We start from the raw sequence: 107,703 nt of genomic DNA, 5'->3' as shown, positions 1-107,703 counted from the left end.
CCTCAATAAAGAGGAGGCCTTTTTTCAAGGTATTCCCTGGCGACGGGCTATCTTCCCGGGCAGTCTCCCGCCGAGTATTTTCGCTGCTGCCGCGTTTCACTACCGTGTTCGGGATGGGAACGGGTGGGTCCGCAACGCCTTGTCACCAAGGAAGTCCCACTAAGGGGATCTCATATACCTTGACAACTGCATAGAATGAATAGAAAACCTGTTTGTTGTAGGTCAAACCCTCGACCTATTAGTACTGCTCAGCTAAAAATATTGCTACCCTTACACTTGCAGCCTATCTACCCGATTATCTTCCGGGGGTCTTACTCTCATATAGAGATGGGAAATCTTATCTTAAGGTGGGCTTCGCACTTAGATGCTTTCAGCGCTTATCCACTCCCAACACAGCTACCCAGCGTTGGCCCCTTGGCGGAACCACTGGTACACTGGAGGTTGGTCCGTCCCGGTCCTCTCGTACTAAGGACGGCTCCTCTCAAATTTCCTGCGCTCATACCGGATATGGACCGAACTGTCTCACGACGTTCTGAACCCAGCTCACGTACCGCTTTAATGGGCGAACAGCCCAACCCTTGGGACGTACTACCGCCCCAGGTTGCGACGAGCCGACATCGAGGTGCCAAACCTCCCCGTCGATGTGGACTCTTGGGGGAGATCAGCCTGTTATCCCCAGGGTAACTTTTATCCGTTGAGCGACGCCACTTCCACGCGCTGGCGTCGGATCACTAAGCCCGAGTTTCCTCCCTGTTCGACCTGTCAGTCTCACAGTCAAGCTCCCTTATGCCTTTGCACTCTGCGACTGATTTCCAACCAGTCTGAGGGAACCTTTGGACGCCTCCGTTACTCTTTAGGAGGCGACCGCCCCAGTCAAACTGCCTACCAGCCACTGTCCTCTACCCGGATTACGGTGTAAAGTTAGAATTTAGATTACTTAAGAGTGGTATCTCACCGACGGCTCCACATCTCCTGACGAAAATGCTTCGCAGCCTCCCACCTATCCTGCACATAAGCAACCCAAATTCAATGGCAAGCTACAGTAAAGCTCCATGGGGTCTTTCTGTCCTGGTATGAGTAGGCCGTATCTTCACAGCCATTCCAATTTCACCGAGCCCCTCGCCGAGACAGCGTCCAAGTCGTTACGCCTTTCGTGCGGGTCAGAACTTACCTGACAAGGAATTTCGCTACCTTAGGACCGTTATAGTTACGGCCGCCGTTCACCGGGGCTTCGGTCAAAAGCTTCGGATTACTCCTAACCTCCTTCCTTAACCTTCCGGCACTGGGCAGGCGTCAGCCCCTATACTTCGACTTACGTCTTAGCAGAGACCTGTGTTTTTGTTAAACAGTCGCTTGGACCTCTCCGCTGCGACCACTTCATGCTTCACGAGTAAATCGCTACACACTAATGTGGCACTCCTTCTCCCGAAGTTACAGAGTTATTTTGCCGAGTTCCTTAGCGAGGGTTATCTCGCGCGTCTTAGTATTCTCTACTAACCCACCTGTGTCGGTTTACGGTACGGGCACTCTTTGTGTCACTAGAGGATTTTCTTGGCAGTGTGGCGTCAATCAGTTTGCAGAACGTATCCGCTTCAGTATGCACCTCAGATCAACATCCGGACGGATTTGCCTATCCAGACTACCTACATGCTACAAGGAACTATTCCAACAGTTCCCCTGACCTAGCCTTCTGCGTCCCCCCTTCGCTCAAACCACTACGAGTGGTGCAGGAATATTAACCTGCTATCCATCGGCTACGCCTTTCAGCCTCACCTTAGGCCCCGACTAACCCCACGCGGACGAACCTGCCGTAGGGAAACCTTGGGTTTTCGACGCATTGGATTCTCACCAATGTTTTCGTTACTCATGCCGCCATTCTCACTTCTGCTTCGTCCAGCACTGCTTACGCTATACCTTCGGCCTACAGCAGAACGCTCCTCTACCGATTAACCTAAGTTAATCCCGTAGCTTCGGTGCATGGCTTAGTCCCGTGAATTTTCGGCGCTGAAACGCTTGACCAGTGAGCTATTACGCACTCTTTCAAGGGTTGCTGCTTCTAAGCCAACCTCCTGGTTGTCTGAGCGTCTCAACCTCCTTAACCACTTAGCCATGACTTTGGGACCTTAGCTGACGATCTGGGCTGTTTCCCTTTCGACCACGAAACTTATCTCCCGTAGTCTCACTCCCGAGGAACGCAATGTTGGTATTCGGAGTTTAATAGGATTTGGTAGGATATTTCATCCCCCGCACCCAACTAGTGCTCTACCCCCAACACGCTTTTGCTCGAGGCTGACCCTAAAGCCATTTCGAGGAGAACCAGCTAGCTCCGGATTCGATTGGCATTTCACCGCTAACCACAGCTCATCCCCTAATTTTTCAACATTAGTGGGTTCGAACCTTCACGCAGTGTCACCCACGCTTCATTCTGGCCATGGTTAGATCATCCGGGTTCGGGTCTACCGCCAGCAACTAGATGCCCTATTCAGACTCGCTTTCGCTTCGGCTCCGGATATTTACTCCTTAACCTTGCTGCTGACGATAACTCGGCGGCTCATTCTTCAACAGGTACGCCGTCACTCTCTTAATAGAGCTCCGACTGCTTGTAAGCGCACGGTTTCACTACTATTTCACTCCCCTTCCGGGGTGCTTTTCACCTTTCCCTCACGGTACTAGTTCACTATCGGTTGCTGTTCAGTACTTAGCCTTACGAAGTGGTCTTCGCAGATTCAACCGGGATTTCACGTGTCCCGGCCTACTCGGGTGGACTTTCAGAGATAATTTGCTTTCGACTACAGGACTATCACCCGCTTTGGTCCAACTTTCCAGCTGTGTTCGTCTAACAAATCATTTTGTAACTCTGTGTAGCTAGGGCAATAACTACCAAAATCTCCCAACAACCCCACCATCACAACGCAGCCCGCTTTAACATGACAGTGGTTTAGGCTCATCCCCGTTCGCTCGCCGCTACTTAGGGAGTCGCTTTTGCTTTCCTTTCCTCGAGCTACTAAGATGTTTCAATTCGCTCGCTTACCTCTACCGTATCTATGTGTTCAATACGGAGTACCATGGCTTCACCATGGTGGGTTTCCCCATTCAGACATCCCGGAGTCAACGCTTGCTTGGCAGCTCGTCCGGGCTTTTCGCAGCCTGCTACGTCTTTCATCGGCTGACAGCACCTAGGGATCCCCCGTGCGCCCTTAATAGTTTGACCATAACGTCAAACATTGGTTTTCCATTCAATTTTTCTATGCAGTTGTCAAGGTACACTAACGTGTCGCTTCATAAATCTTCCGACCTACTCAGCTTAAAATACTCTCTCATCTTAACACTAGGTTAAGCACTCGTAAAGTACTTTAGGCTAACCAACTTCGGTTAATGGAGGTAAGCGGACTCGAACCGCTGACCCCCTGCGTGCAAGGCAGGTGCTCTACCAGCTGAGCTATACCCCCTCAGTGGGCCATCCTGGGCTCGAACCAGGGACCTCACGCTTATCAAGCGTGCGCTCTAACCAACTGAGCTAATAGCCCCTAATTGCTGAATGATCACTGAAAACTGAATAGCAAACTTGTCTGTCAAATTCTGTGAATCGACCTAATGGATATCACATGTACCGAAGTACCAAGCATTGAGAGGCTCTTTTATGTCTGACGCTCGCGCATCTGACTCGATCCTCTATTTGTAACACTTGAGCGCCGAAGCGCTTGCGAATCATCCCTAGAAAGGAGGTGATCCAGCCGCACCTTCCAGTACGGCTACCTTGTTACGACTTCACCCCAATCAATTGCCCCACCTTAGGCAGCTGCCTCCCAGAGGGTTAGCCCACCGACTTCGGGTTGAACAATCTTTCGTGGTGTGACGGGCGGTGTGTACAAGGCCCGGGAACGTATTCAACGCAGCATGCTGATCTGCGTTTACTAGCGATTCCTACTTCATGCAGGCGAGTTTCAGCCTGCAATCCGAACTGAGGGTAATTTTATGAGATTCGCTTCACCTCGCGGCTTCGCTGCCCTTTATATTTACCCATTGTAGGACGTGTGTAGCCCAGGACGTAAGGGGCATGATGACTTGACGTCGTCCTCACCTTCCTCCGGTTTGTTACCGGCAGTCAGTCTAGAGTGCTCAGCATTACCTGATGGCAACTAAACTCGAGGGTTGCGCTCGTTGCGGGACTTAACCCAACATCTCACGACACGAGCTGACGACAGCCATGCACCACCTGTGTTAGAGCTCCTTGCGGCACTCCCTGCTTTCACAGAGATTCTCTACATGTCAAGTCCTGGTAAGGTTTTTCGCGTTGCGTCGAATTAAACCACATCCTCCACCGCTTGTGCGGGCCCCCGTCAATTCCTTTGAGTTTCACACTTGCGTGCGTACTCCCCAGGCGGGATACTTAACGCGTTAGCTACGGCACAGCAGGGGTCGATACCCGCTACACCTAGTATCCATCGTTTACGGCGTGGACTACCGGGGTATCTAATCCCGTTTGCTACCCACGCTTTCGTACCTCAGCGTCAGGAGCGACCCAGAAAGCCGCTTTCGCTACCGATGTTCCTCCGAATATCTACGCATTTCACCGCTACACTCGGAATTCCGCTTTCCTCTATCGCCCTCTAGTCGACCAGTATCAAGTGCATCCTCGGAGTTGAGCTCCGGGCTTTAACATTTGACTTAATCAACCGCCTACGTACGCTTTACGCCCAGTAATTCCGAACAACGCTTGCACCCTCCGTCTTACCGCGGCTGCTGGCACGGAGTTAGCCGGTGCTTCCTCTGTGGGTACCGTCATTATCGTTCCCACTGACAGGAGTTTACATCCCGAAAGACGTCATCCTCCACGCGGCGTCGCTGCGTCAGGGTTTCCCCCATTGCGCAAAATTCCTCACTGCTGCCTCCCGTAGGAGTCTGGACCGTGTCTCAGTTCCAGTGTGACTGATCATCCTCTCAGACCAGTTACCGATCGCAGACTTGGTAGGCCTTTACCCCACCAACTATCTAATCGGACGTAGGCCCATCCTAAAGCGGCCGAAGCCTTTACTGATAGACATTACTCTAACAGCTTACGCGGTATTAGCCCACCTTTCGGCAGGTTGTCCCCCTCTTTAGGGCAGGTTGCCTACGCTTTACTCACCCGTCCGCCGCTTCATACACTCCCGAAGGAGTCTTCATCGCTCGACTTGCATGTGTTAGGCGCGCCGCCAGCGTTCGTTCTGAGCCAGGATCAAACTCTCAGCTAAAAAGCTTTGAAGCTATTAAGCTTCGTTTAAATTCAATCTTAACTCACATAAATTGACGTTGACTTGATTGCTATTCAGTTTTCAATGATCACTTATTCAGCTTACCGAACCGCTTTGGCGACCGTCAACCACTTCCAGTTAACTTTCTCAATTTCGTTCGGCAGTTAATTATCTTACCGGATTTCTATCGAGCTTGTCAACCCTTGAGTCGACCTTTTCGCCTCTCGAATCGGAGGACTTTCATCTTAACCGATCCGTTTCGACTGCGTCAAGGAATTGCATCCCTTTTTTTCAGTCTTTCTTTTGGTTCGCGTCGCTCACCGGGAAACTCAGTCAGAGTGCGTTTTTCGCTCTCTTTTCGCTGCCCTGCGTTCAACGTGAATTCATCATAACGGATCTCCTCTTCTACTGTCAATAAATACATCGGCTATTTTTTAGATTATTTTTAGATCCTGTTTAACCAGAACATAACCTCGACACTTCAGAAGGATTTAGCCCCCTCATTGGGCTTCAAGAAAGATATCCGAGCCTTCAAGTTTGAGATTCAAGCAGATCATGCACAAATACCGACCTGAATCAGGTCAAATCTCAGATAAATAAAATCGATGTAAAGCCTTAAAATCATCTGAAAAAGAAAAAAGCTCCTGAGAGTTTCTCTCAGGAGCTTTTAAATCAATCTAAAAATTAGGCAAGGTCAGGAAAAGCATCTGCCACAACAGGATGCACAATCCGGCCCCGCTCAATATTCACGCCATGGCGCAAAGGCTGGTTATTCTCCAAAGCTGCTGGATAGCCCTTGGCTGCAAGCTGCAAGGCATAAGGCAGGGTTGAATTGGTCAAGGCATAGGTCGAAGTGCGAGGCACTGCTCCCGGCATATTGGTTACGCCATAGTGAATCACCCCATGTTTTACATAGGTCGGATTGCTGTGGGATGTGGGCTTAATCGTCTCCACACATCCGCCCTGATCAATCGAGATATCCACAATCACGCTGCCCTCTTTCATGGTTTTCACCATTTCTTCACTCACCAGAGTGGGGGCTTTGGCACCAGGAATCAAAACGGCACCCACCAAAAGATCAGCAAAACTGACACTGCGGGCAATTGAACCAATATCTGAAGCAACCGTTTCAAATCGGCCTTCGAGAATATCATCCAAATAGCGCAGACGGTCGATATTGCGATCGACGATGGTCACAAAGGCGCCCATCCCCAAGGCTACTTTTGCAGCTTGCGTGCCGGTAACACCGCCGCCTAAAATCACGACATTGGCTGAAGGTACGCCAGATACGCCGCCCATTAAAACGCCACGGCCCCCATTGCGTTTTTCAAGATACTGGGCACCAATCTGAACAGACATGCGTCCGGCAATCTCACTCATGGGGGTCAAAAGCGGCAGGGACCCATTGGGCATTTGAATCGTTTCATAGGCAATGGCAATACAACCACTCTTCTTGACATTGGCTGTCAACTCACGATCAGCCGCCAAGTGCAAATAGGTAAAGAGCAATTGGTTTTCACGCAATTTGCCGCATTCTTCCTGCTGAGGCTCTTTGACTTTTAAAATCATATCGGCTTTGGCAAAAATTTCGTCTGCACTGTCTACAATCGTGGCGCCCGCCTGATGATAATCTTCATTGGTAAAGGTACTGCCCAAACCGGCATTGTTTTCAATAAAGACTTCATGGCCCTGGGCCTGAAAGGCCTGTACGCCGGAAGGTGTAATCGCCACGCGATATTCGTGGTCTTTGATCTCCTTGGGAATTCCGACTTTCATTGATCCTCCTGGCTGTTTTACTGACAGCATGATTTTCATCTAAATTTTCGTGTTTTGAAACGTATGAGACTATGATACTCTAGGTTCTGAAGGATTCCTACACCCCCCAGAAAAAAAGCTCAGCGCGACAAGGACTGCTTCAGGCCAATTTCCCAGGACTGCAGTGTTTGCATATACGCGTAGCGGGTCATATCGTAGTGAATGGGTGTTACTGAAACAAAATTTTCGCGAATGGCGAAGACATCCGTATCCGCATCTTCTTCATGATCTTCAACAATGCCCGTCTGCCAATAATAGGCATGGCCGCGGAGATCCGTTCGTTTTTCAAAGATATCGCGAAAACGATGCAAGCCCAGACGGGTGACACGCACACCTTCCAGCTCTTCGGGCTCAACAGGGGGCACATTGACGTTAAAAAGCGTGTGTTTGGGAAATTCTGACCAGCGAATCTGTTCAAGAAAAGAGCCAATAAAACCCGCCGCCGTATGATAATGGCGATCATCAAAACTGGCAAGAGAAACAGCAATCGAGGGAATTCCACGAATTGCACCCTCGGTAGCCGCTGAAACAGTACCTGAATAAATCACGTCGGTTCCCAGATTCGGCCCCCGGTTAATCCCTGAGAGCACAAGATCAATTGAAGCGAGATCAAGCAACATATTCATCGCCAGCTTCACAGAATCACAGGGCGTGCCATTGATTTTCCAGGCCTGGTGCACTTTAGAACTATAATACTCAGCCACAGACTCAGCCCGCAAAGGTTTATGCAGAGTCAGGCAATGGCCTGTGGTACTGCGTTCACGATCAGGCGCGCCAATTGTGATCTCGTGTCCCAAATCAGCCAAATGATTGGCCAAAGCCCGAATTCCAGGCGCATGCGCGCCATCATCATTTGAAATCAAAATACGCATTAGCGGTCGTTGGCCTGCTCTTCCGGTGGAATATAATCAGAGGGGAAGTTTCTCAATACAGTATCCGTCATTTGGTTAGCTTCAAGCCCATGGGTATAGGTGGTGGGCCCATGGGTCTGAATACGGGTTTGAATCGGAACCATACGTTCGCTCACCTGATTTCCCGTTACTTCAACCAAAGATACGTGGTATTTATTTTCACCATAGTCTTTGCCCCGATCCAAAGGAGCCCCCGCTCCCCCACTGACCACATAGGGAACCCCATTGATCACGCGCTTATCATAGAGGTGAATATGGCCCAAAAAGACATGATCTACATGGTACTTTTCATTCAAACCCATAAAACGGGCTGAAATTTCAGGGCTGGGTGAGAGTTTATGATCCCAAACGCCATAGCGCGGAGGGGTATGGGTAAAGACAAACTTCTTAAGTGGGGTCTGGTATTGTTTTTCCAGCCAGACAAACTGGCGATCTGTCAGATTGTAATTGGCTGAATCCAGCGCAATGATGCGGCTGTTGCCATAATCAAAAGAATAATCATCCAAACCAGTCTCAGGATTGGGCTGGGTATAACGTGTTTCGTAATAGCTTCTGCCAAAAAGTATATCGTGGTTCCCCACCACCGTCAGATAAGGAACCTGAACCTTGCCCGTAATGCGTTCAAAGGTCGTCCAGTGAGGCTTCAAAGCGTCAAAGGTAAAGTCGCCCATATTGACGACGAAATCAGGTTTCAGCTGATTGACAGCTTCAATCACCTTGGCGTAGACCTTGTTCCCCCCCGTTGAAATAGGCGAAGAATTGCGGTTATCTCCCATTACAACAAAACGCAGGGTGCCATTATAGGGCTTCTGCAAAACCCGGCGAATATTGGTGACGGTATTGCCAAAAACAGGTTCATCAGCGCGGGACGCCGCAGCATTTAAACCCGTGGGCACCAGATTACTTCTCACGGGAGTGCCACCGTTACGCAGGCAGGCAGTCAGTCCTGCACCCGCCAGAATTACCAGAACTGCGCTTCTGCTCAACATCTGTCTCATGTATCAGGGCTCCTTGCCATCTCATCGCATTTTGGGGACCTATAACGCCAGGGTATCAAAAATGGACGCATTAAACCAGAGACAAAGCAGCGCTGCGACCACGACACCATAATTCCAGGCCAGAAGTAAGGGGCGTTTTCCTTCTCTTAACCAGTAATCAATATAAAGATTACCTGAATATAATATCATAAAAACAACGAAAAACCAATCATACAGATTGAGAAATGGAAAGAACTCTCCAGTGGGTGGCAAGCCAGATACACGCGGATAAAGCCAGAAAACATACAAACCCAAAGCCAGCAGAGAAGATCCTCCCCAAAGCCCGTGAAATAGATGCCGAAGCGAGCGTTCTACTTCAACTTTCAAGGGCAACCAAAGACAAAAATAACTGAGAGCCAGCGCCACGGGCAGCGTAAACACAACCGTCAGCCAAACCTGATTCGAACGCGAGAAACCTGGATGAAAACTCACCCAGACCAAGACCATCAAAATCAAACCGCTTTGAAAATAGACTGCTTTGGCAGGCAAAAAACGGTCAAGCGTAAAAAACAAGCCTCCCAAGCCCAAGAGCACACATGAGAGATAAAAACCCTGCCAGACAAAGGGGTTGGCGTAATTTAAAAGTTGAACTTCAGCAAGGGCGAAGCTCCCTCCTGCCAGGGCCAGACCCGCCACCCAACCCAACCAATAGCGGGAAAGGCGCAAAAGAAAAGCTTGCCGCGCAAAAAAAACAGATCCCAGCAGGGTGAGCAGCGCCAGCACAAGAAAGGCCAAGGCCAGACGTAAACTGGCGGTCATTAAGGTAAATAACTGGGCTAAGAGAAAATAGACAGGCGTTTCGGACATCCTGGATCTGCTCCTTCAAAAGCTCCGGTCTGCGCCAAAACAATCGCGCGACAGCCCCGACAGACTGATTTCAGCTCACAGCGCTGACAAGCTCCCTGCAGCTGATCTTCTAAGCTGCGAAAGCGTTCAAGAATCGCGGATTGCTGCCAAACCTGCATAAAGCTGGTGGAGGTCTCCGCATAGGGAACATGGCTGCAGGGAGAAACCCCTCCCTCAACGCCAATACTCAAAATTTGCCGGCCAGCACTGCAACCCTGCACACCTGAAGCCTGCCATGCTTTTAAATGGCCTTCCCGTAGAAACGCAAAGGAAGAATCTGTGGTCAGTAAAAACCGACTTTTCTTTTGCCAACGCCGCAAAACCTTCTGCAGAGCTCTGTTTTCTTCAGCCGTGGTAAGGGTCTTTTCCAACCAATCTCCCCCCTGCAGCGCGGGTTTGGGTCTGAGCAGATTTACGGACCAGGCCCCTTGGGTCTGGGCAAACTTGAAAAGCGGCTCTAGTTCAGTCAGATTTTGACGGGTGACCAAAACATTCAAACCCCAGCGCAAACCCGTTTGGCGACACACTTGAATGGCCGCCAAGGCCCTGGCATGATTCGGACGGGTCTGGCGATGAATGGCTTCACGCAGACCGTTTAAAGAGATTTGAAATTGTCCCAAACCTGCCTGTTTTAAATCCTGGGCCAATTTTTCAGTTAAAGGGTTGCCGTTGCTGGTTAAAGAGGGCAAAATCCCGGCCTGCCGGATGGCACGGACCATCTCCACCAGACGGGGATGCAAAAGCGGTTCTCCACCCCCCAATGCGATTTGAAAAACCCGATGTTCAACCGCTTCAGCCAAAACACGTTGAAAAACAGCTTCATCCATTAAACGACTCGGCATTTTCTGATCCTGATGGCTGAAAAAACAACCTGCACAGCGCTGATCACAACGATCGGTCAAACTCAAATGCAGGGCTTCAGGCGCAGCATAGGCCCGCAAAGGACTCTGCAAAGCCCTTTGGGATTCAAGCTTTGCAGTGAAAGACTTGAGGCTGTTTAAATCCTGATAAGAACCCACGCGCAGAAAATCCCGACAGCGCAAATAGTGCAAAAAGAAACGGGCCCGTAAACCACGTGCTTTTTGGCCTGCCAAGGCCCTACCAAGGGTGGAAATACCCTCTGAATCGAGTTCAAGCATTTCGCTACTGCCACGATGAAACCAAAGCAGGGTTTCTTTTTCTGCTCTTAAGACCGTTTCCGGCGAAAGCTGCCAAAAATCTTTCACTGGGACTTGGCCTCAAACACAACCTTTTTTTGCAGCAAACTGTCACCCGCTAAAATCCACAGCCGATTTTGCGGATCCAACCACAGGTCACGCAGTTGCGGCACCGCTTCATGCAGGAGCGGCGCACCTGTCACCGAAAAGAAAAACAACTCAAAGTTTTCAGGCTCTGCAGCAGGTGCAAGCGCCAGCCAGGTATCCTCACCCTGAGAAACCACCCGAATTCTCGGTTGCGCCTTGCCCACCTGCCAAGGAATGCGCTCTGGCCAGGTCAACTGACCTAAATATTTCCAAGGGGGTGTTTCCGTTATTTGGAAACGCAAAAGCAATTTCTCTTTGCGGGCAAATTGACCTGCCACCAGGTACACAATGCCCCTGTTTTCAAGCGCCACAATTTCCAGGGCATCCATGCGAATTTTACTGCGCAAATCCCCAGGCACGAAGGGAATCAAATCACGCGTACTCGAAAGTATCTGGCGTGGCTGAAAGGTTTCAGAAAACAGCGCCATCACACTGTCCCCCCAAAAAGCCTGCCCTTGGACCAATACCACCCAAGAGGGGGAAAAAGCCAATTGCGGGGGTAAATCCGTGCGGGTTAAATGCAAAAGCGTTTCATAACGTGGAAAAGCCTCATTCTTGTTCTCAGTTTGAACCTGTAGAAAACTGTTCTTTTCAAGTTCCTGCCGCACCAGGCATTGCAAAGCTGAAGGATCACCAAAACACGGTGAAATCATGCCTGAATGAGAATTCAAAAAACGAAGTTTGCCCTCTGAAAACAGTTCTGCTTTTTCAGGCTCTAAACGAAAAACTTCATTTCCAGCCAGAATACGGGCCCCCTCAGCTGAATAGATCCAAACAGGATGGGATTTTTCTGTAAAACTGTGGATTTTTTGGGACTGTAATTTATCTGGCAAAATTAAATCGACGCTGTTGGTGGGAACCCACCCTATCTGGGCATTGCGGGGATAGCGAATCTTGAGCCATTCAGGCTCACTGCCCTGGGAAAGCACCTCTACTTTTTCACCCTGATTGAGTGCAAAAAGAGGCTGACAGGTTTTTTGTGGCAAAATACAAAAATCCTGACGTTTTTTTAAGACCGCCTCCAGGGCACTGGCCGGTTGAACTGCTCCCAAAAGCAGTCCCAAGGCGATCCAGCGCCCCAGATGACGGAATTTAACGGATAAAGGCATCCAAAATATCTATCTTAAGCCGGGTAAGGTTGCTGATATAGTGCTTGATAAAAGGCAGATTGCGACGTTGAACCTCTTGGTAAAGCCCTTCATTCAAGGCCTCAGAGGGTTCAAGCAAAAAGACCAGGCCCTTCACCGGAGCAGCTTCATAATCAGGCTGCTGAGCACCCGTCAGCCATTGATAATCACAGGCATATTCATCCAAATACGAACTCAACTGGCTTTGCCATTCAGGAATCGGATCCACTTGGCGGGAATAGATCAAAACCATCGGACGGGCTTTGACTGCCGGAGCCGCTTTTTCAGCCGGAGCCGCCTCGTCTGTAAGGTCAAAAGGAGAGCTCTCTGCGAAGTCAAAAGGAGAACCCTCTTCTTCAGGTGCCGATTCTGGCTCCAGATCAAAATCCTGAAGTGAAAGCTCGGGCTCTGAGCCATCCTCAAAGGCATGCGAGGCTCCCAAATTAATTTCTGAAAGCAGAGAAGAAATTTGCTCGACTTCTTCACTGATCGCCAGATCAATATCAGATTGGCGTTGCAATTCATCTTCACTTAAGGCATCGGCTTCTGCAGCAAAATCATCCAACAGATGATCGACCGCCGCCTGTTGATTGGCCTGTTCGAGAGCCACCTCTTTTTCACTTAATTCCTGCTGCAGCAAAAGAATTTTATCCTGCGCACTTTCAAGCTGAGATTTCAGCTGCTGAAGAACGGCTGAGTCCTGGGGCTCTGCAGGCGCAGACGTTGGTTCAAGGGCAGGCAAAGCAACTGGCTCGACAGGAACCTGTTCCAAGCCCTGTAGGAATGCTTCCAGTTGCTCAAGGTGTTCCTGACGATAACGAAGCTCCTGCTCACTCTGCTCCAGTTCATGCTGCTTTTGCTCAAGGCTTTCAGTGGTCTGCTCCAAGGTTTGAAAACAGGCAGAACGCTCCTGCTCTTTTTGGTGCTGTTCTGAACGCAGAGCTTCTAAGCGCTCTTTGGCGGCCTTGAGTTCTTCAACCAGTTCGGTACGGGCCGAGCGAATCGCATCAGATTCTTCGCCATACCCTTCCAATTGGGTCAAAAGCTTTTCTTTGCGTCCCACTTCTTCTGCAGAATCGTGAACCTGAGCCGTCAAGTCATGGAGTTGGGTTTCATGCTGACTCAAATCTTTGCGCAAATCCTGCTGTTCCTGCGCCAAAAGTTTCAGTTCTTCCTGCTGAGGACCCAATTGTGTGCGCAAAACATCAATCTGGTGACCCAGCTGTACATGGGCTTCACGCAAGTCTTCAAAGCCTTGAATAAAGCCAGCCATTTGCTGCTCACGCTTACTCAGCGTTTGCTGGAGTTCGTTGACTTGGCCGGATTGGGTCTCAAGCTCGGCCACCGCTTTTTCATGCGCGGCACGTGCCTGAGCCAGCTCAGCGGATTTTTCTTCAAGCTCTACACTGCGGCTTTCAAGTGAGAGTCTGGCCTCAGCAAGTTCGGCTCCCCGATTGTCCAGCTCAGCTTTGGTGTTTTCAAGTTCAGACTTGGCGGTTTCAAGTTCTGCACTGCGGCTTTCCAGCTCAGACTTGGCAGTTTCAAGTTCTGCACTGCGGCTTTCCAGCTCAGACTTGGCAGTTTCAAGTTCTGCACTGCGGCTCTCCAACTCAGACTTGGCAGTTTCAAGCTCAGCACTTTGGCTTTCCAGCTCAGACTTGGCAGTTTCAAGCTCAGCACTTTGGCTTTCCAGTTCAGACTTGGCAGTTTCAAGCTCAGCACTTTGGCTTTCCAGTTCAGATTTGGCAGTTTCAAGCTCAGCGCTGCGGCTTTCCAACTCAGACTTGGCAGTTTCAAGTTCAGCGCTGCGGCTTTCCAGCTCAGATTTGGCGGTTTCAAGCTCAGCGCTGCGACTTTCCAGCTCAGACTTGGCGGTTTCAAGCTCAGCACTGCGGCTCTCCAGCTCAGACTTGACTGTTTCAAGTTCAGCGTTTTGGTTTTCAAGCTCAGCTTGAGCCTTTTCAAGCTCCGCATTGCGGCTTTCCAGTTCAGACTGAGCAATTTCAAGCGAACTCTGGGTTTCAGCCTGCTGCTCTTTTAATTGAGCAAAGGCTTGCGCCAGATCGGCCTGTTCAGCTTGATAGGTTTGCCATTGGGTCTGCATCTCAGCCAGAGCGTCGACCAACCCCTGATGATCAATGTCTGCAATCTGCGCACTTAAATTCTGCAGATCCTGCTGAGCACGCCCGGCCAACTCGGAAGCTTCCGCCATTTCGTTCTGGGCCTGGATCAACTGGGCTTTTAAGGCCTCAATTTCACTGCGCTGGGCACTGTCACGTTCCGCTAAGCCCGCATGGGTTTCTTTGAGTTCTGCATGAGTTTCCTGCAGTTCGTTGAGTTCGCGTTCCAGGGTAAGATAACGCCCCTGAAGCAGATCATGTTCTTCGCGCAGCCCATCATGGTCGCTTTGCAATTGTTGCGAGGCCTGAAAATGCTCAGCCTTTTCCTGTTGCCATTTTTCCCGATAGGAATTCAATTCCTGATGAAAGGTCAACAAAGAGGAACCGAGATCAGAAAAATTGCCGCGCAGAGATTCCAATTCAACCTGCATCTGACCAATCGTGTCCTGTTGCAGAAGCTTATCCTGATTTAAGGAGTCAAGATGCTGCTGTTGGGCTTCATATTCGGCATAGGCTGTTTTGAGTTTTTCCTGCTGGGCTTCAAAACGGGCCTGTAAATCTTTGAGGTCTTGTTCAGAGGCACCTGAACTGGAGGTAAAGGTTCGAATCTCCTCACTGAGATGAGAGAGTTCACTGTAGAGATGGCCAAACGAAGCATTCAACTCTTTATAGGAGCTGCCCAGACCACTGAAGGATTGTTGAAGCTCATGAAATTCTCCAAAATAACTTTTCCAGAATGAACGAAACTGATCCAGTTGGGCATAAAGCGAATCGACACCCTGGGCCAACTCCCCGTTTTGCTGACGCAAACTGTTGAATTCACTCTCAAGCAGGGTTTGCTTTTTATCGAGATAATGCTGAGTCGTACGCCATTGCTCAAGCAGCAATTGCCGCTTTTCCTTAAGCTCCAGACACATATTCCAGAGCGTTTGGATCTTCGTATTTTCCATTCCTTCATATCTCCACGTTTAATTACAGGTCTGGCAGCCGGGAAATGCCCGTGACTGGCGATCGGTAGCCCGTTCTCTCTCAGATAAAGCGGTGTTGGGAATAATAGTGGCGAAACAGTATCTTGCCCGCGTGATCCAGCATCATCATTTCTTGGTTGATTCCCCGTTTCACCAGATGTGAAAAATCAACAAGGAAGCGACTCTCCGTCAGCGGATACGCCTGTTTAATATCCGAGTCATTGAGTTTACTGTATTCCCAGACCACTTCGCCCTTGGTATTCACCTCGATCAGTTTATCCGACGTTATCCAAATATTACCGCTTTTCAGGCGATATGCAAAATTGACAGCACGCAGGCTTTCATTTTTCTTTTCGGGGTAGATCCAGACCAATTTGCCCTTGCGATTGAGCAGTAAAATCCGGCCATTGCCCTGATCGGCGATCAAATAAAGACCCGGCTCCACCTCAAAGGCAGAAACGGGCATAAACAGTTCAGGCTTGATTAATAAATGCGAAAGCTTCAGATTAAAGGCCAATTGCCCATTAAACTGCCAGGCAATCTGGTGATCCGGGGTGACTTCAAAAACCATCCGGTTGCCTGTGTCTGTCACTAAAATGCCTCCGTTTTCAGTGCCATCCACAAAAGCAGGTTGGGCCTGGGCCCGCATCTGCACCGACTGGTTTTGATAGGTATAGCTCCAGACCGTCTGTTTTTTCAGATTGAGCTTGAGTACCTGCTGCTGACCACAGTCAGCCACCAGAATTTTGCCTTCTTTGGAAAAATGGGCCAATCGGGGTTTTTTCAAACTTTGCCCGACCTGCTTGCCATATTTCCAAACCACTTCCCCCTTGAGGTTCATGATCAAAACACGGTGGCCACGTTCATCGGCCATGACCAGATGCTGCCCCCACAGGGCCGGGGTTTGAAAACTGCCCTCGAGTTTTTTCAGCTCGGCCTGTTCAGCCTTGAGAGCAGCCTGCTCCTGGGCTTTTTCTTTGGCTTTGCGGGCCTGTTGCGCGTGTTCCTGTTTGACCATTTCCCGCTGGCGTTGAATTTTAGCCCGCCACAGGTCATAGCGCTTGCGGCGCTCAGGATCATTGAGAATATCATAGGCATGGTTGATACGCTGCGCCAACTGCAGATCCCCGCCCCGATCCGGATGGTTTTTCTGCATCAGGGTATAATAAGCCTTCTTGATCACTTCAGGACTGGCTTTGGCGTGAACCTGCAGTAAAGCGTAAAGATCTTCAGCGTCATCCATGCTGCATCAGGTCTTTAAAGCGCCGCGTTCTCGATGACCATGGCAATGCCCTGTCCGCCGCCGATACACAGGCTGACCAGCGCATAGCGCTGCTGGCGGGCCTGCAGTTCCAGCATGGCAGAGAGCAGAACACGGGCGCCAGAAGCCCCCAGCGGATGCCCAATCGCAATCGCCCCGCCATTGACATTGACCTTGTCACGGTTCAGTTCCAGTGCTTTTTCTACCGCCAAGTACTGAGCCGCAAAGGCTTCATTGATCTCAACAATATCCATCTGGTCAATTGTCAGACCGGCTCTTTCCAAGGCCTTGCGCGAAGCGGGCACGGGGCCAAAGCCCATGATTTCAGGGGGAACCCCGGCACTGGCCCAGGATTTAATCCGGGCCAGGGGTTTAACCCCCATTTGAGCGGCTTTGTCTGCGCTGGTCACAATCACGGCAGCCGCCCCATCATTGATGCCGCTGGCATTGCCAGCAGTGACTGAGCCCCCTGCCTTGAAGGCAGGTTTGAGCTTGGCCAGCTGTTCAAGCGTGGTTTCAGGCCGCATGTGTTCATCGTGCTCAATCACGGTTTGTTTTTTATCATTGAGCGCCACAGGCACGATCTCTTTCGCCAGACGTCCTGATTGCTGTGCCTGACCCGCCAATTGCTGACTGCGCACAGAGAATTGGTCTTGAGCTTCACGGCTGATCTCATATTTTTCAGCCAGATTTTCAGCGGTAATCGCCATGCCCTGACCAGTATAGCCATCGATCAGCGAAGTGGTCATCAGGTCCAGTACCTGGCTGTTGCCCATGCGATACCCCCAACGGGCTTGGGGCATCACATAGGGAATCTGGCTCATATTCTCAGTGCCACCTGAGACCACGATTTCGGCTTCATCCATCTGAATCAGATGCGCGGCCTGCACCACAGCTTCCAGACCCGAACCGCAGAGACGGTTCACGGTCAAGGCTGGGCTTTCAATTGGCATGCCACTGTAAATGCCCACATGGCGGGCCAGATAGATCGGGTCAGGGCCTGACTGGACGACATTGCCCATCACGATATGATCAACCTGGGCGGCTTCTACCTGGCTACGCAGCAAGGCTTCTTTAACGGCTGTTACGCCCAGTTGAATTGCGGGAACATCTTTGAGGCCACCGCCAAAACGACCAAAAGGGGTGCGGGCACCCTGCAGAATGACAATTTCTTTCATAAGGGGTCAATCTCCCAGTTTCTGTTTCTGATAATCAGGCGCTTTGCCCGAATTTTGAAGAGTGGTTTCATTATACCCCAGCCTCTGGCCTCAGGGGGCTGAAGCAATTTCAGACCTGAATACAGAAAAGCGAGGGGAAGAAAAAGAGCACATGGGCATGCTAAGATCAAAAACAAAACGAACCGGATACAGCCCTGAAAAAATGAATCTCTTATTCATCTGTGGCAAAAACAAACTCAGAAGCCCCACAGCCCAGGCCCTTTTCTCTGCATACCCCGGCCAGCAGGCGCTTAGCTGTGGAATCAACCGAGATGCTGAAACACCCCTCAGTGGCGATCTGATTGAGTGGGCAGATATACTCTTTGTCATGGAAAAAAATCAGCGGAACAAAGTCATGTCAAAATATAAAAACCTTTTAAAAGACAAAAAACTAATCTGTCTCGATATTGCTGACCGCTACCGTTATATGGATCCCGCTCTGATCAAAATTCTCACCTCTCGGGTAAGCCCCTATCTGCGCTGAATGCATTTTTCTGAAAGAAGGAGGATTGCTCGGATGAAGTTCCTGCTCACCGGCCTGATGATGACCTTGAATTTGATTCCCACACAGCCTCCCAGGCAAGATTTGCAAGCCCCAGTCATGACCGCTGCTGATAACAGCCCAAAACCGCCTGAAAAAGTCACCTTCCCCAGCATGGTCAAAACCACATCCCTCGCTGCCCCAGAGCCTCCCGAACTGGATGAGGTCAGTGCCCTGCTGCAAGCCTTTCAAGCCGAGAATGGCGATTTCACCACCGCCAGCGAAAAGAACAAAGAACCCAAAGCCACACCCAGCCCAGAATCGCACCGTGACGATGACCACGAAGACCATAAAGCCTGGGTCGTTGAACTGAAAAGCAAAGAAGCCAAGGGTAAGCGACAGATTCGCATTCCTGAAACCGGTGAGTTTAAACTGGTGCTTGAAGCAGGCCCACACTTTGAAATCACCGACAGAGATGCCCGTGATGGCGAAGCCAAGCTCCAAATGCCTGCCGCCACGCTCAAAACCTGGATTCACCTCGAAGAAGCCAAAAACAACAGCTCTTTAGAGGTCAGCGATGAGCTTTATTATGTCAAAGACACCCTGAGCAAAGAGCGCAAGCACCATGATGACGAGCGGGCCAAACAGTGGTTCAAACTGGGCCTGCGCCCTCTGCCCGTGCCGAGTGATTGGTACAGCCCTGATGGGCAGGCTTTTGTGCTGCGCTTTAAAGCCAATCAGATCAAAGAATTTCAGATGATCTGGCAAAAGCAGCGCGGCGAAGCCCCTTTCCCGCCAGGGATTAACCGGGTTGGGCCTGAAGGCGGGACTGTGGAACTGCCGGGGGTCGCCAAGCTGGAGTTGCCTGCGGGGGCATTGAAGCAAACTACAACTATTAAGATATCTCAATTAAAAGAAGCTCCATTTAAAGGTATTATGGAAGTTCCTCCTAATATGTATTGGTCAGCTCATATAATTCCCCCTGGTTATGAATTTGCGTCACCTATTGTTAAAATTGAGCCTTTTCAAACTCAACTTTTAATCCCTGCAAAATTAAGTTTAGAGCTGCTCGATCCTGCTTATTATAAGGTGACTTCAGGACTAGTTTCCGACTTTATAAGTGAAAACCCAGAAAATAAATACGGGAACACAAAAGATTTAGAAGGTTATGACGGCATAAAAACAAAAATTAACATTAACTCATTCATATATTATGCAAAAGTTGTTGATTATAGCTGGTTAAGTGATTATTATCGTTATCATCTGCAAATTAAGCCTCTTTTTAAAGTTAATCAAGTACCAAGTTCAAATCCAGAGTATCTACACGAAACAAAACATTTTGTTTATTTCATAGAAACAGAAGGTGATCGCAGACGAACAACAAAAGAGGAACTTATTAAAGTTAGGAGATTTATTTGAGAAAATATATCAAGACTATACTGATACTTTCTATATTCAAGATTACTGACCATTATGTAGGAAAAAAGACTATAGTAAAGTTCAGGGGCCTGGAAATTGCCTTGGTTCTTGGCGACACAGGAGCCGTAGAACCAAGGACAGCGGAGCAACGCGTAGATAGCGTTGACGCACACGATGTGCGGAGACGGCGGCCCGAATCCCCCACGCCACCTGCGACCCCCACTCTCTGGCCTTAGAGCCCAGCTATCTCGGCCTCACTCAGCCCTGAATTTGCAAAAGACCAAGAGAATCCCGTTAAGACTCCAAAGTTTCAGTCTTGAGTTGCTCAATCTGATCCAGAGACAAACCTGTAAGCTCAGCAACCAAATTCAGTTCAAAACCCTTTTTCAACATCTGACGGGCCGTCTCACGTAAACCTTCTCGCCGACCTTCCTGTTTGCCGTTCAACCAACCTGAAGATTTCTGAGCCTGAATAAAGGGAATCTTTTCACCCAGATCAGGAGATCTTTCCAGGAGTTGCTCAACCACCCAGGCCACGTTCTCTTTTTCGCTTTCCAAGAGTTGAATCACAGCCTCGGCCTCCTGTTTATGTATCGCTGAGATTATTGTAAGGTATTCGTTCTGCAAATTACTACCCTCTAATTGCTGCAAACCCATGCGCAGCGTCTCTTGCAAGTCTTTTCCCCCACGCATAAAGGTTTTGAGCTCAAAATAATCAGGCATATTGGGCAATTGATCGTACTCCACCACAGCCAAGGGGAAAAAAGTCGTTTCAGCCTGCCAGAAACCAGGAAAAATATTTTGCAGAACAAGCCCATAGTTTTGCAGACGTTGGCGCAAGGCCTTGTTCAGATGTGAAACAATCAGCCAGCCCCCGACCTGGGTTTGCAATCCCAATTGATGCTGACGATGGGTCAAAGCAACATAGGCTGAAAGCGTTTCTAAATCATGACCCCGAAAGGGATCTGAGACAGATTTAAATTCAATTACCGTATAGGGACTAAGATAACGCCAGAGGGGGTGATTTTGCCAAGCAGACTTTGCCTGTGATGCCGCAATGATCAGAATATCTGCTTCTAAAGGCAACTGGCTGAACTGGGGTTTTTCTTCAACCACCAAATCATGACGGGGCAAAGCATGTGCCAGCCATTGACTGAAATAGTGATCCCAATGAATGCGTGATTTACTCATAACGCAAGTTTAGCATACATAAAAATACAGAAGCTAATTTAAAACCAATAAAAGCCCTAACGCAGCCCCAGCAAATCATCCTCATCGACAGCCACGGCATAATACCAATTGAGAGCATCGAGACGATAATAAGCCAATAAAATACGGCGGCCATCTTCCAGATAGCTGAGCTGACCCGATCCCTTGGCTTTGATTTTTTCAACCACCTGGGATTGCGGAAAAAGCGGCAGGTCCAAAGCCTGCCCCAGGCTATCTTCGCCAAAACGCAGGCCATATTTGCGCTTGCGATCACTGGAACGCACCATAATTCGGCCCTGGTCATCGAGCAGATAGGTCTGAATCACCTGATAATCCGGCAAATGCAAAAGATGATCGACCAAATACTGAAAGGTCAGCTCCACCCCTGCCACGCCCAGAAAATGGCCCTGGCGATCATAGAGTGCCGTGCTACAGGGCAGCAGCAGGCCCTGGCCCTGTACATCGACATAGGGGTTGCCCCAATGCAGGCCCTGTTTATGTGCCGAGAGCTGATACCAGGGTCTTTGGCGGGGATCATAGGAAACCGGATAACCCGCCTTGCCAGGGTAGGCCATGTGCAAGCCCTGTTCCAAGCCGACATAACTCCAGATCAAAGGGCCGCCTTTTTCGGCAATTTTTTGCAAAGCCGCCCCACGGTCTTGGACTTGGGTCTGCCCCAGGCTGGAGAGAAACATTTTTTGAAAATAAGCCCCCAAGGGCAAAAGCCTTCTGGCCACAGGTTCGACGGCGCTTTCAGATACACCGGGTGCGCGCCTGAAAACGGGCTGTTCTAAACTGATCAGCTTGCCATAATGGGGCGCATAGCGAAAATCAGGGGGGGCCAACCCCGGTGTGGCAAAGCGATCTTCGGTATAGAGCGGACCAGCTTGAGGTTCTCCCCTTTGCAACAGGGTTTCAGCTGCTGCCGAAAGGCCCCGCAACAAAATCTCGTAGCGCATAAAACTATTGTTCAAACTTTGCGACTGGGCCGAAACAGCCGTCTGAAACTGACTTAAAATATGCTCACGTTTCTGCAGCTGGAGCATGCTGCGCTGCTGCTGCACCATACTCCAGGTCGCAGAACTGGCCCCACTGAGCAACAGAACAAGAATCAGACCCGCGGATAAAAAGGGATGGTGCTGAAACCATCGGGCTGTGGCCTGAATCTGTGTGTCCGGCTGGGCCAGCACAGATTTCCCCTGCAAATAGCGGCGCAAATCTTCAGACATTTCCCGCAGCGAAGGATAGCGTTGATCGGCCTTGCGGGCCGTGGCCTTATTGATAATCGCCTGTAATTCGCGGGGAATGCGCTGTTTGGGCTGATAATGCACAAAGGGCTCTTTCTCAGCTTTCAACACCCGCTTGAGCAGATCGGTTATATTCTTACCCGTATAGGCAGGCTTCAGGGTCACCAGCTCAAACAGAATCAAACCCAAGGTAAACTGGTCACTGCGCCCGTCCAGCTTTTCATTCCGACCCGTGGCCTGTTCCGGTGAGAGATAACGGGGGGTGCCCAGAATCTGGCCTGCACGGGTCTGCTCCAGATCGTCTTCCTGCTCATTCAGACTGGCCACAGAAACCAGCTCTGATTCGCTTTCAGAAACGGTCTCATCGGGCACCCCAAAGACTCTGGCAATGCCCCAATCCATGACATAGACCTCACGGTAACGGCCAATCATAATATTGGCAGGCTTTAAATCGCGATGAATCACGCCCTTGTTATGGGCATAGGCCAAGGCATCCAAAACTTTGAGAAAATGTTCAAGCAACGTGGTCGCAGCACATTCCTCATCGGGGAGTTGGCCCTGATCATAGGCCTGGCGGGCTTCCTGTAAAAGCTCTTTGAGGGTCTTGCCCATGACCAGTTTCATGGCATAGGCCAGGCTTTGGTCCTCGGTTTTTTCAAGGGTATAGACCGGCACCACATTGGGGTGTTCCAACTGGGCGGTGATTTGAACTTCTTTTAAAAACCGCGAAAGCACGCCCCGATCGACAGCAACCTTGTCGTGAAGTTTTTTATACGCCACCTTGCGCAGCAAATCCACATCCCGTGCCAGAAAAACCTGGCCCATGGCCCCTTCGCCGACCATCACGACCATATCGTAGCGCTGACGGCTCTGGGTAGCATAAGCATAGGCTTCATCGTCCTGATCCAGACAAGCCGTTTCATCGGATTGAAAAATAAAGGTTTTTTCAAGTTCTTCAAGCGAACTCAATTGCACCAGCGGATCAGGGGCTGGAGTGCTCTCCAGCAGCTGAGTCGAATCCTGCTCATCGTCAGAAAAAAGGTTGAAATCTGCCATTGCTATTCAGTTTACCCTATTTTGAGGCCCCAAACCGGCAGGTTTTCAGCCCGCTTCTTTTAAGGCTGCTCCTGTTTCAGACCCTTTCGTGCCAAGTCAGGAAACTCGCTGAAAACGCCATCTACACCCAATTGATAATAAAAAGCATATTCGGCAGCTGGGTCCTGTTTGAACTGGGGCGCTAAAAACTGGCTCTCATTGCGAAAAGTCCAGGGATGAACAGCCAGCCCATGACGGTGGGCCAGCTCAAGCAAGCCAGTACTGACCAAACGATCCCCCTGGGGCTTGACCAAAATTTGTTTGGGAGGGCCCAGGCCATTGGCATAGCTTGAAACAAATCGCAAACCTTCGGGGCTGAGTAAATCGCTGTAAGTGCGTTTGTCTTTGCGCAGGCCAAAATCCGCAGGTTGACCTTCAGACTCCACCAATTGAATCAGCCGAATCGAGGTCTTTTGATTCAATTGCTGAAGATTTTCAACTTCAAAGGATTGAATAAAAACGGGGTCAGAAGCTGTTTCATAACCATAACGTTTGAGCAGGCCCAAGAGACGATCTTCAAGCGGCAGGCCCAGCTTTTTAAAATAACTGGGATGCTTGGTTTCAGGGTAAACCCCAATCCGCATCCCGGTTTTCAGCTGGTGATTTTTCAGCAACTGCAAAACCTCTTCAAGGGTCGGAATTTCGTATTTGCCATTTTCCTGCTGGGGGCGAAAATCGAAACGTTGTTTCGCCCATAGGGTTTTCAGTTCTTTGAGGGTAAAATCTTCACTGAACCAGCCCGTGACAGCCTGGCCATCGATGGTTTTCGTGCGCTTGCGCTTGGGGAATTTGACGGCGACATCGGTGGTATCCACCAGATTGTTTTCATGACGCACAACCAAAACACCGTCTTTCGTTGATACCACATCGGGTTCGATAAAATCTGCACCTTCCTGAATCGCTTCACGGTAGGCCGCCAGCGTATGCTCTGGAAACAGGCCACAGGCCCCACGGTGGGCGATCACCAAGGGCTGGGGCTTGTGCGCCAAAGAAGCGGAAGCCAGAGTCCCCATCGACCCCAAGAGCAAGCCCAAGCTCAGGGCTGAGCGAAAAAACAAAGGGAAAATTGACATGATGTTTTCCTGATGCGTAAAGATCTGTGAGCATTTTACTCTTTTGAAAGCCAAAACTCAACTTGACAGTATTACAGTAATTTTATATTATACTGTCATGAACAAGCATGCGTGGACCCTCGAAGAACTTGCAGAAGCCGTGGAGGCCAAACTGGCCAGCCTCAATCTGCTGGGACAGGTTCATGACCGCCGCATCGCGGCCCGCCCCGACGGTCGCACGCTTCGCTACTACACCAGCCTGGGCTTGCTCGATCCACCGCTGATTGAAAAGCGCCAGGCCCGTTACCAGGAAAAACACCTGCTTCAGGCCAGTCTGATCAAGGCCTTACAGGCAGCGGGTTATTCTCTGGCACAGATTCAAGCCCAGATTTTTGGCCTGGATCAAGCCCAAATTCAAAATTTGCTCGAAAGCCTGAAACAAACCCCACAACGCAAAATTCAGGCTCTGAACTGGCTCGAAATCCCTGTAGAACCAGGGTTCAGCCTGAAACTGAGTGCCGATTGGCGCGCTCAAAACCCAGAACATCTGCTTGAAGAGATTCGACAGATTCTGGAGACCTTGGCCACAGATAAAACCTCAACCGCAGAAGGAGACGAGATGCCATGAGCCTGACTATCCCCCTTTTTGAAACCCAGGAAAAAAACCTGCATTTTGGCAGTTTAGAAGTGATCGCGCAAGAAAAAAAACGGGTTTTGCCCCTGGCGGGCGTTGAAATTGAAGCCCAGGTCGGGGCCCAGATCGCCCAGGTGCAGATCAAACAGATCTTTGAAAACAACCTCAGTCAGCCCCTGGAAGCCGTCTATATCTTTCCCCTGCCGGGGGGAGCCGCTGTCAGCTCCTTCCGCCTCAAAGCCGGTGAGCGGGTCATTCTTGCCGAAACCCAAGAACGTCAGCAAGCCCGTCAGAACTACCAACAGGCGCTCTCAGAAGGGCGTCGGGCCGGTCTGCTGGAACAGGAAAGAGAAGAAATTTTTACCCTCAGCCTGGGCAATTTAATGCCCGGCGAAAGCCTGGAAATTGAACTGCGCTATGCCCAGGTGCTCCCGCTCAGTGAGCAAGGCCTGTGTGAACTGCGCCTGCCCCTGGTGACAGCTCCCCGCTACCTGCCCGGCGAAGCGATTGAAAATGGAGCCCACGGCGCAGGAACAGCCACGGATAGTGACAGGATCCCTGATGCCTCCCGTATCAGCCCCCCCTTGCTGGCTCCGGGATTTGATCCCCAAACCCATTTCAGCCTTTCAGTGCAATTGCTGGCTGAGGAAATTTCTGAATTGGTTTGCAGTCAGCATGCCACCCAAACCCACTTCAAAGCACAGGGATTGCGCATCGAACTCGCCAAAACCAACGAACGCCTGAACCGTGATTTTATTTTGCGCTGGCGGCTGGCAGAAGCCCAGCTCAAACCCAGTCTGCTCACAACCCAGACCGAACAGGGCTGTTTTTCACTGCTGCAAGTCACAGCCCCAGCCCGAAACCTGCCTCCCGTGCCGCGTGAAGTGGTCTTTGTCGTGGATCGTTCAGGATCAATGGAAGGTTTAAAAATGACCTCGGCCAGTCAAGCCTGCAGTCTGCTGCTCGAAACCCTGGGCCCCAGCGATCGCTATGCAATTCTGGCCTTCGATGACCGTCTGGATTGGTTTCACCCCAAGTTGCAAGATAATCAGGCCCTCTTTCTGGCAGCAGATCCTGCCGGCCAGGACGAAGGCCAGCGCTTTCTGCAAGCGCTGACTGCAAGAGGTGGCACAGAGCTGGAGATGGCACTGAAAGCCGCACTTCAGGCTTTGCAAAAACGGGAAGAAAGTCTCGCCCAGCGTGTGGTCGTTCTCTTGACCGATGGCCAGATTGGCGATGAATCTGCCGTTCTCAAGCGCCTGCAAAAGGGGTTGGGCGATTGCCGGGTCTTTGCGGTCGGCATCGATACCGCCGTCAATGCGGGACTGCTCAACCGTCTGGCTGCCCTGGGGGGAGGAACCGCCCACTTTGTAATTCCTGGCGAGGGGCTGACCACAGCCCTGCGTGGCATCGCCCAGGAAATTGGCGACCCCGTGCTGACCCAGTTGGAACTCAGTACCGAAGCAGGCGAACTCCAAGAGCGGGTGCCGACAGCTTTGCCCGATGTTTTCAGCGGACGCAGTATTCAAATCTTTTTTAAAGGTCAGCCCCAACAACTCAGAATCAAAGCCCAAAATGCCGATGGCACAGTGTATCAAGCAGAGGTCGAGTCGCAAGAGGTGACCCTCGACGCCATCCGACATCTCTGGGCCCGCCGCCGCCTGAGTGAACTTGAGGATCAGTTCCGGGCCGAGTATAACCCCTCTGATGCCTTGCGCCAGAACATGATTCAGCTCTCCTGCAGCCACGGCGTGCTCTCCCGCTTCACGGCCCTGGTCGCCATTGATGCGGAAGAAATCGTCAATCCCACGGGCCAACGCAAGCAGGTGGTACAACCCGTTGAATTGCCAGAAAGCTGGAGCGAAGCCAATCTGGGCTTTACGGGTGCGCTGCCCCCAGCTCCGCCGATGCCGATGCCAGCCATGGCCCCCTTGCCTCCCGAAGCTGCGATGGGCGGCATACTGCGCAGTGCGGCTCCTATGGCAGAAGCCGCAGCAGCCCCCGCAGATCAAGCCTTTGATCTGATGGCCATGGAAGCAGAACCTAAAGTATTCTCAGTGTCTCAGCCACGCCATAAAAAGGCCTCGCCTTTGAAAAAAATTCAGGCCTTCTTCAACCCCAAGGAAATGCCAGCGGAGGCTCAGCCGACAAAAGCCCCCGAACTGACAGCAAAGCTCAAAGCTGAAATTGAAAAACTGCTGCAGGTCTGTCAGGATATTCTGAACAGCCTGGAACAGGGACAGATGCCCACTGACGAGAGCCTGTCAGGTCTGCGTCAAAACCTGCTCAAAGAACTGGCCCAAAGCCCTGTGGCCGATCAACTGCCCCAATTGCAGCGTTTGTTGCGCCGGGAATTGCTGGAACTCTTACAGGCCCTGCAAAATACCCAATTGGATCCACACCTCTTGCTGCCCCTGCATAAACGGATCACAGATTTGCTGGCAGCCATTGCGCAGGAACTGGCGAGCTTCGCAACAAGCTCAGAGCCGCCATTCTGGGAACGCAGCCTCTAAAATTAAGAGAAATTAAAGGATGGATTAGGGAAAATCAATATTATTGAGCTACAATCTGAACTTTAGCCAAACTTAATATTCCTCGGGGCAAGATCTTGCCCCGAGGAACTTATAATGAAGATAAGATCAGTACTTCAGCGAGGTTCAACGCAATGGGAGATATCAGTAAACTGCAAAATGGGCAGACCTTTCAGGTCACCAAATACGGTATGAAACAAGCTCCCAAAGATGTTGGCAATATGACCATGGCCGAGCTGGAAAAATACCAGAACAGTTCAAAAGCCGAACTGAGCCAGGTCAGCAATGTGGTCAATACCTTCACTGATCGCACCTCCAAAAATGGCAAAGTCGATATCCTGGTTCAAGGCGACAATGGTGTGGCCGTCATTTCAGGCCGCAAGATCAACCTGGCCGAACTGGGCCGTGCAGTTCCCGAATATGCTCTGGAACTGAAAAAATTCGACGAAAACGATGATAACTTTATTGAAGAACATGAACTCTACACCTCTTGGGGTGAACGCCTGGGGGGCGCAGGGCTTGCGATTGCCGGTGGCACCGCCTCTGGCGCAGGTGTAGGTGCCGGTGTAGGTGCTGCGTTTGCGGGTGTAGGCGCTATTCCTGGTGCGATTAAAGGCGGAATTATCGGCGGCGTGGGAGCTCTGCTTTGGGAAGGTGGCAAAACAGCTATGTATGCCTTCTCCGATGGCTATAACAGCCCTGGATTTGCCCGCTGATCAAGTAACAGAAACGATCAAAGCCCACCATTGAGGTGGGCTTTTATTTTGCAATGCAGAGAGAATCAGGCTCTGACGTGAAAAGCCGACAAGTGGGGATCGAGGGGCTCTTCGATCTGCTCCAGCTTCTCTACCCGCGCCAAGGGGGGGCCCTGATGACACCAGGCCACCAAAGCCTCTACTTTCTCGGGCAAGCCCTGCACTTTCACCTCCACCCGACCATCAGGCAAATTGCGTACCCAACCAGCAAGCTCCCCCAGCGCCTGGGCCTGCACATGGGTATTGTGGCGGAACCAAACCCCTTGTACCCATCCCTGAATCCAAAGATGACGACAGATCAAAGACATTTTTCAAGGGGTTTCCAGGGCGGTAAAATGCGGGCGTATGCTCGGCTGTAAAAAACATAGTGTTCAGCGGTTTCCCGAATCATCTGCACAAGACGCTCATCCACAGCGCGTACCACCCGGGCCGGTGATCCCATCACCAGAGAATGGGGGGGAATCACCCGATTCTCTGGCACCAGAGCACCAGCGGCAATCACACAATTCTCACCAATTTGTGCCCCATTGAGAATCGTGGCGCGTATCCCCACCAAAACATCATTGCCAATCGTACAGCCATGGGCCATTACACAATGGCCAAAACTAACGCGCTCGCCAATAATCACGGGATAGTCTTCCATGGTATGCAGAATACAGCCATCCTGAATATTGGAGTCTGCGCCAATTTCAATCCGGTCACAATCGCCTCTTAAGACCGATTGAAACCAAACTGAACTGTTGCGCCCCAGGCGAACCGCCCCCAGCACCAGGGCTGAGGGGGCAATAAAGGCTGAAGGCTCAAACTCGAAACGATCTTCGAGAAAAAACTGCATCAGGGAGTGCTACCCGCTGCAAAAGCCAGAATCGCTTTTTTATTGCCATCAACGACATGAATCACGCCGTCATTGCCAATCGAAAGTTTTTTAGGAGCGGTCAGATCGGCATGGCTGAAACTGCGGGTGAAATTACCAGAGGCGTCATAGCGGAAAATTTTCACCTTGCCACCGGCTACCGCAGCAACGTAAATATCGCCATTGCGGGGGTCAACAGCCACATCCCCAATCGCAGAGAAAAGTTCACCCGAACCGTTCTTGCCCTTGCCATCAAATTCGAGCAGGCGAGAACCATCGGTTTTGGAGAACTTAATGATCTTGCCCGTACCTGCATCGGTGGTATAGACATTGCCTGTGCTGTCAAGGCCCAAGCCTACAGGGTTGATATTGGTTGCGCCACTGAAGAGCAATTGGGTATTGCTGGGTGTCACATCATCATATTTGATAATGCTGAAGGTCGTGGGAGAGGCCAGATAGACCAAGCCCGTGGTGGTATCCACCGCCACATCATTCAGAATTGTGCTGTTGGTCTGGTTTTGAGCGACCTTATAGCGCTGCATCAGCTGGCCAGCAGTATTGTGTTTATACAAATTGTAACCGCTGCTGTCGGGCACATTGGTTACGCTCCAAATCACGCCACCATTGACAGATACCCCACTGAGTAAAACCAGGGCGCCATTGTTTTTCTGGTCAGAGAAAGTATCCATGACCGTCACATCGGTATAGGTGCCATTTGTCAACTGGAAATCGCGGATATAGCGTTTGTAATTGCTAAAAGTACCCCCCGCTTTATAATGCGAGACATACACCCGGCCATTCTTCACGTCAATCCCATCGGGTTTATCGAGCGCGCCCAGATTGAGAAAGCCCAAAGCTACATTGCCATAGGGATCCGGGGTGGGGGTAGGGGTCGGGGTAGGCGTAGGAGTCGGCGTGGGGGTAGGGGTCGGGGTAGGCGTAGGAGTGGCCAAAGGATCTGGCGTCGGCGTGGGGGTGGGTTCTGGGGTCGGCGTGGGGGTCGCCAAAGGATCCGGCGTGGGAGTGGGGGTTGCCAAAGGATCGGTAGTGGCTTCAGCGGTCGGTTCGGCAGTAGGCTCAACAGTCGGTTCGGCCGCAGGATCAGCGGTAGGTTCCGCCACGGGTTCTGCAGAAGCAGGATCGACGGGCACAGGCTCAGTTGCCGCGGGGTCAGCCGCCACAGGATTGGCATTGGGATCAAAATTATCATTGGGGTTAAAATTGCTGGAACCAGGATCCACAGGTATCGTACCCGTATCCCCAATCGGAGTCAGACCACTGTCTCCTCCCACTGGAGTAAGAGGCGACAAACCAGAAGTCAGACTGCTGCCAGTATCCGTCAAAGGAGGGGGCTGTTTATCTCCACAACCTGTGGTCAAAATCAGGCTGAATGCCAAAAGACCTGAAAAAAGGCGAGTTTTACGCACCACTAGAAAACCCCACTTATCGTAATAATATTCATTTTTAGGTAAAGCCAAAGCTATCCGTATCTTCTTTATAGACAGAAACAACGCCCAGGTTGCTTAATCACCAGCATAGGCTAATTGTTTACAATTTGTCAACACGGTTTCTTCTTCAACGGGAAGAATGTGCAATCTCAATCAGGGCTTCGAGTGCCTTGCGCAAAGCAGGAGTCTGATGCGCGGGAAACTGAGTCAAAGCACGCAGGATATCTTCCCCTAAGATTTTACGCAATTGCTCATAGGGTTGTGAAGCATTCGCGCTGGCTGTCACCGCAGGTCGGCTCGGTGGAGCTGCTGGTGGGGCCGAAACAGGTGAAGGAGAAGCAGGTTTGGGTTTGACCACTTCTGAAATAGATTCAGGGCGAGTCGAAGCTATCGGTTTGCGTGCGACTACGCTCTCTTGGGCACCGGCAGTATCATCTCTTAATTCCTGGATTTCGATTAAACCGGTACTGAAAACCTGAAACAAGGCAGTATAGGTTGCGAAATAATCCAGGTCTGAAAGCACCAAAATATCATTGATTGAATTCTGTCCATTGACCAGGGTCATGACCTGCTCCTGCTCAGAAGAAAGCGCTGAATCAGGGTCTTTGGCCGTTCTGCTCACCAAGGCCTTGGGTTGGGGCATTTTTTCTTTGATCATCAAAAGAATCGCCAGATTTTTATCCGCATCACCCAAAACATCTCGGCCACTGGGCTCATCGCTGCCTTCGCGGTGAATCAAACGGCCATCTACAATTTCGTAATCGGCAAAGACCACAAACTGTTGCTGCAGAGGCCGTGCAGATTCTTCAAAATAATATTTGGCATCAGGCCAACTTAAAAGCTCATAGAGCACGCATTCAATCTGATGGTAGATTATTTTGGGAATGGTATCCGCAGGAATCAATTTCTGTTCAACTAAAATTTCACCCAAGTGCTTGCCCGCGCTTTCTTTTTGCGTTTCAAGCGCGGCATTCAGCTGTTCAGAACTGATGGTTCCTTTTTTAACGAGTAAATCGCCAAAGCGGTGACTGTACATGGTCGAACTGGCGTGAACCAGATTGCCCTCATGCAGCATCAATTCACTGCGCACAGAGCTTTTCTGACTTTCGACCACCAGTTTGCCACTGCGTTTGCCCCCTTTTAAAAGAGAACTTAAAACCTGAAACAGATCGGCACCACGGGCCCGACGCAAGAAAAGACGCTCTTCACCTGTGGATTCAGGTTCAGCTTTGGCAGCAGGGGGGGCCGCTGCACGGGCCAGAGAGGGAGCCGGTCGGGGGGAGACGCTGGGCCGAACCGTAGGAGCAGGTTCTTTTTTAAGATAACGGGGGGTTTCTAAACTGCCGACCCCCACCATCTCCCAACTCAAAAGCTGAAACAGCGCGGTATAGGTTTCAAAATAATCAAGATCAGAGAGCAGCAGAATATCCCGCAAACTGTTGCGGTTATTCACCAGCATATGTACCAAGGCCTGATGTTCAGAAAGCTCGTTATCAGCGACCTCGCGGGTACGGCGCAGAATCATATTGGGGTTTGCCAGTTTTTCACGCATGAGCAGCAAAACCGGCATGTTTTTATCTGCATCCAAGGCAAAATCTTGAACATTTAAAAGTCCTTCAGGCTTCAATTCTCCCGCGAAAAAAGTAGAGAAATCATCGGGACGCTCTTCAAGCGGAAAGAGTTTAAAATCAGCATTCGGCCACATCATGATTTCATAGGCCAAAACTTCGTTCAGGTGATTGATTACCCGTAAAAGATTGGATGGAGAAACCAATTCATGTTTCAAAAGCAAACCCGCCAGAGAGGGAGTGGGTTGCTGGGCTTTACGAAAGTCTTTCATTTCCTGAAGTTGGGCCTTGTCAATCAAGCCTCGTTTACCCAAGGCCGAACTCAAACTGAATTTAAATTCGGTAGAAGAAGCATGAATAAACACATCTTCGCTGATATAAAGCGTATTTTGAGCCCCCAGAGGATGGGTTGCCTGTAATTTATGGATCACGCCAGGGGTCTTCAAGGTGCCTTCACCCGCCAGCGTATTGAGTAACTGAACCAGATCTTGCCCTTTGAGTCCATCAAATTGCCTCACCACTAAGTCCTCTTTCTCTCTCAATTGTGTCTGTTCATGCAGAAGCACACTCTATGATACCCCGAAGTCAGAGAGAAGAGTACCTCCCAGCCAATGGCATCTGCTAAACTGAAAGGCATGATTTACAGGTTTTTATCTTTCTGTGCGCTGCTCTCCCTGCTGGGAAGCTGCTATAGCCTTGAAATGGTGCTGGAAGATCCTGTGCCCCCAGATACACGGGAAGCCGAGCTCTGTTTGGAAACCCTTCCCACAGAAACGGCCCTGAGCACTGAAGAAGCTGAGGCTTTTCAAAACCTACTCCTGCGCCAGTTTCCCCGCGAACTGCGGCTGAATCTCTCTCCTGGGAAAAACTGCTCCCACGATCTGCGCCTTCTCAGCCAAGGTCAGGCATTGGCAACTGAAAATGAGCCTCCGCTGATTTTAAAAACCCGCGTCAGACTGCGTGAACTAAAAGAAATGAATCCAACCTATCCCTTGGGCTGGCCGGGCCCCCAGAACAGATCCGCCCAAATCGAAATGCAAATGCGGCTGGGATTCGAACTTTGGCAGAAATCAGGCCCGAAAAGACTCCAGGCCAGCGAAGTGACAGAATCAGGCAAAGGCAATTTAAGCGATCGGGCAGAACTTCTGGCCCGTTTGCAGGAAAAACTTCTGCAAAAATCGCTGCTCGAACTGCAACCCCGTTACCGCTACCTGATACGCTAAAGTTCTCTGGGCGAGAACTCTTCCAGCCGTCCTGTCAGTTGATAGACGTAAATCAACACCTCTGAAACCCCCGCATAAAGCTCAGCAGGCACTTCATCACCCACTTCAACCGAGCGAAAAAGTGCACGGGCCAAAGGCTTGTTTTCAAGGATCGGTACTTCGTATTCACGCGCACGTTCCTTGATCCTTTCAGCCACAGCCCCCGCCCCCTTTGCCACCACCTGCGGCGCATTCATTTCTTCAGGCTTATACTCAATCGCCACGGCCAGATGGGTGGGGTTGGTCAATACCACATCGGCACGGGGAATCGCCTCCATCATCCGTTTTAGCGCCGCTTTACGCTGAAGTTGACGAATTTTGGCTTTGATCTGGGGATCCCCTTCTGCATTTTTCTGTTCATCTTTGATCTCCTGCTTGCTCATACGAATACTGCGCTCAAAAAACCAGCGCTGCCAGGTGATATCGACAATCGCCAGAATCAGCATGACCAAGCCCAGTTTCCAGGAGATCTCCCAAACCACCGAGCCAATCAAGCGCCCTGTTTCACTCAGGCTCATCTGCATGGTTTGTAGCAATTGTTGGTAGTGATGGGTCAGAATCGAAGCCGCTAACCAGACAAAAATCGTAATCTTGACAAGGTTTTGCGCCAACTGCACCAAAGGTTGCGGAGAGAATAATTTTTTCAAGCCACTGACAGGGTTCAATTTGGAGATATCAGGCATGAGAGGGAAAAATGAAACCCGCAAGCCCACCTGCCCCAAATTGGTAACCACCGCCGTCACAATCAAAACCAGAAAAAGAGGCGCCAAGAGCTGTAAAATTCCAGCAAAGATTTGCGTCATTAAATTCAGAAAAGCAGTCAAGGTCATGTCATGGGGCAAGACATGCCAAAGACGATAGGTTTCTGAGCGGATAAAATTCACAACATAGGGGAAATAAAGGCGCAGAAAGACAATCGCCACAATAAACAGAATCGCGGTATTCAGTTCCTGGCTTTTTGCGGTTTGCCCCTTGCCCCGCAATTCTTCACGACGCTTGGGCGTCGCTTTTTCTGTTTTTGAAGGATCGGCCATCAGAGCACCTGCGCCAATTGCAAAAGTAACTGCTGTAAAAGATCATGGATGAACTGAAAGGTAAAGTAAAGCGAAAACAAGAGCGTCAAAAGCCCAACGTAGATCTTGATCGAAAAGCTGATCACCAAGACATTCATTTGCGGCGCAGTACGGGCCACCAGGCCCAGAATCAAATCTATCAGGGTCAAAATGCCATTGATCGGCGCAGCAATGATCAAGGCTACTAAAAAAATCTGGGCAAAAAGTAGAAAAATATGCTCAAGGATCCGTTGATCAAAGATCAGAGCACCGACAGGCACAGCAGTAAAACTTTTTTGAAAGGCAAGAATCAGAAAATGATGCCCATTCAAAGAAAAGAAGATCAGCAGGCTCATAATAAAATAAACCTCTGAGAGCAAAGGTCTTTGCGTCTGGGAATCTGGGTTGAGAATATTGGCCTGGGCAAAACCCATTTGTAAACCAATAAACTGCCCCGCCAAAACCATGCCCTCAAAAATCAGCGAAGCGCACCAGCCATAAATAATCCCTGTAATCACTTCAAGAATACCCACCACCAGATACCAAAGTGCATCGGCGGGTACCGGGCGAGCAGGCAGCAGCGGAAAAATCGCTGCTGAAATTATAATCGCAAACATCACCCGCACTTGGTTGGGAATCCGCTGCTGACCAAAAATCGGAGCGGTAAGAAACAAGCCACTGCCCCGCAGAGCTACCAGGGCAAAATAGGGCAATTGCTGTAAAACCTGGGTATAGAGTTCCATTTCAGAACTTAACGGCGGCAGGAATCCCCAAGATCAGATCATGGGAGAAATCCATGAGCAAATGCATCATCCAGGGCCCGAGAATCAGCAAAACCAACCCTACCACAATAATTTTGGGAATAAAGGTCAGGGTCATTTCGTTGATCTGTGTCACCGTCTGAAAAAGGCCGACCATGATCCCCACGGCAGAACTGATCAGCAGCATCGGGGCCAGCAGTTTGGCTGTCAGGGCCAATCCCTGCTGCAAAACCTGTAAAAACAAAGCTTCCGGGTTCATGAAAAGCTCCCAATAATGGCTTGGCTGAGAATATTCCAGCCATCAATCAGCACAAACATGATCAGCTTAAAGGGCAAAGACACCACTGTGGGAGGCAGCATCATCATCCCCATCGACATCAGGGTACTGGCAATCACCATATCGATGATCAAAAAAGGGATATAGACTAAAAATCCAATCAAAAAAGCAGTTTTGAGTTCACTGGTAATAAAAGCAGGAATCAGCACATGGGTTGGCACTTCAGAAGGGGTTTTGGGGCGGTCTACTTTCGCTAAACTTAAATAAAGCTCAAGATCAGCCTGGCGAACCTGCTTGAGCATGAATTTGCGAAAAGGCTCCAAGCCAGCTTCCAGAGCCTGTTCTTGGTTGATCTGCTTTTTCAAGAAGGGTTGAAGCGCTTTGTCATTGGCCTCTTGAAAAGTGGGCATGGAAATAAACAGGGTCATAAACAGGGCAAGCCCGACCAAAACCTGGTTGGGGGGCGCCTGCTGTGTACCCAGCGCCTGGCGCAGAAAACCCAAAACAATCACAATCCGGGTAAAGGGCGTCATCATCACCAAAATCGTAGGCGCCAGTGCCAAAACCGTAAACAATAAGAGCAGCTGAACACTGAAGACCATTTCTTCGGGCGTGCGGGCCTGCTCCACCCCAATATTAATCCGGGGAATGGCAAAGTTCTGAGCCTGAACGGGCCAAGCCAAAAACAAGCTCAGAAAAAGAATTCCGGCTTGGGCAAAAAACGAATAAAGTCGACGCTGAATCTGGAACATGCTCCCATTGTAGCCGGGTGCGAAGGGGATATCAATCTTTCGCCTTTCTAGCGCAGGTTCAGGTCTGCGCAGTCGGCTCCTCCGAATCAGACCATCGCCTTGCAAAAGCCATTTTAAAACTTGTCGTTTATGTCGTCATTGTCGTTAAAATCACAAAATATTGTCGTTGACCTGATTGTCGTTTCGCTTTAAACTCAAATCAGGTCTAGCGAAACCAAGCCTCTCAACAGGTTTCCGACCCAGGAGAAAATACAATGCAAAGTCTGTCCCTCATTCCCGAAAAACTCTATAACAGTGAAGAAGTCGCCGAATTGCTGCGTGTCAGTTTACGCACGGTTCAACGTCTGCTTCAGGCCAATAGCCTGAAATCCTTTAAAATTCACGGTCAGTACCGTATCAAAGGCTTGGATCTGCTCAGCTACCTCGATAGCGTTCGTCGCGACAGCGAAGCCCAGGCCGAGTCGCGCCGACAAAGACCCGCCGACCTGCTCGCAACCCTCTCGGTTCCCCCCCTGGCCCTGGAACTCTCCCCCGAATGGGCTCAAGCCATTCAAAACAGCCTGTCCCCTGAAAATGAGGGCGAACAAGCGGAAGCCAGCGGGTTTTTAGCCAAACTGCAAAGTTTACGCCAGGCCATCAGTCAAGAATTGGGCTTTATTCTGCCCGGTATCAGAATTCACGACCAGGCGAATTTGAAAGGAGACAGCTACCGTATCCTGGTTCATGGCGCAAGCATTGCCGAAGGCCAGCTGAATCCGCAGCAAAGATACCAACTCAGGCCTGCACCCCCCCAAGCAAACGAAAAACCACTCGCACGTCTGCCCCAATGCTATGCCGCCGTTTCATCCGAATCAGAAGGGCTGGACGGCTCAGAACTCTTGCTGCAACATCTCGGAGGCTTGGTCAAAGCCTTCGCACACGAAATTCTCTCGCGGGAAGAAGTCTTTGTCATGCTTGAAAACCTGCGCAAAACGCATCCTGTGGTTCTGGATGAACTTCTGAGTTTGGATGCTCCCACCCCAGGAAAACTGACGATTGGACAATTCACCCGCATTCTCAAAGAACTGCTCGAAGAACAGGTTTCAATCCGCCCCCTGGCCTTGATCTGCGAAAGCCTGGCTGACGGTTTGGATCAGGGGCTAAAAGGAGCTGAATTGCGGGAAAAAGTCAGGCAAGGCCTGAGCCGCTCCATTTGCGCCCGCCTGGCAGATGCCCAGGGCAGACTCAAAGTGCTGACCCTCTCTCAAACAACAGAAAACGCTTTTCGCCAGGCCCAGGCAAAACCAGGCCCCGAAACTCAAGCGCTGGCGCGAAGCCTACAGGAAAAATTACTGGAGCAGGTGGCCCAAAGCCAAATCCTGCTCTGCGCCCCCGATCTCAGACGCAGCCTGTTTGAAATCCTGGCCCGCAATTTCAGTGCCTGGAAAGTGATTTCGACGGCAGAAATTGACCGGCTCTACTGGCTTGAATCGGTTGCTGAATTGGATTTAAAATAAGGGCATGGGAAATTTTGATTTAATTGTCGAACAAAAAATTCAAGAAGCCCTGCGCAGGGGAGAATTTGAAAATCTTCCCGGCGCAGGCCAACCCCTGAACCTGGAAGAAGATAGCGATGTGCCGCCCGAATCACGCATGGCCTATAAAATTCTCAAAAATGCCGGCGTTTTGCCTGAAGAGCTGCAATTGCGCAAAGACCTCAAAGCCCTGGAAGCCCTCGTGCGGGAAATTCCCCTCAGTGAAAGCGAGCGCCGCCAGGAGCTTTTGGCAAAAATCAATCTGGGCTGGGCCCGTTACCATGCCGCTCTGGAAAAACGTAAAAACGGACCTTAATTTTTAATCTTGTAACCGGTTTTAAAAATCAGCCAGACCGCAAACAGGCAGAGCACCAGAAAGAAACCCGTCATGCCCAAGCTCAGACCCACGCCCACGTCTGAAATGCCATAAAAACTCCAGCGAAAACCACTGACCAAATAGACAATCGGATTAAAAAGCGTCAGCTTTTGCCAAAAAGGCGGCAACATATGAATCGAATAAAAACTGCCACCTAAAAAGGTCAGGGGCGTAATGATCATCATCGGAATAATTTGCAATTTTTCAAAGCCATCGGCCCAGACCCCAATAATAAAGCCAAACAAACTGAAGGTCAGGGAAGTCAGGATCAAAAAAGCCAGCATCCAAAACGGGTGAAGCACTGAAAAACTGACAAACAGGCGGGCCGTCGCCAAAATAATCGTGCCCAGAATCATCGATTTGGTAGCTGCCGCACCCACATATCCCGTTACAATTTCAAAGGCCGAAATCGGCGCAGATAAAATCTCATAAATCGTGCCTGAATACTTGGGCATATAAATCCCAAACGAAGCATTGGAAATGCTTTCTGTCAGAACCGAGAGCATGATCAAGCCAGGCACAATAAAGGCCCCATAGCTGGTGCCATCGATTTCAGTCATGCGCGAACCAATCGCGGAACCAAAAACAATAAAATAGAGCGATGTCGAGATCACGGGCGAAGCAATGCTTTGAAAAAGGGTACGAAAAAAACGGGCAAGTTCAAACTGGTAAATGGCTTTGATGGCATGGAGATTCATGCTTTTTCTCCAATCAGCTTTACAAAAATTTCTTCAAGTGAACTTTCACAGGTATTGAGGTCTTTAAAATCAATGCCGGCCTCTCCCAAAAGCCTGAACAAATGGGCAATACCCGTATGCTCTGCCTGGGTATCAAAGGTATAAATCAGCTCACAGCAATCGGGAGACAGCTCCAATTGAAAGCCTTCCAGCCCCGCAGGGATTTGTGCAAGCGGGGCCTGCAGGTGAAGCGTTAATTGTTTTTTGCCCAGTTTTTTCATCAGGGCTGTTTTTTCTTCAACCAGCATCAATTCCCCTTTGTTGATCACGCCAATCCGATCGGCCATCTCTTCGGCCTCTTCAATATAATGGGTGGTCAAAATAATCGTCACGCCCTGATCGCGCAATTTACGCACCATCTCCCACATATCGCGCCGCAATTCGACATCGACACCGGCTGTGGGTTCATCCAGAAACAAAACGCTGGGTTCATGAGAAAGGGCTTTGGCAATCATGACACGGCGTTTCATGCCCCCTGAAAGGGTCATGATTTTATTTTCTTTTTTTTCCCAAAGTGAAAGATCCTTGAGAATTTTTTCGAGGTGTGCAGGATTGGGCGCTTTGCCAAAAAGCCCCCGACTGAATTGCACGGTACTCCAAACCTTTTCAAAGATATCGCTGGTCAATTCCTGGGGCACCAGACCAATCTTGGCGCGGGCGGCCCGGTAGTCTTTGAGAATATCATGGCCATCGACGCTGACAGAGCCCTGGCTGGGATTGACAATGCCACAGATAATACTGATCAGCGTAGTTTTGCCTGCGCCATTGGGGCCCAAAAGCGCAAAGATTTCACCTCTCTGAATTTGCAGATCGACTTGCTTTAGGGCTTGAAATCCAGACGCATAAGCTTTGCTCAGGCCAGAAATGGTAATGACAGGATCAGGAACTGCCGTCCGTGTAGAGAGAGTATTCAAGGTTGCAGGGCTCCCATAGACTTGTATATTGATGTATGTATTTCTATTGTACAAGAGAAAGGCACAGACTGAACAACTCTGAGAAAGTATCACGGGCCGACTGAGCAGACTTGCCTCAAAAATTATCTCGGAGTAAGGTTGAAGAGCAGGTTCCTTTTGTCTTTTAAATTAACCGCCCAAAGAGATGCCATTGTGTTTGAAGAATGCGTTTCAGTCCTGGTGCCGCTCTATAACCATGCTGCTTATATTGAGCAGGCCCTCGACTCCTTACTCAGCCAGGATTACCCCCAGCTTGAAATTCTGGTGGTCGATGATGGCTCCAGTGATGGCGGAGACCGCTTGGTTGAGCAAAAATACACATCCTCAGGCGTCAGGCTGATTCGCCAAAAACGCAACCGTTGCGGCACCACCCGCGCACTCAATACCGCCCTGGAACAGGCCAGCGGAGAATTTATCTGCTGGCTCAGCGCCGATGATTGGTTTTTGCCTCAAAAAATAAGCCAGCAACGCCAGGCCTATGCCCGGATATTTTCAGACAGGCCGGGGGTTTTACATACTGCCCCCGGCTATATTTCCCATGATTTAGACTACGCACTGAAATCAGCAAAATTGCCAGAAGCGGAAATCCGACAGACTTTCCAAACCCAAGGCTGCGTCAGCTGGCAGGAAGAGGCCGAAGACCCCGCTGATGATTTGCAGTTCTTTTATTTTTTCCTGTTCAACTATATCAACGGCATTACTGTCTTTTTTCCACGTCTTCTGGTCGAACGCTTTGGCCTGTTTTCAGAGTCTTTTCCACTCACCCAGGATTATGAATTTTGGTTTCGTCTGGCTTGGCAGGGCATTCCTTTTCGCGTCATGCCCCAGGCCTATAGCTACTCCCGCATGCATGCCGGCAATCTCGAACGCTACCGCAGCGATATCCCAGCCGAAGCGGCTTTGATTGTACGCCTTTATTCTGAATTGAGCCAATCAGAACAATTGCGTTCAGCACGTTTAGCACAAGGTTTTGCCCCCGAGCAAACAGATTTATTCCTGGCACGGATTATGCAATTTCGCCAGATTGCAGATTACGAACTCAGCTGGTTGAAGCGCGCTCGCCAGGCAGGCCCTTTGGATCCTTCCTGGGAAGCTGAAATCCTGCGTCTGCAAAAACAAGTGGGAAACTTAGAACCCGCTCCGCAACGCGGCGATCAGCGTTTGAGTTTTTTAATGTATTTGTCTGAAGCCACCCTGCCCAGCTCTCGCTGGTATGCCTGTTTAACCCATCTCTTCGAAGCTTTTCGCGCAGAGGATCCCATCCGCATTCTGATTTGGGTTCCGGGCTCAGAATCCCTGGAAACCATCCAACAGGAGCTTGAAAAGGCCTTGCTTGAGATCACGCACTATCTGGGAACTTTGCCCGATCTTGCGCTTGAACTTTTGGCAGACATGAGCCTGAGTGAAGCCCTTGCAGAAACAGATCTGGTAATCCCAGTTGGGGCGCCGGATCAGGAAGAGGCCCCGCTGCTTTACCATGCACAGCAAACAAAAAAAAGCTTGCTCTATCACACCTCTCCCCCAGAGCTCAGAAAATATCTGGAGGCCCAGGCCCCTTCGTTCCCGCTTCAGGGCAGCGATCGGTCCCCCCAGAAAAGATAAATTATTTATCAATCCTATTAACTTTTCATTTTTAATTTGATATAACCATTACAGGAACCCCTGATGGAGGCAAAAAGACCATGCTGGACTTTAATAAAATGACCGAAAAAGCCCAGGCCGCCCTGGCCCAGGCCCAACAAATGGTTGAAGAATACAACCACAACTATATCGACAACGAGCATTTGCTTTTGGCGTTGATCGAGCAACCCGAAGGGGTTGTCACTGAGATTCTGAAAAAGCTCAACAAACGGCCCGAACTGGTCGCCGACAAGGTCAAAGCAGAGTTGAACAAACTGCCCCGCGTGACTTCCTCAACGGGCGATGTCAACCGGGCCTATATCTCAAACCGCCTCAACCGGGCCTTTGCGCTGGCCGAGCAGGAATCCAAACGCATGAAAGATGAATTCATCGGCGTAGAACACCTGCTGATCGCCCTGGCAGATGATCAGGACAGAGGCGCTGCCCACCAGGTGCTCAAAGAACAGGGCATCAGCCGTGAGAATATCTACCAGGTCTTGAGCAGTATTCGCGGCAAACAGCGCATCACCGATAAAAACCCCGAAGCCAGCTACCAATCCCTGGAAAAATATGGCAGCAACCTGACTGAATATGCCCGCAAAGGCAAGCTCGACCCTGTGATTGGCCGAGATGACGAAATCCGGCGCGTGATTCAGGTGCTCAGCCGCCGCACCAAAAACAATCCCGTTCTGATTGGCGATCCGGGGGTGGGTAAAACCGCAATCGTCGAAGGCCTGGCCCAGCGCATTGTCAAAGGCGACGTGCCAGAGGGCCTCAAAAACAAAGAATTGATCACCCTGGATATGGGGGCACTGATTGCCGGGGCCAAATACCGGGGAGAATTTGAAGAACGCCTCAAAGCCGTGCTCAAAGAAGTCAAAGAAAGTGAAGGACAGCTCGTGCTCTTTATTGACGAGCTGCATACCGTGGTGGGGGCGGGTTCAGCCGAAGGCTCCGTCGATGCTGCCAATCTGCTCAAACCGATGTTGGCGCGTGGAGAACTGCATTGTATCGGTGCTACCACGATCGATGAATACCGCAAATACATCGAAAAAGACCCGGCTCTGGAGCGCCGCTTTCAACCCACCTTGGTCAATGAGCCTTCGGTTGAAGACACCATCAGCATTCTGCGCGGTCTGCGTGAACGCTACGAGGTTCACCACGGCGTGCGCATCAAAGATTCTGCGATTATCGCCGCAGCCACGCTCTCACACCGCTACCTGACCGATCGCAAGCTGCCCGATAAGGCCATTGATCTGCTCGATGAAGCTGGGGCCAAAATCCGCACAGAAATAGATTCCATGCCCACTGAGCTGGATGAAATCGAACGCCGCAAAATGCAGCTCGAAATCGAGCGCGAAGCCCTGCTCAAAGAAACCGACAGTGCTTCCGCCGATCGTCTGCAGAAACTGGAGGCCGAACTCACCGATCTCAGTCAGAAATCCGATGCTTTCCACCGCCAATGGCAGGGGGAAAAGGATCAGATCATGAAAGTGCGCCAGATCAAAGAAGAAATTGAACAGACCAATGTGCAGATTGCCCAAGCCGAACGCGAAGCCAATCTGGCCAAAGCCGCAGAGCTGAAATATGGCCGTCTGAACGAACTGGAGCGTCTGCTCAAGGAAAGCGAACTGGCCTTGCAGGGCGAAGGTGGAGAACGCCTGCTCAAGGAAGAAATTGATGGCGAAGATATTGCCGAAGTGGTCAGTCGTTGGACCAATATTCCCGTCACCAAACTGGTGGAAGGTGAAGTTCAGAAACTGGTCTACCTTGAAGAAAACCTGCACAAACGGGTGGTGGGCCAGGAAGATGCGATCACAGCGGTATCCAATGCCGTGCGCCGGGCCCGTGCCGGTTTGAAAGAGGCCAATCGCCCAATCGGTTCGTTTATTTTCCTGGGCCCCACAGGGGTCGGCAAAACCGAGCTGGCCAAAGCCCTGGCAGAATTTCTCTTCGATGACGAACGCGCCATGGTACGGATTGATATGTCAGAGTATATGGAAAAACACTCGGTCTCCCGCTTGATCGGTGCGCCTCCAGGGTATATCGGCTATGATGAGGGCGGCCAACTGACAGAAGCCGTGCGCCGCAAACCCTTCAGCGTATTGCTCTTTGATGAGATTGAAAAGGCCCACAGCGAGGTCTTCAATATCATGCTGCAAATTCTCGATGACGGCCAATTGACCGATGGCAAAGGCAAAAAGGTCGATTTCAAGAATACCCTGATCATCATGACCAGCAATATTGGCAGCCAGTATATTCTGCAATACCGCGACGGCGACTTTCAGTACGAAGAAATGAAGGATGCCGTCATGACCTCACTGGCAGGGCATTTTAGACCTGAATTTTTAAACCGGATTGATGAGACGATTGTTTTTCACTCTCTGGGACGCAATCAGCTTCACCATATTCTTGAAATTCAACTCAAACGCCTGCGCAAGCTGCTGGCTGACAAGCAACTCAGCTTGGAACTGACCGATGCCGCCAAGGATCACCTCACTGAAGTGGGCTATGACCCCACCTTTGGGGCCCGTCCGCTCAAACGTGTGATTCAGAGAGAGCTGGAAAACCCACTCTCAATGGCGATTTTGCAGGGCACCTTCCGGGAAGGGGATACGATTCAGGCCAATCTGGGCGAAGGCCAGCTGGTCTTTACCAAGGCTTGAGACTATTCCATGCCCAAGCGGCTGAAAGGCCCCAAAACATCTCCCTTGCGCAAATGCTGGCCCGGCCCAAGATGGGCCTGGTCAGCAATCAAAGCCGATTGCAAACGGCAATCCGAAGCCACTGAACTGCGGGCCGCGATCAGGCTGTTTTCAAGCTGGCAGCGTGCTCCAATTTGGGTTTGGGCCCAAACCGTCACATTCTCCAAATGGGTGCCCGACCCAATCTGCACATAATCCCCCAAAAAGACAGGGCCCTGCAGTTTGACTCCCTTCCCAATCCGGCAGTTGCGGCCCATCACAACCTGCCCCTGACATTCGGGCGGGCTTTCACAAAAGCCCCCCTCCCCCATCCAAACCTGGGTGTTCTCTGTTTTCTGCAGAATTTTGCCTTCGGGCCGCAAGTCGGTCTGTTCAAAAAAGAGCTTCTGGGTCGCCAGATACTCGTTGACAGAATTCCAGATACACAGAGGTTGGGCATCGGAATAGCCATAATAATAGGGAACAGCTTCAGCAAAATACTCAGAAAAAGAAGCCTTGAGCAGCGGAATGCGGGCCTGTAATAAATCTTCAAAGATATCTGTTTCGAGCAAATACATGCGTGTATCCTGGGTGGGTCGCACCCCCTCCTGCTCTTTCAGACTCACCTGATCTTCAGCATCAAGATAAACCTGCTTGAGCAGGCCGTGGGCCTGTCGCCCCGGCAAAAGGCGCACGCTGCAATCGGCCTGACACTCACGGTGAAACTTGAGAAAAGCGCCAATATTTACCAAATCAGGAAAGGGATCCTGAAGCAAAAGCACGGGCTGCTCCAAGGGCAGGCGATCCAACAATTCGTCGCGCAGGGTGGTTTCGGTATCGTATAAATGACGCATGAGCAGATAATCAATTACCAATCCCGTTCGGGCCAATTCCGCACGAATCGGATGCATCCAGGAAGCAGAGAGATCATCCAAAATAAATACCACCCGCTCCACGGAAGACTTCTTCAACTGCAAAAGCATATTTTTAAGCAGGGGTTGATTGCAAAACGAAACCAGAAACGGCACGGGCACATGCAAAAGCGGCAAGCTCCAGGAAGGAGAGCCTGAAAGACAAATAATGGCGGTCAGCGTATCCATAGGCGTCAAAATGCACGGTTGAATTTTTATTTACCCCCACTATACTGGGCTTTCGACGAATTGGCGATAGTCTTAAGTGCTTTAAATGTCTTCAATTCAGGCTGAAAAGCCAGAGTTGACGTATTTTTCTCTGGTCTGCCATAATGAATTTGCTTTGTACCAGAATAACAACCTTTAAACAGCTAAAGGATATCTGTCATGAAAATGTCTTCTCTACTCAACCCTACTTGGCTAACAGCCTTACTGAGCGCCTCAGTTCTGAGTTTCAGCAATTTCGCGGTGGCGGCCCCAGCCCCTCTTCTTCTCAGCCAGGTCCAACAGACAGATGACAGCGAAACCGCAGATGAAGAGCCTGAATTGTCTGAGTCAGAGCTGGTTCTGCCAGAAGAGGATCCCAATTATGTTCCCGACCCCAACCAACGCCCTCTTGAAGATGATTTCAGTCGGATGTTGCCCACCCAAAACCCTTGGTTTTGGCGTTTGGAGCTGCGCAATCAAACCGAATACAACAGCAATGTAGATCAGGTCGCTGGCGGCCAGGGCAGTGTGGTCAACCGCAGTATGCTGACCGGCATTCTGCGCTATACCTTCCCCACCAATACCCAAATCCTGCTGCGCAGTCAGGGCTTTTGGTTCAATAACTTCAATCTGGCGGGCCGCAACCAGATTTTGGGAATCCCCCTCTCAGCGACTGTTTCACAGTGGTTCGGCGACAGTTTCAATCTCTATGGCGGTTGGATACCCGTGCTGTCCAGTTCTTTGGGGCGCGACCCCAATGTTCAGCGTTTTGACAACGATTTTATGCTCGGAGCCACCTGGTATCAGTTCTTTGAAAAGAAACATATTCTCTATCTGGGTTACCAGATGGACTACCTCGCAGCCCAAAGCAATGATTTTTCCTATATGGGCAACCTGCTTTTCGCTGGTTACCGCCACAATATCACCGACGATCTTTTCCTGTTTGCCAACGCCCAGGTTCAGCCCCGTGGCTATTCTGCAACCCCTGAATTTCTTGATGAATTCAGGTTTGGTGGAAGTCTCGCCTTACAGTGGCACGTCCTGCGCCCATGGTTTATAATCGAAGCAAGGGGAGACTATAATCAGATCGTGAATATGGTAGATGCTCAACGCAGTGCGGGGATTTTCTCCATGGGTATCAATCTGATTACAGCGATTCAATCTGAAAGCTAGAGGAAAACGCATGATGAAAAGAATTTTACCGCTGAGTCTGACCGCCGTCGTTCTGGTTCTGGCAAGCCCCCACGAAAGTCAGGCTGATAGTGCAGCCCGTGTCGCCTGGACCCACAATACGGTTCAAATCAATCGCGGAGGCCATTGGATCAGCGCTTCGCGTGGCATGCCCCTTTCAAGTGGTACCTATATCCGCACAGGTGGGAATTCCCGCGCGCAAATCCATTACGCCGATGGTTCTGTGGTGCGCTTGGGCAGTCGTTCAATAGCACGCATCCGTGCAGCGGCCGCCAAACAAGTGCAGTTGCACAAGGGAAAAGCCTATTTCAAAGTTCAAAAACAAAACCAGAAAATGCGTGTACGCACCCGTACCGCTGTTGCCACTGTTTTGGGAACCGAATTTATGGTCAGTGTGGAAGAAAAACCCACGACCCAAAGCACCTTTCTACCCATGCCCGACCGCAGCAGCATGAATACAGCGCAACCCTTGGGTTTTGGCACCTTCCCCGTGGCACTCGCTCTGCCTGATATTATCACGCAGATCACTGTTTTTGAAGGCAATGTGGGCGTAAGTGGCCCCGACCTGCAAAACATGGTGAATTTGGGGGCTGGCATGATGACCCTGGTCGGCCAAGGCCTGCCTCCGGCTCCGCCTCAACCTGTGGATCTGAACAATCTGCGCCAACAGGAACCCGTTGCCCAGGACCCTCCTGAAAACAACGGGCAAACTGGCAATGGTTTTTCCAATAGCCCGGTTTCACCCGACAACCCGCAACAACAGGTTCAGATCAACCAGAATTCTCCAGGTCAGAATATTAACACGACGCCTGCCACGGGAGAACTTGAAGTCGTTATTAAATAGCCCCTTGTTTTGGCAAATCCGCTGCCTGAATTGTCGGCGTTCCGCCCAACGAGCCTTGTGTCGTGCCTGTTGGCAGCAAATTGAAAGTTTTTCTGATTCAGAAGCCCTGATAGGGGGAGATTGGCCTGAAATGGCCTACGGCCCCTATCAGGGTCTTTTACGTCAATTGCTGGGTCAAACCAAATACCACGGTCGCGCCCCTCTGGCACACAGCATGGGGTTTTATCTGGGAGAGTGGTTCCGACATTTCAATCGCCCGATACAGGCCATTGTGCCCATTCCCCTGCATGCAGAACGCCTGAACGAACGGGGTTATAATCAGGCAGAAGCTCTGGCGCGCGGTTTGTCTGAAGCCTTAAACAGCCCTGTGAGACCAATTCTGATCCGTAAAAAACTCACCCCCGCCTTACACGCACTTTCTTTAGAAGAACGCCGACTGGCCCTGAATAACTGCTTTGACACCGTCTCAGAGCGACAAGTGCAAAAACTGAGCGGAAAAACCCTTCTGCTGGTAGACGATATCTTCACCACAGGCGCCACCTTGGCAGAAGCAAAAAAGACCCTGCCGACAGAATCGGGGCTAAGTCTGACCTTGGCGCGTACACTCAAGCAAGACAGCTGAGTAAAAAATAATCAAGAAAAAAAAACCTGCTTTTGCTATAATAAGCACACCTTTCTAGAGTAACCCGATGGAGTAAAGCCGTTGGCTAAAACTGATCAGATTCTTATTGTGGATGACTCGCGTCAAAATATTTTTGTCTTAAGAACAGCCCTGGAACGACAGGGTTATTTGATTTCCAGTGCAGAAAGTGGGCAAGAAGCACTTAAAATTCTTGCTCATGAAATCCCAGATCTTATTCTGCTCGATGTCATGATGCCTGAAATCAGTGGATTTGAACTTTGCCGCAAACTCAAATCACAGGCAGAAACTGAAAAAATTCCTGTGGTCTTTTTAACTGCGCGCACCGAACAGGAAGATATTCTAGAAGGATTCAAGGCCGGGGGCGTAGACTATATCACCAAACCCTTCCGCGTTCAGGAACTCTTGGCACGGGTCAATACCCATCTTTCACTGCGTCGGGCCCAGGAACAGATCTCACAACAGGCCCTGCAATTTGAAAAACAAGCCTTGAAATTAGAGGTCTTAAATCAGGAAAAAGATGAGCTTTTAGCAATTGTCTCTCACGATCTGCGCTCCCCTCTCAATGCGATTTCAGGTGCAGCCCATATTCTGGAAGAAAATGCAACTCAGATTCAAGCAGAAGAAATCTCACAATACGCCCAAATGGTCGATCGCAATGCCCAACGCATGCGGGCGATTATCAGCAACCTGCTCGATATCCACCGTTTGGAAAATGGAAAAATCAGGGCGCATCCCCACTGGTTTTCTGTTCAGGAACTTTTGGAGCAAATCTGGTCAGATGCTTTGCCCTTGGCCAAAGAAAAAAATTTAGATCTGGTTTTAAAAACAGATCCTGATCTGCCAACGATCTGCACAGACCCGCTTCTCTTGAGAGAAATTCTTGATAATCTGGTCTCAAACGCCTTGAAGTTTTCTCCTCCCATGAAACAAATCACCCTGCACGCAGACTATCTTGAGCCCAAAATCCGCTTACAGGTAGAAGATCAAGGCCCCGGCTTCAGCAAGGAAGATCAAGCCCATATGTATGAAAAGTTTGCTCATCTTTCGGCCCGCCCCACTTCTGGAGAACATTCCACAGGCCTGGGGCTTTCAATTGCACTTCGTCTCAGCCAATTATTGCAGGCCCAACTGGAGTATGTCCCCCAAGAAGGCCCCAGCAGCACGTTTAATCTCTGGCTGCCGATGCGCTACCAGAGCCCAGGTTAAAACTGAAAGCCAATTAAATGCCAGGTATATAAAACCCAAACAAGGGCAAACGTAGCTCCTGCTTGCAAAAGCGCAAGGCCCCGATCCAAACGCCCCCAAGTTTTGAACTGGCTCCAAGCCAAAAGCAAAGCTATTACCGTAAAAATAATCTGAAAAAGCGGCAGAAGCAAGAGTCCAAATAGCCACGGATTCAAGGGGTCCTGCCAGGCCAGACTCATTTCACCGGGCAAGGCCTCATGGAAAAAGGCCAAGGGAAAACCCAGCAAAAAGACCCAGCCACAGGCCGCAGCAATGGCCATTAAAAGAGAAGGATCTGAGGTCTCGGCCTCTGAACGCTCCGCTTGGGTCAGCGGTTCTTCATGGTTCCAGAAATTATAAAACTGACGAACGGAACAGAGCAGCAAACACAGCGCCAAAAACAAGGCCATCGCCGCTTGTACAAGAGGATGCTTCTGCCAGACAAGCGGAAAATACACCCCCTGCTGGCCCTGCTCAGAATGCAGTGCAAACCCACCTTCCGCCAGTTTGCTGAAGCGAAGTCGCTCTGATCTATTTTGGCGCTGGTATTCAAGCGGGCCTACCGGTTCCCAAATCGTTTGGCCTACAAAGCCACCAAAAGGATCCAAGCCCTGGCTGCTAAGCGTGAGAACTCCCGTTGAATTTTCTTCAACCTTCAGCAGGCCCCGATGCAAACGCGCCAAGGCAGCCAGACTCTGACGGTGAAAATGGGGATACCCATAAAGCCCTGAAACCCCCTGCTGTGAAGCAGAAACAGAAGGTTTTAGTTTGGTAGGCTGCCAACCCAAGAGTTCATAGGCCCATTCCCAAATCAAATCACGGTCTTCGCGCCCCAAACTCAAATAAACAGCTTTTTTTTCACGCGGCTGCACCAATAAAAGCTGAGAGACGCCTAAATGATGGCTTTCAACGTAAAACAGTCCCTCAGCCCCAGCCAAACGGTAAACCCCCAAAGTCGGCTCAGAAGCCTCTCTGCCAGAAGAAAATAAGAGCGGCGAAATGGATTCCATGCCCACTTGTGTGCCCGCCCATTTCTCAAGCATTTTTCCCATTTCAGCAACACTGAGATAGAGCTGATCCTGCAAAGGAGCCGTACTGTAAAGCCGCTCAGGATAAGTCAAGAGACGCTCTTCTTTGAGCAGATGGCCCTGTAAACGCCGTTCAGCAGCGGGCAGGCCCACATGAAGGGATTTTAAACCCCAGGCTGCTTTGATCTGATCTGCGACAGGTTTGTTGTTCAGTGTTTCAAGTAAATAGCCCTCCAAAACCGCACCCCAGCTGCCAGGCGTAGGCGTGCTGCCAGGCGCCAGCACCAGGGGTTTTAAACCATAGTTCAGATTTTTTTCCAAACTGGGAACTTTGCGTGAATTTTCAACCCAACGCCCCGCCCACCATTCAGGGAAACCATCGCGGTGAGAAAGTAAATGACGCAAGCTTAGGGCACTCGAAAAAGGATTGACGACCTGAAGCTTTTGCAAATAGCTGTTAATATTCTCATCCAAATCCAGTTTGCCGGCTTTCACATCCTGCAAAAGCAAATTGCTTAAAAAAAGCTCAGACAGCGCATCCAGGGGCAAAAGTGTGTTTTCTGAAAGTGGAATCTTCGCTTTGTGCCTTTGCACGCCAAAGGTCTTTACCAGCACAGGATGACCGGCAGCCACCTGCAAAGCAACAGCCCCTGGAATCTTTTCAGCTTCCAGACGATGCCCCCAGTCCAAAGCAAAGACAGGGGGCATCAAAACGCCTGAAACAAGCACAAAAACGAGGAGGGACAGGAGGGCCGAAGCCCCCCTGCCCTGAAGTTCAGACAAAATCAGTGAGAAGCCAAAATGGCTTCAATACTGGGATACAGACTGCGATTCTGAGACCAGTAATCATAGATCTGGCCATTGGCAAGTACAACCCAAACGCCATGGTATTGATCATCCTGAGACATAACGCGCACCATCTTGTCGCCATTTTTGAAGGTCCAGTGGCGGCCGTCAGCATAATAGTGATCGATATTCATACCCTGGCGGGTCTTGATATGGAATTGTTCGTTGGGAATATCCCAGCTGGTATCTACCACAAACTCTATCAGCTGCCAGATATTGCCAGAATCAAGGAAACCCTGATCAACAGCCAAGGCTGAGTCATTGGGCAAGCCAAACACCACATTGCTGGGGAAACGGGCTGCGGCATATTTCAGGCTGCCTTCACGGCCCCACTCATGGTGAAGTGTACACATGACATTATGGGCAAGGCCAAAACCAGAGACATCATGAGAACCGGCTTCTACAGCTCCCATCATATAAGAACAGAGTTGATCTGCACCGGCAGAAAAGCCAACCGTCAGCAAGCCCCGATCCTGACGTTCATGCAGAATTCGCTCAAACATATAGGGGTCACCATAATAACGCTCACCCAAGGCATTGTAACGGTTACGTCCAAGGGTGCTGCTGCCGCCACCCAAAATCACAACCTGGGTATTCACCAACCAGTCAAAGAGGAGATCTACGTCTGCTTTGGACATCTGATCGTTCCAGTAAAAATTGCGGGGTTCAAGGCCCCATTTACGGAAGAACTCAAAATACCAACGAAAAGTTCCCCAACTGTATTCCTGGCTGTCTTGACTTCCCATGGACATGGGCAGATAGAGCACGGTTTTGTTGAAAGGATCTTTTAAAGCCCGTTCGACAATCCACCAACGGTGAATCTCTTCGCTACGGTTATGTGAGCTGTATATCAATGCTGTTGGAAACATAGCTACCTCATTCAGTGTAATTATTGCTCTGGTTGTGCCAGGAGTATATTAAGAGTGACACTCCACCCCCCTGCAGGCATGAATTTTCGTACTTTGAGTTTTACATCGGAATGGGAAAATCAGCAGCATAAGCTCTCATTTCCCAAGTTTCACGTCTGCTCTGCCCGAGCGACCGATGGGCATTACCAAGAAAAATAATATCACAGAATACAGTCCACTAAAGTCAGCAAGAAACTGAACGAAGTCAGCGAAGTTCAACTCCATCAGCTTCTTCACCCCCCAGCCAAAGGCAAGGCAAATAAAAAATGCCCTCTCAACCAAACAGAAAGTGACTTAAACTGTTAAATAAATCCCAGCCAATATTAAATTTTAATTAAATGACGCTCGTCTCTTCAGGTTTCTATCTAAGATAGTGACTAGAGACTTTCTGAGTAAAATAAGCAGAAGCGAGGAACACAACACGCAATGGTAGCAGTGGGTGGATACCGGTCAGTCCCAAGTAATATCATGCCCTTCGGGGATATCGAGTTTGTTCTGATGCAGTTGCGTGCTCAGAATCTTGAAAATCAGGAAATCAAAACACGCAACACTTACCGTACCGTGGCACGGAATTATGGCGATGTGAATCTCGAAATGACCGCCGAGCTAACACGCAATGTCACTGTACCGAGCAATATTGCGACCTACAGTATGCCCATGGGCACCCCTCTTTTTATCGAAAGTATGCGTGCAGACTCGGTTCGCTACGCGGGTTTGGTCTCTTCCTCGGGAAGTGCCACCACCCTGTCTCTCGACAAAAGCCAAACACCGTTTGAATCTTTGTTGCATGTCGGCGAAGAAATCGAAGTCAACGGCGAGCAACGTACGATTACCAATCTCGGTGTAGCCGGAAACACCGTGACCGTTACGGTTGGTGCTGCCTTTACCAATTTGGTCGGCGGTGTTGTGCCCCTGGGTTCCATGGTTCTGATCAAAGGCCATGATTTCGTCAACCCTCACATGACAGCAGTCAACCGTCTGACCGATAAATACGGCAGCAATATCATTGATGATAACCGCTATCAGGTAGACCGCCTGACAGGCCTGATCCGTTACCGCCCATCTTTTGGTTCATTGAATAACAGCATTTGGCATCCAGACGCCCAGCTCAATAAGCCCTATTATTTTGGACGTGAAATGGAAATTCGCCGTATTCCACCACCTGCGGGCCCTCCTGATCCACCCAATGGTTTGGGCGATGGTGTGGCCAACAACGAACAATTGGGCATGCGCGATGACCCCGTAGCCTCAGGTTCAAATCCTTTGGTTCCCATTGCTGCCCCCAATGTTTTAACCAATTATGGTCGCTCCTATCCCGACGGTGAATTCAGCAATATTCGCATCACGGCTCCTCCGGGTGTCACCTTTGAGGTTGAGCTAAATGGGGCCAAACTGGCGATTTACAGTGACCCCACAAACGGTGCGGGAGCCAACCTGACGATCCCCTTCTTTGATCCTGATTTTAACAATGACCAACTCAAGGGCGCCCAGGATATCGACCCCGATGTCTATATCCAACGCTTTCTGAAAAATGGCAATAATAATCTCGTGATCAAAGCAACCTCTACCGTTGCTGGTCAGAATGGAATACGCGTTGAAGGTATTTTCAATGGGGTCAACCTTGAAACAGGAGCTGTCGCAGGTATAAAGCCACACTCCGCAAGTTCCGTAATTACCTCAGACTGGTCAGCTTCTCAACACAGCGTTTTGGGAATTGCTGGCAAAGTTGATTATGATTTGGGCGATCGGGTTCGCCTTGAAGATGTCAACGACGAAATTCAGAAGGCCCAAGGCGTTCTTGAATCTTTAACCACACTGATCTCTGGGATTGATATCAATCCCTTGAACAGTCTGCTCTCTATAATTAGATAATCTGCTTTCAAGCTTTAGGAGGAATTTAATGGCTGTACCTGTTGTAATCGGTAAATCAACTTTTGACTATGCGCCTCTGCGCCAAGAACAGTCCCGTCTGTCGAAAACCATGGTGATTCCCAGCCCACGTGATAAAGATGACACGGCTCAAACCTTAGAAGTAGTGGATAACCAGGCCACCCCTTTCAAATACCCGACCTTTATCAAAACCTTTTTCGACAAACCCGGCCAACTGCCCCGTTTTGAGCTTTGGATGAAAGACAACTTCGACCAAGAGTACAATCTGGCCCAAGGCGCAGCCTCGATTGGTATCAATGATGACCCCTTGGTTGCAGGTTTTACCGCCCAAAGTAACGTTGCAGCCAATTACGTGATCAGCCCCGTAACGGGTGAAATTCGTTTGGGCGGCACACTGAATGCCACCACAGGCTTGGTCACCGGCGGCACACTGGTTGGAACCGTCAAATTTGATGGGGTCACCGGCTTGGCTCTGGCAGCGATCAATACCCGCATTGCCGATGTCAGCAACGCGGTAGAAGGCATGACCAAAATTCTGAGCGTCGTCTCCGGCAATTTGGACACGACTTTGAACCTGATCAAATAAAAGCCCTGTTTGTTGAGTTGATTTAAAAACAAGTCCGTGAAAGAATCACGGACTTGTTTTTTTGCAAAATTGCACAAGGTTCTGAGGCACAGGAATCTACCCATAATCAAATGAGCCCCCAACCAAGCGCTGATATTTTCTTAAAGTCAGCTCAAAGCCCTTCAATTGTAAAAAAGCTACAGTCAGATTTAAATTCAGATGGTATTATTATCATTAATATTCAAATACATAGTATTGGCCTGTTTTTAAGAGCTTGAGAGTCATATCCATGAGACAATCTGAAAGAGGCTTTTTCAGAAAAAGGACAGCGGCGGTTTTTTACTTCGCAGGACCTTGTTATAATGTTTGAATCATGTGATTTTAAGTATGAGCGTCGGAAAGGCCTCACAAAGAATTCACCTGCAGAGAGATTGGGAAGATCTGAATAAGCATGTTACTTGTACTTGAAAAACAAAATCAGTTGAATTCAGGAACCTTTCTGCAGAACGCCCGTCTTTGTGATGAGCTTGCCTTGAGCCGCAAAGACAATGAAGAGCTTAAAAACAGGAAGCACATCTGGGTGAATTCTGAAACAATGAAATTTTTATTGCTCAAACAAGGTTTTCTTGCTGAGCAAATCTGCCTGCTGCCGCCGAAAGGCCCTGATGGCCTGTCGGAACAACTTAAAGAGTTGCATTATCAGCTTCGGCACCTGAGCGAAAAACTGAAACTACTGAGGAGCTAATTCGCTATCATGAAACGACAACTTGCTTTGGCCTGCGCTGCTTCACTCCTGGTCGTCGGCTGCCCGGCACCCCAGCAGGTAACATTGGACATCTTCCGAATTGAAGGGGATGTCTATCTGCCTCAGGGAGACACTTCTCTGATTGCCCAAGCCCCCCTCAATCTAATGGGCCCAGTCAAAAGCTTTATCGATCCCCCAGCCCAGGCAGCCACCGGTCTGGTCAAAGCACCTGCTGGCATTGAAGTCCGTCTGATTCGGATTGATGACGATGGGAAACCCGTATCAGCAGAACCCTATGCCACCGTCAAAACAGATGCCAATGGCCATTATCAGCTTGACCTCCCCACCGATCAGGTCAGCTTGCCAGCTTCCAATCTGGTGGTAGAAGCCGGTAACTACGCCTCAGGTAAATTCCTGCGCAATTTTGCGACCAGCGCCAATCTTGACCTTTCTCCCGTTACCACGGCCTCGGTTCAGTACCTGGTGGATCGCAACGAACCCCTGTTCTCTTTTCCATTGAATGTCATTGCAGAATCGCAAACACTTGCCAATCAAGGCACCCAGGAAATCAACTACGCCACGGTTCCGCTGGCTTCTGCTATCAGCAATACGCTTGTCAGTCTCAAATCCAACGCCACCTTGAGCACCCGTCTGGATCAACTCATGACCCGCGTCATTTCTGGCAGCGTCTTGGCTCCCAGTGGTCGGGTCGCCAGTGTTCCCCCCGCTATGCGCCTGGATAGCTGGCTGGTACCTTCTGCAGAAGCCCTGAGTGGCTTACAGTCTGTAGGCTCCAATGTGCGCGTCAATCTTTATAAAATCGACAATAACGGCAATACCCTGGGTCAGGCCCTGGCCACAACACTCACCCGCTCTGACGGCAAATACAGCCTGTCTTTGCCTTCCGAAGCCCTGATTTCCAGTGAGTTTGTGGTAACAGTAGGCAGTGGCTCCAGTCAAATGCGCGCCATGCTCAGTGGCAGTTCCAGTCTGAATATTTCTCCCCTGACAGAACTGACCACCCGTTTAATTCTGAACAATGGCACTCTTTTGAACCAACCCAAAATTCCGATCACAGAATTCAGTCCTCCAGAGATCAATGCCGTACTGGATGCCGTGCAACGCAGCACTGACAGCACCAATCTCGGCGGAGCCAGTAATATCTTTGCTGTTATGTCTGTGATTGAGCCTGTCGCGCAAAACAATAGCACCGTTAAGAACGTACTCAAAACCGTCGCAGGAACTCCCAGCCCCACCGTCAGCAGCAGCTTGCCGCCCTCAACCGCTCAGGACAGCATTGTTCTGACAGGTACAGCTCCCGCAGGCGCAGTGATCAGTGTGGAAGGTGGAACTTCAGTGGTGCAGAAAGCCCTGGCTGCAGGGGAAACGGCCTTCTCCATTACTGTTCCTCTCAAACGCAATTCTTCTCATCAATTACTCGTCAAAGCCACTGTCAATGGTCTGACCAGCTTGCCCACTGTCGTGAGCCTGCGCGCAGACACGCTTAACCCTGTGATTGATACCAATAAAATCATTGCCCGCAACCCCAGTGGTCAGTCCTTTGAAACCATCATTACCGGTTCTTCTGGTGCCATCGCTGACAGTGGCCGTTCTACCCTGGTCATTCAGGGCGGAAAATTGGGCAATGCCACCACGATTCAAACCGATGAAACAGGCGCATTTTCTGCCAATCTGGCAGCTGACTCAGGGGATCTCCTGAGCTTAACGGCTATCGACGAAGCAGGCAACCGCTCAACAGCGTCGATTGTCGTGGGCGGCCCCGGCCCGGTGGTCACCATGGTGCGCCAGGAATCAACCATTGGCCGCGATTCGCCCTTCGCAAGCCGTGTCGTGACCATTGAAGGTGCAGGCTTTGATTCAAATCTTGCCAATAATACGGTCACCTTTATCAGCCCCTTTGGTCAGGGCAGTACCAATGCGGCGCGTTCAGTCTCTTCAGATCGCCGGACCCTGGTCGCCCCTGTCGTGGAAGGCCTGGCTCAGAAAATCAGCGACCTGCCAACTGAAGTCAGGGTCAAAGTCAATGTCAACAATATTGACAGCAATGATACCCGCAGCTTTACCCTTTTGCCCTCGATTACCCAAATGATTCAAACCCAGCTGAAAGGCAATGGGCAATCTGAATTCTTCTATTATGACAAGGGGCCAAACTTCCAACATATCCTCATGACCAGTCAATCCGCGAGCGATTCCAGCATCTGGCTCATGGATATCAACGGCAATGTGCTGAACCGTGATTTGGCAAGCAAAATCACCCACGATTCGATCTTCCGAGATCTGACCATGGACAGCAGTGGCAATATGCTGGTCAGCAATTTTGATGCCGCACTGCTGGGCAAGGCACGTCAGTTGCCCGGCGTTCGTTCCACCTACCGCATCAGCAAATACCAACTGCAAGGCAGCGGTGCCGAGCGTCAGCTTTTCAGCCGCTTGTCTGAATCCGCTGATTTGGGTGCAGAACCAGGAGCTATCGCCTTCAGTTCCAGCAATAACAAAATCTATGTGGCCTTGCCCAGCAAAGGTCAAATCATTCGCATGGATTATACCGGTGAGATTTTTGGACGGCCCGAAGTTCTGCTCGAAGGCCTGCCCAAACCGATTAAAGACATTGAACTGGATGCTGGTGGAAGATTTATGTATATCACGGTGGGCGACAGCGTCAGCATGTTCCGCTTAACCCTCAATGCCCGTGGCGACGTAGATTTGTTTGAAAGCAATTATGTCGCTCCCATGGGCAATGGCAATGGCCGTTTAACCGTCGATGGCCTGGGCAATATCTATGTCACCCTGGGCACAGGTATTGAACGGATCGATGAAAAAGCCAAACGCAAAAACCTGGTACCTGTACTGGAAGGCAAACAGCCGACCGTGGGTCTGGTTTACGTAGAGGGCAATATCTTCGTCAATCAGCTGAATGTCGCTGACTTCTTCCGTTTGAGCCCCTAAAAATTTTCAATCTTAAGCGAGGTGATCTTGTTCAGATCACCTCGCTTATTGCTTGCTTCAGGCCAGTGAAAAGGCGCAGACAGTGCAGTTCTAATCCACATTTTTAAAGACCCTGTGGTAAAATGGGCTTGTATTCTCCACTCAAAATGATGACTCTTGCACAGAATAACAGTCTGTGGGCCTGAGAACCGTAAACTTGGGATTCTCCGCTTCCCGTCAAGAGATTCAGACCGGAACAGATAGAGGTTTCGCAAAGATGAATGAACCGTGGGCAAAAGCCAGATTTCAGGCACCTGTTCCATGAAAAAAGTCCTGATCATTGAACCCTCAGCACAATTGTGTCAAAAAATCATTGATATTTTACATGTCAGTGGTTTTGAGACCCTGACCGCTGACAATGAAACCACAGGACTGGCACTTGCTCAGGAATATACGCCCGATCTGATCATCTACAGCCACGAAACCCAGAAAATAAAGCCCCAAGAGCTGGAAGAAATTCTGCAATCCGATCTCGATACCGCCACGATCCCCTTGATCTGCATTATTTCAGAATCCATGTATACCTTCAAAATGCTCGAAAAGACCTTTGATCCAGAGCGCTATCTGATCAACCCCTTCCGTCCCGAAGAACTGATGCTCAAGGTCAACCAGCATTTGCCGATCAATACATCCTACCGTCATCTGGCCGTCGCGACTTCACCTGTGATTACCAATGTCAACATTCCAGCCCACTATTACGACAGCATTACAGGGCTGCCCAACCATATTCTGCTCCACCAGGTGCTGATCGAAGACGTACAAACCACCCCCTCCGAATTTCTGGTGGGGGTACTCGTGATTGACCTGGATCGTTTTCGCACCATCAACGATGCCCTGGGCCACGACAATGGCGATCTCCTGCTCAAGGCCATCAGCCAACGTCTGATCAACTGCGTGGGCAGCAATGAGCGGGTCTTTCACCTCGGCGAAGACAAATTCGCAGTGCTCTTGCCCGACCTGATTCAAGAGCAGGATGCCGCCAAAGTCGCCAATGATATTATTCATGAAATCAAGCAGACGATTCCCTTTCAGAATCACGAACTCCACATTACCGCCAGTATCGGCATCAGCCTCTATCCCACCGACACAACCGAAATCAAAAAGCTGCTGCGCTGTGCCGAAACCGCCATGTATCAGGCCAAAGAGCAGGGACGCAATACCCTGGAGTTTTACAGCAGCTTTATCCGCAGCAAGGCCTATGATCGCCTCAATCTTGAAAGCGGCCTCTACCGCGCCCTCAAGCAAGAGGAATTCAAACTCTACTACCAACCCAAGGTCGATCTTGAACAAAACAGAGTCGTGGGCATGGAAGCCTTGATTCGCTGGCACCACAAGGATTTTGGCTGGGTTTCACCCACCCAGTTTATCCCCCTGGCCGAAGAAACCGATCTGATTCTGACAATTGGGGAATGGGTTCTGCAAGAAGCCTGCCGCCAGAATAAGCTCTGGATGGATCAGGGCTATCCCGAACTGTGTGTAACCGTCAATGTTTCAGGCCAACAGTTCAAACGCATGGATATTGTCAAACTGGTCAACCACGTGCTCGATCAAACTCAATTGCCGCCTGAATGCCTGCAATTGGAACTGACTGAAAGCGTTTTGATGAAGAATATCAGCAATACGGTGGTCAAACTGGGCGATCTGAAAAAACGCGGAGTCTCGATTGCTGTCGATGATTTCGGCACAGGCTATTCCTCGTTGGCCTATCTCAAACGCTTCCGCCTGGATACCCTCAAAATCGATCAATCTTTCGTGCGCGATATCGACAATGATTCCGATGACGCGGCGATTGTCTCTGCGATTATCAATATGGCGCACAGCCTGGGCATGACCGTGGTGGCTGAAGGGGTTGAAACCCGCAAACAGCTCGATTTTCTGCGTTCACACCACTGTGACCAGATTCAGGGCTATTATTTTGCCAAGCCCTTGCCCCCCGAAGAATTTACCAAACTGCTCGACCGCGATTTTGACAACAGTCTGAAAAGCAAAGAAGAGCCCGCTGAAGCCGTGGTCAGCGAAAGCCTGAGCATGCCCAGCGACGATTGAGAAAAAACAGTCTCTAAAGCGCTTAGAGAGTGGAATCCTGGTTCCCCTCAGCCAGCTCTGCCAGTTCCAGCCAACGCATTTCTTTGCTCTCAATTTCAGCTTCGATCTCACCAAAAGCCGCTGAAAGCCTTTGCAAACTGCCTGCCCCCAAATCTCCAGGATTGGCGAGCTCCTGCTCCAGCTCAGCCTTGCGCTGCTGAAGCTTTTCCAATTCCTGCTCAAGCCCCTCAAATTCCTTCTGCTGTTTATAACTCAGACGGGGCTTGTTCTCACGTGGGGGTTTGCGTTCAGCAGGTTTTTCTTCACGGGCCTGCAGGCGTTGGGCTTTTTCCTGTTCCTGCTGGGCCAGCCAGTAATCGGTATAATTGCCCGGAAAATAGCGAACCAGCCCCCGGCCTTCAAAGACAAACAGGTGATCCACCAGACGGTCCATAAACCAGCGGTCATGTGAAACCACGAGCAGATTGCCCTGAAAATCCTGTAAAAAGTCTTCAAGCACTTCAATCGTGGCAATATCCAAATCATTGGTGGGCTCATCGAGAATCAGAAAATTGGGATTGCTGAGCAAGACGGTCAAGAGATACAAACGGCGCTTTTCACCCCCACTCAGGGTCGAGATCTGCCGCCAATGCACGGGAGCGGGAAAAAGAAAACGCTCCAGCATCTGTGCGGCGGTGATCTGTCCGCCCCCCCGCACAGGCAAAACTTCAGCGATTTCTTTGACTGCGTCAATCACACGCTGATCTTCACGAAAGGCCATATTCTGCTGGCGGTAATAGCCCAGTGAAACCGTTTCTCCCAGCACCCTTTCACCCTGGTCAAGGTCTTCTTCACCCGTAATCAGGTTCAAAAAAGTACTCTTGCCGCTGCCATTGGGGCCGACTACGCCGATCCGATCCCCCCGTGAAAAGGTATGGCTAAAATCGTTCAAAAGCACCTGGGGACCAAAGGCCTTGGCCAAATGGTGAAGCTCCAGAATTTTCGTGCCCAGACGGGGCATCAAAATATCCAATTCCAAGGCTTTTTCAGGTGCGCCGGCGTTCAATTCCTCTTCCAAGGCCAAAAAAGCCTCTGAACGGGCCCGCGATTTGGTACCCCGTGCCCGAGGCTGTTTACGGAACCAGACCAGTTCACGGCGATAGCGATTACGTGCCACTTCTGTTTCGCGTTCTTCGCGGGCCAGACGGGCGTATTTCTGGGCCAAGTAGTCACTGAAGCCCCCACTCACCCGATAGAGCTGGCCCCGATCCAATTCCAGAATTTCATCGCAGACCGCCTCTAAAAAATAGCGATCATGGGTCACCATCAAAAGGGTCATGCTTTGCGCTGTCAGGTATTGTTCAAGCCATTCCATCATTTCCAAATCCAGATGGTTGGTCGGCTCATCCAGAATCAGAAAATCTGGCGCATCGATCAAGGTCTGAGCCAAGGCGATTCTGCGCTTTTGCCCACCAGACAGCACAGCCACAGGTTGCGAAAGCTGGTCAATTTTCAGCCGCGAAAGAATCTGCTGGGCTTTGAGCTGAAAATCCCAGGCATGCAGACGATCCACCTCGGCATAGGCCTTTTGAATCAGCGCCGAATCATGGGTTTGCAAAGCTTTTTCATAGGCCTGAATGGCCTGAAGCTCGGGGCGCTCAGAGGCATAAAGCGCTTCCAGAATCGTGTGTTCCGGGTTCAGACGGGGTTCCTGGGGTAAAAAGCCGACCCGTATATCGCGCGCCCATTCAATCCGGCCCTTGTCTGCAGGCTCTTCGCCTGCCAGAATACGAATCAGGGTGGTTTTGCCCGTGCCATTGCGCGCCACCAGTGCTACACGTTGCCCCTTGCTGAGCGAAAAGGCCACATCTTCAAATAAAACCTTGTCATGATAAGCCTTGGACAGGCTGTCTACACGCAAATAAAACACAGGCGCCTCCAGAACAGGAATACTCTATTCTGCCACAGGCGCCCAAAGAGCGGGGCAAGTATCACTCAGAGGAAAGCGGTTTGCGAGCCCAGATCAGAATCCGGCGAAAGCCATAAAAGACCGGGCTGCGTGGAAAAAGGGCCGCCAGTCGCTGAGAATAGCGCTCTAAAAAGACAGCTTCCAGCTCAGGGCCCAAACGCTCAAGATAGGGCAAAAGCGCAGTGCCTTTGACCCATTCCACCAAATCTGCTGAACTGTCGAGCAGATGGGGGTAAACCTTTTCAAGCACCACCTGTTGACTGGCTCCCAATTCATACAGTCCCTGGGCATAGGCCTCTATTCCCAAGACAGGAGACTGACGGCTCCAGCCCTTTAAAGCGGAATAAAAAGGTTCTTCTGCAGCCAGTTCAGTTAAAAGCTGATGCGTGGGATGGCTGTGGTTGGAAGGCATTTGAATCGCCAATTGCCCCCCCGGGCGCACACGTTCCCACAGTGAAGCAAAAAGGACAGGATGATGATCCACCCACTGCAGGGCGGCATGTGAAAAAACCAAATCCCAGGACCCCTTCAGATTTTCAAGCGGCGTTTGGCGAAAATGCAGAGAGTCATCGGCCCATTCACGGGCCTTGACCAGCATTTCAGCAGAGGAATCTACCCCCAAGGCTTCGCTTCCGGGCAGCGCATCGCGCAGGCGGGCGGTCAACTCTCCCGTGCCACAACCCAAATCCACAAGCGAAAGGTCAGGCTCAATCGAAATCAAACCCAAAAGGTCTTCAAAGGGTGCAAAGCGCTCGGCTTTGAATTTCTCATACTGTTGCGGATTCCAACTCATCAGACACCTGCCTGCCCAAAGGCCACCACTGCACGTGCGGGGATCTCTCGTGTGGCTTGAATAAAGGCCAGTTTTTCAAGCAGCTCAAGTTCATCACCTGAGCGCAGGATATAAAAATAATCGCCCATGGCCTGACGGAAGATCGGACTGAGTTGACCGTGTTGAACCATCCAGGGCCCACAGACCTGCAATACCTCTTCATGCGAATGCAGATAGGCTTTGTGAAATTTTCGCCCCCCATAACCACAGTGATAAAGTCGTGGAACCTGGGCATTGAAATGGTTAAACAAAACCACATGGGCCCATTCCCGATAGAGGTCAAAATCATTGGAATAGTTGAACATATCGACCGTAGGCCCACCGGGGGGACGCATATTGATCTCAAGCACCACATAATCGCCTGTTTCAGGACGGCGAAAGAACTCAAAATGAAAGAAGCGCTCCTTGACATCAAAAAGCGTAAGCATCTGCATTCCCAAGTCTTTCAGCTCGGGGGGAACTTCACGCAGGGTATAGTAATAGACATGGTCATTGCTGTTGACCACTTCCATAATGCCGGAACTGTAAACCGTCGAGGTATAAAAAACAGGTTTGCCGCTGCGATCGGTCAAGCCATCAAAGCTGCAGATCTGCCCACTGATAAACTCTTCCAAGATATACGGCTCCTGGGGCTTGTTTTCAAAAACAGCCATCAATTCAGCAGCATCATGCACCTTATAAGTATGGTTGGCACCCACTCCCGTATCGGGTTTCATGACCAGGGGATACCCCACTTCTGTAGCAAAAGCCAAGGCATCTTCAAGGCTCAGCACCACCTTGCCACGGGCACAGGGCAAGCCATGGGCCTGAAAGACTTTTTTCATTTCGGATTTTTTCTTGATGCGCTCAATCGTGTCGTTTTTAATGCCGGCTACGTTAAAATCCGTACGCAGGGCGGCTTCTGTTTCGAGCCAATGCTCATTCAGGGACTCAATCCTGTCGATTTTTCCATACTGATAGGTGATCTGACCACAGATCCGAATCAACTCTTCGTAATTGTTCATATCTGAAACCCAGAAATAGTCACTCAAAGCCTCTTTGACATGGGGTTTGAGAAAATGAGGCGGTTCATCTGCCAAACCAATCACCTGGGCTCCCATTTGTTTAAGATGGGCTGCATAGCGAAAATGTTGTTCTGGAAAATGGGGGGATAAAAGCACAATATTCATGTATCATTTTCTCTTCAGAGCAGAATTACCGCATATCTTAACACAGCCCCAGTCTCTTGGACAGGACGTTTGACACACCTCTTCAGCCCAGAAATAAAACGTCTCTCTCCCTTTCTGGAAAACTCTCAAACCAACCTGATATAATAGCAATACCTTTCAGGGTTCCATAGGAAAAACCAAGCGTGACAGACTTCGCTTCGCTTCGCATTGCATACCGTGGCTCCGATCTTCCAACAGAGGTAAAAAAAGCCTTGGAAACATTCGGAGTCGCTTTTGAGTTGCCAACAGGGTCACCCGATCTGCTAATGGGTACTTTTTCCGCTGAAAACGCTACCCGCGAATGGCAGACCTGGCGCCAGGAAGCCCCTGAAGCCTGGGCTCTGGCCCTGGTATCCGCTGCAGATCAAAACAAGGCGCTTTCCTGGCTTGAACAGGGCCTGATCGATGATTATCTGTGTTTTGACAATTTTGACGAAGCCCAGCTCAAACGCGGTCTTTTAATGGCCTTTCAGCACCACCAAAAAAGTCTGCTAGCAAAACAGAAGCTCAGTGCCCGCCTGTCTGGATTTTCAGAGATCATGCTGGATCTGTTGGCTGAATTTTCTGAACAGGGCATCTACCTCTATGCCAGCCCGTCCCACCTTACCACCTTGGGTTACTCACCGGAAGAACTCAAGGGCCACTCGCTCTTTGATTGGGTTCATCCAGAAGATCAAGGCCTGGTCGCAGAAGGACTCGAAATACTCAAAAGCCAGAACCACTATGGCCCAATTGAATGCCGGTATCGTCACAAAAACGGGCATTATCTCTGGCTTTCATGCCAAGCCTCTCAATTTCACGATGAGCAGCACAGGAGCCTAATGGTCGGCGCACGTGATATTACCCATCTCAAAGAAACGCAGTTCAAACTGGAACGCTCCTTACAGAACCGGGAATACCTGCTGCAAGAAGTTTATCACCGCGTCAAAAACAACTTGCAGGTAATCTCCAGTATGCTCAGCCTTCAAGCCAGACGAAGCGAAGATCCTCAGACTTCTCGCGTGCTTCGCGAGACCCAGAACCGTATTCTGACGATGGCCCTGGCGCATGAAAAACTCTATGAGTCTCATAACCTTGAAAAAATAGATATTGCTGAATATCTGCGTGACTTAAGCCAATATCTTTTCCACGCCTATGGCATGGGATTGTCTGCCATCTCGCTTGAGCATGAGTGTGAATCTGTACACATGGATATTGATCAATCCATTTCCTGTGGTTTGATTGTAAATGAACTGCTTAGCAATGCCATCAAATTTGCATTTCCCAAGCACCATACCTGTGAAAACTGCGTAATCAGCCTTAAAATTCGCTCTCTCGAACCCGACCTATTCGAATTGGTGGTGCGCGATAATGGAATCGGTTTGCCTTCGCAGATCGAGCCCCTCAGCCCACAGACCTTGGGGCTGCGACTGGTGAACAGCCTCAGCCGACAACTCGGGGGGCGGATCTTTGTAGACAATGAGAGCGGAACACGGATCAGCATTCTGTTTCCACGCCAGCGGGAGGCCCCATGACCCCTTTACAACGTACGATTCTGGTCGTCGATGACGAGACGATGATTGCAGAAGATCTGTGCGAAAGTCTGCAGGAAGCTGGCTATCGTGTATTGACCCCGGCACATTCGGGCCCAGACGCACTGCGCAAAGTCCAGGAAGAGTCTCCTGATTTGGTGCTCATGGACATTAATCTCAAAGGGGATATGGATGGCATCAATACCACCCAAGCCATTCAAAAAATTGATGACTGTGCCGTCATTTATCTGACCGCCAATGCTGACAGTCAAACTCTGCAACGCGCAAAGATGACAAACCCCTTTGGCTATATTATCAAGCCCTTTCGCGAGCGAGAACTTCATGCCATGGTTGAAATTTCGCTGTATCGCCATGCGCAGGAAAAACAAGCCAAATTACGTCAGAATATGTTTATGCAAACCCTCGACAATACACCTGATGCGATCTTGGTCTTAAACGAACTGAATGAACTTCAGTTTATGAATCCCTCCGCAGAGGCACTCTTAGAGACCACCCTGCTCAATGAGCAGGGAAAAACATTGCAGGAAATTGCACGATTTTATGATCCTGAGAGCCAAAACCCTGTTGATTCTTTCGAAAATATCCGAAAACTAACCCCCTTGATTTTAATGTTAAGAAATCAAAAAAGGTGCAAGGTAAAACTTTTTACAGCCGCCTTACACGATACACAAGGCAAGTTTCAAGGACGCGTGCTCAATTTATACCAACAGGCACAAGCAGAAGCCATCACACCTCCGCAACAGCTCCACCCTGCGCACGATGTCACCACCATTTGTGCTTCATGCAAACAGATTCGTATGCCCAGTGGAGAATTTTCAAATTTTGAAACCTATTTTCGGCAATACTTCCAGGTAAAATTCAGCCACGGCATTTGCCCCCATTGCTTTGAGCAATTGTATCCCAACTATTTAGAAACGCTCAAAGACTGAACCCGAGCTTAATATTCCTGTAAGCGATCCAGATCGGCCAAGGCCCGCTTCAGGCGTTTTAAATCCCGAGGAAGTGCAAGCGGAGCAGAGAGAACAGGTTGAGGCGGTTCAAACTCCTCAAGCACATAACGGAAATTGGCCTGGAGATCGGGCTCCCACGAGCGACTGCGCGGTCGCCGGGAGACAGGCTCAGGCTCTTCAGACTCTCGCTTGGCAAGCGCCAACGATAAAGCCACGCGCAAAGTTTCACGTGTATTTACGGGCAATGTTTGTCTGGATAAACTTTCACAAAGAACATCAACTTGAGCATACCCCATTCACACAGGCCTCTTTTCCCTCAAACCTTGCTGCCTTACACCCAAAAGCTCAAAGAACACAAAAAATAAAATATGAAGTGACAGCGAATATTCTTATTAAAACTTAAAACACTCAGGATCTCAAGCCCCATAAAAGCAAAAAAACAGCCAAAAGCTCCTGCCTAGAAGACAGGAGCTTTTGTTTGCAAAAATTCAGGAAGCGATTCTGAAATTACTGGTTGTTATAAGCAATTTCAACATCGGCGGGAGCAAATTTGCTGGCTTTTTCAAAGATCGCCTGCAAAGCTTCAGTCGGAGTGACGAAGGTATCTCCCTGGGCCAGTTTCAAGGCATCGCCAGCAGTGGAAACAAAGGCAGATCCCATCAGTTCGCCACCGAGGGAGATTTTGCCATCTTGGTTGACATCTTTGCCATTAATAATGCTGAAGACACCTGCAGCAGTGGCCTCTGTACCTTGATGCGGAATGGTGCGTTCAGCTTGAACGACAATCTCATCGCCGCGTTTTTTAACTTTAAAATCAAGAAATGCCTGCTGATCATCGGTACGGGGGGTCGTATCAGCAATGCGGGCAGGCAAAGATGCCGCAATATTGCGGGCATATTCACGAATAACATCTTCCTCTGTTTCTGTGCCTGCAAATTTCAATAAATCAGCTTTGGTAATTTTGGTATCATTGCCAGAAAGCTGCATAAACGCATCAAAGGGAAGATGCTGAGCTTCGTTGATATCAATACCATCACCCAGGATTTCACCCTTATCGAGTTTAAACTGTGCTGCTAGACGATCAATATCACGGGTTTGAGCGGCAGAAACGCGCTCCTGAATAATTTCGGGTTTAACACGAATTGAAAAGTTTCCCATGGGAACCATTTATCCTTCCTTTTTGCTATTTTGATTATCGTCGATCGCGGCCTCAAACTGAACTAAAAAAGTAAAATTAATTTCAAACATATATTAATTTGTGATTAATTTTTCGACTTTTCCAATGCCTTCTCAGCGGCTCGCTCGGCTTCTCGTGCCAATAATTCCGATACGGCCTGATAAACCTGAGCCACCTGAATATCCTGAAGACAGGTCAAGGCTTCACAGGTGGTCTGGCGCACAGCCCAGAGGCAAGGGCGACAGGAAGTTCCGGCATGAATCACGCGGATATTTTCAGCTTCAGGCGGCAAAAGCTTGGTCTCATCGGTTGGGCCAAAAATCGCCACCAACGGTACATTCAAGCCCACCCCCAAATGCATGGGAGCAGAATCCACACAGATCATCACCCCTGCTCTTTGAATAAAGCCTCCCAATTGATACATATCACGGGTTTGGCCATAAATCGAAAGTAAACGGGGGTCTTCAAGATGACTGGTCAGATAGGCCAGTTCTTCTGCATCGTCAGGCCCTCCTGCCAGAATCACGGTGCGTCCCTCCTGCAGGAGTTGGCGAATCAAGGCTTCCCATTTTTCAAGCGCCCAACTCTTAATCAATTGTTTTTGTTTGCTCAAAAGACTGACTCCGGGATGGATCAAAATATAGGGCTCTGTCACCCCCTTATTTTTCAGCCATTCATCCACCCAATGCCTGACACTGTGAGGAAGATAAATGCCCGGAACAGGGTTTTTATTGGGAAAACCCAAAGGATTGAGCAAATCATGGTACATGCGGGCCGCATATTGCTCTTTGTTCAGAGCCACAGGATGGGTCAGCAAAAATTGAAAGCGGGGGGTCGCATAGCCCACACGCACGGGCGCACCACTGAGAAACAAAAGACAGGCAACCAAAGGGGAGCCCCCACTTGAAATCAACAGATCAGGGGCCTCATTGCGTAAAATGCCCAGAAGCTCGAGCAGATCTCCGGGATGCCTGCGGTGCTTGATATCAAAGCAAAAGACTTCATCAATAAAGTAGTTTTGCTCCATGATACTTTTACAACGCGGCTCAACCACCACCGAAATACGAGCATCAGGGTAATGGCGGCGCAGGTCTTCAATCACCGGAAAAAATAAAATTTCATCGCCAATGCCACCAAAATTGATCAGCAGAATGCGGCGAAAACGATGATCCAGGAGGGCAAAATCCAATCCAGATTCCTTGCCGGATTCCATACTAAATTTCCCGCCGACCTTCCATGGCACGCGCCAGAGTCACTTCATCGACAAACTCTAAATCTCCACCCATGGGCAAGCCATAGGCAATCCGGCTCATGCGCAATTCAAGCGGGCGCAAAAGTTTCGAGAGATAGAGCGTTGTAGCTTCGCCTTCAACAGAAGGGCTCAAAGCAAAGATCACTTCTTCAATTCCACCGGGCTGATCCAGACGTGCCTGCAAACGCAGCACCAATTCTCTCACCTTCAGTTGCTCGGGGCCAATGCCATCCATGGGAGAAATCAGACCTTGCAGCACATGGTAGGCTCCACGGTATTCATGGGTTTTTTCCAGTGCTAAAACATCACGTGAATCCGCGACCACGCAAATAACTGCCTGGTTGCGATCTGCCTGAGAACACAATTCGCAAGGATCTTGAGCGCTGAGATTGCTGCAAATCGAGCAAAAATGAATCTGTGATTTTGCATCCAATAGTGCCTGGGACAATTCATCAACCTGAGACTGAGGTTGTTTCAAAATATGAAAAGCCAGTCTTTGAGCAGACTTGGGACCAATGCCCGGCAATTTTTGCAAGGCCCCCACCAGGCGACCCAGCGGGGGCGTAAGATAGGACATGGTTAAAAAATACTGTCCAGACCAGGGATCGGTAAGCCACCCGTAACGGCGCTCATCTGCTCAGAAGCTTTCTGATTGGCCAGCTCAACAGCATGATTAAAAGCAGTGACCAAAAGATCTTCCAACATTTCCAGATCATCGGGATCTACAGCTTCAGGTTTAATCCGTACGGATTTAACTTCATGCTTACCCGTCAAAGCAACCTTAACAGCGCCATTGCCAGCACTGCCTTCGATCACTTCTTCTGCGAGCTTTTCTTGAATTTCGAGCAAAGACTGCTGCATTTTTTGGGCTTGTTCCAGCATACTGGACATATTCATTTGATTACGTTTACCAAGGGGCTTCATCTCAAAAAACCTCTAATGCCTTTGAATTGATTGCAAATTTTGGATTCAGTATACCATCTGAAGGAGGGCCGCGAAGGCTTCTGATTTTATTAAATAGCTATTAAAGCTTGATTTGAAGTCTTCAGAACAGCTAGAATAGTTCTATAAGATACGAGTAGTTTTATGCGCAATGGGCAGAGGAGGAAACCATGAACCATTCGCTTTCCCGCCTGGCAGACTTTTTACGCCGTCTGTTTTTTCTGCCCCAACCTGTGCTGCAACCGATCGTCGTCAGAAGTAATCCTTACCCACCGGCGGCTTCTCCTTATTCCTCCCCCTGAAGGGGTCTAGCAATACAAAATGCGGATTGGTTTTTACGCTCCCTGCAATGAGTTTAACCGGCAGGCGGGCCCATTAATGGGCATTGCTTATATTGCCTCCTATTTGCAGGAAAAATTGGGTGTTGAGGATATTTTTCTTGAAGTCGATCCCGAACGGGTTCTGGAAAAAAAGCCTGATGTCATTGCCATTTCCGCCTTCTCAGAAAAATACAATCAGGTCATTCAAGCCGCCCATCAATTTCGCAAAGCGCAGCCTGAAACCCCCTTGGTTTTAGGGGGGCCCCATATTTCAGCCCTCCCCCATTCTCTCCACCCTTTGATCAATGTCGGCGTGATTGGTGAGGGCGAGAAGCCCATGTATAGTTTGATTAAAACCTTGCTTGAAGGCAAGTCATGGGAGACCGATCAGCTTCAAAACATTCAAAACCTGGTCTATTGGGGAGCTGAAAAAAAATTAGAACGCACCGTTTTTGAAGACCGGATCAAAGATCTCGATGAACTGCCCTTGCCCCGTCGCGATATTATGCGGGCCTGGTGGCCTGCACTTGAAAAAGAAGTGGTTTTTGACAGGGGCGTATATTCTTCCCGCGGTTGTTCTTTTCGTTGTCATTTCTGCATGTACAGCGAACGCGCCAATTTAATCCGCTATGTTTCAGTCGACAAAGTCATTGAAGACATTCTCGAAATTGTGCGCCATTACCCTGAACAAAAACATATTATTTTTTATGATGATCTCTTCGTGACCAAAAAATCGCGTCTGAAGGAACTGGCCGACGGCATTCGCGCAGAAAAGCTTCACCAACGCGTTTCTTTTGGTTGCATGGCCAAAACCAGTTTTTTTGATCGTGAGTTTGCCCTGATTCTGAAAGACATGAATATCCGCGTGATTTCTTGGGGTTTTGAAAGCGGAGCCGATCGGGTTTTGCACTACCTCAAGGATCGCCATTCCACGGTACGCAAACACCAACAGGCCGTGGATATTTGTAGCCGTGTCGGCATTTATTCGGGAGGTTATTTTATTGTCGGATCGTCACTCGAAACAGAAGAGGAACTGGCCAAGACCTATTGGTTTATTCGCAATAATCAGCCGCGCATGCCCTTGATCAGCGTGTTTCCCTTAATTCCTTTGCCTGGAACCACACTCTGGCAGGAGACTCAAAGCCGCGGCCTGATTGATGGCAGCTTTTCCAACTGGGATCACCTTGAATTTTTACATCTGGACCGCGAACACTATCTGCATCTCAATGAGAACTATTCACTGGATACGCTCAAAAACGCCTACGACCACAAATTTGCCCCCTTAATGGAGTGGACCACCCGCATTTTTTCACAGGTATTGGAATACGAAAAACTCCTAGAAACCTATTTTAAACAGGTTTTTCCAAATATCCAGCGCCTCTTTTCTGAAGGCAGTCAAGTGCTCGAAATTGGCAGGGGAGATCGCTGGCTGAGTTTTGAGCTTGAACAGCATTACCAAACAGCAACCCTGCATTGGAAAGAATATCCGACCTTGTCCCCGGAAACACCGTCTGAAGCGCTCGTATTGACGCATGTGCTCGAAAAATTTGGCTTCGACTCACCGCAATGGCAAGCCATTTCTGAATTTAAAGGCCCGATCTATCTACTGGTGGAAAACAGTGGCAATTTCTTAAACCTGCTCCATCTTCTGCAGGGGCAGTTTCCGAATGCTTTAGAAGAATTGGATCTTTACCAACAGAACTACCGCTATACCCTGAGCAGTTTGACCAAGGCCTTGAGCCAGCATGGTTTTCAAATTCGTCAGACTCAAAAATACCGCTTGCCTGAGCAAATTCCCAATCGCAAGGAACTGCAAAGCCTTCTGCAGAATATGTCCCAAGTGCTTCCCCTGCAAGCCTTTTTACAGGATATGGATGTTTTCTGCTATGGCTTGCTGATTCAGCGCCCATGAGCCCTCGCCCCCTGCGCATAGGCCTACTCTATGTGGATAATTTTCAACAGCCCCGCAGTCAGATGATTGGTTCATTGGGGCTGGGCTATCTTGCCGCCTGGCTCAAACAGGAAGAACCAGACTGTGAAGTGTTAATCGCCATTCGTACGGAAGAACTCATCAATTGGCAGCCTGATCTGATCGGCATTTCAGCCTATACCGAAACCCTGCCCCTGGCCCGCAGCTTTGCCAACGAATTAAAAATACTCCAAGTTCCCCTGATCTTGGGCGGCGCACATATTGCCTCCAATCCAGCTGATCTACCGCTTGAATTTGAGGCTGGTGTCGCCGGGGAAGGCGAAGAAGTCTTTTTAAAACTGGTACGCCTGGTGAAAGCAAAAAATTTTAGGCCTGAATCCTTAAAGGGGATCACGGGTGTCACCTTTCGAGAGCAGGGCAAAGTCATCAGCCAAGGGCGTTGCCCAGCGATTCAAAACCTCGATCAATTGGCCCACCCAGATCGCCAGTTAATGTTTGCCCCTATGCAAAAAATCTGGCCTGATTTCAAACCCATTCTGCATATTCATACTGCACGCGGTTGCCCCTATCGCTGCTCTTTTTGTTCTGCGCCCCTGGTGAACCCCCAATGGCGTTTTCACAGCCCCCAATGGGTGGTTGCAGAACTGGAAGCCATCGCACATCAATTTCCTGAAGCCACAGATATTACCCTCTCAGATGATCTGTTTACACTTAAAAAAAGTCGACTTGAAGAATTGGTAAGCGCCATTCGGGCTGCAGGCTTGCACAAACGCTTCTTTTTCTTTTGTTCTTCGCGTTCCAATACCCTGACCCCAGACATGTGTCGCCTGCTGCGGGATATGAATGTGCTGATGATCAGTTTTGGTTTTGAAGCCGCTTCAGATGCCCTGATCAAAGATTTAAAAGGGGTGGGAACCCGCCAGGCCGATTACGAAAGAGTCTTGGCACTGTGTGAAAACTTCGGAATTTATGCCCACGGAAATTTTATCATTGGCTCGCAAAACGAAACCCTTCACGATCTTCACAAAACCTATCATTTTGTAAGAGCACACCTTGATCGGCTGGCCTCTGTCTATTTCAGCCATATGACTCCTTTCCCCGGCACACGGGTCTGGGACGAAGCCCAAGCTGAAGGCCTGATTCCAGAAAACCTCGATTTCCGCGTGCTGAATCTGGAATACCAGCGGGGCCAAAGTGTCATGCTCAACCGGCATTACAGTGAAGAAAGTTATGAAATAGCCTATCGGGCCTTTAAGAAATTAGAAACCTTTTTAAATGACCGCTATTACAGAGAACAAAGTTTTTTAAGAGAGCTCACGGCCTTTGAGCGCTGGCAATGGCCAGAATACATCCTTTCCAGTTGTGAGCAAAAGGGTTGGAAAAAAGTAGGCATTCTGAGTGAAAGAGAAACGCATCTACCGCCAACCTCCCAGTTTGTTTACCTGCCCCGCGACCCCCAGCTCTGGCCAGAGGATCTGGATGCCCTTCTGCTTTACTACAGTCTCGAGCAGAAACGGGCTCCTGAAACCTGGCTTGAAAGCCTGCCGACAGATCTTCCCTTGATCTGCCTGTCTCAAAATATCGGCTTTTACTATAGCTGGGCCCTGCTTTTATTGGGCAAATGGGAAGAAGGCATTTATGGCACCCGTCAACGCAGAAACCTACGCTATTTTACCCGGCGCAGCCTGCAAGAACTTTTCGAAAACAAAGGGTATCAGCAAGCGGGGATCGTTCCACATGTATCCCAGCATGAACCCGATCCTTCCCTGCTAAAATTATTCTCCCTACTCGGGCAACCTGAAGATCTGCAGATTCACAGTTTTACCCATTTTTGGCTCCCACGGGAACTTGTATCCCCAGGAAAAATCAGTCAAAATGCAGAAGCAAAACCCCATCCCAAGGAGCCCCCCCATGTCCTTCCAATCTGAGAGTTTAACGGCATTTTTGCCTCAAATTCTAGAAGGACTGAGCGATTTGGTGATTATTTGCAATGCTGCCCAAGAAATTATCTTCTGGAACCAGGAAGCAGAGCTTTTCTATGGAATTAAACAGTCTGAGGCCATGGGGCGCAGAATTGATCAGCTCTATCCCTATACCTGTCTCAGTCACAGCGAAGAAGAAAAGCTCTACCTGGATCTCCAGCAAAATCGGCGCGGAGATGCCACCTACCGGATTGAGTTTCCAGATGGCAGCCTGCGCTATTTACAGACCACCACCTCACTTTGGCCGCCGGAAATGGATCAAATCCCCGATTTCATTGTGGTGGTTGCACGCGATATTACCGAAAAGTATATAAATTCCCAACGTCTCAAAGCCTTTGAGCAGATTTTACAACAAAACTGGGAAGCCGTTGTCTTCGCCGATATGACGGGTCATGTCATTTATGCCAACCCCGCAGCAGAGCAACTTTATGGCTATGACTCAGGAGAATTGATAGGGAAACATGTCGATATCTTCAATTCTCATTTAACCCTGCATACCCAGGAAATCATCGACAGTATCGTCAGCCAGGGGGGATGGTCTGGTACGCTGATTCAACGCCGCAAAGACAACTCTGTGTTTCACGCCCTACTGACAGTTTCTCTGATTCAGGGTACAGATGGTCACCCCATGGGATATGCCTCGAACAGCAAAGATATCAGTGTACAGAAACAGCTCTTGGAAGAACTTCAGATTTCAGAACACAAATTGAGCGCAGTCTATAACAGCACCACAGACAGCAATATCTTGCTTGATAAAGAACTTCGCGTCTTGGCGTTTAATGAAGTTGCCCAGCAAGGTCTTCAAGATTTTCTCAATGAAGAACTCAAAATTGGCTCTCCCTTTCACCCCGAGAGTTTACCCTGTGCAGCTCGGTTTCAAAGCAGTTTTCAAAGCGCTTTAAAAGGTGAAAAAGTCATTCTTGAAGTGGATTATCAGCTCAGTCCAGAGCAGACCCACTGGTTCCACGTAAGTTTTCACCCCATTTTCAATCAGGCCCACGAGGTCTGGGCAGTTTCGTTTAATTCCCGTGATATTAGCGAACTGAAAAGAGCACATTTTGAAGTACAGCAAAGCCGTCAAAATTTGCTTTCGATGATAGAAAACAGCGGTGACAGCATTGTCTTTATCAATCCAAAACTTGAAATTGTAACCCTGAACTCACGCTTCCGCGATAAGCTCGAAGAGCTTTCAGGGGTTTCCATCGATCAGGGCATGAGTATCAAAAAACTGATTCAGAGACATCCCCCCGAGATACAGAAGCTGTGGAACCAAGCGCTTGACCGGGCCCTGATGGGTCAAAACCAAATCGTAGAACGCAAAGAAATCCACAAGGGGCAGGATTTTTATTTTGAATTCATGTTCAACCCTGTGCTGAATGAACAGCATGAGGTTACAGGCTGCGTGATTATTATTCATGATATTACAGCCCGAAAACAGATCGAAGAAACCCTGCGCAGCTTGAATCAAGAACTGGAACAAAGAGTACAGGAACGCACTTCCGAATTACAAATTGCCAAAGAAGCAGCAGAAAAAGCCAATCAAGCCAAATCAGAATTTCTCGCCAATATCTCTCACGAAATCAGAACCCCCATGAATGCCGTGCTGGGCTTCTCGGATCTGCTCGATGAATTGATTGACGATCCCCGTTTAAAGCGCTATCTCAGAGCGATCAAATCCAGCGGTCGCAATCTTTTAACACTCATCAATGATATTCTTGACCTTTCAAAAATCGAAGCTGGCAAACTGGATATTAAACCTGAACCCGTTTTTATCCACAAAATACTGCAGGATACCGAACAGATCTTTCAACTCAAGCTTCAGGAAAAAGGGCTGCACTTTAAACTCGCCATTCAAGAGCATTTACCTGAACAAATGCTGCTCGATGAAATTCGCCTGAGACAGGTCCTCTTTAATCTCTTGGGAAATGCCGTCAAATTTACCCAATCAGGTTGGATCAGGCTCAAAGCAGAAGCCGCGCGAATGAACACAGAGAGCCTTGATTTAATTCTCAAAGTTGAAGATTCAGGGATCGGGATTGCCCCTGAATCCCTGCAAGGGGTTTTTGAAGCCTTTACCCAACAGGATGGGCAAGCAGCCAAACATTTTGGCGGAACAGGGTTGGGACTGACGATATCAAAACGCTTGGTGGAGATGATGGGGGGAACCATCTGGGTCGAAAGCGAACCCCATAAAGGCAGCAGTTTTACAATCAGGTTGCCCGATATTTCGATCGTTTCGGCTGAAGAACCAAAATCCAATTCAGAATTTCAGTTCAACCGCTGGAATTTTTCAGAAGGAAAAAAAATCCTGATTGTGGATGACCTTCCCAATAACCGTGAACTCTTACGCGAATATCTGACAGAACAGGCCTTTATCCTGCGCGAGGCCGAAGACTCAGAAAGTGCCTATCAAACAGCATTGAGCTTTCAACCCGATCTGATTCTGCTGGATATCTTTATGCCGCATAGCAATGGGTTTGATTTTATTTATCGTCTTCAGCAAACCCCCGAACTGGATTCTATTCCTGTGATTGCAGTCTCGGCCTCTTTACTTGCTCCCGAAGATATCGAGCGTTCAGGTTTTCGCGATTTTTTACACAAACCCATTTCCCGAGAAAGCCTCTTTCGCTGTCTGAGTAAATTTTTAGACTCCCTACCCGAATGGGTCAGTGAAGAACCTGAAAGTTTTTACCCCTCTAATTTTCAAACGGGAGCCAGTATTTTAAAAAAACAATTGCAGGAAATTCTGACAGACCGCTGGCTGACCGTTGTACAAAGTGGTTCTTTTGAAGATATCAAGGCCTTCGCAGAGGAATTGAATGAACTGGCTGAGCAGGCCTCTATTCTTCCTGTGGTAGATTATTCACGCCAATTATTAGATGCGGTAGCAGATTACCATATCGAAAAAATTAACCAAATTTTGGCGATTTTTCCTGAGCTGGCCCAGTCAAAACCAGAGGAGCCGCCCCCCAATGCCTGACTTCCGCCCCCGGGTACTCATCGTCGATGATATCGCTGCAAATATTCAATTGGTCGCTTCGATTCTTGAAAAAGAAGGCTACCATCTCAGCTTTGCCCAAAGGGGGGCCGATGCCCTGCAACTCTTGCAGCAACGTAAATTTGATCTGGTCTTATTGGACTTGCATATGCCCGGAATGGACGGTTTTGAGGTCTGTAAACAGCTCAAACAAAACCCACTCACGCGTGAGATTCCCGTCATTTTTCTCACGGCTGTCTCTGAAACTGAAAAACTGGTCATGGGCCTGCAGTTCGGAGCGGTCGATTATATCACCAAACCCTTTGAACCCATGGAACTTCAGGCCAGAGTCCGAACCCATCTTTCTCTGAAAGCCGCAAAAGACAAAATCATCTGGCAAAATCAAGAATTAGAACGCATGACCCGTGAAAAAAGCGAGTTAATGGGAATTGTCGCCCATGATCTCAAAAACCCGCTAACGGTGATTGTTTCAGGCATCGAATACCTGCGCATCAAAGAATTGGAATTGGCCAGCAACAGCTCACGCAGACTCAATAATATGCTGATCGCAGCCCAGAGGATGAACGCCCTGGTGGGTAATTTTCTCAGCCTTGAAAGCATGGAAACAGGAAAATTGCAGCTCAATTCAGAACGCCTGCAGGGCTCTGATTTACTCAAAGAACTGCTGGTACATTACCAGGAATGGGTAAGTTTGCGCGAAGTCAATGTCTACCTCGAAATCCAGGAGCGCCTGCATTTCGAAACCGATCTTCTGGCTTTACAGCAAATCCTTGAAAACCTATTTTCAAACGCCCTAAAATATACACCGGCTCATCAATCGGTTTGGCTGCGCCTGATCTCACAGCCCCAAACGCCCTATCCGATTCGGTTTGAAATTGAAGATCAGGGGCCGGGTATTTCAAAATCAGAACAGGAACAGCTCTTCAAGCCTTTCAGAAGATTGTCTTCTCCTTTGCCCAATGGTGAGCGTTCAACAGGATTGGGACTGTCAATTGTCAAAAGACTGACAGCACTTCTCGGGGGGAAAATCAGCTGCAGCAGTGAACTGGGCAAGGGCAGTTGCTTTGTCTTAGAACTGCCTGAAAAACTGGTCATCCCGTCTCTTTAATCGCCTGACATTCAAGCACACAGACGTAAAACAATCCACAGAAAAAAACCACTAAATCTCAACAGCTTCAGCTGCTTCAATGGATTTTTCTCCCCGACGCAGACGACAAGCCTTCATTTCTGGATCATGTTCAAAGATCAAAATGCCATTTTGGGCCAAAACATCTTCTAAGATCTGCTTTTTTTCTTCGATCGTTACCAGGGGGCGCAAATCATACCCCATCACATAGGGAATTGCAATATGGGCTGCCATGGGGATAATATCCGCCCCATAAATTGCAAACTGATTTTCGGCATAGATTTCAATCAACTGCTGCCCTGTTGTATGTCCTTGAGACAAACGGGCACGAACGCCAGGAAAAATATCACCTGCCCCCTCCAAAAAATGCAGTTGCCCAGCCGCTTGCAAAGGTACAAAATTCTCCTGTAAATAACTGGCCCTGTCTTTTTCAGAGGGTTGAAGTGCCCATTCCCAGTTTTCGCGTTGCACCCAATACTTGGCCTTGGGAAAAGCGGGTTTTAGATTTCCATCTTCTATACGGGTCGCTCCACCCGCATGATCAAAATGCAAATGGGTCAAAATCACATCGCTAATATCTTCAGGCTGTAAACCCACTTGCGCAAGCGAGTTCAATAAATGACTGTGTTCTAAATTAACCCCATAAATTTGTCTCTGTTTGGCACTCAGCTTATCGCCAATGCCTGTATCAATCAGAATCACCTGCTCTTGAGAGCGCAAAAGCACCACACGCATCGCCATTTCGATGCGGTTTTTTTCATCAGCAGGGTGTTTTTTTTCCCAAATGATTTTTGGAACCACCCCAAACATCGCTCCACCATCCAGCGCAAAACGTCCTGTTTCGAGCGTTACCACTTCGTATTCACCAATTTGCATACTCATCACCCTCCAAGAAGATTGTCTGCCCTTTAACCTAACAGAAGCCCTTGCAAAACACCAAGAGTATTCAGCGGAAGTCCTCCCTTTTGATGACATGTTGATGACATGTAAATTTTTATTTTTTTATCTTGAGAAAAATAAAACCAGTGACAGAGGGTCTGGATTTCAATGATATAATTCATCTCAGGTGGATGTCTCAAAGACAGCCCGCATGAAATTTCCCCCTCCCTCTTGTGCCTAGCCCACAACCGGTTCTGGAAGCATGCGAAAGGTCAGAAACCCTCCTGAATACGAAATAGAATGTGCTGATTATGCGTTTATCCCTGATTTTAACGTCTCTGGTTTTGCTGGTGCTTCAAGCAAGTGCCTTGAGTTCTCCCCTGAATTCTCACCCCCTCTCCCAATCAAAAAATCCGGGTAAGCACACCTACAAAACGGCAGTTTTACCCGTTTCGCCAGAACCATCGGCCACAGCCACCCATATCTTCCCCCAAAAAGAATTGCCCCATGACTGGCAAATTCCCGTTCAAGGCAAACTAACCAATCCCTTCGGCAATGGCTATTGGTATTACGGAATTTATCGAGGTGGACATACCGGCATTGATATCAAGGCCACATCGGGGGCTCCTGTTGTCTCTGCAAGCGAAGGCAAAGTGGTGATGATCCACCCCCATCAGGACAGACGCTATGGCTATTATGTGGTCATTCAACACGGCGATGGTTTTTATGCGCTCTATGGCCATCTTGCCAAAATTCAGGTCAAACAGAATCAAACGCTGAAAACAGGCGAAACCGTTGGGGCGGTTGGGCGCACGGGCGCAGCGGGCTATCCCCATCTTCACTTTGAAGTCATGGATCGGGTTCCAGTAAGAGACGGCGCCTGGGGCTATGCTTATATCTGCAGACAACCCCCCAAAGGCCAGGATTTGCTGCGTTTCAATTTTCTCAACCTGGCCGCTCGGGAAATGCAGAGCATTCGCCGTCAACGCCCTTCTGGATGCGGCGATATTCCACTCCGCAGTGGTCTGATTTACTATAACCCTGAGCTTTTTTTCAATCACTACGAGTTCAAACCTTGGCTGAGTGAGTTTCAACCTGAGAATGAAGAAATTGCCCGCTGGAAAATAAGACAAAACAAAACCCTGGTCCAAAAACGCAAAAATTTATGACCCCAATCTTTCTGTACCCAGCAGATTATTTCAAACCCCGTTTACCCGATGCTCAATTTCAAACAGAAGCCAAAGCCCTTGAGAATGCAGGTTTTCAAGTTCAGGTTTGGAATGGACAGGTGTTTTCGCCCAACACGCCGATCCGGGCCCTTTACAGGGGCTGGATGCTCAGTTTAAAAGATTATCAAAATCTTTACGCCCAGTGGGCAAAAGCAGGAGTTCTTCCGCTGACAAGCCCGGAACAGTATGGCCTCTGCCACTACCTGCCCAATTGGTATCCCCTGCTCTCAGAATGGACCCCCGAAACGGTAAGAATCAAAACCCCTGAAGAATTACCTGAAATCTTGGAGAGCTTAAATTGGGACAGCTATTTTTTAAAAGACGATGTGAAATCTTTAAATACTGGAAACGGCTCCCACGTAAAGACCTTGGCAGAAGCCCAAGAATGGGTGCGTGAAATGAAACAATTTAAAGGTCGGATCGAAGGGGGAATTTGTATCCGTCGCTGGGAATCCTGGTTGCCAGAAAGCGAAGTCCGCTGGTTTATCTGGAAAGGGAAGGCCTTCAGCCCTCAGTCCGAGACAGAAATTCCGCCGCCACTTGAAAAAGTCTTACAGGAGATCGCTGCTCCTTTTTTCAGTGTGGATCTAATTCAAAACAGTCTGGGTGAGTGGCGCATCGTGGAGTTGGGGGATGGCCAAGTTTCAGACTTGAAAAATTGGTCACCAGAACGCTTTGCCGATATTTTCAGAGAGCCGGATCTTGTCTGAAATAGTGAATTCTTCCTGTGCATGCCGCTTATGGGTGCTATACTGTTGATCAATTTCGCAGATACGAAGATGGAGTTTTCTCGTGCTCAAACGCTGCCTTCCCCTTATCGCCCTGATCTTTCCCTTACTGACTGGCTGCCCTTCTGGACAATCCGAGACTTCTAACTCAAGCCCCGAAAAAGCTGCAGTAAGAATTGGATTCATTCCCTCTGAAAATATGGAAGAAATTCAACGCAATTCTCAGCCCCTGATCGACATGATGAGCAAAAAAATCGGCAGAGAAGTACAGCCTTTTATTGCGACCGATTATACAGGCATTGTAGAGGCTTTTCGGGGAGGAAAACTCGATGCAGCCTTTCTCACCCCAGCCTCTTACGTTATGGCCAACAGTGAGGCCGGTGTCAAAGTCATTCTCAAAGCTCAGCGGGGTGACAAACCCTTTTACCATTCGATTATTTTTACCCGCCAGGATGCTGGGGTCAATCAATTGACGGATCTCAAAGGCAAAACCTTTGCCTTTGGCGACACCCTCTCCACTGCAGGTTATATTTACCCCTTAAAAATGCTCAAAGCACAGGGCATTAACCCGGCCACGGATTTTGACAATCTGATTTTTTCAGGGGGTCACGACGCCACCGTCCTGGCTGTCTTCAATAAAAAAGTAGTGGCTGGCGCGACCTATGCCAATGACCCCAAGGGAGATGACGCAGCCTGGAAACATCTGCTCAAACCTGAAGAAGCCAAGCAGCTCAAAATTTTGGCAGTCTCTGACGCCATCCCTTCAGATAATATCTGCATTAGCAAAGACATTGCCCCTGAATTGGCCAAACAGGTTCAGGATTTCTTTATTGAACTCAGCAAAGATCCTGAAGGTCAAAAACTGATTCAAAAGCTCTACCGCATCGACAGCTTTGTGCCTGCAACTGACGAAGATTACCAAGGGATCAGAAGCGCCTTTTCTGAAGCCGGAATCGAAGTGAAAAAAGAGCTTAGCGCTTCAGGCAAAGGAAAATAGACCATGCGTACGCCTTTACTCGAGCTGGTAAATCTGAAAAAATCCTACGCCGATGGGCGCCCGATTCTCAAGGGCTTGAGCATCCAAATTCAGGCCGGGCAGTTTGTCGGTTTAATTGGGCTCAGTGGCGCAGGAAAATCGACCTTGCTGCGCTGCATCAACCGTTTGGTTGAACCTTCTGAAGGAGAAATGCTCGTTCCCGGTGCTGTCTTTCTCAACAACAACGATCCAACCCGCCTGGATATCAGCAGCTTACGCGGCAAAGAACTGCGTGCCTGGCGCAGAAAAACAGGCATGATCTTCCAACAGTTTAATATTGTCAAACGTTTAACCGTGCTTGAAAATGTCTTGTCTGGGCGCCTGGGCTACCTCGATGCCATGCGTACCACCCTGAGAATCTTTAACCAGCAGGAAAAAGAAACCGCGCTGATCAATCTTGAACGTGTCGGCCTGCTCTCTCACGCCTATAAGCGTGCCGACGCCCTGAGTGGAGGAGAACAACAACGGGTTGCAATTGCACGCACCCTGATGCAAAATCCCAGTCTGATTCTGGCAGATGAGCCGGTTGCGAGCCTGGATCCTAAACTTGCAGAAACCGTACTGGATATTTTGAAACGCGTCAGCCAGGAAGACAATATCACGACGATTGTCAGCCTGCACACCCTTGAAATGACCCGACGTTATTCCGATCGCGTGATTGGTTTGGCTCAAGGAGAGGTCGCATTTGACGATCTTCCCGCAAATTTAAGCGACGAAGTTGTCGCCAATATTTACCAAAGATTTACCCGGCAGGCTACCAAATGAGTGATTTGCAGACCGAAACCCGTCAATGGAAAAATACAGCTGAGCTGCGTGAAAGTACACTTCAGCATGCCCCCAAACCACCGCATAAAGGTTCAAAGCGCTTGGTCATGCTTTTTTTAGCAGCGCTGCTTGTTCTTTGGGCTTTTGATGGGGCAAAATTCCGTTTTAACGAACTCTTTGAAGGCCTGCCCAAAATTATCGAAACCATTGGACGCATGCTGCCTCCTGACGGCACACGCATCGTAGACAAGAAATCCTATTCAGTACCTGAAGGGATGACAGTACCTCAACTCTTAACTCCCATGCCTTTATCCAAAGAACAGGCCAAGCTCAAACAGCGTTGGTGGAACAATACCTTTCCACAGACGATTGTAGGTGCAACCATTCAAACCATTCAAATGGCCTTGGTGGGGACTGTACTTGCTGTTATTTTTGCCTTTCCCTTGGCCTTTCTGGCGGCGATCAATACCACGCCTCACCCTGTGGTTTATAAATGCGTACGTTTTTTAATCAATCTCCTGCGCACCATTCCAGATCTGGCTCTGGGCTTAATTTTCGTTTCAGCAGTGGGCCTGGGACCTTTTGCGGGCACTTTGGCCCTGGCTTTTCATACCACCACAGTGCTCACGAAACTGCTCTCTGAATCGATTGAAAACATCGACAAGGGCGTGGTAGAAGCCATTCGCGCAACAGGCGCCTCCTATCCGCAAATTTTATCTTTTGCGGTGGTGCCACAAATGTTGCCTGATCTGATTTCATTTACGCTTTATCGTTTTGAAACCAATATCAGAGCAGCGGCTATTTTGGGTTTGATCGGTGCAGGAGGTATTGGCTATCTCTTAAATACCTCTTTCAGAACCTTTCAATACCAAGAAGCATCCTCGATTGTGGTTATTCTGATTGTTCTGGTCATGGGCGTTGACAATCTGAGTGCACGCTTGCGTAAACTCGTAATCTGAAACCTGATGACAATAAGTTCAGGCCTGCTGTATGGGTCTGAAAAAAGGTATGCTATAATTCGATGAACTGAAACTGGTTCGGGCAGACGATCAAATGGCCCGTCTCACTACATTGCGACACATATTCAGACAGAATTTTGAAAAAGGAGCATTGCAATGCGCAGAGGGGATATACCTCAACTGAATGACTACCACCAGTGGATGATTGGCGTCTGCCTGCTTGTCTTTCCTCTGATTAATCAAGAAGCGGTGGCCCAGACCGCCACTCAAACAACAACTGCAGTACAAACAACAACTCAACAGGCCGCTGCCGGCGGCCCCCCTGTAGCATTGATTGCCATAGGCGCTGTCGCTGTTATTTCGGTTGTGGCCGCACTTTTCTTGATGAAGGGCAAGTCTTCAGGACAGAAAAAATCACGTCCCACAACTTCGTCACGTCCGGGTTCTGCCCCCCCTTCTCCCTTAAAGAAGCCAGCCTCCCCCATCGCAGCAAAAAAACCGCTGACGCCTCCTCCCGTCTCGTCTACGCCTCCTGTGTCCTCTGCACCCCCAGTTTCATCGGCACCGCCGAGTCTGGCACCTCCAGCGGCTCCAGCAGCTCCTAGCCTGGCTCCCCCCCCTAAGCCAGCACCCGCTCCTGCGGCTGCTTCTTCTGTTTTTGACTCTTCAGCCTTAGACAATGCTTTGGACTCACTGCTTGAAGACAGTGATAAACCAACAGCTGCACCCGCCCCTGCTCCAGCGCCCGCTGGTGGTGGCCTTTTCGATGGCGGCCTCGACAACGCTCTGGATGACCTCTTTGGCGATTCAAGCCCAGCTCCGGCCCCTGCTCCTGCAGCAGCCCCTGTTGGCGGAGGTCTTTTCGATGGCGGCCTCGACAACGCTCTGGATGACCTCTTTGGCGATTCAAGCCCGGCTCCGGCCCCTGCCCCTGCAGCAGCCCCCGCTGGAGGAGGTCTCTTTGACAATGGCGGCCTTGACAATGCCTTAGATGACCTCTTTGGTGATTCCAGCCCAGCCCCTGCTCCCGCACCGGCTCCCGCTCCGGCCCCTGCTCCGGCCCCTGCTCCTGCAGCAGCCCCCTCAGGAGGAGGCCTTTTTGACAGTGGCGGCCTTGACAGTGCCCTGGATGACCTCTTTGGTGAAGAACCTGCCGCCCCTGCGCCGGCCCCCGCTCCCGCCCCTGCAGCAGCCCCTGCCGCTGCCGCTCCGGCCGCAGCTCCTGCTGGTGGAGGCCTCTTTGACGCCGGTGGTTTAGACAACGCTTTGGACGATCTCTTTGGCGATGCAGGCTCGGCCCCGGCCCCCGCTCCCGCCCCTGCAGCAGCCCCCAAAGCGGCCCCAGCCCCTGCTTCCGCCCCTTCCGGTGGAGGCATGTTTGACAGTGGCGGTCTCGACAATGCCTTGGATAATCTCTTTGGCGATTCAAGCCCTGCCCCGGCCGCTGCGCCAACCAGCAGTGGTTTGGATCTGAATGATCTGAATTTTGATGATCTGGCCTCGGCTCCTGCCGCAGCAGCTCCCGAACCTCCTGCACAGCCAGCCACCTTCAGCGCAGACAGCATTGGCTCCGATTTTCTTTCGTCTTTTAAACTGGATGATTCAAAATCTTCAATTGATGTCAACCAAAAACCGCCTTCTACGCAACCCAAAAAAGAAGGACTGGCGCCCATGGGCAAAATGCTCGTGGATCAAAGCACCTTGGAAGATATCATTCGCAGAGCTGAAAAATTAGGCTCCAAAGGCCTGACCACGACCCAGGTCATTTTGGCCGCTCAAGGCCAAACCTTTGACGAACTCTTGAAAGAAGTCAATGAAGTGCCTGGTGTTGTCGGCACCCTGATTGTCGGCAATGATGGCCTGGTGATTGCCAATACCATGCCCACTGAAATCGACAAGGAAATTGTAGGTGCCTTAACCTCCTCAATTTACTTGAATATTGATGTTCAGGTAAAACAAATGAAACGTGGCGGTATTCGCCGGATGGTGATCGAAACGGATATTGGATATACCGTGCTTTCTTCACTTGAAATGGGAACCTTGGTTGCCTTCAGCCAAAATACCCCTGAGTTCAGTATGAACAAACTGATAGCTGCAGTAATTGCCATGAGCGGGAGACAATAAAAACCATGTCTAACTACCAAAATGAAATTTCAACCATGCAACAACTGCCTGGCGTGACATCTGTCGGAATTGTCAGCGGTGCAGGACAATTGGTGACCAGCAATCCACCCATGGAAGCAGAAGTAGGCAATGTTGCCATGTCAATGTTTGCCAATCTGGGTGTTCAGATCAAACGTATGCAGAGAGGAACACTCAAACGCATTCTGCTTGAAACGGAACAAGGCATTACCTTATTATCAGGATTAGCAGATGGGAGTCTGATGGTTGTTTTTGTAAACAGCACAGATGGCTTCAATCTTTCAAAACTGATGGAAACAGCGGCCAGCCTCTAGGGGTGTTCGCTTGTCACGCGTTGTTCAGCTAAAAGCCGATATAATTAAAAATATACCGGTACTATTAATAATTGCAGAGGGTGTAGATCAACAGGCATGGCTCTAGTACGCAAGCGACTCGGAGAAATTCTGCTCGAAGCTGGCATGATCAGCGAGGATCAGCTTGAAGAAGCGCTGGTTCAACAGAAAAACACCAGCAAATCCCTGGGGCAAATTCTGATTGAACAGAATTATGTCACTGAAAGCAATATCAAAGACGCACTCGAGTTGCAATTTGGCATCAGCTATGTCAATGTCAAAACGATCAAACTGACATCAGACCTCTTAACGATGATTCCTGAAAATCTGATTCGACAACGTCAGATTATCCCGATTAATTTCGTCAACAATAACCTGACGATTGCCATGGTCAATCCACAGGATTTGCCAGCCATTGACGATGTGCGCATGTCTGTCAGTAAAAAAATTGGCAAAAGTATCTCTGTACGCGCAGTGGTCATCACAGAAGATGATTTTTACGCATTTTTGAATGACCAATTGGATGCAGCCAAACCCGCCGCAACCACGGAGGTCAAAAAAGGACCCGTCGGGATTGCGCTCGACAAAGACCATGACACCGATGAAATTGTCGGTGAAATGGAAGTTTCTGAAGTCGATGATGATGAAGAGTTTGACGAGTCAGACGCCGATGCCGCCCCAATTGTACGTTTGGCAAACGCCATTCTGGCCAATGCCTTAAAAAAGAAAGCCAGTGATATTCATATTGAACCCCAGGAACATGAACTGCGCCTGCGTTACCGTATTGACGGGGTCTTGCACTCAGAACCTCACCTGCCCAAACGCATCGCCAATGCCTTGGCTTCTCGCTTCAAGATTATTACCAACCTGAATATTGCCGAAAAACGTCTACCCCAGGATGGTCGTCTGAGACGCCGTATTGGCGGGCGCAATATTGACTTTCGCGTTTCCACCCTGCCTTCCAAACACGGTGAAAAGATCGTTATGCGTATTCTGGACAACTCCAATACTTCATTGGGCCTTGAAAAGCTGATGATTTATCCCGAATTGCTAAAAGCCATTCGCGAATTCGTACAACGCCCCTACGGCATTATCTTCGTAACAGGCCCCACAGGCTCCGGAAAAACCACCTCGCTCTATTCCATCCTGGCAGAGCGCAATACCCCAGATGTCAATATCTCAACCGCAGAAGACCCGATTGAATATGATTTGGCGGGTATTACCCAATCACAGGCCCAGCCTGAAATTGGCTTAACTTTCGCACGCATCTTGAAGGCCTTCTTGCGTCAAGATCCGGATATCATGCTGATCGGGGAGACCCGTGACAAAGAACTCGCACATATTGCAATTGAATCTGCGCTGACAGGTCACTTGGTGTTTACCAGTCTGCACACCAACGATGCTCCAGGGGCGATTACCCGTCTCCAGGAAATGGGGATCGATGGTTTCCTGATTTCTTCTTCCACGATCTGTGTACTGGCTCAACGTCTGGTGCGCCGTATGTGCCCAGAATGCCGTGTTTTATATGAGCCAGACGAAGCCTTGCTCTATTATGTAGGTTACCCCTTCTGGAAACCCGGTGAAAAAATTCAGGTTTACAAGCACAATGAAGAAGGCTGCGAAAAATGCAGTGGCGGCTACAAAGGCCGTATGGGTGTTTATGAGCTGATGGCCATCAATGATGATCTGCGCGAAGCCATCAACAAAGACGCAGTTAAATCGATTATCCGCCAGGCCGCTAAACGCAGTGGCATGGTGCCGCTCAAAGAATATTCCCTAATGCTGGTACGCGACGGTTTTACAGACTTTGACGAGGTTTTACGCGTCACCATGACCGATGAAGGCTCTGAAGATGGGGACATTGAAATGGGATTCTTCCCCCCTCCCGAAGTGCCTGAACCCCGAGAATTGATTCGGCTGATCCCTCCCCGCAAGCCAGACTACCGAGCACAAGCAAAACAACAGGCTGCTGCTTCAAAACAAGCAAGTTCGCCTTCCCCCAGTGGTTCTTCACTGGAAACATCATCACCGCAGCACAGTGCCCCTGCTGTTTCAGATGGCAGTGGCTCAGAAGCGATTGCCATTGCACCCCCTTCTGACAAGAAAAAAGGCCCCCCACAGCCTAAAATCAGAGGGGCCTTGCCTGCTGCAGGTCAATCAACCGCTTCGGCCTCTGATCGTTGTCCCTCTTGTCTGGCGACGGTCGAAGAAGAATGGGATACTTGCCCATACTGCTTTACAACACTTAAACAAAAAGCTTAATATCAGGTTGAGAAGAGGAGTATCTGCTCTATGTCCCAGATCTTCATGGAAGAATTGCTTCAGATGGTTTTCGATAAGGATGGCAGCGACCTGCATATTGCGGCAGGCGTTCCCCCCATGATTCGCGTCAATGGCAAACTTACACCGACAGACTTTGAGCCTCTCACTCCAGAAGACACACAAAAACTGATCTTTAATATTCTCACCAATGAACAGCGCAAAACCCTCGAGCAAACCTGGGAGCTTGACTGTTCTTACGGGGTGGTGGGTCTGGGACGTTTTCGTGTCAATGTCTACAAAGACAAAGGTGCCTATGCGGCTGCCCTGCGTACGATTTCCTCCAAAATTCCCCGTTTTGATGAGCTGGGTCTGCCTCCTGTCGTCAAAGAGCTTACCAAAAAACCCAGAGGTCTGGTCTTGGTAACAGGGCCTACCGGGAGCGGAAAATCCACCACCCTGGCATCCATGATTGATTTAATCAATACAGAAAGAGCAGAACATATTCTCACGATTGAAGATCCGATTGAATATGTACACGTTTCCAAAAAAAGCTTGGTTAATTCCCGCGAATTGGGAGAAGATACCCGTTCCTTTGACAATGCCCTGCGCGCAGCTCTGCGTGAAGATCCAGACGTTATTCTGGTCGGCGAAATGCGTGACCTTGAAACCATCCGTCTGGCACTCACCGCAGCGGAAACAGGTCACTTGGTCTTTGGCACCCTTCACACCAGCTCTGCCAGTCAGACCATTGATCGTGTGGTAGACGTTTTTCCGCCCCACCAGCAAACCCAAATTCGTATCCAACTTTCCAACAGTCTTGTCGCTGTACTTTCTCAAACCCTATTGCCCCGTGCCACCGTGGGAGATTTTGCCCCGCGCGGCAAAGGCCGTGTCATGGCCATGGAAATCATGACCGTGACACCTGCTATTGCCAACCTGATCCGGGAAGGTAAAACTCCCCAAATCTATTCAGCCATTCAAACCGGTGGCAAATACGGCATGGCTACCCTGGAAATGGTACTGCGTGATTTGTGTATTTCACGCCAAATCACCTTTGAAGACGCGATCCAAAAGACAAGTCGACCGGATGATTTCCAACGTTTGATGAATGAAAGTGGCGGCGCAGCTGGCGGACGTCGTTAACTGTAAGAGGAGAAAAGAATGGCAACTTTCGCATGTACCGTAAGAGATGCCCGTGGACAACAGGTATCTAAAACCATAGAGGCCCCTAATCTGGCACAGGCCCGTGCAAAGTTGCGTGAACAGGGTCTTTTCCCACTGGATATTACCGAGAAACAAAGTGGTGGCGGGGGCTTAGGCGCTGCCATCAATAGCCGTCTGATGAAAATGCAGAAGGTCAAACTGAAAGAGATGGTGGTTTTTACCCGTCAGTTTGCCACCATGATCAATTCAGGTGTAGCGCTTTTAAGAGCCTTGAATATCATGGCAGAACAAGCCCAAAGCCCTGTTTTCAAGCGTATCCTCAGTGAGGTGCGTGATGGCGTTGAAGAAGGACGCTCGCTGTCTGAATGTCTGGCCGATCATCCCAAAACGTTTAACAAGCTCTATTGCAGCATGGTTTCGGCAGGAGAAATGGGCGGGGTTCTCGATGAGGTGCTCAACCGTTTGGCACTCTTTATGGAAAGCAATGCCAAACTGATTGGGCAGTTAAAATCTGCCATGACCTACCCTTCGGTCGTCTGCTTTATCGCCACCTCGATCTTTATTTTCCTCTTGAGTTTCGTGATTCCAATCTTTAAGGAAATGTTTGACTCCATGGGGGTTCCCCTGCCAGCCTTTACCCAATTGCTACTGAATATGAGTGCTTTGGTTCGCGGCTATTGGTTTATTATCTTTCCGTCGATATTTGGTTCAGCCTGGGGGCTCTTCGCCTATGTCAAAACTCCCTTTGGCCGCTCACAATTTGACAATGTCATCCTGAAAGCTCCCATTTTTGGAGATATTGTTCGTAAAGTAGCCATTGCCCGTTTCACCCGCACACTGGGAACCCTCTTGCGCAGTGGCGTTCCCTTAATGAGCGCCCTTGAAATCACCCAAGATACGGCTGGAAATGTGCATATTGCCGCCGGGATCGCAAAGGTTCGTGAAGCTGTCAGTGAAGGTGAAGGCATGACCAAACCCCTGACACAAACCAAGCTCTTTCCCCCCATGGTCACCCAGATGATCTCCATTGGGGAAGAATCCGGAAACGTAGACACCATGCTCTCAAAGGTCGCTGACTTCTATGATGAAGAAGTAGAGCAAGCGGTTAAGGCCTTGACTTCTTTACTTGAGCCGCTTATGATGGTGCTAATTGGTGGCATGGTGGGTAGTATTATCATTGGGATGTATTTGCCCATGTTCAGTGTTATCAGTGCGATTCAATAATCGCTTCTGTTTCCTTACGGCAACAGAAACGCATTGAAAAAGGCAGGCTGGGAATGACCGCCCTCAAAGATCAAGAAAATACGCGTGAAGAAATTCTAATCCAGAATATGGATCTGGTGCATCGGATTGCGCGTAATTACAGTCAAATGGTGCAAAGTCATTATGAGGATCTGGTTCAAGTCGGTGCCATCGGCCTACTCAATGCAATTAAACGCTATGACCCCGAACGAAAAATCAATTTTCGCACCTATGCTGCCCATCTGATTGCAAGTGAAATCAAACACTACCTGCGTGACCAGTTGCCTGTGGTCAGACCTCCCCGCGAACTGCAAGAACTGCTTCCCAAAGTGCGCAATGCAGAGCTTCATCTCTTAAGCACATTGGGCCGGGAAGGCTCTCAGGAAGAAATCAGCGAACATTTGGGCATCAGTCAGGAAAAACTCGAAGAAGTTCGCCATCTCGAAAAAAACTTCTTTCCCATTTCTTTAGATCAGGATTACAAAGCCTTTCAAGAAGGCACCACTTCGATCTTGGATCAACTGGAAGATAGACGTTATAAAAGCTTTCAGCTGGCCCAGGAAGATCGGATTCTTTTACAAGATGCACTTAAAAAAGTGCGTTTTCAATCCCGCCAGATCCTCGAATTTGCCTTTTATCAGGATCTGACCCAAACCGAAATTGCTAAAAATCTAGGCATTTCACAAATGCAAGTTTCGCGCCGCTTGAAAAAAGCCCTGGGCGAACTATGGGATAGCCTCAATACCCGCATCACGCCCTGGTAAGTGTGCTCCAGCCCCATGAAATACGCCCAAGCTGAAATTGAAAGGCGTTGGCTGGTGGATACTTCTGCACTTCCCGATTTAAGCAGTTGTCGACACGCACTGATCACCGATTCTTATCTTCAGGCAACACGCCTGCGCCTGAGAAAAATTGAAAATCAGGCAGACGTTCAATTTAAACTTTGCAAAAAATATGGCAAAGCACATCCCTTGACTGAAGACATCACAAATATCTACCTAACACAGAGTGAATATGAACAGCTCTTAAAAAGCCTGCCGGGTGCGATTTTGCGCCGAAAAAGAATCTATTTTCCCTACCAAGGACACCATCTGGCGATTAATTTCCCAGAAAACCCCAAGGCTCCTGTGATTGCAGAATGTGAATTTCTGTCGGAAACAGAAGCCGAGGCATTTTTTCCCCCAACTTTCTGTCGGGAAGAGGTCAGTGACAAGCCAGAATTTGAGGCCTGGAATTTTGCCCAAACAGAAGAAGGGTTTGCGGCCTTTCTCTAAAAAGCAAGCCTAAGCCGTTCGTGAAAACTGCTGTTTGCCCTGCTGCTGTTTGAGATAGGCATCCCAAATCATACAGACATTGCGAATTAAAATCTGCCCACGTGGTAAAACCTGAACTCCAGAGGGGCTCATCGCCACCAATTGGTCATCCACCAGAGTTTCCATCTCGGCAATTTCAGCTGCGAAATAGGTTTTAAAATCAATTTCAAAGGCTTTCTCCAAACGCGCATAATCCAGGTAGCAATTGCAGATCAAATCTTCAATCACGGCTTTGCGCAAATGGTCATCGGCAGACAGCACCATGCCCCGCAAAGTGGGCAAATGCCCAGCTTTGAGACGCGCTTCGTAATCAGGCACCAGGCGTTCATTTTGAATAAAATGACCTTCAATTTCAGAAATCGAAGATACGCCAAAGCCATAGAGATCGGTGCCCGCCTGGGTGGTATAGCCCATAAAATTTCGGCGCAGGGTGTGTTCCTGCTGGGCCAGAGAAAGCTCGTCATCGGGCTTGGCAAAATGGTCCATGCCAATATAGCGATAGCCCTTTTGCAGAAAATCGTCAATTGCCAGTTCAAAGATATCGAGCTTGGTTTCAGACGATGGCAAGGTTTCTTCTTTGATCAGTTTTTGAGCCGGTTTCAGCCAGGGCACATGGGCATAGTGAAAGAGCGCCAGCCGATCAGGATCCAAGCTGGCGACCTGTTTCAAGGTTTCAGAAAAGGAAGCCACCGTTTGATAGGGCAGGCCATACATCAGGTCAATATTGACGGATAAAAAACCCAATTTACGGCTGTTGGCAATCAGCTCAGCAGTATCTTCAAAACGCTGTACCCGGTGAACGGCTTCCTGAACCTCAGGATTAAAATCCTGAACCCCCATGCTGATACGGTTAAAGCCAGACGCGCGCAAGGCCTGTAGGTGCTCAAGGGTCGTCACACGCGGATCGACTTCAATCGAAAGTTCGGCGTTTTCAGAAAAACGCATGCGTTTTTTGATCATCGCCACCACATCGACAATCTGTTCAGGACTGAGATAGGTCGGTGTGCCCCCGCCCCAATGCATTTGAGAAATTTCACGGCCTGAGGCCAGAAAAGGTGAAACCAATTCAAGCTCCCGCTCGACAGCTTCGAGATAGGGGCCAAGAACCGCCTTATTGCGAGAAATTTTTACATTGCAGCCACAATACCAGCACAAACTGGTACAAAAGGGCATGTGAAAATAAAGCGCCAGGGCACGGGTACTGTTCTCTGGATTATTGGCACGGTAAAGCGCTTCAGCCTGTTCTGGGCCAAAATCATCGCGCCAGACAGGCGCCGTCGGGTAAGAGGTATAACGGGGGCCTGGCTTGGCATATTTGGCGAGCAGATCGCGCGGAACGTGAAAATCTAAGGCCTCAGGCATAGGATTTCACAGTATCAACAAGACGTTTAACATTTTCAACCGGCGTTCCAGGCAGAATACCATGGCCTAAATTAAAGATATGCCCGGTCTTCCAGGCAAAGCCCCCAATCAAGGCGCGGGTCTGGGCTTCGACATCCTCAGCGGTTGAGAACAGACGAACAGGGTCAAGATTGCCTTGAAAAGCCACCTTCTCACCCACCCGCTCGGCCGCGTCATTCAGATCAACACGCCAGTCCAGGCTGAGTACGTCGGCACCACTTTCTGCAGTGGCCTCAAGAAAATGCCCTGAATTGCCCACATAGAGAATCAAGGGAACTTCAGGATGCAATTGTTTAAACCCTTGAATTACTTGTTGGGTGGCAGGCAGCGCATAGCGGCGGTAATCGGCCTGATTTAAAGTACCGGCCCAGGAATCAAAAATCTGCACCAGGCGCGCACCTGCTTTGACCTGATACGACAAATAGCTAATCAAGACCCCTGAAATATGCTCAAGCAGGCGCTGAAACAGTTCAGGAGCCTGGTACATCATGGTTTTAATTTCAATATAATTGCGACTGCCCCCGCCTTCGATCATATAGGCCGCAGTTGTCCAGGGGGCCCCTGTAAACCCCAGAACAGGAATTTTGGGCTCCACTTCACGTTTGAGCATGGCAATCGCTTGCCCCAAAGCAGGAGAAGCTTCGGAAGGGTCTGGCGTTTTCAAAGCCCGTAAATCTGCCTCATTGCGAATCGGATTGTGTATCACAGGGCCTTCGCCCTTGACATACTCTAAATCACAGCCCATATCGCGGGCAGGAATCAAGAGGTCGGAAAAAATAATCGCCCCATCTACACCCAATTGCTCAACCGGCTGCATAGAAACTTCAACCACACGCTCAGCCGTATCACAAAGGGTTAAAAAATCAACCTGCGCTCTGACCGCACGAAACTCGGGCATATAACGGCCCGCCTGACGCATCAGCCAAACGGGAGGGCGGGGTACGGACTGTTTGCGTGCCGCACGTAAAATTAAAAAATCGGGTTCTTCAGTCATAACTTTATCTCAATCCATAAAAACTGGGACTCTTACAAAGACTTCCAAAACGAGCCCAAAGGTATTGTAGCCCGGATTCCTCCCTGAAGGGTAGCAGAAGAAAGCGCTTGCTTCAGACCAGAAAATTACGACCTTCATCCATCAATTGTTGGCAAGTTGTAAAGGTTTTGGTGGTATAGATCTTGCTCACATCATAAATTTGGAGTGCTTTAAAGGCCGGTTTATCCGCTATTTTTTCAACATAGAGATGCAACATTTCAAGCTTGGGCGCTCCCTGATCAAACTCGATCAATTGCCGACCCACCTGCATCATCAATTCACCACTGGGTTTCTCTACGGCAATGCCCACAATTTTATCGTACATGGTGCGCAGATAGCGAAAACGATAAACCGACATTATTGACCTCCTTCTGCAGCGGGCTGCCCCTTCTCTTTTTCGAGCTGGGCGATCAAGGCTTCAATTTCCTGTTTCTCTTTTGCTTTCAACTGCTCGGCAGGCACAGCCTTTAAATAGGCCTGAAAAGAAGCAATTGCAGCCTCAGCTTTGCCCTGCTCTTTGAAAATCAAGCCTTTGACCTTATGTGCCAATGCACCTTTGGGGTTCAATTTTAAGGCGGCATCCAGCTGAAACAAAGCCTTGGCATAGTCTTTTTTCATACTGTAGATCAAAGCCAACGAAATATACGCAGGCTCAAATTCAGGATCGGTGGCCAAGGCCTGCAGATAGGCTTCCTGGGCTTTATCATAGGATTTTTGAGCAGCAAAAATCTGCCCTTGGTGAAAGAAATCCTCTGCTGAAGCGGCTCTCGCCGGAGAGAGCACAAAAGCATTCGCTAAGAAAACACAAATCAAAAGCAGTTTTTTCATGATTTACCTCAATCAATGATCCGTCATTAAGAACAGATCCGCGACAAAGCGCATTTCTTCGTTATCAATCGCCTCTGGATTGGCCACCTCAGACATAATAAACTGTGAGCCATTGGGATCTTTCTTACGGAACCAGCCCAAACTGCGCGACATTGAGCGAATCTTATGCTTGACCTCCTGTGGAATCGAGCAGGAGAGCATTTCGGCAGCCAACCGATCGCAGAAATCAAGTTCCGTGTGCATATAATGTGAAACCAAACCCACATAATGGCGGTAAGCGACTCTGAAATCCAGATGAAAATAATAATACATGGCATCAATTAAAAGGTTCAAATCCTCAGGGTGCTGACGCACCTGTTCAGCCATAAAATCGTAGGCTGCCCGCATGATGTCATCAAAGACATTTTCCATTTCCTGTTTAAAATAGCCACGCAGCGTGCGCTTCATAAACTCCATCATCTCGCCATCCGGTGAAATAAAACGGTAGCGCTGGCTTAAGTTTTCGAGCGTTCGACTGACATTCATCACGCCAGACAAATGCTGAAAAAGTTCAGCTTGAAAATGATTCATCAGGGCCAAAGCTGCCAACATATTCTGATCAGTCTGGGGCAGTTCATCCATCATGATATAGGCGATATATTTGTTGATCTTTTCGCCATAATCATCTCCTGGCCATTCCAGAAAACGCAAAGCGGCAGAGGGGGGCACACTGTTTGCAGGGGTAAGCCCTTGCTGTAGCGCAAAGAGACGGGATTGCCCTGAAGGCCCAGACGGTGCTGCCGGTGCCTGTTGATTGATCACATGCTGCAATGCTGCGGCAATCATGGTCACGCAGAGCGGATTGCCACCGGCCAAGCGGTGCGCCGAAACCACAATTTTAGGATCGCTAATCTGATTCTGAAAGGCCAGAAAATGCCCGGTTTCAAAAACAGAAAAGGGTTGAAGACCCACACAATTGGCAACATTGCCAAATTCCTGCTGATAGGTGGTATGCAGATCGGTTTCACCGGCAATCACCAGGATCAGTTCTTTTTGAAAGGCCTTCAGAAATACCTGGCGAAACCATTCTTCGGAACGCTCAAAGGTTTCAAAATTATCCAAAAAAAACACCACCCGAAAATGGCCTGCCATTTGATCCACCGCATGGGCAAAACGCTTGACCAGTTCCCCTTTGCTGTTGAGAGGAGGGGGGGCTGGCGTTGTCCGTTGGGCAGCTTCCATGGCCTGCATATTGCGGTTGACGCTGCGGGCAATATCTTTCACGTTTTGTTTGCCTGAAGGGCTCTTCTTGACTTCAATACTTGAAATCGAACCATAGGCAGCTTTCACAGGATTGGTGCGGTTTACAGGTGAAGCCGAAGCTTGGGTGGCAGGATCTACAACTGCTGGAAGGTTGCCAGCGGGAGCAGCCGCAGGGTCTTTGACCAAATTGGCCCAATAATCAAAAACCGGCTGAAAAAGGGGCGCCAATTGCTCTTCCATACTCACCAAAGCGCGGGTCAATTCAACCACAAAACTCTCTTCTGCCGTGGCCTCAGACTGGGCTATTTTTGAGCAGTCAAACCAGACACTGAGCGGCTGAAAACCCAGCTCACCACGTTCACAATCATCAAAAATGGTTCTCAACAAAGTGGTTTTACCGGAACCTACACGGCCATAAAAATAGAAAATATTTGCGTAATCTCTGACTTTTAAGCCAGAACTGATGCGGTTTTCCATTTGCCGAATGGCATATTTTACAGCTGAGATCTCGGTTCTACGCCCGATCAATCCAGGGTATAGCTTGTAGATCCCTGCTTTTTTGCGCTCAATAAAACTCACAGTGCTGTTCCTGTTTTTATTCTTTGGTGTGTGCCTATTTTAACACGAACAGAAGAGATCCTCATGCCGCTGTCAGACGTAAATCAAGGCTTATTTTTAGCTTTTGGCACAATCTGTTAGAATTTGAACAAGACTTTTCCTGGAAAATATTCAGTGAACACCAAAATTTGCGTTCAAAGCATTATGAATCCCGGTCTTTCGTGCCTGCCAGAAGACCTTTCTGTTTCTGAGGTCGTCGCGGTCATGCACAGACAAAAAATAGGCGCGATTCTTCTGGGCACCCCAGAAGAAATGAAAGGCATTTTTTCAGAGCGGGATTTGCTCAACAAAGTAGTCGGACCAGGTTTAAATATCTATACCACCTTGGTTTCTGAGGTTATGACCCGCTCTCTGCTCACACTGTCTGCAGATCAGGATATCAACGACGCCCTGAAACTCATGGAGAGTCGGAATATCCGGCACTTGCCCATTGTTGATCAAACAGGGCGTGGAATAGGCATGCTCGGCATGCGCGACTTAATGAAAACCATGGTCAGACACCTTGAACGGGAAAACGATTCCCTCAGTCAATTGGATCGTCTTAAGGATGAGTTTTTAGCCAATACTTCTCATGAATTGCGCACCCCCCTCAATGGGATTATCGGCATCGCCGAATCCATTTTAGATGGCGCCACAGGAGAACTCAATGCCCAACTGCGCTATAACCTCTCGTTAATTGTTTCCAGTGGTCGCCGTTTGGCCCACCTCGTCAATGATATTCTTGATTTTTCCAAACTCAAACACCGCAATCTGGTCTTAAATTTGCGTCCGGTGAGTCTGCGCTCTTTGACCGATGTGGTGATCACGATCTTGATGCACCTGACCCACAACAAACCGATCAATTTACACAATGGGATTCCTGACGAATTGATGGCCGTTCAGGCCGATGAAAACCGCCTGCAACAGATTCTCTACAATCTGATTGGCAACGCGATTAAATTTACAGAAATCGGCCTGATAGAAGTCATCGCTCGACAGAAAGTGGACGAAATCATCGTCTCCGTCTGCGATGCAGGTAAAGGGATCCCCAAAGAACAACAGGAACAGATCTTTGAATCCTTTGAACAGGGAGATGGCAGCAGCGAACGCGAAGCCGGAGGAACAGGCATTGGGTTGGCGATTACCCGCCAATTGGTAGAACTACACGGCGGAAAAATCTGGGTGGAATCGGAACCCGGCCAAGGCTCTGTCTTCAGTTTCAGTTTGCCGATCTCCCATGAACGAGCTCTAGAATCTGTCGGTGCGGGCCAGGAAGATCTCTCGCAGTTCAATCTCTTTCACGATCAGGCCAGTCTGTTTAAAGAATCAGAAGATTCCCTCTCAGAAATCAGCAAAGGGGAAGGGTTCCGAATTCTGATTGTCGACGATGAGCCCATCAACGCCCAAGTCCTCGCCAATTTATTGTCTTTGGAACACTATCAGATTTTTCAGACCAATAATGGGGAAGAAGCTTTGCAGGCGCTGAACTCAGGTCAACATTTCGACCTCGTTCTGCTCGATATCATGATGCCCCGCATGTCAGGCTACGAAGTCTGCAAACAGATTCGCAAAAAATTCCCCCCCACCGAACTCCCCGTGGTCATGCTCACGGCCAAAAATCAGGTTTCGGATCTGGTAGAGGGATTTCAAATGGGAGCCAATGACTATTTGACCAAACCTTTCTCAAAAAATGAATTGCGGGCCCGGATCAAAACCCATATCGAACTGGCCAAAATCAATATGGCCTATAGCAGGTTTGTACCCCGCGAATTTTTAGGCTATTTGGGCCACGAAAGCATTGTTCAGGTGCGGCTCGGGGATCAGGTTCAAAAACAAATGACGGTCTTCTTTTCTGATATTCGTTCCTTTACCACTCTCTCAGAAACCATGACCCCCAAAGAAAATTTTGACTTTCTCAACTCCTATCTCCGGCGCGTCAGCCCTGTGATCCGTCAAAACCAGGGCTTTATCGACAAATATATCGGCGATGCGATCATGGCCCTTTTTCCAGAAAACCCAGCCAACGCACTGGAAGCAGCCCTGGAAATGCTCGATCTGATCGAAGCCTATAATCCCAGCCGCCTGGAAAGGGGATACGCGCCCATCGAAATTGGCTTTGGTCTGCATACGGGCAGCTTGATGCTGGGCACGATCGGAGAACAAGAGCGCATGGAGGGAACCGTGATCTCCGATGCTGTCAATCTGGCCTCACGCATGGAGGGCTTAACCAAAATCTACGCCGCCCCCATCATTATCAGCGAACAGGTACGCGAATCTCTGCCTGCCAACCATACCTACCCCATGCGCCCCCTCGGACAGGTCAAGGTCAAAGGCAAGAACCAATCTGTCAGGGTCTACGAAGTGATTGATCGACGCAAAAACGAAATTCAGGCCCTCAAACTGGAGACCATTGAAACCTTCAGCGCAGGCATTCAAGCTTACGAAAACCAAGCCTATTCTGAAGCTCAAAGCTATTTTTCTCAAGTTTATCGTAAAAATCAAGCAGATTTAGCTGCTTTGCTCTATCTAGAATATTGTCAAGGCATCGAAGAACAACCTGAAAGTCCTCACGCACATATCCAAGCCAGCAAAGCATAGCCCCAAAGGGGAAGCCCCCGGCTTTCACCGGGGGCTTCCTTTTACTCTACTACGCTATTGGGGGTCTTTACGCTATCGGGGACTCTCTTAACGGGCGGCAGGGAAATTGCCAATCATATCCAAAACAGTCAGCCACATGGGGCGATGTTGTACCCACATCTGCTCAACATCGGAATAGGAAGGACGGAAACTTTGACCGACCTCCATGCCCATGGAGAAGGCGTGGTGTTTGACATAGCCATAGTCATCTGTCGTGCCTGTGGTGGGATAGAGCAGTGAGAGGCTGGTGCCACCTGAATACCCAATCTTGGAGAAGGTCGCATTGTACATATTTTTGTACAGATTGACTTCAGGGATGGGCTTGTCGCTATAACCCAAAGGCCAGAAGAACATTTCACCATAGGCGTGAATATCTACAGAAGCTGTAATTTTCTTACGGGTATACATATTCTGAACAGCCTGGGTTTCAGGCTCAGAAGCAGCACGGGGACCACTGTAAGTTTCGGTATTGGGATTGGTCAAACCATATTTCCAGCTGGAGGGAACATTCAAGCCTTCATAATTCCAGTGAGAATCAAAGTTGCGGTTGATATCAATACCTGATCCATTCAGATTTTTACGCTGCCAGCTATTTCCTTGTTCGACACTGACACGGCCATCGACGTTCACCATGGGCAGAACCAACAGTTCACGGGTATCTACCAATTGAGTAACTTGGGGATCTTTGCCATATTTGCTCAGCAATTCATCTACCAGTTTCATGACGATTTCAACAGGGGCCAATTCGCGGGAGTGTACACCGGCAGTCAGCATCAGGGTAGGCTTGGGAGCGCGGTTCTGTTTGTTGGTGACTGAAATGGACCAGATATCATGCTGAGGGGCTTTGCCCTGGGTTTTCAGCCAGGTATCGCCGACATCTTCAATCGTAACCAGATTGGGGTATTGTGCAGCATAGGCTTTGAGTTTTTCGACCATCTGGGCATAGGTCATATACCCGCCAGGCAAACCACCCCGCACATCCATGCCGGGCTCACGTACCTGAAGAATTTGCAGTCCTTGGGCTTTGAGGGATTCAATTTCCTGTAGAGAAACACGGGCTTTGGCTACACGTTGCTTAGGCTTTGCACCAAACAGGTCAATACCAGCGGCGGCTGCATTGACGATCTGATTCTGATTCTGCCAGCGAATTTCGACGACTTGCTTGGGCAAATTGGCTTGAGGAGCAGCAAAGCGACCCAGTTGCGCCGGAGCACCGCTATTAAACTGACCCAAAGGCTGAAGGGTGCTGCTGCAAGATGCAAGCAACAAACCTGATAAAAGACCCAAACCGATTAGACTGCGTTTTTTCATAACTACCTCTGTATATTTTCAGTACACCAGTCACATTTTACAGCTTAAAGACATTCGCGGGAATATCTTGCTTGATTTCAAAACTTTTGAGTAAATATCTTAAAAAGGGTTCCTGGCTGGAACCGTCAAAGGCTTCCCAATAACGAATGGCATAGGTTTTGGGATCATATGCCATATGCTCGTAGGCAATCCGTGGGTCAAGGGCATTGGGAGAAGATGTGGTAATTTTTGCCACATAGGCTTCTTTCCCCTCAATCGTGGTCTTGCCAATCAACTCGGCAGAATAACTGGGGCCGGCCAAACGGGTCGCCATTCCGATAAAATCAGTTTGGCTGAGCGTAAAATGATTGACCGAAGCAATTTTTTCGTCTTTCTGCGCCAACTCAGTGGTCAAAAAACTCAGGGCGCCGGCAGGTCTGATTTTGACCTTATCAGAACCCACATTGTACAAAACTTTAACCCCTGCATTGCGGGGAGAGCTGGCCAAGACTTCAATCTTCACCAAATTTCCCTGCTTATAAAAATGAAGATGATTCTCAGTGGTTTTGCCACTGTCCAATCCCTTTTCATTTTGGTAAGCAATTGCGTCAATCGCAGGAGCACTGAGGATATAATCAGAAATTTCTTTAAGAATGTTCTCTGTCTTGGGAGTGCTTGCGGGAACAGTGGCTACCTGTTTCGAAGGCGAAGCTTCACTTTCAGAACCCAGGGTTTTGGAGGCTGTGGTCTGCACATCCTCAGGTAAAGCGGCCTCTGTTTCAGGGGCTCCTGTTCCTTCAAGCGCATCAATCCGGGCTTTAATATCATCAATCGTCTGCAGAACTTTTTTGACCTGAGCCGTATCGCTGGCACTCACCACGGGCAGAGGAGCGTTTGCATACCTGCGCACATAGCTTTGTTGCGCTGCTGTCAGGGGCAAAGTCTCCAAACTGGAGCTGCTGCGCCCACAACCCACAAGCAAAAGCAAGCTTAAACTACTCAGTTTTATCAAGGACAGACGGTTCATTCAAAAACCTCAGGAAACTGGATAACGTGTCTTAGGAAATTATAGATTAAGAAAAGATAATCTTGCGTTTAAAAATTGATTTAACCAATTTTTATTCTGATTTTATGACGCTGAGGCAGGGTCACTTCACGGCGCAGGGAGGGGCCATAGAGGGCATCGGCCTGGACTTTCTCGCAGGCGACCTTCACCTTTTCAAGCAATTCGTCCTGGCTGCTGCGCTCACCCAATTTGCGCAGGATGTCTAAACTTACCTGTTTGCCAGCAGCACTGACCAAGGCAGGCTCAAGGTGCTCACGGGAGCGGTATTTGCCAGGAATAGAAATCAACTCACTGGCTTCAAGCAGGGCAGAGGCCTGAACTTTTGCCACAGGACGTGCTTTGCGAGGCTTGCGACGGCGGGCAGGATCAATTTCATCGGATGTGCTGCCGTGGCTAATGGCCTGGTGAAGCGAGGTAATTCGGGTTTCTTTGTGGGAAGTGACTTCTTCAAGACAATGGGGATCAATTAAACTGCGTGAGGAAATGCACTCAGCGGTACGGCCTAAACTGCCTGAAAAATTTTCACTGATCAGTTCAGCACTTTCAATTTCAGGCTGTTCTTCAACAAAGTCAAAGCTGAGCATACAAGGCTGTCCTGCAGGCATGGTCAAAGGACCGGTACGGCTGGTACGGGGTTTGCCAAACTGTTCAATCATTTGCAGAACGCGATTCATAGTGCCTCGAAGAGAAGTTCTTGATTATCATATAGTTAAGTTAGGTTAAAACTTGCTTAACTATGAAATAAATTTATCACAAACTTACTTAACTATGCAATTCATTGGGGAGAATAAGGTTTGCCGCTTCCCCTGTTGCCAGAGATGCAATTCCAGCCTATCCTGATCCTATCTCCCATGCATGAGGTCACGCGATGGACACCCCTACAGAGCAAGAATCTGACTCTCCAAACCTTTCAGCGGGTTTTTCACGTCTGGTGATTCTCTCGATTCTGGTGGCCGCCTTGGGCTATTTTGTAGATATTTACGATCTGCTGCTCTTTAGCATTGTGCGCGTCAAAAGTTTACAATCGCTCGGTTTAAGTGGCGATGCACTGCTCTCCAAAGGGGTGCTGCTGCTCAATATGCAAATGCTGGGTATGTTGCTGGGGGGCATCTTTTGGGGGATTATTGGCGATAAAAAAGGCCGTCTGTCGGTTTTATTTGGCTCAATTTTTATCTATTCGATCGCCAATATCCTCAATGGTCTGGTTCAAAATGTCGAACAATACGCGCTCTTGCGTTTTATTGCCGGCGTCGGCCTGGCAGGAGAACTGGGGGCTGGCATTACCCTGGTCAGCGAACTCATGCCCCGCCACAGCCGGGGCTACGGCACCACGATCGTAGCCTCAGTGGGCATTTTGGGTGCAGTGGTTGCCGCTTTCGTTGCCAATCTCTTTGATTGGCGTACCTCTTATTATATTGGCGGCGGCCTGGGGCTCTGTCTGCTCTTGCTCCGGGTTGGGCTGTTTGAGTCGGGCATGTTTTCAAAAGTCAAAGAAAACAAAATTTCGCGCGGCAATTTTCTCATGCTCTTTAACAACCTGCCCCGTGCCCTGAAATATTTAAACTGTATTTTGATTGGCCTGCCGATTTGGTATGTGGTGGGAATTTTGATTACCTTTTCGCCCGAATTTGGCAAAGCCTTTGGCATGGCAGAACTTCCTACTGCAGGCAATGCCGTGAAATATTGTTATATTGGCCTCTCCTTGGGAGATTTGGGCAGTGGCCTGCTCAGCCAAAGGTTGCGCAGCCGCAAAAAAGTAGTCTGGCTCTTTTTGGGGCTGACCGCCCTGGCCGTCGGTGCTTATTTTATCCTGGCGCCTCAATCTCTGGGAATATTTTATCTGGTCTGCGGTTTTCTGGGCTTTTCAGTCGGGTTTTGGGCCATATTTGTGACCATGGCCTCGGAAAACTTCGGCACAAATATCCGCGCGACCGTCACGACCACTGCCCCCAATTTTATTCGCGGCTCGGTGGTGCCCCTGACCCTGGCCTTTGAAGCCAGCAAAGGCAGCTTAGGTCTCAGTGGCAGCGCGCTAATGATCGGAGCTGTCACCCTGCTGATTTCAGCGATCGCTCTGTCTCGCCTGGAAGAAACCTATGGTCGTGATCTCGACTTTTTGGAAAACTGATGGCACGCATTCTGGTTGCCGGACACGGCTCACGCGGAGATATTCAACCCCTTTTGGCTTTGGCGGTGGGTCTGCAGGCAGCAGGCCATGAAATTGAGATGATTTCCCCCCCCGATTTCACGGCCTGGATTCAAGGCTATGGTATCCCAGTACATTCCCTGGGAGAATCCATGCAGGACTTGGTTGCAACCTACGGAGCCACCCTCATGAAAAACCCCGTAGAAGTCCTGCGCCATATGCTCAGTTTGATACATGCCAATTTAGCGCTTCAGCATGAAAAAACCCTGCCTTTGGCTGAAGGCTTTGATCTGATCGTTGCCTCTTCACTGCAACTTTCGGCTTTCACAGCCGCTGATTACTGGCAAATTCCCTACCGTTATCTGGTCTATTGCCCCAGCCTGATTCCCTCCAAAGACTATATGTCTCTGCTCTGGCCCTGGCCAGAACTGCACCCTTCCCTGCATGAGCGGGCTTGGCAGCTCGAAAAAATAGGTTGGCAGTGGGCACTGGGAGGCCTGATCAACCGTGAACGAAAAAAAATCGGCCTGCCTGCAGTTCAAGAGATTGTCGACTGCTTTCTTTCGCCCCACCCCTTGCTGGCTGCCTACCGCGAACTGGCGTCAGCCCCTCGGGATGTTACGCCCTTGACCCAAATACCCGCTTTGCATCTCAAAGCACAGGAAACCTGTTTGCCCCCTGAGGTTGAAGACTATTTGCAAGCCGGTTCAGCCCCGATTTATCTGGGCTTTGGCAGCATGAATGATGGCAAAGCCGAGGCCTCGACAGCAGCGATGATTAAACTGGCACGCAAACGCAAAGAGCGATTTATTCTTTCAAAGGGCTGGGGCGGTTTGGGCACCCAATCAGCCTTGCCTGAAAATATCTTTCTGATTGAAGCCTTGCCCCATGATTTGCTCTTTCCACGTCTGCGCGCAGTGATTCACCATGGCGGAGCAGGCACCACCTCAGCCGCTGCTCGGGCAGGTCTGCCGCAACAATTGGTGCCCCACCTGCTCGATCAGCATTACTGGGCCCATGCTGTTCATACGCGGGGGCTGGGCCCCCCGGCTCTGCCCAAACGCCTTTTTAAAGCCGAAGCGCTTGATAACGCCTTGCAAAGACTTCTGCGCGAAGACTATTACGCCAGAGCCCAAGCCCTGGGAAAAAAACTACGTCTCCAAAACGGGGTGGAACAAGCGGTTCAATTCCTTGAAGCCGAATTGGCAAGCACAAAATAAGCCCCTGCGCACAGGGGCTTAAAAGTTCAAAAGCAAAGCAGATCAGGCTTTGGGAACAAAGATCGAAACACTGCCATAGCGTCCATTGGCGTTGGTGGTGACATTCTGAATATGGTCACTGGCAGCCTTACCGCCACCCAGGGCAACTTCAATATGCCCATGTTTAAAACCTCCGCCCCGGCTGTGGGTGCTGGGGTCGGGGTTGGCCTCCCAGACAAAAATCGTACCGGGTGGGAAATTACGCAGTTTATTGGCAAATTGGGGATCGTTGGGGCTGAGTTTGACCTCATCAAACTTATCACTAAAGTTTCGGCGAAGCACATCATCAGCATCTTTGGCCGATTGCAGATAACCCCCACCGGGCGCACGCAGGCGAATTCCCATGCTGTCCAAGGTCGTGCGCACGCCGCCCATACAATAGCCAATCGAAGGAATCGCTCCCGTTTTGGGGTTGCGGAACGTTGAAGCGGTACGGCGGGCAGCAGCCGCAATATCCTGGCCCAGCTGACCTGAGGAGGTGGGCACAGGATCTGAAACGCCCGGCGTCGCAGGCTGAGAACCAGGCTCAGGAGGAGCATCATAGGTGCGTGATTGCCCTGGGATATAGGCATCCCCTGTTTCCTCATAAGAACGGCGAGCCGTTTGGGCATAAGTAGTGGCCTGAGGCGCTGCTGTTTTTAAGGATTCTAAGGCCTGATCAGGTGAACTGAGTAATTTAGAGAAGGCCTCCTGTAGGCCTGCATGGGTGCGGGGCCCATAATCGCCATCAATCCCGTTGGCACTGTTGGCGTGGCTGATATCCACGCCACTGGCAACCGCAAAGGTCTGGAGCTTGATAATATCATCGGTGCTGAGCGCGCCCTTCGCCGCATGGTCTAGCGCGGCCAACAAATCACGCCCAATTTCCGACTCCTGAAGTTTCTGGAGCAATTCGGGATTTTGAGTGAGAAGATCTTGGTATTGCTTGAGAAAATCACTCAGGCCTTTGTTGAGATCTCGGCGATCAATTTCAATAAACTCAACTTTGGGATCGGCCTTGAGCTGCGCTTTGAAATCTTCGTAGCTCACCCGCAAGGGCTGCGACAGAGGAGAGAGATCCACGGGATCAGCGGCAGGAGCGGTTGGACTGGCAGGAGCCGCAGCTCTGGGCATGGAGAAACCCGCTGAAGGATCAAAACCCGCTTCAGGAAAGGCTGTGCGCGTGGTGTTGGTATCGCCAGGCGGTGCAGCAACAGGCTCGGTGACAGGAGCCGGTTGTGCGGCAGCGCTTGCCGTTTCTTGCGGCTTGGCGGGTTGAGGACTTGTAACAACGGGCAAAGACCCGGTTTGACGATTGGGATTGACTGGAAATGAGGGCACAGGCAAAATCCTTTCTAACACTGCTCACTGACGACGTTTGATTAATATACCCTGAATTTGCAGGTTTTATGCAAAGGCTTTGTAAAAAACAGGTTATATTTTCAGAATACGCTGGATTCAAGCAGTTCAAAGGGATCCTGACGATAAACGCAGCCCATGAGGCCAGCGGCTGCCTGCTGCGCCAAACGCCAACGCAGGGCATTGGCCGGATGCTGAATCATGTCCTCAGCCTGTTCAGCGCGAAACCAACCCAATTCAGGGGTCTCTGCACTGGGTTGCAAGCTGCCAGAAAGCCATTCGGCTGAAAAAACGAAAATCAATTTGGGCGGCAGCGTTGAGATATTCTGAGTCCAGGCCAAAAGCTTCTGCGTTTTCACGATCAAACCCGACTCTTCAAGCACTTCCCGCTCCAGGCCCTGCGCAAGCGTTTCTCCTGGCTCAATCACGCCCCCCGGAAATTCC

Annotated in this window: 87 protein-coding genes, 2 tRNA genes and 3 rRNA genes (1 of these 92 running past the window's edge); 42 read left to right on the top strand and 50 right to left on the bottom strand. The window is 49.6% G+C overall.

Features of this window, described 5'->3' with window-relative positions; all coding sequences use genetic code 11:
* Positions 1–34: 34 nt before the first annotated feature.
* From rrf to COW20_23925, 14 genes are all read right to left on the bottom strand, one after another.
* Positions 35–150: ribosomal RNA gene (gene rrf, locus COW20_23990) — 5S ribosomal RNA — on the bottom strand.
* 68 nt (positions 151–218) lie between these two features.
* Positions 219–3,214, bottom strand: a 23S ribosomal RNA gene (locus COW20_23985).
* A 162-nt stretch (positions 3,215–3,376) separates the two neighbouring features.
* A tRNA-Ala gene (locus COW20_23980) sits at positions 3,377–3,449 on the bottom strand.
* 4 nt (positions 3,450–3,453) lie between these two features.
* A tRNA-Ile gene (locus COW20_23975) sits at positions 3,454–3,527 on the bottom strand.
* Between the two features lie 188 nt (positions 3,528–3,715).
* Positions 3,716–5,229, bottom strand: a 16S ribosomal RNA gene (locus tag COW20_23970).
* Together the 16S, 23S and 5S rRNA genes with 2 tRNA genes alongside form the textbook arrangement of a ribosomal RNA operon.
* 689 nt (positions 5,230–5,918) lie before the next feature.
* On the bottom strand, positions 5,919–7,010 hold the full coding sequence (gene ald, locus COW20_23965; protein PIW44698.1) for an alanine dehydrogenase: 1,092 nt from the start codon (positions 7,008–7,010) through the stop codon (positions 5,919–5,921).
* 119 nt (positions 7,011–7,129) lie between these two features.
* A complete protein-coding gene (locus COW20_23960; GenBank protein ID PIW44697.1) occupies positions 7,130–7,921 on the bottom strand; it encodes a 5'/3'-nucleotidase SurE in 792 nt (263 codons plus the stop codon).
* The gene (locus COW20_23955; protein ID PIW44696.1) at positions 7,921–8,958 is read right to left on the bottom strand and encodes a hypothetical protein; all 1,038 of its coding nucleotides are present in this window, start codon (positions 8,956–8,958) and stop codon (positions 7,921–7,923) included. The genes COW20_23960 and COW20_23955 overlap by 1 nt, the downstream gene beginning before the upstream one ends.
* Positions 8,959–8,997: 39 nt before the next feature.
* Positions 8,998–9,804 carry a hypothetical protein gene (locus COW20_23950; protein PIW44695.1) on the bottom strand — a complete coding sequence of 269 codons (807 nt, stop codon included), beginning with the start codon at positions 9,802–9,804 and terminating at the stop codon, positions 8,998–9,000.
* On the bottom strand, positions 9,774–11,069 hold the full coding sequence (locus COW20_23945) for a hypothetical protein (protein PIW44694.1): 1,296 nt from the start codon (positions 11,067–11,069) through the stop codon (positions 9,774–9,776). The genes COW20_23950 and COW20_23945 overlap by 31 nt, the downstream gene beginning before the upstream one ends.
* A complete protein-coding gene (locus COW20_23940; GenBank protein PIW44693.1) occupies positions 11,066–12,256 on the bottom strand; it encodes a hypothetical protein in 1,191 nt (396 codons plus the stop codon). The genes COW20_23945 and COW20_23940 overlap by 4 nt, the downstream gene beginning before the upstream one ends.
* Positions 12,240–15,344, bottom strand: a complete 3,105-nt coding sequence (locus COW20_23935) for a hypothetical protein (protein PIW44692.1) — start codon at positions 15,342–15,344, stop codon at positions 12,240–12,242. Before COW20_23935 ends, COW20_23940 begins: the two co-directional genes overlap by 17 nt.
* 79 nt (positions 15,345–15,423) lie before the next feature.
* Positions 15,424–16,605, bottom strand: coding sequence for a hypothetical protein (locus COW20_23930; protein PIW44691.1), 1,182 nt, complete (start codon positions 16,603–16,605; stop codon positions 15,424–15,426).
* A 14-nt stretch (positions 16,606–16,619) separates the two neighbouring features.
* Entirely contained in the window at positions 16,620–17,801 is a 1,182-nt protein-coding gene (locus tag COW20_23925) for an acetyl-CoA C-acyltransferase (GenBank protein PIW44690.1), read from the bottom strand.
* Positions 17,802–18,003: 202 nt separating this feature from the next.
* Here COW20_23925 and COW20_23920 point away from each other — a divergent pair, with 202 nt between their 5' ends.
* The 3 genes from COW20_23920 to COW20_23910 are packed head-to-tail and all read left to right on the top strand — an operon-like array spanning position 18,004 to position 19,976.
* A complete protein-coding gene (locus COW20_23920) occupies positions 18,004–18,324 on the top strand; it encodes a phosphotyrosine protein phosphatase (protein ID PIW44707.1) in 321 nt (106 codons plus the stop codon).
* 33 nt (positions 18,325–18,357) lie between these two features.
* Positions 18,358–19,740 (top strand): hypothetical protein, encoded by a 1,383-nt coding sequence (locus tag COW20_23915; protein PIW44689.1) that lies wholly within the window; start codon positions 18,358–18,360, stop codon positions 19,738–19,740.
* Positions 19,737–19,976, top strand: a complete 240-nt coding sequence (locus tag COW20_23910) for a hypothetical protein (protein PIW44688.1) — start codon at positions 19,737–19,739, stop codon at positions 19,974–19,976. Before COW20_23915 ends, COW20_23910 begins: the two co-directional genes overlap by 4 nt.
* Positions 19,977–20,034: 58 nt before the next feature.
* Here COW20_23910 and COW20_23905 read toward each other — a convergent pair whose 3' ends face one another.
* From COW20_23905 to COW20_23895, 3 genes are read right to left on the bottom strand one after another with little or no spacing between them, the layout of a single operon-like run.
* Positions 20,035–20,931, bottom strand: coding sequence for a hypothetical protein (locus COW20_23905; protein ID PIW44687.1), 897 nt, complete (start codon positions 20,929–20,931; stop codon positions 20,035–20,037).
* A 56-nt stretch (positions 20,932–20,987) separates the two neighbouring features.
* Positions 20,988–23,252: a hypothetical protein gene (locus tag COW20_23900; protein PIW44686.1), complete on the bottom strand. Its 2,265-nt coding sequence runs from the start codon at positions 23,250–23,252 to the stop codon at positions 20,988–20,990.
* 59 nt (positions 23,253–23,311) lie between these two features.
* Positions 23,312–24,304: a glycerophosphodiester phosphodiesterase gene (locus COW20_23895; GenBank protein PIW44706.1), complete on the bottom strand. Its 993-nt coding sequence runs from the start codon at positions 24,302–24,304 to the stop codon at positions 23,312–23,314.
* A gap of 103 nt (positions 24,305–24,407) precedes the next feature.
* Here COW20_23895 and COW20_23890 point away from each other — a divergent pair, with 103 nt between their 5' ends.
* The 3 genes from COW20_23890 (at position 24,408) to COW20_23880 (ending at position 28,224) form a co-directional block, all read left to right on the top strand.
* Complete coding sequence (locus COW20_23890) at positions 24,408–24,971, top strand: hypothetical protein (GenBank protein PIW44685.1); 564 nt, start codon at positions 24,408–24,410, stop codon at positions 24,969–24,971.
* Positions 24,968–27,490: a hypothetical protein gene (locus COW20_23885; GenBank protein PIW44684.1), complete on the top strand. Its 2,523-nt coding sequence runs from the start codon at positions 24,968–24,970 to the stop codon at positions 27,488–27,490. Before COW20_23890 ends, COW20_23885 begins: the two co-directional genes overlap by 4 nt.
* A gap of 152 nt (positions 27,491–27,642) precedes the next feature.
* Positions 27,643–28,224, top strand: coding sequence for a hypothetical protein (locus tag COW20_23880; protein ID PIW44683.1), 582 nt, complete (start codon positions 27,643–27,645; stop codon positions 28,222–28,224).
* 65 nt (positions 28,225–28,289) lie between these two features.
* Here the strand turns inward: COW20_23880 and COW20_23875 are convergent, their stop codons facing one another.
* The 4 genes from COW20_23875 to COW20_23860 form a co-directional block, all read right to left on the bottom strand.
* Complete coding sequence (locus COW20_23875) at positions 28,290–28,571, bottom strand: acylphosphatase (GenBank protein ID PIW44682.1); 282 nt, start codon at positions 28,569–28,571, stop codon at positions 28,290–28,292.
* Positions 28,562–29,098 carry a gamma carbonic anhydrase family protein gene (locus COW20_23870; protein ID PIW44681.1) on the bottom strand — a complete coding sequence of 179 codons (537 nt, stop codon included), beginning with the start codon at positions 29,096–29,098 and terminating at the stop codon, positions 28,562–28,564. The genes COW20_23875 and COW20_23870 overlap by 10 nt, the downstream gene beginning before the upstream one ends.
* Positions 29,098–30,594, bottom strand: a complete 1,497-nt coding sequence (locus COW20_23865; GenBank protein PIW44680.1) for a hypothetical protein — start codon at positions 30,592–30,594, stop codon at positions 29,098–29,100. Before COW20_23865 ends, COW20_23870 begins: the two co-directional genes overlap by 1 nt.
* 97 nt (positions 30,595–30,691) lie before the next feature.
* Positions 30,692–32,650, bottom strand: a complete 1,959-nt coding sequence (locus COW20_23860) for a hypothetical protein (GenBank protein PIW44679.1) — start codon at positions 32,648–32,650, stop codon at positions 30,692–30,694.
* Between the two features lie 93 nt (positions 32,651–32,743).
* Here COW20_23860 and COW20_23855 point away from each other — a divergent pair, with 93 nt between their 5' ends.
* Complete coding sequence (locus tag COW20_23855) at positions 32,744–33,355, top strand: hypothetical protein (GenBank protein PIW44678.1); 612 nt, start codon at positions 32,744–32,746, stop codon at positions 33,353–33,355.
* On the opposite strand, the gene flhB is transcribed toward COW20_23855, so the two are convergent.
* Genes flhB through fliP form a run of 4 tightly spaced genes read right to left on the bottom strand, consistent with a single transcriptional unit; the run spans position 33,352 to position 36,236 of the window.
* Positions 33,352–34,428, bottom strand: coding sequence for a flagellar biosynthesis protein FlhB (gene flhB, locus COW20_23850; GenBank protein ID PIW44677.1), 1,077 nt, complete (start codon positions 34,426–34,428; stop codon positions 33,352–33,354). The genes COW20_23855 and flhB overlap by 4 nt on opposite strands.
* Entirely contained in the window at positions 34,428–35,189 is a 762-nt protein-coding gene (gene fliR, locus COW20_23845) for a flagellar biosynthetic protein FliR (protein ID PIW44676.1), read from the bottom strand. The genes flhB and fliR overlap by 1 nt, the downstream gene beginning before the upstream one ends.
* 1 nt (position 35,190) lies before the next feature.
* Positions 35,191–35,466 (bottom strand): EscS/YscS/HrcS family type III secretion system export apparatus protein, encoded by a 276-nt coding sequence (locus COW20_23840; protein PIW44675.1) that lies wholly within the window; start codon positions 35,464–35,466, stop codon positions 35,191–35,193.
* Entirely contained in the window at positions 35,463–36,236 is a 774-nt protein-coding gene (fliP, locus tag COW20_23835; protein ID PIW44674.1) for a flagellar biosynthetic protein FliP, read from the bottom strand. The genes COW20_23840 and fliP overlap by 4 nt, the downstream gene beginning before the upstream one ends.
* A gap of 254 nt (positions 36,237–36,490) precedes the next feature.
* Between fliP and COW20_23830 the strand changes: the two genes are divergently transcribed.
* Both COW20_23830 and COW20_23825 read left to right on the top strand, forming a co-directional pair.
* Entirely contained in the window at positions 36,491–37,732 is a 1,242-nt protein-coding gene (locus tag COW20_23830; protein ID PIW44673.1) for a hypothetical protein, read from the top strand.
* A 4-nt stretch (positions 37,733–37,736) separates the two neighbouring features.
* Positions 37,737–38,066 carry a DUF1992 domain-containing protein gene (locus tag COW20_23825; GenBank protein PIW44672.1) on the top strand — a complete coding sequence of 110 codons (330 nt, stop codon included), beginning with the start codon at positions 37,737–37,739 and terminating at the stop codon, positions 38,064–38,066.
* Here COW20_23825 and COW20_23820 read toward each other — a convergent pair.
* Both COW20_23820 and COW20_23815 read right to left on the bottom strand, forming a co-directional pair.
* Positions 38,063–38,824, bottom strand: a complete 762-nt coding sequence (locus COW20_23820; GenBank protein ID PIW44671.1) for a sugar ABC transporter permease — start codon at positions 38,822–38,824, stop codon at positions 38,063–38,065. The two genes, COW20_23825 and COW20_23820, sit on opposite strands and share 4 nt — an antisense overlap.
* A complete protein-coding gene (locus tag COW20_23815; protein PIW44705.1) occupies positions 38,821–39,735 on the bottom strand; it encodes a multidrug ABC transporter ATP-binding protein in 915 nt (304 codons plus the stop codon). The genes COW20_23820 and COW20_23815 overlap by 4 nt, the downstream gene beginning before the upstream one ends.
* Before the next feature lie 120 nt (positions 39,736–39,855).
* On the opposite strand from COW20_23815, the gene COW20_23810 reads away from it, so the two are divergent.
* Both COW20_23810 and clpB read left to right on the top strand, forming a co-directional pair.
* The gene (locus COW20_23810) at positions 39,856–41,418 is read left to right on the top strand and encodes a hypothetical protein (protein PIW44670.1); all 1,563 of its coding nucleotides are present in this window, start codon (positions 39,856–39,858) and stop codon (positions 41,416–41,418) included.
* 83 nt (positions 41,419–41,501) lie between these two features.
* Complete coding sequence (clpB, locus tag COW20_23805) at positions 41,502–44,102, top strand: ATP-dependent chaperone ClpB (GenBank protein ID PIW44704.1); 2,601 nt, start codon at positions 41,502–41,504, stop codon at positions 44,100–44,102.
* Between the two features lie 2 nt (positions 44,103–44,104).
* Here the strand turns inward: clpB and COW20_23800 are convergent, their stop codons facing one another.
* Positions 44,105–45,220: a hypothetical protein gene (locus tag COW20_23800; protein PIW44669.1), complete on the bottom strand. Its 1,116-nt coding sequence runs from the start codon at positions 45,218–45,220 to the stop codon at positions 44,105–44,107.
* Between the two features lie 198 nt (positions 45,221–45,418).
* Here COW20_23800 and COW20_23795 point away from each other — a divergent pair, with 198 nt between their 5' ends.
* The 4 genes from COW20_23795 to COW20_23780 all read left to right on the top strand — a co-directional run bounded on the left by COW20_23795 (position 45,419) and on the right by COW20_23780 (position 49,122).
* Positions 45,419–46,411, top strand: coding sequence for a hypothetical protein (locus COW20_23795; protein PIW44668.1), 993 nt, complete (start codon positions 45,419–45,421; stop codon positions 46,409–46,411).
* 10 nt (positions 46,412–46,421) lie between these two features.
* Positions 46,422–47,273, top strand: a complete 852-nt coding sequence (locus tag COW20_23790; protein ID PIW44667.1) for a hypothetical protein — start codon at positions 46,422–46,424, stop codon at positions 47,271–47,273.
* 55 nt (positions 47,274–47,328) lie between these two features.
* Positions 47,329–47,895 (top strand): hypothetical protein, encoded by a 567-nt coding sequence (locus COW20_23785; protein PIW44666.1) that lies wholly within the window; start codon positions 47,329–47,331, stop codon positions 47,893–47,895.
* 81 nt (positions 47,896–47,976) lie between these two features.
* Positions 47,977–49,122 carry a hypothetical protein gene (locus COW20_23780; protein ID PIW44665.1) on the top strand — a complete coding sequence of 382 codons (1,146 nt, stop codon included), beginning with the start codon at positions 47,977–47,979 and terminating at the stop codon, positions 49,120–49,122.
* Here COW20_23780 and COW20_23775 read toward each other — a convergent pair.
* The 3 genes from COW20_23775 to COW20_23765 form a co-directional block, all read right to left on the bottom strand.
* Positions 49,119–50,951, bottom strand: coding sequence for a hypothetical protein (locus tag COW20_23775; protein PIW44664.1), 1,833 nt, complete (start codon positions 50,949–50,951; stop codon positions 49,119–49,121). The two genes, COW20_23780 and COW20_23775, sit on opposite strands and share 4 nt — an antisense overlap.
* A 2-nt stretch (positions 50,952–50,953) precedes the next feature.
* Positions 50,954–51,883, bottom strand: coding sequence for a hypothetical protein (locus COW20_23770; GenBank protein PIW44663.1), 930 nt, complete (start codon positions 51,881–51,883; stop codon positions 50,954–50,956).
* Between the two features lie 135 nt (positions 51,884–52,018).
* Complete coding sequence (locus tag COW20_23765) at positions 52,019–52,204, bottom strand: hypothetical protein (protein PIW44662.1); 186 nt, start codon at positions 52,202–52,204, stop codon at positions 52,019–52,021.
* Positions 52,205–52,390: 186 nt separating this feature from the next.
* On the opposite strand from COW20_23765, the gene COW20_23760 reads away from it, so the two are divergent.
* The 6 genes from COW20_23760 (at position 52,391) to COW20_23735 (ending at position 60,174) form a co-directional block, all read left to right on the top strand.
* Positions 52,391–53,794, top strand: coding sequence for a hypothetical protein (locus COW20_23760; protein ID PIW44661.1), 1,404 nt, complete (start codon positions 52,391–52,393; stop codon positions 53,792–53,794).
* A 28-nt stretch (positions 53,795–53,822) separates the two neighbouring features.
* Positions 53,823–54,398 carry a hypothetical protein gene (locus tag COW20_23755; protein PIW44660.1) on the top strand — a complete coding sequence of 192 codons (576 nt, stop codon included), beginning with the start codon at positions 53,823–53,825 and terminating at the stop codon, positions 54,396–54,398.
* Positions 54,399–54,451: 53 nt separating this feature from the next.
* The gene (locus COW20_23750) at positions 54,452–54,655 is read left to right on the top strand and encodes a hypothetical protein (protein ID PIW44659.1); all 204 of its coding nucleotides are present in this window, start codon (positions 54,452–54,454) and stop codon (positions 54,653–54,655) included.
* A gap of 173 nt (positions 54,656–54,828) precedes the next feature.
* Positions 54,829–55,122 (top strand): hypothetical protein, encoded by a 294-nt coding sequence (locus tag COW20_23745; protein ID PIW44658.1) that lies wholly within the window; start codon positions 54,829–54,831, stop codon positions 55,120–55,122.
* A 9-nt stretch (positions 55,123–55,131) separates the two neighbouring features.
* Positions 55,132–58,089 carry a hypothetical protein gene (locus COW20_23740; protein ID PIW44657.1) on the top strand — a complete coding sequence of 986 codons (2,958 nt, stop codon included), beginning with the start codon at positions 55,132–55,134 and terminating at the stop codon, positions 58,087–58,089.
* Positions 58,090–58,356: 267 nt separating this feature from the next.
* Complete coding sequence (locus COW20_23735) at positions 58,357–60,174, top strand: GGDEF domain-containing response regulator (GenBank protein ID PIW44656.1); 1,818 nt, start codon at positions 58,357–58,359, stop codon at positions 60,172–60,174.
* A 22-nt stretch (positions 60,175–60,196) separates the two neighbouring features.
* On the opposite strand, the gene COW20_23730 is transcribed toward COW20_23735, so the two are convergent.
* From COW20_23730 to COW20_23720, 3 genes are all read right to left on the bottom strand, one after another.
* On the bottom strand, positions 60,197–62,083 hold the full coding sequence (locus COW20_23730) for an ABC transporter (protein ID PIW44655.1): 1,887 nt from the start codon (positions 62,081–62,083) through the stop codon (positions 60,197–60,199).
* Positions 62,084–62,144: 61 nt separating this feature from the next.
* Positions 62,145–62,915: a trans-aconitate methyltransferase gene (locus COW20_23725; protein PIW44654.1), complete on the bottom strand. Its 771-nt coding sequence runs from the start codon at positions 62,913–62,915 to the stop codon at positions 62,145–62,147.
* Entirely contained in the window at positions 62,915–64,123 is a 1,209-nt protein-coding gene (locus tag COW20_23720) for a carboxylate--amine ligase (GenBank protein PIW44653.1), read from the bottom strand. Before COW20_23720 ends, COW20_23725 begins: the two co-directional genes overlap by 1 nt.
* A 305-nt stretch (positions 64,124–64,428) precedes the next feature.
* Between COW20_23720 and COW20_23715 the strand changes: the two genes are divergently transcribed.
* On the top strand, positions 64,429–65,676 hold the full coding sequence (locus tag COW20_23715) for a hypothetical protein (protein ID PIW44652.1): 1,248 nt from the start codon (positions 64,429–64,431) through the stop codon (positions 65,674–65,676).
* The gene (locus tag COW20_23710) at positions 65,673–66,623 is read left to right on the top strand and encodes a hypothetical protein (GenBank protein PIW44651.1); all 951 of its coding nucleotides are present in this window, start codon (positions 65,673–65,675) and stop codon (positions 66,621–66,623) included. The genes COW20_23715 and COW20_23710 overlap by 4 nt, the downstream gene beginning before the upstream one ends.
* An 8-nt stretch (positions 66,624–66,631) precedes the next feature.
* On the opposite strand, the gene COW20_23705 is transcribed toward COW20_23710, so the two are convergent.
* The 5 genes from COW20_23705 to COW20_23685 all read right to left on the bottom strand — a co-directional run bounded on the left by COW20_23705 (position 66,632) and on the right by COW20_23685 (position 69,970).
* On the bottom strand, positions 66,632–66,940 hold the full coding sequence (locus COW20_23705; GenBank protein PIW44650.1) for a hypothetical protein: 309 nt from the start codon (positions 66,938–66,940) through the stop codon (positions 66,632–66,634).
* A gap of 211 nt (positions 66,941–67,151) precedes the next feature.
* Positions 67,152–67,811 (bottom strand): hypothetical protein, encoded by a 660-nt coding sequence (locus tag COW20_23700; GenBank protein PIW44649.1) that lies wholly within the window; start codon positions 67,809–67,811, stop codon positions 67,152–67,154.
* 95 nt (positions 67,812–67,906) lie between these two features.
* Positions 67,907–69,034, bottom strand: a complete 1,128-nt coding sequence (locus COW20_23695; protein PIW44648.1) for a glycosyltransferase — start codon at positions 69,032–69,034, stop codon at positions 67,907–67,909.
* A gap of 1 nt (position 69,035) precedes the next feature.
* Entirely contained in the window at positions 69,036–69,650 is a 615-nt protein-coding gene (locus COW20_23690) for a recombination protein RecR (protein PIW44647.1), read from the bottom strand.
* Positions 69,651–69,652: 2 nt separating this feature from the next.
* Complete coding sequence (locus tag COW20_23685; protein ID PIW44703.1) at positions 69,653–69,970, bottom strand: YbaB/EbfC family nucleoid-associated protein; 318 nt, start codon at positions 69,968–69,970, stop codon at positions 69,653–69,655.
* Between the two features lie 366 nt (positions 69,971–70,336).
* Between COW20_23685 and COW20_23680 the strand changes: the two genes are divergently transcribed.
* The 4 genes from COW20_23680 to COW20_23665 are packed head-to-tail and all read left to right on the top strand — an operon-like array spanning position 70,337 to position 78,353.
* Positions 70,337–72,247, top strand: a complete 1,911-nt coding sequence (locus COW20_23680; GenBank protein ID PIW44646.1) for a hypothetical protein — start codon at positions 70,337–70,339, stop codon at positions 72,245–72,247.
* Positions 72,244–74,193, top strand: coding sequence for a hypothetical protein (locus COW20_23675; protein ID PIW44645.1), 1,950 nt, complete (start codon positions 72,244–72,246; stop codon positions 74,191–74,193). Before COW20_23680 ends, COW20_23675 begins: the two co-directional genes overlap by 4 nt.
* On the top strand, positions 74,141–77,227 hold the full coding sequence (locus tag COW20_23670) for a hypothetical protein (protein PIW44644.1): 3,087 nt from the start codon (positions 74,141–74,143) through the stop codon (positions 77,225–77,227). Before COW20_23675 ends, COW20_23670 begins: the two co-directional genes overlap by 53 nt.
* Positions 77,220–78,353 carry a hypothetical protein gene (locus COW20_23665; protein ID PIW44643.1) on the top strand — a complete coding sequence of 378 codons (1,134 nt, stop codon included), beginning with the start codon at positions 77,220–77,222 and terminating at the stop codon, positions 78,351–78,353. The genes COW20_23670 and COW20_23665 overlap by 8 nt, the downstream gene beginning before the upstream one ends.
* A gap of 51 nt (positions 78,354–78,404) precedes the next feature.
* On the opposite strand, the gene COW20_23660 is transcribed toward COW20_23665, so the two are convergent.
* Positions 78,405–79,346: an MBL fold metallo-hydrolase gene (locus COW20_23660; protein PIW44642.1), complete on the bottom strand. Its 942-nt coding sequence runs from the start codon at positions 79,344–79,346 to the stop codon at positions 78,405–78,407.
* 215 nt (positions 79,347–79,561) lie between these two features.
* On the opposite strand from COW20_23660, the gene COW20_23655 reads away from it, so the two are divergent.
* From COW20_23655 to COW20_23600, 12 genes are all read left to right on the top strand, one after another.
* Complete coding sequence (locus COW20_23655) at positions 79,562–80,419, top strand: hypothetical protein (GenBank protein ID PIW44641.1); 858 nt, start codon at positions 79,562–79,564, stop codon at positions 80,417–80,419.
* Entirely contained in the window at positions 80,416–81,189 is a 774-nt protein-coding gene (locus tag COW20_23650) for a hypothetical protein (protein PIW44640.1), read from the top strand. The genes COW20_23655 and COW20_23650 overlap by 4 nt, the downstream gene beginning before the upstream one ends.
* Positions 81,190–81,241: 52 nt before the next feature.
* Complete coding sequence (locus COW20_23645; GenBank protein ID PIW44639.1) at positions 81,242–82,204, top strand: phosphate/phosphite/phosphonate ABC transporter substrate-binding protein; 963 nt, start codon at positions 81,242–81,244, stop codon at positions 82,202–82,204.
* 3 nt (positions 82,205–82,207) lie between these two features.
* A complete protein-coding gene (gene phnC, locus COW20_23640; protein ID PIW44638.1) occupies positions 82,208–83,008 on the top strand; it encodes a phosphonate ABC transporter ATP-binding protein in 801 nt (266 codons plus the stop codon).
* A gap of 107 nt (positions 83,009–83,115) precedes the next feature.
* Entirely contained in the window at positions 83,116–83,967 is an 852-nt protein-coding gene (gene phnE, locus COW20_23635) for a phosphonate ABC transporter, permease protein PhnE (protein PIW44702.1), read from the top strand.
* Between the two features lie 156 nt (positions 83,968–84,123).
* Positions 84,124–86,091, top strand: coding sequence for a hypothetical protein (locus tag COW20_23630; protein PIW44637.1), 1,968 nt, complete (start codon positions 84,124–84,126; stop codon positions 86,089–86,091).
* A 35-nt stretch (positions 86,092–86,126) separates the two neighbouring features.
* Positions 86,127–86,423, top strand: coding sequence for a hypothetical protein (locus tag COW20_23625; protein ID PIW44636.1), 297 nt, complete (start codon positions 86,127–86,129; stop codon positions 86,421–86,423).
* A gap of 96 nt (positions 86,424–86,519) precedes the next feature.
* Entirely contained in the window at positions 86,520–88,703 is a 2,184-nt protein-coding gene (locus COW20_23620; protein PIW44635.1) for a general secretion pathway protein GspE, read from the top strand.
* Between the two features lie 30 nt (positions 88,704–88,733).
* Positions 88,734–89,846, top strand: a complete 1,113-nt coding sequence (locus tag COW20_23615; GenBank protein ID PIW44634.1) for a twitching motility protein PilT — start codon at positions 88,734–88,736, stop codon at positions 89,844–89,846.
* Between the two features lie 18 nt (positions 89,847–89,864).
* Positions 89,865–91,091 (top strand): pilus assembly protein PilC, encoded by a 1,227-nt coding sequence (locus COW20_23610; protein PIW44633.1) that lies wholly within the window; start codon positions 89,865–89,867, stop codon positions 91,089–91,091.
* A gap of 53 nt (positions 91,092–91,144) precedes the next feature.
* Positions 91,145–91,873, top strand: coding sequence for an RNA polymerase subunit sigma (locus tag COW20_23605; protein ID PIW44632.1), 729 nt, complete (start codon positions 91,145–91,147; stop codon positions 91,871–91,873).
* 15 nt (positions 91,874–91,888) lie between these two features.
* On the top strand, positions 91,889–92,383 hold the full coding sequence (locus COW20_23600; protein ID PIW44631.1) for a hypothetical protein: 495 nt from the start codon (positions 91,889–91,891) through the stop codon (positions 92,381–92,383).
* Positions 92,384–92,392: 9 nt separating this feature from the next.
* Here the strand turns inward: COW20_23600 and hemN are convergent, their stop codons facing one another.
* The 5 genes from hemN to COW20_23575 form a co-directional block, all read right to left on the bottom strand.
* On the bottom strand, positions 92,393–93,784 hold the full coding sequence (gene hemN, locus COW20_23595) for an oxygen-independent coproporphyrinogen III oxidase (GenBank protein ID PIW44630.1): 1,392 nt from the start codon (positions 93,782–93,784) through the stop codon (positions 92,393–92,395).
* The gene (gene hemE / locus COW20_23590; GenBank protein ID PIW44629.1) at positions 93,777–94,817 is read right to left on the bottom strand and encodes a uroporphyrinogen decarboxylase; all 1,041 of its coding nucleotides are present in this window, start codon (positions 94,815–94,817) and stop codon (positions 93,777–93,779) included. Before hemE ends, hemN begins: the two co-directional genes overlap by 8 nt.
* Before the next feature lie 112 nt (positions 94,818–94,929).
* Positions 94,930–95,214 carry a hypothetical protein gene (locus tag COW20_23585; protein ID PIW44628.1) on the bottom strand — a complete coding sequence of 95 codons (285 nt, stop codon included), beginning with the start codon at positions 95,212–95,214 and terminating at the stop codon, positions 94,930–94,932.
* On the bottom strand, positions 95,214–95,684 hold the full coding sequence (locus COW20_23580; protein PIW44627.1) for a hypothetical protein: 471 nt from the start codon (positions 95,682–95,684) through the stop codon (positions 95,214–95,216). Before COW20_23580 ends, COW20_23585 begins: the two co-directional genes overlap by 1 nt.
* A 12-nt stretch (positions 95,685–95,696) precedes the next feature.
* Positions 95,697–97,505, bottom strand: coding sequence for a hypothetical protein (locus COW20_23575; GenBank protein ID PIW44626.1), 1,809 nt, complete (start codon positions 97,503–97,505; stop codon positions 95,697–95,699).
* A gap of 153 nt (positions 97,506–97,658) precedes the next feature.
* Here COW20_23575 and COW20_23570 point away from each other — a divergent pair, with 153 nt between their 5' ends.
* A complete protein-coding gene (locus COW20_23570) occupies positions 97,659–100,121 on the top strand; it encodes a PAS fold family protein (protein PIW44625.1) in 2,463 nt (820 codons plus the stop codon).
* An 87-nt stretch (positions 100,122–100,208) separates the two neighbouring features.
* Here COW20_23570 and COW20_23565 read toward each other — a convergent pair whose 3' ends face one another.
* From COW20_23565 to COW20_23555, 3 genes are all read right to left on the bottom strand, one after another.
* On the bottom strand, positions 100,209–101,471 hold the full coding sequence (locus COW20_23565) for a hypothetical protein (protein PIW44624.1): 1,263 nt from the start codon (positions 101,469–101,471) through the stop codon (positions 100,209–100,211).
* Between the two features lie 37 nt (positions 101,472–101,508).
* Positions 101,509–102,477 carry a hypothetical protein gene (locus COW20_23560; protein PIW44623.1) on the bottom strand — a complete coding sequence of 323 codons (969 nt, stop codon included), beginning with the start codon at positions 102,475–102,477 and terminating at the stop codon, positions 101,509–101,511.
* Positions 102,478–102,557: 80 nt separating this feature from the next.
* Positions 102,558–103,190: a hypothetical protein gene (locus COW20_23555; GenBank protein PIW44622.1), complete on the bottom strand. Its 633-nt coding sequence runs from the start codon at positions 103,188–103,190 to the stop codon at positions 102,558–102,560.
* A gap of 194 nt (positions 103,191–103,384) precedes the next feature.
* Between COW20_23555 and COW20_23550 the strand changes: the two genes are divergently transcribed.
* Positions 103,385–104,644 carry an MFS transporter gene (locus COW20_23550; protein PIW44621.1) on the top strand — a complete coding sequence of 420 codons (1,260 nt, stop codon included), beginning with the start codon at positions 103,385–103,387 and terminating at the stop codon, positions 104,642–104,644.
* The gene (locus COW20_23545) at positions 104,644–105,882 is read left to right on the top strand and encodes a hypothetical protein (GenBank protein PIW44620.1); all 1,239 of its coding nucleotides are present in this window, start codon (positions 104,644–104,646) and stop codon (positions 105,880–105,882) included. The genes COW20_23550 and COW20_23545 overlap by 1 nt, the downstream gene beginning before the upstream one ends.
* A gap of 42 nt (positions 105,883–105,924) precedes the next feature.
* Here COW20_23545 and COW20_23540 read toward each other — a convergent pair whose 3' ends face one another.
* Together COW20_23540 and COW20_23535 are read right to left on the bottom strand one after the other, a co-directional pair.
* Positions 105,925–107,241, bottom strand: coding sequence for a hypothetical protein (locus COW20_23540; protein ID PIW44619.1), 1,317 nt, complete (start codon positions 107,239–107,241; stop codon positions 105,925–105,927).
* 101 nt (positions 107,242–107,342) lie between these two features.
* Positions 107,343–107,703: the 3' portion of an ADP-ribose pyrophosphatase gene (locus tag COW20_23535; GenBank protein ID PIW44618.1), read on the bottom strand. 89 nt of this gene lie beyond the right edge of the window; the window shows 361 of its 450 coding nt (coding positions 90–450); its start codon lies off the right edge, out of view — the gene reads right to left on this strand; it ends in the stop codon at positions 107,343–107,345.

Source organism: bacterium (Candidatus Blackallbacteria) CG13_big_fil_rev_8_21_14_2_50_49_14 (assembly GCA_002783405.1).
GTDB lineage: Bacteria > Cyanobacteriota > Sericytochromatia > UBA7694 > UBA7694.
Note: the sequence above shows the minus strand (reverse complement) of the source record. Positions and strands in the feature narration are given on the sequence as shown.

Coding starts and splice junctions, on each gene's coding strand:
- ald (PIW44698.1), bottom strand. CDS start 7,010: ATGAAAGTCGGAATTCCCAAGGAGATCAAAGACCACGAATATCGCGTG.
- COW20_23920 (PIW44707.1), top strand. CDS start 18,004: ATGAATCTCTTATTCATCTGTGGCAAAAACAAACTCAGAAGCCCCACA.
- COW20_23560 (PIW44623.1), bottom strand. CDS start 102,477: ATGAACCGTCTGTCCTTGATAAAACTGAGTAGTTTAAGCTTGCTTTTG.
- COW20_23600 (PIW44631.1), top strand. CDS start 91,889: ATGAAATACGCCCAAGCTGAAATTGAAAGGCGTTGGCTGGTGGATACT.
- COW20_23550 (PIW44621.1), top strand. CDS start 103,385: ATGGACACCCCTACAGAGCAAGAATCTGACTCTCCAAACCTTTCAGCG.
- flhB (PIW44677.1), bottom strand. CDS start 34,428: ATGGCCGATCCTTCAAAAACAGAAAAAGCGACGCCCAAGCGTCGTGAA.
- fliP (PIW44674.1), bottom strand. CDS start 36,236: ATGTTCCAGATTCAGCGTCGACTTTATTCGTTTTTTGCCCAAGCCGGA.
- COW20_23610 (PIW44633.1), top strand. CDS start 89,865: ATGGCAACTTTCGCATGTACCGTAAGAGATGCCCGTGGACAACAGGTA.
- COW20_23950 (PIW44695.1), bottom strand. CDS start 9,804: ATGTCCGAAACGCCTGTCTATTTTCTCTTAGCCCAGTTATTTACCTTA.
- COW20_23840 (PIW44675.1), bottom strand. CDS start 35,466: ATGAACCCGGAAGCTTTGTTTTTACAGGTTTTGCAGCAGGGATTGGCC.
- COW20_23685 (PIW44703.1), bottom strand. CDS start 69,970: ATGAATATGTCCAGTATGCTGGAACAAGCCCAAAAAATGCAGCAGTCT.
- hemN (PIW44630.1), bottom strand. CDS start 93,784: ATGCCTGAGGCCTTAGATTTTCACGTTCCGCGCGATCTGCTCGCCAAA.
- COW20_23900 (PIW44686.1), bottom strand. CDS start 23,252: ATGGCAGATTTCAACCTTTTTTCTGACGATGAGCAGGATTCGACTCAG.
- COW20_23580 (PIW44627.1), bottom strand. CDS start 95,684: ATGAAAAAACTGCTTTTGATTTGTGTTTTCTTAGCGAATGCTTTTGTG.
- COW20_23625 (PIW44636.1), top strand. CDS start 86,127: ATGCAACAACTGCCTGGCGTGACATCTGTCGGAATTGTCAGCGGTGCA.
- COW20_23770 (PIW44663.1), bottom strand. CDS start 51,883: ATGTTTCCAACAGCATTGATATACAGCTCACATAACCGTAGCGAAGAG.
- COW20_23670 (PIW44644.1), top strand. CDS start 74,141: ATGCAGAAGCAAAACCCCATCCCAAGGAGCCCCCCCATGTCCTTCCAA.
- COW20_23745 (PIW44658.1), top strand. CDS start 54,829: ATGTTACTTGTACTTGAAAAACAAAATCAGTTGAATTCAGGAACCTTT.
- COW20_23755 (PIW44660.1), top strand. CDS start 53,823: ATGGCTGTACCTGTTGTAATCGGTAAATCAACTTTTGACTATGCGCCT.
- COW20_23935 (PIW44692.1), bottom strand. CDS start 15,344: ATGGAAAATACGAAGATCCAAACGCTCTGGAATATGTGTCTGGAGCTT.
- COW20_23925 (PIW44690.1), bottom strand. CDS start 17,801: ATGAAAGAAATTGTCATTCTGCAGGGTGCCCGCACCCCTTTTGGTCGT.
- COW20_23660 (PIW44642.1), bottom strand. CDS start 79,346: ATGTCATCAAAAGGGAGGACTTCCGCTGAATACTCTTGGTGTTTTGCA.
- COW20_23630 (PIW44637.1), top strand. CDS start 84,124: ATGCGCAGAGGGGATATACCTCAACTGAATGACTACCACCAGTGGATG.
- COW20_23650 (PIW44640.1), top strand. CDS start 80,416: ATGACCCCAATCTTTCTGTACCCAGCAGATTATTTCAAACCCCGTTTA.
- COW20_23655 (PIW44641.1), top strand. CDS start 79,562: ATGCGTTTATCCCTGATTTTAACGTCTCTGGTTTTGCTGGTGCTTCAA.
- COW20_23905 (PIW44687.1), bottom strand. CDS start 20,931: ATGAGTAAATCACGCATTCATTGGGATCACTATTTCAGTCAATGGCTG.
- COW20_23710 (PIW44651.1), top strand. CDS start 65,673: ATGACCCCTTTACAACGTACGATTCTGGTCGTCGATGACGAGACGATG.
- COW20_23690 (PIW44647.1), bottom strand. CDS start 69,650: ATGTCCTATCTTACGCCCCCGCTGGGTCGCCTGGTGGGGGCCTTGCAA.
- COW20_23565 (PIW44624.1), bottom strand. CDS start 101,471: ATGAAAAAACGCAGTCTAATCGGTTTGGGTCTTTTATCAGGTTTGTTG.
- COW20_23830 (PIW44673.1), top strand. CDS start 36,491: ATGCAAAGTCTGTCCCTCATTCCCGAAAAACTCTATAACAGTGAAGAA.
- COW20_23795 (PIW44668.1), top strand. CDS start 45,419: ATGAAAATGTCTTCTCTACTCAACCCTACTTGGCTAACAGCCTTACTG.
- COW20_23885 (PIW44684.1), top strand. CDS start 24,968: ATGAGCCTGACTATCCCCCTTTTTGAAACCCAGGAAAAAAACCTGCAT.
- COW20_23875 (PIW44682.1), bottom strand. CDS start 28,571: ATGTCTTTGATCTGTCGTCATCTTTGGATTCAGGGATGGGTACAAGGG.
- COW20_23615 (PIW44634.1), top strand. CDS start 88,734: ATGTCCCAGATCTTCATGGAAGAATTGCTTCAGATGGTTTTCGATAAG.
- COW20_23760 (PIW44661.1), top strand. CDS start 52,391: ATGCCCTTCGGGGATATCGAGTTTGTTCTGATGCAGTTGCGTGCTCAG.
- COW20_23675 (PIW44645.1), top strand. CDS start 72,244: ATGAGCCCTCGCCCCCTGCGCATAGGCCTACTCTATGTGGATAATTTT.
- COW20_23895 (PIW44706.1), bottom strand. CDS start 24,304: ATGGGGACTCTGGCTTCCGCTTCTTTGGCGCACAAGCCCCAGCCCTTG.
- COW20_23825 (PIW44672.1), top strand. CDS start 37,737: ATGGGAAATTTTGATTTAATTGTCGAACAAAAAATTCAAGAAGCCCTG.
- COW20_23915 (PIW44689.1), top strand. CDS start 18,358: ATGAAGTTCCTGCTCACCGGCCTGATGATGACCTTGAATTTGATTCCC.
- COW20_23870 (PIW44681.1), bottom strand. CDS start 29,098: ATGCAGTTTTTTCTCGAAGATCGTTTCGAGTTTGAGCCTTCAGCCTTT.
- COW20_23715 (PIW44652.1), top strand. CDS start 64,429: ATGGGTACTTTTTCCGCTGAAAACGCTACCCGCGAATGGCAGACCTGG.
- hemE (PIW44629.1), bottom strand. CDS start 94,817: ATGACTGAAGAACCCGATTTTTTAATTTTACGTGCGGCACGCAAACAG.
- COW20_23720 (PIW44653.1), bottom strand. CDS start 64,123: ATGAATATTGTGCTTTTATCCCCCCATTTTCCAGAACAACATTTTCGC.
- phnC (PIW44638.1), top strand. CDS start 82,208: ATGCGTACGCCTTTACTCGAGCTGGTAAATCTGAAAAAATCCTACGCC.
- COW20_23880 (PIW44683.1), top strand. CDS start 27,643: ATGGGAGATATCAGTAAACTGCAAAATGGGCAGACCTTTCAGGTCACC.
- COW20_23555 (PIW44622.1), bottom strand. CDS start 103,190: ATGAATCGCGTTCTGCAAATGATTGAACAGTTTGGCAAACCCCGTACC.
- COW20_23940 (PIW44693.1), bottom strand. CDS start 12,256: ATGCCTTTATCCGTTAAATTCCGTCATCTGGGGCGCTGGATCGCCTTG.
- phnE (PIW44702.1), top strand. CDS start 83,116: ATGCTTTTTTTAGCAGCGCTGCTTGTTCTTTGGGCTTTTGATGGGGCA.
- COW20_23960 (PIW44697.1), bottom strand. CDS start 7,921: ATGCGTATTTTGATTTCAAATGATGATGGCGCGCATGCGCCTGGAATT.
- COW20_23695 (PIW44648.1), bottom strand. CDS start 69,034: ATGGAATCCGGCAAGGAATCTGGATTGGATTTTGCCCTCCTGGATCAT.
- COW20_23705 (PIW44650.1), bottom strand. CDS start 66,940: ATGGGGTATGCTCAAGTTGATGTTCTTTGTGAAAGTTTATCCAGACAA.
- COW20_23930 (PIW44691.1), bottom strand. CDS start 16,605: ATGGATGACGCTGAAGATCTTTACGCTTTACTGCAGGTTCACGCCAAA.
- fliR (PIW44676.1), bottom strand. CDS start 35,189: ATGGAACTCTATACCCAGGTTTTACAGCAATTGCCCTATTTTGCCCTG.
- COW20_23800 (PIW44669.1), bottom strand. CDS start 45,220: ATGGATACGCTGACCGCCATTATTTGTCTTTCAGGCTCTCCTTCCTGG.
- COW20_23605 (PIW44632.1), top strand. CDS start 91,145: ATGACCGCCCTCAAAGATCAAGAAAATACGCGTGAAGAAATTCTAATC.
- COW20_23820 (PIW44671.1), bottom strand. CDS start 38,824: ATGAATCTCCATGCCATCAAAGCCATTTACCAGTTTGAACTTGCCCGT.
- COW20_23790 (PIW44667.1), top strand. CDS start 46,422: ATGATGAAAAGAATTTTACCGCTGAGTCTGACCGCCGTCGTTCTGGTT.
- COW20_23620 (PIW44635.1), top strand. CDS start 86,520: ATGGCTCTAGTACGCAAGCGACTCGGAGAAATTCTGCTCGAAGCTGGC.
- COW20_23665 (PIW44643.1), top strand. CDS start 77,220: ATGCCTGACTTCCGCCCCCGGGTACTCATCGTCGATGATATCGCTGCA.
- COW20_23585 (PIW44628.1), bottom strand. CDS start 95,214: ATGTCGGTTTATCGTTTTCGCTATCTGCGCACCATGTACGATAAAATT.
- COW20_23725 (PIW44654.1), bottom strand. CDS start 62,915: ATGAGTTGGAATCCGCAACAGTATGAGAAATTCAAAGCCGAGCGCTTT.
- COW20_23955 (PIW44696.1), bottom strand. CDS start 8,958: ATGAGACAGATGTTGAGCAGAAGCGCAGTTCTGGTAATTCTGGCGGGT.
- COW20_23740 (PIW44657.1), top strand. CDS start 55,132: ATGAAACGACAACTTGCTTTGGCCTGCGCTGCTTCACTCCTGGTCGTC.
- COW20_23545 (PIW44620.1), top strand. CDS start 104,644: ATGGCACGCATTCTGGTTGCCGGACACGGCTCACGCGGAGATATTCAA.
- COW20_23700 (PIW44649.1), bottom strand. CDS start 67,811: ATGGTTCCCATGGGAAACTTTTCAATTCGTGTTAAACCCGAAATTATT.
- COW20_23680 (PIW44646.1), top strand. CDS start 70,337: ATGCGGATTGGTTTTTACGCTCCCTGCAATGAGTTTAACCGGCAGGCG.
- COW20_23855 (PIW44678.1), top strand. CDS start 32,744: ATGGCATCTGCTAAACTGAAAGGCATGATTTACAGGTTTTTATCTTTC.